General features: G+C 50.9%; 113 protein-coding genes, 1 tRNA gene, 1 pseudogene and 1 riboswitch (1 of these 116 only partly in view). Of the genes and pseudogenes, 48 read left to right on the top strand and 67 right to left on the bottom strand.

Going from position 1 to position 113,691, the window contains the following annotated elements:
- The 5 genes from ABWW03_RS07715 to ABWW03_RS07695 form a co-directional block, all read left to right on the top strand.
- On the top strand, nucleotides 1–452 hold the 3' portion of the coding sequence (locus ABWW03_RS07715) for a Bax inhibitor-1/YccA family protein (protein ID WP_353407469.1). It extends 205 nt beyond the left edge of the window; 452 of the gene's 657 nt are visible here — the last part of the coding sequence; its start codon lies off the left edge, out of view; the stop codon is at nucleotides 450–452.
- A gap of 84 nt (nucleotides 453–536) precedes the next feature.
- The gene (gene tusD, locus ABWW03_RS07710; protein ID WP_353407468.1) at nucleotides 537–923 is read left to right on the top strand and encodes a sulfurtransferase complex subunit TusD; all 387 of its coding nucleotides are present in this window, start codon (nucleotides 537–539) and stop codon (nucleotides 921–923) included.
- 1 nt (nucleotide 924) lies between these two features.
- Nucleotides 925–1,296 (top strand): sulfurtransferase complex subunit TusC, encoded by a 372-nt coding sequence (gene tusC, locus ABWW03_RS07705; RefSeq protein WP_353407467.1) that lies wholly within the window; start codon nucleotides 925–927, stop codon nucleotides 1,294–1,296.
- Nucleotides 1,297–1,584, top strand: a complete 288-nt coding sequence (gene tusB / locus ABWW03_RS07700) for a sulfurtransferase complex subunit TusB (RefSeq protein WP_353407466.1) — start codon at nucleotides 1,297–1,299, stop codon at nucleotides 1,582–1,584.
- Between the two features lie 2 nt (nucleotides 1,585–1,586).
- Entirely contained in the window at nucleotides 1,587–1,910 is a 324-nt protein-coding gene (locus tag ABWW03_RS07695; RefSeq protein WP_353407464.1) for a TusE/DsrC/DsvC family sulfur relay protein, read from the top strand.
- A 44-nt stretch (nucleotides 1,911–1,954) separates the two neighbouring features.
- Here ABWW03_RS07695 and ABWW03_RS07690 read toward each other — a convergent pair whose 3' ends face one another.
- Entirely contained in the window at nucleotides 1,955–2,380 is a 426-nt protein-coding gene (locus ABWW03_RS07690) for a secondary thiamine-phosphate synthase enzyme YjbQ (protein WP_353407463.1), read from the bottom strand.
- A 121-nt stretch (nucleotides 2,381–2,501) separates the two neighbouring features.
- Between ABWW03_RS07690 and moeA the strand changes: the two genes are divergently transcribed.
- Together moeA and trmA are read left to right on the top strand one after the other, a co-directional pair.
- Complete coding sequence (gene moeA, locus ABWW03_RS07685) at nucleotides 2,502–3,752, top strand: molybdopterin molybdotransferase MoeA (protein WP_353407461.1); 1,251 nt, start codon at nucleotides 2,502–2,504, stop codon at nucleotides 3,750–3,752.
- A gap of 89 nt (nucleotides 3,753–3,841) precedes the next feature.
- Nucleotides 3,842–4,930, top strand: a complete 1,089-nt coding sequence (gene trmA / locus ABWW03_RS07680; protein WP_353407460.1) for a tRNA (uridine(54)-C5)-methyltransferase TrmA — start codon at nucleotides 3,842–3,844, stop codon at nucleotides 4,928–4,930.
- 20 nt (nucleotides 4,931–4,950) lie between these two features.
- On the opposite strand, the gene ABWW03_RS07675 is transcribed toward trmA, so the two are convergent.
- The 3 genes from ABWW03_RS07675 to rmuC all read right to left on the bottom strand — a co-directional run bounded on the left by ABWW03_RS07675 (nucleotide 4,951) and on the right by rmuC (nucleotide 8,015).
- Nucleotides 4,951–5,412, bottom strand: coding sequence for a DUF2489 domain-containing protein (locus tag ABWW03_RS07675; RefSeq protein ID WP_353407459.1), 462 nt, complete (start codon nucleotides 5,410–5,412; stop codon nucleotides 4,951–4,953).
- A 96-nt stretch (nucleotides 5,413–5,508) separates the two neighbouring features.
- Nucleotides 5,509–6,465 carry an AEC family transporter gene (locus ABWW03_RS07670; RefSeq protein ID WP_353407457.1) on the bottom strand — a complete coding sequence of 319 codons (957 nt, stop codon included), beginning with the start codon at nucleotides 6,463–6,465 and terminating at the stop codon, nucleotides 5,509–5,511.
- Nucleotides 6,466–6,470: 5 nt separating this feature from the next.
- Nucleotides 6,471–8,015, bottom strand: coding sequence for a DNA recombination protein RmuC (gene rmuC, locus ABWW03_RS07665; protein WP_353407456.1), 1,545 nt, complete (start codon nucleotides 8,013–8,015; stop codon nucleotides 6,471–6,473).
- A gap of 196 nt (nucleotides 8,016–8,211) precedes the next feature.
- Here rmuC and ABWW03_RS07660 point away from each other — a divergent pair, with 196 nt between their 5' ends.
- Both ABWW03_RS07660 and ABWW03_RS07655 read left to right on the top strand, forming a co-directional pair.
- Entirely contained in the window at nucleotides 8,212–8,631 is a 420-nt protein-coding gene (locus tag ABWW03_RS07660) for a tetratricopeptide repeat protein (RefSeq protein WP_353407455.1), read from the top strand.
- A 185-nt stretch (nucleotides 8,632–8,816) separates the two neighbouring features.
- A complete protein-coding gene (locus tag ABWW03_RS07655; protein WP_353407454.1) occupies nucleotides 8,817–9,113 on the top strand; it encodes a hypothetical protein in 297 nt (98 codons plus the stop codon).
- 54 nt (nucleotides 9,114–9,167) lie between these two features.
- On the opposite strand, the gene ABWW03_RS07650 is transcribed toward ABWW03_RS07655, so the two are convergent.
- The 11 genes and pseudogenes from ABWW03_RS07650 to ABWW03_RS07600 form a co-directional block, all read right to left on the bottom strand.
- Complete coding sequence (locus ABWW03_RS07650; protein WP_353407452.1) at nucleotides 9,168–11,060, bottom strand: SurA N-terminal domain-containing protein; 1,893 nt, start codon at nucleotides 11,058–11,060, stop codon at nucleotides 9,168–9,170.
- Nucleotides 11,061–11,243: 183 nt separating this feature from the next.
- A pseudogene (locus ABWW03_RS07645) lies at nucleotides 11,244–11,537 on the bottom strand (HU family DNA-binding protein); the annotation flags it as partial.
- A 271-nt stretch (nucleotides 11,538–11,808) separates the two neighbouring features.
- Nucleotides 11,809–14,226: an endopeptidase La gene (lon, locus tag ABWW03_RS07640; protein ID WP_353407451.1), complete on the bottom strand. Its 2,418-nt coding sequence runs from the start codon at nucleotides 14,224–14,226 to the stop codon at nucleotides 11,809–11,811.
- Nucleotides 14,227–14,422: 196 nt separating this feature from the next.
- Nucleotides 14,423–15,712 carry an ATP-dependent Clp protease ATP-binding subunit ClpX gene (gene clpX / locus ABWW03_RS07635; protein ID WP_353407450.1) on the bottom strand — a complete coding sequence of 430 codons (1,290 nt, stop codon included), beginning with the start codon at nucleotides 15,710–15,712 and terminating at the stop codon, nucleotides 14,423–14,425.
- A gap of 253 nt (nucleotides 15,713–15,965) precedes the next feature.
- Nucleotides 15,966–16,589: an ATP-dependent Clp endopeptidase proteolytic subunit ClpP gene (gene clpP, locus ABWW03_RS07630; protein ID WP_353407585.1), complete on the bottom strand. Its 624-nt coding sequence runs from the start codon at nucleotides 16,587–16,589 to the stop codon at nucleotides 15,966–15,968.
- A 276-nt stretch (nucleotides 16,590–16,865) separates the two neighbouring features.
- Nucleotides 16,866–18,179 carry a trigger factor gene (gene tig, locus ABWW03_RS07625; protein ID WP_353407449.1) on the bottom strand — a complete coding sequence of 438 codons (1,314 nt, stop codon included), beginning with the start codon at nucleotides 18,177–18,179 and terminating at the stop codon, nucleotides 16,866–16,868.
- A gap of 98 nt (nucleotides 18,180–18,277) precedes the next feature.
- Nucleotides 18,278–18,362, bottom strand: a tRNA-Leu gene (locus ABWW03_RS07620).
- A 177-nt stretch (nucleotides 18,363–18,539) separates the two neighbouring features.
- Entirely contained in the window at nucleotides 18,540–19,892 is a 1,353-nt protein-coding gene (locus tag ABWW03_RS07615) for a hypothetical protein (RefSeq protein WP_353407448.1), read from the bottom strand.
- 13 nt (nucleotides 19,893–19,905) lie between these two features.
- Nucleotides 19,906–20,301 carry a carboxymuconolactone decarboxylase family protein gene (locus ABWW03_RS07610; protein ID WP_353407447.1) on the bottom strand — a complete coding sequence of 132 codons (396 nt, stop codon included), beginning with the start codon at nucleotides 20,299–20,301 and terminating at the stop codon, nucleotides 19,906–19,908.
- Nucleotides 20,302–20,366: 65 nt separating this feature from the next.
- Entirely contained in the window at nucleotides 20,367–21,005 is a 639-nt protein-coding gene (locus tag ABWW03_RS07605; protein WP_353407446.1) for a helix-turn-helix domain-containing protein, read from the bottom strand.
- 163 nt (nucleotides 21,006–21,168) lie between these two features.
- Nucleotides 21,169–23,034, bottom strand: coding sequence for a beta-ketoacyl synthase (locus tag ABWW03_RS07600; RefSeq protein WP_353407445.1), 1,866 nt, complete (start codon nucleotides 23,032–23,034; stop codon nucleotides 21,169–21,171).
- A gap of 282 nt (nucleotides 23,035–23,316) precedes the next feature.
- Here ABWW03_RS07600 and ABWW03_RS07595 point away from each other — a divergent pair, with 282 nt between their 5' ends.
- A complete protein-coding gene (locus ABWW03_RS07595) occupies nucleotides 23,317–24,306 on the top strand; it encodes a GlxA family transcriptional regulator (protein ID WP_353407443.1) in 990 nt (329 codons plus the stop codon).
- Between the two features lie 27 nt (nucleotides 24,307–24,333).
- On the opposite strand, the gene ABWW03_RS07590 is transcribed toward ABWW03_RS07595, so the two are convergent.
- The 15 genes from ABWW03_RS07590 to ABWW03_RS07520 all read right to left on the bottom strand — a co-directional run bounded on the left by ABWW03_RS07590 (nucleotide 24,334) and on the right by ABWW03_RS07520 (nucleotide 38,171).
- Nucleotides 24,334–25,374 (bottom strand): hypothetical protein, encoded by a 1,041-nt coding sequence (locus ABWW03_RS07590; protein WP_353407442.1) that lies wholly within the window; start codon nucleotides 25,372–25,374, stop codon nucleotides 24,334–24,336.
- A 190-nt stretch (nucleotides 25,375–25,564) separates the two neighbouring features.
- Nucleotides 25,565–26,005, bottom strand: a complete 441-nt coding sequence (locus tag ABWW03_RS07585; RefSeq protein WP_353407441.1) for an Hsp20 family protein — start codon at nucleotides 26,003–26,005, stop codon at nucleotides 25,565–25,567.
- A gap of 218 nt (nucleotides 26,006–26,223) precedes the next feature.
- Nucleotides 26,224–27,273 carry a hypothetical protein gene (locus ABWW03_RS07580; protein ID WP_353407440.1) on the bottom strand — a complete coding sequence of 350 codons (1,050 nt, stop codon included), beginning with the start codon at nucleotides 27,271–27,273 and terminating at the stop codon, nucleotides 26,224–26,226.
- A gap of 157 nt (nucleotides 27,274–27,430) precedes the next feature.
- On the bottom strand, nucleotides 27,431–28,270 hold the full coding sequence (locus ABWW03_RS07575; RefSeq protein WP_353407439.1) for a glycosyltransferase family 2 protein: 840 nt from the start codon (nucleotides 28,268–28,270) through the stop codon (nucleotides 27,431–27,433).
- A 4-nt stretch (nucleotides 28,271–28,274) separates the two neighbouring features.
- Nucleotides 28,275–29,321, bottom strand: coding sequence for a dTDP-glucose 4,6-dehydratase (gene rfbB / locus ABWW03_RS07570; RefSeq protein ID WP_353407584.1), 1,047 nt, complete (start codon nucleotides 29,319–29,321; stop codon nucleotides 28,275–28,277).
- Between the two features lie 7 nt (nucleotides 29,322–29,328).
- Complete coding sequence (rfbD, locus tag ABWW03_RS07565) at nucleotides 29,329–30,210, bottom strand: dTDP-4-dehydrorhamnose reductase (protein WP_353407437.1); 882 nt, start codon at nucleotides 30,208–30,210, stop codon at nucleotides 29,329–29,331.
- 16 nt (nucleotides 30,211–30,226) lie between these two features.
- On the bottom strand, nucleotides 30,227–30,811 hold the full coding sequence (rfbC, locus tag ABWW03_RS07560) for a dTDP-4-dehydrorhamnose 3,5-epimerase (protein WP_353407436.1): 585 nt from the start codon (nucleotides 30,809–30,811) through the stop codon (nucleotides 30,227–30,229).
- On the bottom strand, nucleotides 30,811–31,713 hold the full coding sequence (rfbA, locus tag ABWW03_RS07555; RefSeq protein WP_353407435.1) for a glucose-1-phosphate thymidylyltransferase RfbA: 903 nt from the start codon (nucleotides 31,711–31,713) through the stop codon (nucleotides 30,811–30,813). The genes rfbC and rfbA overlap by 1 nt, the downstream gene beginning before the upstream one ends.
- Nucleotides 31,714–31,828: 115 nt before the next feature.
- Nucleotides 31,829–32,122, bottom strand: coding sequence for an integration host factor subunit beta (gene ihfB / locus ABWW03_RS07550; RefSeq protein ID WP_353407434.1), 294 nt, complete (start codon nucleotides 32,120–32,122; stop codon nucleotides 31,829–31,831).
- 167 nt (nucleotides 32,123–32,289) lie between these two features.
- Nucleotides 32,290–33,975 carry a 30S ribosomal protein S1 gene (gene rpsA / locus ABWW03_RS07545; RefSeq protein ID WP_353407433.1) on the bottom strand — a complete coding sequence of 562 codons (1,686 nt, stop codon included), beginning with the start codon at nucleotides 33,973–33,975 and terminating at the stop codon, nucleotides 32,290–32,292.
- A gap of 260 nt (nucleotides 33,976–34,235) precedes the next feature.
- Nucleotides 34,236–35,450 carry a hypothetical protein gene (locus tag ABWW03_RS07540; RefSeq protein WP_353407432.1) on the bottom strand — a complete coding sequence of 405 codons (1,215 nt, stop codon included), beginning with the start codon at nucleotides 35,448–35,450 and terminating at the stop codon, nucleotides 34,236–34,238.
- Nucleotides 35,451–35,514: 64 nt separating this feature from the next.
- Nucleotides 35,515–36,198, bottom strand: a complete 684-nt coding sequence (gene cmk / locus ABWW03_RS07535) for a (d)CMP kinase (protein ID WP_353407431.1) — start codon at nucleotides 36,196–36,198, stop codon at nucleotides 35,515–35,517.
- Nucleotides 36,199–36,206: 8 nt separating this feature from the next.
- Nucleotides 36,207–36,914, bottom strand: a complete 708-nt coding sequence (pyrF, locus tag ABWW03_RS07530) for an orotidine-5'-phosphate decarboxylase (protein ID WP_353407430.1) — start codon at nucleotides 36,912–36,914, stop codon at nucleotides 36,207–36,209.
- Between the two features lie 87 nt (nucleotides 36,915–37,001).
- Nucleotides 37,002–37,397 (bottom strand): hypothetical protein, encoded by a 396-nt coding sequence (locus tag ABWW03_RS07525; RefSeq protein WP_353407429.1) that lies wholly within the window; start codon nucleotides 37,395–37,397, stop codon nucleotides 37,002–37,004.
- A gap of 123 nt (nucleotides 37,398–37,520) precedes the next feature.
- The gene (locus tag ABWW03_RS07520; RefSeq protein WP_353407428.1) at nucleotides 37,521–38,171 is read right to left on the bottom strand and encodes a YigZ family protein; all 651 of its coding nucleotides are present in this window, start codon (nucleotides 38,169–38,171) and stop codon (nucleotides 37,521–37,523) included.
- A gap of 120 nt (nucleotides 38,172–38,291) precedes the next feature.
- On the opposite strand from ABWW03_RS07520, the gene ABWW03_RS07515 reads away from it, so the two are divergent.
- Complete coding sequence (locus ABWW03_RS07515; protein WP_353407427.1) at nucleotides 38,292–38,627, top strand: DUF3703 domain-containing protein; 336 nt, start codon at nucleotides 38,292–38,294, stop codon at nucleotides 38,625–38,627.
- A 59-nt stretch (nucleotides 38,628–38,686) separates the two neighbouring features.
- Here ABWW03_RS07515 and ABWW03_RS07510 read toward each other — a convergent pair whose 3' ends face one another.
- From ABWW03_RS07510 to ABWW03_RS07500, 3 genes are all read right to left on the bottom strand, one after another.
- Nucleotides 38,687–40,213: an indolepyruvate oxidoreductase subunit beta family protein gene (locus ABWW03_RS07510; RefSeq protein WP_353407425.1), complete on the bottom strand. Its 1,527-nt coding sequence runs from the start codon at nucleotides 40,211–40,213 to the stop codon at nucleotides 38,687–38,689.
- An 11-nt stretch (nucleotides 40,214–40,224) separates the two neighbouring features.
- On the bottom strand, nucleotides 40,225–42,477 hold the full coding sequence (locus ABWW03_RS07505; RefSeq protein WP_353407424.1) for an indolepyruvate ferredoxin oxidoreductase subunit alpha: 2,253 nt from the start codon (nucleotides 42,475–42,477) through the stop codon (nucleotides 40,225–40,227).
- A gap of 114 nt (nucleotides 42,478–42,591) precedes the next feature.
- Nucleotides 42,592–43,371: a cyclase family protein gene (locus tag ABWW03_RS07500; protein WP_353407423.1), complete on the bottom strand. Its 780-nt coding sequence runs from the start codon at nucleotides 43,369–43,371 to the stop codon at nucleotides 42,592–42,594.
- A gap of 469 nt (nucleotides 43,372–43,840) precedes the next feature.
- Here ABWW03_RS07500 and ABWW03_RS07495 point away from each other — a divergent pair, with 469 nt between their 5' ends.
- The gene (locus tag ABWW03_RS07495) at nucleotides 43,841–44,323 is read left to right on the top strand and encodes a MarR family winged helix-turn-helix transcriptional regulator (protein ID WP_353407422.1); all 483 of its coding nucleotides are present in this window, start codon (nucleotides 43,841–43,843) and stop codon (nucleotides 44,321–44,323) included.
- Nucleotides 44,323–44,745, top strand: coding sequence for a MarR family winged helix-turn-helix transcriptional regulator (locus tag ABWW03_RS07490; protein WP_353407421.1), 423 nt, complete (start codon nucleotides 44,323–44,325; stop codon nucleotides 44,743–44,745). Before ABWW03_RS07495 ends, ABWW03_RS07490 begins: the two co-directional genes overlap by 1 nt.
- Before the next feature lie 3 nt (nucleotides 44,746–44,748).
- Here ABWW03_RS07490 and glpQ read toward each other — a convergent pair whose 3' ends face one another.
- Both glpQ and ABWW03_RS07480 read right to left on the bottom strand, forming a co-directional pair.
- A complete protein-coding gene (glpQ, locus tag ABWW03_RS07485) occupies nucleotides 44,749–45,846 on the bottom strand; it encodes a glycerophosphodiester phosphodiesterase (protein WP_353407420.1) in 1,098 nt (365 codons plus the stop codon).
- A 167-nt stretch (nucleotides 45,847–46,013) separates the two neighbouring features.
- Nucleotides 46,014–46,727 carry a YebC/PmpR family DNA-binding transcriptional regulator gene (locus ABWW03_RS07480; protein WP_353407419.1) on the bottom strand — a complete coding sequence of 238 codons (714 nt, stop codon included), beginning with the start codon at nucleotides 46,725–46,727 and terminating at the stop codon, nucleotides 46,014–46,016.
- Between the two features lie 113 nt (nucleotides 46,728–46,840).
- On the opposite strand from ABWW03_RS07480, the gene ABWW03_RS07475 reads away from it, so the two are divergent.
- Complete coding sequence (locus ABWW03_RS07475; RefSeq protein ID WP_353407418.1) at nucleotides 46,841–47,797, top strand: ROK family protein; 957 nt, start codon at nucleotides 46,841–46,843, stop codon at nucleotides 47,795–47,797.
- On the opposite strand, the gene ABWW03_RS07470 is transcribed toward ABWW03_RS07475, so the two are convergent.
- The 3 genes from ABWW03_RS07470 to ABWW03_RS07460 form a co-directional block, all read right to left on the bottom strand.
- Nucleotides 47,794–48,441 carry a glutathione S-transferase family protein gene (locus ABWW03_RS07470; protein WP_353407416.1) on the bottom strand — a complete coding sequence of 216 codons (648 nt, stop codon included), beginning with the start codon at nucleotides 48,439–48,441 and terminating at the stop codon, nucleotides 47,794–47,796. The genes ABWW03_RS07475 and ABWW03_RS07470 overlap by 4 nt on opposite strands.
- A 67-nt stretch (nucleotides 48,442–48,508) precedes the next feature.
- A complete protein-coding gene (locus ABWW03_RS07465; RefSeq protein WP_353407415.1) occupies nucleotides 48,509–48,829 on the bottom strand; it encodes a hypothetical protein in 321 nt (106 codons plus the stop codon).
- Nucleotides 48,830–48,944: 115 nt separating this feature from the next.
- Nucleotides 48,945–49,145, bottom strand: a complete 201-nt coding sequence (locus ABWW03_RS07460) for a DUF4177 domain-containing protein (protein WP_353407414.1) — start codon at nucleotides 49,143–49,145, stop codon at nucleotides 48,945–48,947.
- A gap of 376 nt (nucleotides 49,146–49,521) precedes the next feature.
- Here ABWW03_RS07460 and ABWW03_RS07455 point away from each other — a divergent pair, with 376 nt between their 5' ends.
- Complete coding sequence (locus ABWW03_RS07455; protein WP_353407413.1) at nucleotides 49,522–50,748, top strand: serine hydrolase domain-containing protein; 1,227 nt, start codon at nucleotides 49,522–49,524, stop codon at nucleotides 50,746–50,748.
- 163 nt (nucleotides 50,749–50,911) lie between these two features.
- Here ABWW03_RS07455 and ABWW03_RS07450 read toward each other — a convergent pair whose 3' ends face one another.
- The 8 genes from ABWW03_RS07450 to ABWW03_RS07415 all read right to left on the bottom strand — a co-directional run bounded on the left by ABWW03_RS07450 (nucleotide 50,912) and on the right by ABWW03_RS07415 (nucleotide 59,535).
- Nucleotides 50,912–51,652, bottom strand: coding sequence for a DNA/RNA non-specific endonuclease (locus ABWW03_RS07450; protein ID WP_353407412.1), 741 nt, complete (start codon nucleotides 51,650–51,652; stop codon nucleotides 50,912–50,914).
- 193 nt (nucleotides 51,653–51,845) lie between these two features.
- Entirely contained in the window at nucleotides 51,846–53,582 is a 1,737-nt protein-coding gene (locus tag ABWW03_RS07445; RefSeq protein ID WP_353407411.1) for an FAD-dependent oxidoreductase, read from the bottom strand.
- A gap of 26 nt (nucleotides 53,583–53,608) precedes the next feature.
- Nucleotides 53,609–54,100, bottom strand: coding sequence for an aromatic-ring-hydroxylating dioxygenase subunit beta (locus ABWW03_RS07440; protein ID WP_353407410.1), 492 nt, complete (start codon nucleotides 54,098–54,100; stop codon nucleotides 53,609–53,611).
- A gap of 11 nt (nucleotides 54,101–54,111) precedes the next feature.
- A complete protein-coding gene (locus ABWW03_RS07435) occupies nucleotides 54,112–55,437 on the bottom strand; it encodes an aromatic ring-hydroxylating oxygenase subunit alpha (RefSeq protein ID WP_353407408.1) in 1,326 nt (441 codons plus the stop codon).
- Nucleotides 55,438–55,527: 90 nt separating this feature from the next.
- Entirely contained in the window at nucleotides 55,528–56,271 is a 744-nt protein-coding gene (locus ABWW03_RS07430; RefSeq protein ID WP_353407407.1) for an SDR family NAD(P)-dependent oxidoreductase, read from the bottom strand.
- Between the two features lie 56 nt (nucleotides 56,272–56,327).
- Complete coding sequence (locus tag ABWW03_RS07425) at nucleotides 56,328–56,720, bottom strand: Zn-ribbon domain-containing OB-fold protein (protein ID WP_353407405.1); 393 nt, start codon at nucleotides 56,718–56,720, stop codon at nucleotides 56,328–56,330.
- A complete protein-coding gene (locus ABWW03_RS07420) occupies nucleotides 56,720–57,922 on the bottom strand; it encodes a thiolase family protein (RefSeq protein WP_353407403.1) in 1,203 nt (400 codons plus the stop codon). Before ABWW03_RS07420 ends, ABWW03_RS07425 begins: the two co-directional genes overlap by 1 nt.
- A complete protein-coding gene (locus ABWW03_RS07415; RefSeq protein ID WP_353407402.1) occupies nucleotides 57,919–59,535 on the bottom strand; it encodes an AMP-binding protein in 1,617 nt (538 codons plus the stop codon). Before ABWW03_RS07415 ends, ABWW03_RS07420 begins: the two co-directional genes overlap by 4 nt.
- 452 nt (nucleotides 59,536–59,987) lie before the next feature.
- Here ABWW03_RS07415 and ABWW03_RS07410 point away from each other — a divergent pair, with 452 nt between their 5' ends.
- The 7 genes from ABWW03_RS07410 (at nucleotide 59,988) to ABWW03_RS07380 (ending at nucleotide 65,403) form a co-directional block, all read left to right on the top strand.
- A complete protein-coding gene (locus ABWW03_RS07410) occupies nucleotides 59,988–60,557 on the top strand; it encodes a hypothetical protein (RefSeq protein WP_353407401.1) in 570 nt (189 codons plus the stop codon).
- 13 nt (nucleotides 60,558–60,570) lie between these two features.
- Complete coding sequence (locus ABWW03_RS07405; RefSeq protein WP_353407400.1) at nucleotides 60,571–61,251, top strand: response regulator transcription factor; 681 nt, start codon at nucleotides 60,571–60,573, stop codon at nucleotides 61,249–61,251.
- A 2-nt stretch (nucleotides 61,252–61,253) separates the two neighbouring features.
- Entirely contained in the window at nucleotides 61,254–62,615 is a 1,362-nt protein-coding gene (locus tag ABWW03_RS07400) for an ATP-binding protein (RefSeq protein ID WP_353407398.1), read from the top strand.
- Between the two features lie 15 nt (nucleotides 62,616–62,630).
- The gene (locus ABWW03_RS07395) at nucleotides 62,631–62,945 is read left to right on the top strand and encodes a Bor family protein (RefSeq protein ID WP_353407396.1); all 315 of its coding nucleotides are present in this window, start codon (nucleotides 62,631–62,633) and stop codon (nucleotides 62,943–62,945) included.
- Nucleotides 62,932–63,279: a Bor/Iss family lipoprotein gene (locus ABWW03_RS07390; protein ID WP_353407395.1), complete on the top strand. Its 348-nt coding sequence runs from the start codon at nucleotides 62,932–62,934 to the stop codon at nucleotides 63,277–63,279. The genes ABWW03_RS07395 and ABWW03_RS07390 overlap by 14 nt, the downstream gene beginning before the upstream one ends.
- Before the next feature lie 103 nt (nucleotides 63,280–63,382).
- On the top strand, nucleotides 63,383–64,159 hold the full coding sequence (locus ABWW03_RS07385) for a MipA/OmpV family protein (RefSeq protein WP_353407394.1): 777 nt from the start codon (nucleotides 63,383–63,385) through the stop codon (nucleotides 64,157–64,159).
- A 242-nt stretch (nucleotides 64,160–64,401) separates the two neighbouring features.
- Nucleotides 64,402–65,403 (top strand): Kelch repeat-containing protein, encoded by a 1,002-nt coding sequence (locus ABWW03_RS07380; RefSeq protein ID WP_353407393.1) that lies wholly within the window; start codon nucleotides 64,402–64,404, stop codon nucleotides 65,401–65,403.
- A 42-nt stretch (nucleotides 65,404–65,445) separates the two neighbouring features.
- On the opposite strand, the gene ABWW03_RS07375 is transcribed toward ABWW03_RS07380, so the two are convergent.
- Together ABWW03_RS07375 and ABWW03_RS07370 are read right to left on the bottom strand one after the other, a co-directional pair.
- A complete protein-coding gene (locus tag ABWW03_RS07375) occupies nucleotides 65,446–65,979 on the bottom strand; it encodes a MarR family winged helix-turn-helix transcriptional regulator (RefSeq protein WP_353407392.1) in 534 nt (177 codons plus the stop codon).
- 105 nt (nucleotides 65,980–66,084) lie between these two features.
- On the bottom strand, nucleotides 66,085–66,675 hold the full coding sequence (locus ABWW03_RS07370; RefSeq protein ID WP_353407391.1) for a carboxymuconolactone decarboxylase family protein: 591 nt from the start codon (nucleotides 66,673–66,675) through the stop codon (nucleotides 66,085–66,087).
- 180 nt (nucleotides 66,676–66,855) lie between these two features.
- Here ABWW03_RS07370 and ABWW03_RS07365 point away from each other — a divergent pair, with 180 nt between their 5' ends.
- Genes ABWW03_RS07365 through ABWW03_RS07355 form a run of 3 tightly spaced genes read left to right on the top strand, consistent with a single transcriptional unit; the run spans nucleotide 66,856 to nucleotide 68,798 of the window.
- Nucleotides 66,856–67,248: a GFA family protein gene (locus ABWW03_RS07365; protein ID WP_353407389.1), complete on the top strand. Its 393-nt coding sequence runs from the start codon at nucleotides 66,856–66,858 to the stop codon at nucleotides 67,246–67,248.
- 26 nt (nucleotides 67,249–67,274) lie between these two features.
- Nucleotides 67,275–68,339 (top strand): metalloprotease, encoded by a 1,065-nt coding sequence (locus ABWW03_RS07360; RefSeq protein WP_353407387.1) that lies wholly within the window; start codon nucleotides 67,275–67,277, stop codon nucleotides 68,337–68,339.
- Nucleotides 68,340–68,399: 60 nt separating this feature from the next.
- On the top strand, nucleotides 68,400–68,798 hold the full coding sequence (locus ABWW03_RS07355; protein ID WP_353407386.1) for a hypothetical protein: 399 nt from the start codon (nucleotides 68,400–68,402) through the stop codon (nucleotides 68,796–68,798).
- 106 nt (nucleotides 68,799–68,904) lie between these two features.
- Here the strand turns inward: ABWW03_RS07355 and thrC are convergent, their stop codons facing one another.
- The 4 genes from thrC to xerD all read right to left on the bottom strand — a co-directional run bounded on the left by thrC (nucleotide 68,905) and on the right by xerD (nucleotide 73,959).
- Nucleotides 68,905–70,299: a threonine synthase gene (gene thrC / locus ABWW03_RS07350; protein ID WP_353407385.1), complete on the bottom strand. Its 1,395-nt coding sequence runs from the start codon at nucleotides 70,297–70,299 to the stop codon at nucleotides 68,905–68,907.
- A gap of 182 nt (nucleotides 70,300–70,481) precedes the next feature.
- Entirely contained in the window at nucleotides 70,482–71,786 is a 1,305-nt protein-coding gene (locus ABWW03_RS07345) for a homoserine dehydrogenase (RefSeq protein ID WP_353407383.1), read from the bottom strand.
- Between the two features lie 236 nt (nucleotides 71,787–72,022).
- Nucleotides 72,023–72,820, bottom strand: coding sequence for a DsbC family protein (locus tag ABWW03_RS07340; protein ID WP_353407382.1), 798 nt, complete (start codon nucleotides 72,818–72,820; stop codon nucleotides 72,023–72,025).
- 251 nt (nucleotides 72,821–73,071) lie between these two features.
- Nucleotides 73,072–73,959, bottom strand: coding sequence for a site-specific tyrosine recombinase XerD (xerD, locus tag ABWW03_RS07335; protein WP_353407583.1), 888 nt, complete (start codon nucleotides 73,957–73,959; stop codon nucleotides 73,072–73,074).
- Between the two features lie 277 nt (nucleotides 73,960–74,236).
- Between xerD and ABWW03_RS07330 the strand changes: the two genes are divergently transcribed.
- The 6 genes from ABWW03_RS07330 to ABWW03_RS07305 all read left to right on the top strand — a co-directional run bounded on the left by ABWW03_RS07330 (nucleotide 74,237) and on the right by ABWW03_RS07305 (nucleotide 78,628).
- Nucleotides 74,237–75,004, top strand: coding sequence for a pyridoxine 5'-phosphate synthase (locus ABWW03_RS07330; protein ID WP_353407381.1), 768 nt, complete (start codon nucleotides 74,237–74,239; stop codon nucleotides 75,002–75,004).
- A gap of 219 nt (nucleotides 75,005–75,223) precedes the next feature.
- Nucleotides 75,224–75,628 carry a CBS domain-containing protein gene (locus ABWW03_RS07325; RefSeq protein ID WP_353407380.1) on the top strand — a complete coding sequence of 135 codons (405 nt, stop codon included), beginning with the start codon at nucleotides 75,224–75,226 and terminating at the stop codon, nucleotides 75,626–75,628.
- Between the two features lie 118 nt (nucleotides 75,629–75,746).
- Nucleotides 75,747–76,622, top strand: a complete 876-nt coding sequence (locus tag ABWW03_RS07320; RefSeq protein ID WP_353407379.1) for a Rossmann-like and DUF2520 domain-containing protein — start codon at nucleotides 75,747–75,749, stop codon at nucleotides 76,620–76,622.
- Nucleotides 76,619–77,257 carry a trimeric intracellular cation channel family protein gene (locus ABWW03_RS07315; RefSeq protein WP_353407378.1) on the top strand — a complete coding sequence of 213 codons (639 nt, stop codon included), beginning with the start codon at nucleotides 76,619–76,621 and terminating at the stop codon, nucleotides 77,255–77,257. The genes ABWW03_RS07320 and ABWW03_RS07315 overlap by 4 nt, the downstream gene beginning before the upstream one ends.
- Nucleotides 77,254–77,736, top strand: a complete 483-nt coding sequence (locus tag ABWW03_RS07310; protein WP_353407377.1) for a YiiD C-terminal domain-containing protein — start codon at nucleotides 77,254–77,256, stop codon at nucleotides 77,734–77,736. Before ABWW03_RS07315 ends, ABWW03_RS07310 begins: the two co-directional genes overlap by 4 nt.
- Nucleotides 77,737–77,839: 103 nt before the next feature.
- Complete coding sequence (locus tag ABWW03_RS07305) at nucleotides 77,840–78,628, top strand: TerC family protein (protein ID WP_353407376.1); 789 nt, start codon at nucleotides 77,840–77,842, stop codon at nucleotides 78,626–78,628.
- 108 nt (nucleotides 78,629–78,736) lie between these two features.
- Here ABWW03_RS07305 and ABWW03_RS07300 read toward each other — a convergent pair whose 3' ends face one another.
- The 3 genes from ABWW03_RS07300 to ABWW03_RS07290 form a co-directional block, all read right to left on the bottom strand.
- Nucleotides 78,737–79,273, bottom strand: coding sequence for a hypothetical protein (locus ABWW03_RS07300; protein ID WP_353407375.1), 537 nt, complete (start codon nucleotides 79,271–79,273; stop codon nucleotides 78,737–78,739).
- 236 nt (nucleotides 79,274–79,509) lie between these two features.
- Entirely contained in the window at nucleotides 79,510–80,427 is a 918-nt protein-coding gene (locus tag ABWW03_RS07295) for an SDR family NAD(P)-dependent oxidoreductase (protein WP_353407374.1), read from the bottom strand.
- Nucleotides 80,428–80,471: 44 nt separating this feature from the next.
- Nucleotides 80,472–80,930, bottom strand: coding sequence for a MaoC family dehydratase (locus ABWW03_RS07290; protein ID WP_353407372.1), 459 nt, complete (start codon nucleotides 80,928–80,930; stop codon nucleotides 80,472–80,474).
- A gap of 207 nt (nucleotides 80,931–81,137) precedes the next feature.
- Here ABWW03_RS07290 and ABWW03_RS07285 point away from each other — a divergent pair, with 207 nt between their 5' ends.
- Nucleotides 81,138–81,923, top strand: coding sequence for a TrmH family RNA methyltransferase (locus tag ABWW03_RS07285; RefSeq protein ID WP_353407370.1), 786 nt, complete (start codon nucleotides 81,138–81,140; stop codon nucleotides 81,921–81,923).
- Here ABWW03_RS07285 and ABWW03_RS07280 read toward each other — a convergent pair.
- Nucleotides 81,920–83,125, bottom strand: a complete 1,206-nt coding sequence (locus ABWW03_RS07280) for an MFS transporter (RefSeq protein ID WP_353407369.1) — start codon at nucleotides 83,123–83,125, stop codon at nucleotides 81,920–81,922. The two genes, ABWW03_RS07285 and ABWW03_RS07280, sit on opposite strands and share 4 nt — an antisense overlap.
- A 34-nt stretch (nucleotides 83,126–83,159) precedes the next feature.
- On the bottom strand, nucleotides 83,160–83,492 hold the full coding sequence (locus ABWW03_RS07275; protein ID WP_353407368.1) for a hypothetical protein: 333 nt from the start codon (nucleotides 83,490–83,492) through the stop codon (nucleotides 83,160–83,162).
- A gap of 235 nt (nucleotides 83,493–83,727) precedes the next feature.
- A riboswitch (SAM-I-IV-variant riboswitch) is annotated at nucleotides 83,728–83,857 on the bottom strand.
- A gap of 258 nt (nucleotides 83,858–84,115) precedes the next feature.
- Here ABWW03_RS07275 and ABWW03_RS07270 point away from each other — a divergent pair.
- The 3 genes from ABWW03_RS07270 (at nucleotide 84,116) to ABWW03_RS07260 (ending at nucleotide 87,223) form a co-directional block, all read left to right on the top strand.
- Nucleotides 84,116–85,564 carry a pyridoxal phosphate-dependent decarboxylase family protein gene (locus ABWW03_RS07270; protein WP_353407367.1) on the top strand — a complete coding sequence of 483 codons (1,449 nt, stop codon included), beginning with the start codon at nucleotides 84,116–84,118 and terminating at the stop codon, nucleotides 85,562–85,564.
- 154 nt (nucleotides 85,565–85,718) lie between these two features.
- Nucleotides 85,719–86,984: an MFS transporter gene (locus ABWW03_RS07265; RefSeq protein WP_353407366.1), complete on the top strand. Its 1,266-nt coding sequence runs from the start codon at nucleotides 85,719–85,721 to the stop codon at nucleotides 86,982–86,984.
- Nucleotides 86,984–87,223, top strand: coding sequence for an NF038104 family lipoprotein (locus ABWW03_RS07260; RefSeq protein ID WP_353407364.1), 240 nt, complete (start codon nucleotides 86,984–86,986; stop codon nucleotides 87,221–87,223). The genes ABWW03_RS07265 and ABWW03_RS07260 overlap by 1 nt, the downstream gene beginning before the upstream one ends.
- Before the next feature lie 52 nt (nucleotides 87,224–87,275).
- On the opposite strand, the gene hutG is transcribed toward ABWW03_RS07260, so the two are convergent.
- Together hutG and hutI are read right to left on the bottom strand one after the other, a co-directional pair.
- Complete coding sequence (gene hutG, locus ABWW03_RS07255) at nucleotides 87,276–88,268, bottom strand: formimidoylglutamase (RefSeq protein WP_353407361.1); 993 nt, start codon at nucleotides 88,266–88,268, stop codon at nucleotides 87,276–87,278.
- Between the two features lie 54 nt (nucleotides 88,269–88,322).
- Complete coding sequence (gene hutI / locus ABWW03_RS07250) at nucleotides 88,323–89,579, bottom strand: imidazolonepropionase (RefSeq protein ID WP_353407358.1); 1,257 nt, start codon at nucleotides 89,577–89,579, stop codon at nucleotides 88,323–88,325.
- A gap of 137 nt (nucleotides 89,580–89,716) precedes the next feature.
- Here hutI and hutC point away from each other — a divergent pair, with 137 nt between their 5' ends.
- The 4 genes from hutC (at nucleotide 89,717) to ABWW03_RS07230 (ending at nucleotide 95,209) form a co-directional block, all read left to right on the top strand.
- Complete coding sequence (gene hutC / locus ABWW03_RS07245; RefSeq protein WP_353407355.1) at nucleotides 89,717–90,418, top strand: histidine utilization repressor; 702 nt, start codon at nucleotides 89,717–89,719, stop codon at nucleotides 90,416–90,418.
- Nucleotides 90,419–90,567: 149 nt separating this feature from the next.
- Nucleotides 90,568–92,244, top strand: coding sequence for a urocanate hydratase (hutU, locus tag ABWW03_RS07240; RefSeq protein WP_353407353.1), 1,677 nt, complete (start codon nucleotides 90,568–90,570; stop codon nucleotides 92,242–92,244).
- 21 nt (nucleotides 92,245–92,265) lie between these two features.
- Nucleotides 92,266–93,795, top strand: coding sequence for a histidine ammonia-lyase (gene hutH / locus ABWW03_RS07235; protein WP_353407351.1), 1,530 nt, complete (start codon nucleotides 92,266–92,268; stop codon nucleotides 93,793–93,795).
- Nucleotides 93,796–94,105: 310 nt separating this feature from the next.
- Nucleotides 94,106–95,209, top strand: coding sequence for a glutathione S-transferase family protein (locus ABWW03_RS07230; protein ID WP_353407348.1), 1,104 nt, complete (start codon nucleotides 94,106–94,108; stop codon nucleotides 95,207–95,209).
- A gap of 20 nt (nucleotides 95,210–95,229) precedes the next feature.
- Here the strand turns inward: ABWW03_RS07230 and arfB are convergent, their stop codons facing one another.
- From arfB to apbC, 6 genes are all read right to left on the bottom strand, one after another.
- On the bottom strand, nucleotides 95,230–95,643 hold the full coding sequence (gene arfB, locus ABWW03_RS07225; protein ID WP_353407346.1) for an alternative ribosome rescue aminoacyl-tRNA hydrolase ArfB: 414 nt from the start codon (nucleotides 95,641–95,643) through the stop codon (nucleotides 95,230–95,232).
- A gap of 51 nt (nucleotides 95,644–95,694) precedes the next feature.
- Nucleotides 95,695–97,149, bottom strand: coding sequence for a pyruvate kinase (pyk, locus tag ABWW03_RS07220; protein WP_353407344.1), 1,455 nt, complete (start codon nucleotides 97,147–97,149; stop codon nucleotides 95,695–95,697).
- A gap of 129 nt (nucleotides 97,150–97,278) precedes the next feature.
- Nucleotides 97,279–97,464, bottom strand: a complete 186-nt coding sequence (locus tag ABWW03_RS07215; protein WP_166846866.1) for a hypothetical protein — start codon at nucleotides 97,462–97,464, stop codon at nucleotides 97,279–97,281.
- Nucleotides 97,465–97,472: 8 nt separating this feature from the next.
- Nucleotides 97,473–98,660 (bottom strand): M15 family metallopeptidase, encoded by a 1,188-nt coding sequence (locus tag ABWW03_RS07210; protein WP_353407343.1) that lies wholly within the window; start codon nucleotides 98,658–98,660, stop codon nucleotides 97,473–97,475.
- Nucleotides 98,661–99,154: 494 nt separating this feature from the next.
- Entirely contained in the window at nucleotides 99,155–99,724 is a 570-nt protein-coding gene (gene dcd / locus ABWW03_RS07205; RefSeq protein WP_353407342.1) for a dCTP deaminase, read from the bottom strand.
- 188 nt (nucleotides 99,725–99,912) lie between these two features.
- Nucleotides 99,913–101,016, bottom strand: a complete 1,104-nt coding sequence (apbC, locus tag ABWW03_RS07200; RefSeq protein WP_353407341.1) for an iron-sulfur cluster carrier protein ApbC — start codon at nucleotides 101,014–101,016, stop codon at nucleotides 99,913–99,915.
- Nucleotides 101,017–101,422: 406 nt separating this feature from the next.
- Here apbC and metG point away from each other — a divergent pair, with 406 nt between their 5' ends.
- From metG to ABWW03_RS07155, 9 genes are all read left to right on the top strand, one after another.
- Nucleotides 101,423–103,453, top strand: coding sequence for a methionine--tRNA ligase (gene metG / locus ABWW03_RS07195; RefSeq protein WP_353407340.1), 2,031 nt, complete (start codon nucleotides 101,423–101,425; stop codon nucleotides 103,451–103,453).
- A gap of 117 nt (nucleotides 103,454–103,570) precedes the next feature.
- Entirely contained in the window at nucleotides 103,571–104,146 is a 576-nt protein-coding gene (gene rsxA, locus ABWW03_RS07190; protein WP_353407339.1) for an electron transport complex subunit RsxA, read from the top strand.
- Between the two features lie 13 nt (nucleotides 104,147–104,159).
- Nucleotides 104,160–104,786 carry an electron transport complex subunit RsxB gene (rsxB, locus tag ABWW03_RS07185; protein WP_353407337.1) on the top strand — a complete coding sequence of 209 codons (627 nt, stop codon included), beginning with the start codon at nucleotides 104,160–104,162 and terminating at the stop codon, nucleotides 104,784–104,786.
- Complete coding sequence (gene rsxC / locus ABWW03_RS07180; RefSeq protein ID WP_353407336.1) at nucleotides 104,783–107,347, top strand: electron transport complex subunit RsxC; 2,565 nt, start codon at nucleotides 104,783–104,785, stop codon at nucleotides 107,345–107,347. The genes rsxB and rsxC overlap by 4 nt, the downstream gene beginning before the upstream one ends.
- Nucleotides 107,347–108,399, top strand: coding sequence for an electron transport complex subunit RsxD (gene rsxD / locus ABWW03_RS07175; protein ID WP_353407334.1), 1,053 nt, complete (start codon nucleotides 107,347–107,349; stop codon nucleotides 108,397–108,399). The genes rsxC and rsxD overlap by 1 nt, the downstream gene beginning before the upstream one ends.
- The gene (rsxG, locus tag ABWW03_RS07170) at nucleotides 108,396–109,073 is read left to right on the top strand and encodes an electron transport complex subunit RsxG (protein WP_353407333.1); all 678 of its coding nucleotides are present in this window, start codon (nucleotides 108,396–108,398) and stop codon (nucleotides 109,071–109,073) included. The genes rsxD and rsxG overlap by 4 nt, the downstream gene beginning before the upstream one ends.
- Entirely contained in the window at nucleotides 109,066–109,788 is a 723-nt protein-coding gene (locus ABWW03_RS07165) for an electron transport complex subunit E (protein ID WP_353407332.1), read from the top strand. Before rsxG ends, ABWW03_RS07165 begins: the two co-directional genes overlap by 8 nt.
- Nucleotides 109,789–109,837: 49 nt before the next feature.
- Nucleotides 109,838–110,542 (top strand): TetR/AcrR family transcriptional regulator, encoded by a 705-nt coding sequence (locus ABWW03_RS07160; RefSeq protein ID WP_353407331.1) that lies wholly within the window; start codon nucleotides 109,838–109,840, stop codon nucleotides 110,540–110,542.
- Nucleotides 110,543–110,711: 169 nt separating this feature from the next.
- On the top strand, nucleotides 110,712–111,293 hold the full coding sequence (locus tag ABWW03_RS07155; RefSeq protein ID WP_353407330.1) for a DUF4124 domain-containing protein: 582 nt from the start codon (nucleotides 110,712–110,714) through the stop codon (nucleotides 111,291–111,293).
- A 130-nt stretch (nucleotides 111,294–111,423) separates the two neighbouring features.
- On the opposite strand, the gene ABWW03_RS07150 is transcribed toward ABWW03_RS07155, so the two are convergent.
- Together ABWW03_RS07150 and gloA are read right to left on the bottom strand one after the other, a co-directional pair.
- Entirely contained in the window at nucleotides 111,424–112,992 is a 1,569-nt protein-coding gene (locus tag ABWW03_RS07150) for a SulP family inorganic anion transporter (RefSeq protein ID WP_353407329.1), read from the bottom strand.
- Nucleotides 112,993–113,191: 199 nt separating this feature from the next.
- On the bottom strand, nucleotides 113,192–113,584 hold the full coding sequence (gene gloA, locus ABWW03_RS07145) for a lactoylglutathione lyase (protein ID WP_353407328.1): 393 nt from the start codon (nucleotides 113,582–113,584) through the stop codon (nucleotides 113,192–113,194).
- Between the last annotated feature and the right edge of the window lie 107 nt (nucleotides 113,585–113,691).

Here is a 113,691-nt window from a genome sequence, read left to right as displayed (position 1 = left end):
AAAACAACGGTTCGGGCATTTTCTGGACCTTTGCATTCACTGGCTGGATGGGCGCCTCTATTGGTCCTATTCTCGCGACGTTCCTGGCCGTACGCGGCATGGAGCCCATCCTGTTGTCTCTGGGTGGAACCGCGACCATCTTCTTCGCCATGTCAGCCTATGTCCTGATCACTAAGAAAGACATGAGCTTTATGGGCGGCTTTTTAATGACAGGCATCCTGATCGCTTTCATCGCCGGTATCGCCAATGTCTTCCTGCAGATTCAAGGCCTGGCTCTGGCAGTAAGTTGCATGTTCCTGCTGCTGTCTTCTGGCATGATCATGTGGCAGACCAGCAATATTATCCACGGCGGCGAAACCAACTATATCTCTGCGACTGTGACCTTGTACGTATCGCTGTACAACATCTTTGTTTCGCTGTTGAGCATTACCGGAATCATGGGCGACGACTAAACCTCTCCCCACGATTGCAAAAAAGCCCAGCTCTGCTGGGCTTTTTTATGGGCATTTCATTCATAATTTGCGAAAATCCCTCCCATGAAATACCTCATCAATATCTCGGCCCCTCCCAGCTCCCAGAGCAGCCTCAGCGCATTGCGCTTTTGCGAGGCCCTATTGCGGCAGGAACATGAGATAGAACGGGTGTTCTTCTACGGTGAAGGCGTGTACAACGCCAACCGCCTACTGAGTCCACCCAGTGATGAAAACAACATGGAGCAGCTCTGGCGCGAATTCGCCGAGACACATCATATTGAACTGGTGGTCTGTATTGCCGCAGCCGTACGCCGCGGCTTGCTCAATGAAGAAGAAGCCAAACGCTACGACAAACCCGCAAGCAATATTCAGAAACCGTTTATTGTCAGCGGCCTTGGACAACTGGTGGAAGCCTCTGTGCTGTCCGACCGCACAATGACCTTTAGTTGAAATGAGCCAGCCGAAATCAAAAAGTATCGCGCTGATTTGTCACCACGCGCCTTACGGCAGCAGCAAAGCCCGCGAGTTGATCGATGTCGCTCTGGCCTCTGCCGCCTTCGATCAGAACATCAGCTTAGTATTTCTGGGCGCTGGTGTTTTGCAGCTCAAGGACGAACAAGATCCCAGCAGCATTGAACAAAAAAATCACGGCAAATTATTGAGCATGCTCGAGCTTTACGACATCGAAAATATTTACGCACTCGACAGCGCCATCGAAGAGTTTGGACTGAAAAGCGAGAACCTCTGCGCCGCCGCAAACATCGTGGATGCACCTACCCTTGCTAAATACTTGCAAGCTCAAGATATCTGCATGAGTTTATAAATGAGCAGTTTACATATTCTCAACAGCGCGAACTCCGACCCATGGCAACATTGCCAGGCACTGTGCCAATGTGATGACGCGATTGTGTTTTACGCCGACGGTGTTGCCCTCGCCCTGCAAGAAGACAAGCTGAAAACACTGAACGAAAACGGCGTTCGCTGTTATGCCCTGCAAGTCGATTGCGAAGCCAGAGGCGTACAACTCAACCGCACGCTGGTCGAATTAATTGATTACGATGCCTGGGTCACCCTGAGCACCCAATATAAAAACAGTCCGAACTGGAGCTGATCATGAGCACGCTCGCGGATTTGGACCGAGACAATGAAGGCTACCTTCTCAATGTCGATGACTGGAGCACAGACATCGCCCTCGCCTTGGCCGCCGAGGAATCTCTGGAACTGAACGACGCCCACTGGGAAATCATTGCGCTCTTGCGTGACTTCTACGAAGAGTTTGAACAGTCGCCTGCCATGCGCATTATGGTCAAGCAGGCCGCCAACAAACTGGGCAAAGAAAAAGGCAACAGCATTTACTTTATGCGTCTTTTTCCAGGCAGCCCGGCTAAACTCGCCAGCAAAGTGGCTGGCTTGCCGAAACCCCTAAATTGCTTGTGAAGCCAATTTATTTCCGACTCCCTGCTCTCTCAAACCGTTGAAGCCTATCGAGACTGCCCTTGCAAGCTCAGAATCAGCTGTCGGCTTCCACCCTGGTCACGATGTTCCCCCAGATAAATCCCCTGCCAGGTTCCCAGCAATAATTCCCCATCAGCCACGGGTATCGACACACTGGATCCCAGCAAACTGCTTTTAATGTGTGCCGGCATGTCATCACTGCCTTCATAGGTATGACGGTAATAAGGCTCGTCTTCTTTCACGGCGCGATTGAAATAGCTTTCGAAATCCTGCCGCACGGTCGGATCCGCATTTTCGTTCAAGGTTAACGAAGCGGAACTGTGGCGAATGAACACATGCAGCAGCCCCATGTCAATACTGGTCAACTCAGGTAACCCTGCAAGCACTTCCGGAGTAATCAAATGAAACCCCCGCGACCTGGCCCGTAAACTGATTTCCTTTTGCACCCACATGAGATTCAACTCCACTGTTTCCAACGCCGTCACTTTGACAATAGGTCCGTCCTATTTAAACAAAGGCTACGTTTTTAATTTCTGCTACTATGGCTTTTATTTTACTCGAGCCGAATACCTTATGTCCTCCAGCGATATTACTTGCGAGGCCCCCAGCCTGAAACCCCTTGAAGAAGCCCTCACCGAGCTCCTGAACTCTGTTACCCCCTTAAGTCGTCCTGAACATCGCCCGATCCAAGGCGCTCTGGATTGTGTTCTGGCGGAAGATATCCATTCCAGTATCGACGTGCCAGGGTTTGATAACTCAGCAATGGACGGTTATGCCCTGAACATTGACACCGAACAGGCCGAGACGGGACAGGAGTTTAAGGTAATAGGACAAGCGTTCGCTGGCCAATCCCATCAGGGAGCCGTCGCTGCCGGCGAGTGCATTCGAATCATGACCGGCGCCGAGGTCCCAAGTGACTGTAATGCCGTGATCATGCAAGAGCAATGCTCGTTGGACGGAGAGACGGTACGTATCGAGAAATCGGTCAGCCCAGGCAATAATATTCGCCGGCGAGGAAATGACATCTCCAAAGGGGATTCAGTTCTTAAACAAGGTCAACGCCTGAGCCCCGCCAAACTCGGCGTTCTGGCGTCTCTGGGTGTAGCCGAAGTTCAGGTGTATAAACCCCTGACGGTTGCTCTATTTGCCAGTGGTGACGAGCTGCGCTCCCCTGGCGAGCCTCTCGATGCGGGTTGCATTTATGAAAGCAATCGCTTCGTAGTACAAAGCATGCTACAGAGGCTTGGCATGAAGGTTTTAAACCTCGGCATTATCAAAGACGACCCCGTAGCCTTGGAACAGGCGTTTCTTCAAGCCGCCGGCGCGGCCGATGCCATCGTATGCAGTGGCGGGGTCTCCGTGGGCGACGCCGACCATACCAAGAATGTTCTTGCCAAGGTGGGTCAGGTTGACATGTGGAAACTGGCAATCAAACCCGGTAAACCCTTTGCCTTTGGCCGTGTTCAAGGGGTTCCTTTCTTCGGCCTGCCGGGCAATCCCAGCTCAGCGGCCATCACCTTCCACCAGCTGGCTCTACCCTGCCTCTGCAAGCTGAATGGCGAGCTGTCAGAATCCGGCATGAGCCTGCGAATGGCCGCCCCACGAGCCATCAGAAAGCGTCCTGGGCGGACGGATTTCCAACGGGGCGTGTTGACATACAGCCCTGATGGCCAGTTACAGCTGGAGGTTTTCGGCCAACAAAGCTCGGGAATGCTCAGTACTCTGGCCGCCGCCAACTGCTACATCAAAATTGAACGCGAGCGTGGTGACATCGCCGCTGGGGAAGACATTGAAGTGATTCCCTTTGACCGCTGGATGATTTGAGGCCTGCTCCTCAGATGCATGCCAATACCGCAACATGCATGTATAATCCCGCCTCCTTTTGATCTGCGAATGAATACGAGAGTACGGCAATGTCAGTCCATCTAGTCCACCCCGAGCGCTACCAGGAACAACTTCTGGAAAAGCAGCAGCGGATAGAGGCCGATTTTGCTCCTTTTGATCTTCCCCCTGTGGAAGTTTTCCCATCCGAGCCCAGTCATTATCGTCAGCGCGCCGAATTTAAAGCCTGGCATGAAGGTGATCAACTTCATTACGCCATGTATGCACAGGGAGAGTACAAAAAGCCCTATATTATCGAGAGCTTTCCTGTCGCGTCCGAATACCTCAACGAATTGATGACAGCCCTCCTTCCTCAGCTCAATGCCAGCGAAGTACTCAAACGCAAGCTTTTCCAAATTGAGTTTCTCTGCACCCAAGCGGGTGATGGTTTAATCACCCTGATTTACCACAAAGCCTTGGATGAACAATGGCAAGAGGAAGCAAAAAAACTTCAGGACACCCTCAACTGCAGCATCATGGGTCGCAGTAAAAAACAGAAACTGGTGCTCAGCCGAGATCATGTCTTTGAAACCTTGAACATCAATGGCAAAGAGTTTCGCTATCAACAGGTGGAGAGTTCGTTCACGCAACCCAATGCAAGTATTTGTGAAAAGATGATTGAATGGGCGATGGATTGCTGCCACTCAAGCCAGGGCCATCTCATTGAGCTCTATTGCGGGAATGGCAACTTCACCATTCCTCTGGCCCAGTGTTTCGATAAGGTGCTAGCCACTGAGATCTCAAAAACCTCAGTAAAATCTGCTCAGGAAAACATGCGCCTTAACAATACCCGCAATATTCAAATCGCCCGCATGAGTGCGGAAGAATTTAGCCAGGCTATGGCTGGGGTTCGAAGCTTCCGACGACTGGAAGGTATCGATTTGAACAGCTATGAATTAAGCACAGTGCTGGTCGATCCACCACGTGCTGGTCTCGATGAAGACACCGAGAAAATGGTCGCTGGCTTTGACAATATCCTATACATTTCTTGCAACCCGGACACCCTGGCACGCAATCTAGACACACTGTGTAACAGCCACAAAATAGAACGGTTTGCCCTGTTTGACCAATTCCCCTACACCCATCATATCGAGTGCGGTGTTTGGCTCAGCAAGCGTTGAAATGACCCCAATTGAGGGCTTTAAAAGTTCTTATTGATCAACTGTCTGGCGGAGTCCATAACCAGCTCTTGATAATCCGCTTCCAGCGCCTCACGTTGCTGATCAAAAGCCAGGCGCTGCTTCAGTGGAAGTTTTTTCCATTCATCAAGAATTGGAATATGCGCCGTTGCTTCAGCCAGCTTAAAGAGAGAGGAATACGGCGTTAAGGCCTCCTCGGAGAGCCCAAGACTTTGCAAAAGAACAGAAAGACGCATTGCCCCTTCGGTCAAAGTCATCTGATCACTCCCCATTGCGGCAGCAATAACCTGAATGCTTTTGTTGATGCGGTCGCGCTGCTTATCGGCCTCGACCTGAAGGGCTTTCAACTGGACTTTTCGGCGCTGCTCCTGTTTTCGTAACTGCCAATGCAAATACAGCGCATAAGCGGCCAGAGCCAGAACAACCAAAACAGCAACAAACAAGAGAATCGCTAAAACAGACATGAAAAGAAACCGTAAATGCAGTCGTTAGACACAGGGAAAATAAAAGAAAACCGGCCAGTATTGTGTCATAAATCGAGCAGAAAATCGTCCCAGTGTTTAGCTGGTGACGAGATACAGGTTAATCAAAGTAAGCCCAATACTGACACTAAACAAAGAACCTATCGTCGTTGCTGCAATAAAGTTTGCGGTTAATCGAGCATCTCCCCCCATTGCAGCCACCATCACAAAACTTGCACTGGCAGTCGGGGCAGACAGCAACAAAAATGTGATCCCAACGTCCATGTCCGAGTAGCCCAAATACCAAACCAGCATAACCGCCAGAGCTGGCATCAGTATCAACTTAAAAAACACCACCAGACCCAGGACAAGCCCATAACGAGACTCCGCCCTGGGCTTTAAGCTCAAGCTGGCCCCGATACACAATAAAGCCAACGGCAAGGTAATTTGAGCCAAATAATCACCGCTCGTTTTGACAAAATCAGGCACCCAATCTGACACGGGATTGCACGCCATACCGCTGACAATGGCGATAATCAGAGGGTTTTTGGCAATTCGCCGAATCAATGCCCATATGGAGCTACGGGAGGACGCCGACAGATGTTTCTCCAGCGTGATCACCGACAAAATATTATAAGTGATGGTCAGAAACGCGACGATAACCGCGGCCCTGGCCAGCCCTTCTTCACCATATGCCCCAGCACAAAAAGACAGGCCGATGAACGCCAAGTTGCTGCGAAAACTGGATTGACAGAATTCACCAGCGCATGATTTTAGTGCTGGCACAAGCTTTACCAACAGCTCAAGGAACAGGTAAAAACCTACGGTAAACAGCAATAAACTCAGACTGAGGGTCGGAGAGAGAAAGCCTGCAATGTCGGCATCCAAAAGAGTGAAAAAGAACAAACAGGGGAGAAAAAGATAAAAAACCAGTTCAGATGCCTTTCCTACAAAGGCATCATCGAGGAATTTGAAGTATTTCAGCACAAGCCCCAGCAGCACCAAAAGAAAAACCGGTGCCGTTGCTGAAAGCGCTAGAGTAAAGGCCGACAGCATCGTGGCTAGGGGGTTTCAGCGTCTGACAAAGAACCTTCTATGGCCGTTAATGACGCAACTGAATCCGTTTCAGGAGAGTCCAGATCTTCCAGGTAACTGTCTGGTAGAGACTTTTTGGTTTTCGCCCCGAGCTTCTGAATATCCTGGCTGCGCTTGATCAAATTGCCCCGCCCAGAAGCCAGGCGCTTGCGAGTGAGTTCGTACGCCGTTTGAGTTTTATCCAGTTGTTTGCCCAGATCCTCCAACGACTGCAGCATCAGCACAAACTGATCGTGAAGCGCACCGGCCTGGTCAGCGATTTTCTGGGCATTCTTATGCTGTTTCTCATGGCGCCAGAGGTTTTCCACGGTGCGCAATGAGGCCATCAGGGTGGTCGGGCTGACCAAAACAATGTGTTTATTATAAGCATCCTGAAAAAGGCGATTGTCCGCCTGTAGAGCCGCCATAAACGCGGCCTCTACGGGAACAAACAAAAACACAAAGTCCAGGCTTCGAATACCTTTAAGCTTCTCGTACTCTTTCAGGCTGAGCCCTGAAACATGGCTGCGAATAGACTGCACATGCTTCTTCAAATACACCGCTTTTTCTTGCTCATCGTCAGATGAGCAATAAGCTTCATAGTCGAGCAAGGACACTTTTGAATCGATAACAATATCCTTGTCCTGAGGCAATCGAATCAGCACATCGGGGTAACGCCGATCTCCTTCCGCCGTCTGCAGGGAAATCTGGGTTTCATATTCCCGCCCACGCTGCAATCCGGATTCTTCCAACAAACGCTCAAGAACCAGTTCACCCCAATTACCCTGGGTTTTCGATTCACCTTTCAGCGCTTTCGCCAGATTAATCGCGTCATTACCGATTTGCTGAGTTTGTTTTTGCAACTCGGAAATTTTTCCTGCCAACATATGTCGTTCAGCACTTTCTTTTTCGTGACTTGCCTCGACTTTTGCTTTGAACTCACTTAATTGGCTTTTCAATGGCGTGAGCAATTGATTCAAAGATTGCTGGCTATCGTCATTGAAACGTTTGGCTTGCTGCTCATATATCTTGGCCGACAGGGCTTCAAACTGAGCCATCATTTGCTGGCGACTTTGCTCAACAAAAGCCATTTGAGACTGGTGATGCTCTTTTTGCTCTTGCAGTTTGGTTTCGGTACTGGAGAGATTGGCTTGCAAACGAACCAACTGCTGCTCTTTTTCTGGCATAACAGAAAGCTGCTGTTCCAGAATCTCTAATTTCTGTTGCTGCTGAACCGATTGCAGTTGCAGCTGATGCTTGTCCTCGGCCAACGTCTTATTTTCCAGCAACATTTGCTCGGACTCCTTACCCAATTGCATCAATTGCAATTGCAAGGCGTCATGCTTGGCCAGATCCTGCTCTCTTTGGGCCTCGAACTGTTGCTGCAGCTCCATTTGCCGTGCCGCTTCAGCCTGCTGAGATACTCGATTGCGCCACAAGCGCCAAAACAACAGCAACAGTAAGCACATTGCAGCTGAAAAGAAGACCAGATGACTTGGCCAACCGAGAATTTGCAGGGGTATGAACTTCATTAGCTTCCTATTTCTTCACTGTCGATTTTCGGGTACCAACACAACCCTGGGTTCAGATGCTCAGCATCGTGGCTAGTATACCTCAGCTCGCTTTGCATGTTGCGTCAAAGCCAATACAATAGCCCCAGGCCAAGAGCATTTAAACGGCTTTTGCTCATAAATAAGACTAAAGACACAAAAATTGAATTGCTAAACTATGAGCCTGGAACCCAATATTGCCCACCAAATTGAAGAGCTCTGTGACCGTGGCTACCAACTCTACGATGAGCAATCTTTCGAGGCCGCCTTGCGTGTCTTTTACGAGGCCTGGCTGAAGCTGCCAAAGCCCCAAGCGCAATACCAACAAGCCGCCTGGGTACTCACGGCCATAGGTGACAGCTACTACAAGCTTTCCAACTACAGTCAGAGCATTGAAGCCCTGAATTCTGCATTGCACTGCCCGGGTGGACAACGGGCCTTTATTCACACCCGTCTGGCCCAGGCCTACTATGAATCTGGCGACAAAAGTCAGTCGGCTGAACACTTTCAAAAGGCCGAAGAAATGGACCCAAAACAAACCCAAAAGCTTGCGCCAAAATATCGCCTCTTCATTAAAAACAACCGACTGAAGCGCTGAGTTGTTGGCTTTTCGTCACTTTTGTCGCCGAAAAATCTGCCGTTTTACCACTCGTCAATCGGACCCCAAATCAAGCTGGATATGGGCTCACTAGCTGCTATTTTTTGTTTAAGCAAAGATTTGTTTAACAACATCTGCAGCATGGATGCCATGTATGACTCCAGGAGCATTTAACGAGGCCCGTTATGAAGAAAACAACAACCGCTATTGCCTTTAGCGCATTTATTATGATCTCTCAACCAGGATGGAGCGCGTGCAGCGAACCATCAGAACCACACCTGCCCGACCCAGCTACCGCAGTGACACCAGAGATGGTGAAGGCAAAGAAAGAAGTTAAGCAGTATCTTGCTGATGCTGACCATTACTTGAATTGCAAGCGTCTGAACACACGCCAGCACAACGCAATGGTCGATAAGATGCAGGCACTGGCAAATAACTTTAACCAGATTATTCGCCAGTATAAGGAACGTCAGGGAAGCTGATTGGCTTTTCCAGAGTATAAAAAAGGCCAGCTAAGCTGGCCTTTTTTATTGCGATTAGATGCTGTTGGTATTGTCGAAAATTTCGATTTCCGCATCGGCCCTCAACTGCTCTTGGAAGGATGAAAAATCCCTGCGCGCTTCAGCCTGCTCAAGCTGAGAAGACAGCTGCTGCTTTTCATTCTTATTGACCTCAGCCGCACTCAATTCAGTAATCCCGTTCAACTGGATCAACTGCAAGTCACCATTGGCCAAAGACAACTCATCAAATGCCGGGAAGCTTGTCGCTTTCATGGCAAATGCCGCTTTCAACAACTGCTGTTCAACCTTGAAATTATCCTTACGAGAAGCAATTACCACATTCCAGGTAAAAGACTTTTCTTTCGCCAGAGCTTCCAAGTCACCGCCAGCAGCAACGGCTTCTTCCAGAGCCTTGGCGGCGGTTTGCTGGCGCTGCAGAATGGTGGCTGCTGTAAGCTTAGCGACAATCTCGTCCCTAACCTCATCAAGAGGTTTCACGGCTGGCGCTTTGTAATCCAGAACCTTCACAATCGCCACCTGAGTGTCCGACAACTCAATGGGATCACTGGTTTGTCGGTCTTTCAGCACCTGATCCGAGAATACCGCTTCCAGCACCTTGGGGTGAGCCAGAAGACCTTCAGCGCCAGAACGGCTCAACCATTCACTGCTTTGCATCTCAAGACCCAACTGAGCGGCCACATCGCTTAAATCGTCCGCATTATAGGCCAGCTCTTCCAGTTCCGGTGCCAGCTCTTCAAATTCTGCCATGGCCTTGTCACGAACCAAGCGCTCGCGAATTTCGTCTTTCATCGACTCGTAGCTAGGTGCTTCCGGAGCGTCAATTTCAAGCAACTTAATAAAATGGACACCCGCTTCGGTGGTCACCGCCTGGGAAACTTCGCCTTCCTGCATGCTCGCCAAAGCGGCTTCAAAGGCATCAGGGAAGGTTTCACCATCGGTAAAACCAAGATCACCCCCCTGTTCGGCCGTCAGGATGTCATCACTGTAGGTTTTGGCCAGCTCTTCAAAGGCCTCTCCTGCGTCAAGCTTGGCTTGGATTTCATCGGCTTTGGCCTGATCGATACCCTCTCCCAGGTCTTCCAGCAGGATGTGAGCCGCACGGCGACGCTCTGCCCCTTCAAACACTGAGATTTCCTGTTCGTGCTGGGCACGAACATCATCTTCAGCGACATCGATATTCTTGGCCAGCTCATCAACACTCAGAGCGACCAACTGTGTTTTTACTTGCTCAGGGCCCATGTATTGCGCTGAGTTGTTTTCATATTCTGCGTCAATGGCGGCCTGCTCAGGCTCAGCACCTTCCGAAAACTGATCTTTTGGCAAGGTCACAAAATAGAAATCGCGGGTTTGGCCAGCTCGTACCAAAGTGCTGGTCAACTCGGCGTCGGTAGCAAAGGCTGTCAGGCTAATCCCCTGACGCAGCTGAACACCAATCAACTCATCTTGCAGAACTTTTTTATAACTGGCTGGGGTATAGCCCAAACTCGCCAGACGCTGTCGGTACACCTGAGGAGAGAATTTACCGTCAATTTTGAAGGCTTCTTCAGCCAACAACAGCTGATCAATGCGAGCATCAGACACCGCAACACCGTTATTGCGCGCTGAAATGATTTCCAGTTTCTGAGAAATCAATTGCTCCAGAACCGGCGTTCTCCAGCGCTCGTCGGTGAGGAATTCAGCTGGCAGCTGATCACCAAAGCGATTCACCATTTGCTGCTTCTGCATAGCAATTGCGCGAGTCAGCTCGGTATCCGTAATGGCTTCGCCATCCACTTGCGCCGCTTCACCCTGGTTCGAGTTCGTCGTAAATAGGGAATCAACACCAAATAATACAAATGGAATTGAAATCAACACGACAAGGACAACAGCGAATATTCCTTGAAGCTTGTTACGAAAACTCTGAATCATGGTCAAGCCTGCTTTATTCTTTCTTGATTTTGGCCACAAACCGTGGCTTTTAATGGAGGTTTTACAAACAGAAAAGGCGCGCTCTCAATAAGCACGCCTTTCTTGTTAACTAAACCCTGAAACCAACACTCTGATTGTTAACGAATGTTTTTTGGCCGCGGGGTTTAACGACAAGCACTCGTCTTAGTTAACAGCGTCTTTCAGTGCTTTACCCGCTTTGAAGCTTGGGATTTTAGCCGCTGCAATCTCGATTGGCTCACCAGTCTGTGGGTTGCGGCCAGTACGCGCAGCACGATCTTTAACAGCGAAAGTACCGAAGCCAACCAATACAACCTGGTCGCCCTCTTTTAAAGCGCCAGTCACACTGTCTACCATCGCGTCTAAGGCGCGGCCAGCAGCAGCTTTAGGAATGTCGGCAGATGCTGCAATAGCTTCGATTAATTCAGATTTGTTCACAATAACCCCTCTTACATTACTCGGTCGGTACGGTTTCTAAGAACGCTTTATACCGTTCAGAATCCCGTTCTGGAATCTCTTTCTTTTATCAGCAGCCCGCACGGGGCAAGCGAATAGCGATTTATACCAAAGCCCCGTCGGACGGGTCAAGGACGGCGTTATTAAATTTACAAAGCCGAGCAATTTATAATCAAATTGCTTCACATTCACCGAATTTCGCCACTCAAACTGAACCCCAAATGAACACCGGGCTCAGCTTGCGGCATTGACACTGATTATTTTTTAAGCACCCCTAATGGGTTTTTGCTTGCGCCTGTTTATGAGGATTCGCCAACTTCTCACGCAGCTTGGCGTACTCTTCATCACTGTACGGTTTGGGGGAGTTCTGCAAGGCCACATCCAGCACCTCATCAATCCATTTAACCGGAACAATGTCGAGATCAGCCTTAATATTGTCTGGAATCTCTTTTAAATCGCGCTCATTACCCGCAGGAATGACCACAGTTTTGATGCCACCACGGTGCGCCGCCAGCAGTTTTTCTTTCAAACCACCAATTCGCAGCACCTCACCACGCAGGGTAATTTCACCCGTCATAGCAACATCGGCTTTAACCGGAATATTGGTATAAACCGACACCAGAGCCGTCGCCATGGCAATACCCGCACTCGGACCATCTTTGGGAGTCGCCCCTTCGGGAACATGGATATGGATATCTGAAGTCTCATGGAAATCGGGCAAAATACCCAGATTCTGGCTGCGTGCCCGCACCACTGTGGTGGCCGCCTGAATCGATTCCTGCATGACGTCACCCAGTGAACCCGTCTTCACCATACGTCCCTTACCGGGCACGGTAGACGCCTCAATGGTTAACAGCTCACCACCGACTTGGGTCCAGGCCAATCCAGTCACCTGCCCAACCTGGTTTTGCTCGTCAGCCACGCCAAAGTCGAAACTACGAACCCCCAAATAGTGCTCGAGCTTGCTTTCGTCAATATTTACTGTGCCTTTGACTTCCGCTTTTACCAATTCTTTTACGACCTTACGGCACAATTTAGCAACCTCACGGTCCAGGCCGCGAACACCCGCTTCGCGAGTGTAATAGCGAATAACATCGCGCACCGCATCGGACTCGATGCTTAACTCAGCTTCTTTTAAACCGTTCGCTTTCATTTGCTTGGGAATCAAATAACGCTCAGCAATATTTACTTTTTCATCTTCGGTGTAACCTGGCAGACGAATAACTTCCATACGATCCAGCAATGGCCCCGGAATGTTCATGGAGTTTGATGTACAAACAAACATGACATCGGAAAGGTCATAGTCGACTTCAAGATAGTGATCGTTGAAAGCTTTATTCTGTTCTGGATCCAACACTTCCAATAATGCGGAGGCGGGATCACCACGGTGGTCCATCCCCATCTTGTCGATTTCATCCAACAAAAACAGAGGGTTTTTAACACCGGCCTTGGAAATTTTCTGAACCAGTTTGCCTGGAAGCGAGCCGATATACGTTCGACGATGACCGCGAATTTCCGCTTCATCTCGCACACCACCTAATGCCATGCGTACATATTCACGATTCGTCGCGCGCGCAATGGACTCACCCAATGAAGTCTTACCCACGCCTGGAGGGCCCACCAAACACAGCACCGGGCCTTTGATTTTCTTCACGCGTTTTTGAACGGCGAGGTATTCCAGAATGCGCTCTTTTACCTCTTCAAGGCCATAGTGATCATCATTGAGAATTTTTTCTGCGCGCACCAAATCGTGACGAACCTTGCTGCGTTTTTTCCACGGCAGATTCACAATCCAATCCAGATAGGAGCGCACAACAGAGGCCTCCGCTGACATCGGCGACATCAGTTTCAATTTTGAAAGCTCGGACATGGCCTTTTGCTCGGCCTCTTTGCTCATTCCGCTTTCATCAATTTTTTTCTCGAGCTCTTCTACCTCATTAGGCTCATCGCCCATATCACCCAGCTCTTTTTGAATGGCCTTCATTTGCTCATTCAAATAGTACTCGCGCTGGCTCTTTTCCATTTGCTTTTTAACGCGCCCGCGAATACGTTTTTCCACCTGGAATAAATCGGACTCCGCCTCCATTAATGCCAGGAGATGCTCAATGCGCACCTGAATATCAGCAATTTCCAGAATTTCTTGCTTCTGGGGAAGCTCCAAGGTCATATGGGCGGCAATGGTATCTGCAAATCGGCCGGGCTCATCGATACCCGATAGAGAGGTGACGACCTCTGCGGGAATCTTTTTGTTCATATTCACGTATTGCTCAAACTGAGCCATCGCAGTGCGAATAAGAACGTCGGCAGAACGCTCTTCAATATCATCGACCGGCAAGGCATCGACTTCCACCAGATAGTGATTGCCATCTTCACGCATTGCGCTGATTGAGGCTCGACTGGACCCTTCAACCAGAACTTTTACGGTTCCATCAGGAAGCTTCAACAACTGCAAAACGGAGGCAATGGTGCCCACCTGGTAGATACCTTCCAGGCTGGGATCGTCTTCGCCGGCGTCTTTCTGGGCAACGAGCATGACTTGCTTATCGGCCGCCATAGCGACCTCAAGGGCCTCAATCGACTTTTCCCGGCCAACAAACAGGGGAACAACCATATGGGGATACACCACTACATCACGCAATGGCAATAGTGGCAATTCGAGGGAATTGGCGCTTACTTCACTGCTCTGTTCCATTTATGCCTCTTTGGAATCTGTACTACATTTCACCGCCAGCTCCGCAAACAAACGTCGGGCTTTTGGCCTTATATTGCTATCATTGGGGCATGTCTGCAAATTACAAGCCAGCCACAGACCTTGTGATAGATTTTTTGTACTGGCATAAAAAAAGGGGTGATACGTCACCCCTTTTTCATAGTCTTTAAACGATGGCTCACTCTTCAGCCGCAGCGGCCTGATCGTTGGCTTCGTAGACCAGCAAAGGTTCTGATTCACCTTTGATGACCGACTCATCAACCACCACTTTTACCACACTGTCTTCTGATGGGATGCGGTACATGGTATCAAGCAGCACGGATTCCATAATGGAACGCAAACCACGAGCACCGGTTTTACGAACCATCGCCTTGTTCGCCACGGCCTCCAATGCATCTGGGCGGAAATCGATCTCAACATCTTCCATCTCAAACAGCTTGTTGTACTGTTTGGTCAGAGAGTTCTTCGGCTCGGTCAAAATTTGAACCAGAGCGGCAATATCAAGCTCTTCCAGTGTTGCGATAACCGGCAAACGGCCTACAAATTCTGGAATTAAGCCGTATTTCACCAGATCTTCCGGCTCCAGCTCATGCAATGTCTCGCCGAAATCTTTGTCGTCCGCCTTACTCTTCACCTCGGCAGAGAAGCCAATACCGCCCTTCTCGGAACGGTCGCGAATGACTTTATCCAAACCGGCGAATGCACCACCACAGATAAACAGGATATTCGAGGTATCCACTTGCAGGAATTCCTGCTGAGGGTGCTTACGGCCACCTTGAGGCGGAACCGACGCAACGGTACCTTCGATCAACTTCAGCAACGCCTGCTGAACACCCTCACCCGATACATCACGAGTAATAGACGGGTTGTCCGACTTGCGGGAAATTTTATCGATCTCATCAATGTACACAATACCGCGCTGGGCCTTGTCGACATCGTAATCGCATTTCTGAAGCAACTTCTGAATGATATTTTCAACGTCTTCACCAACGTAGCCCGCCTCAGTCAGGGTAGTTGCATCGGCAATTGTAAACGGCACATTCAGCAGACGAGCCAGGGTTTCCGCCAATAGGGTTTTACCACTACCGGTCGGGCCCACCAGCAAGATATTACTTTTGCTCAGCTCAACTTCGTCTTTGTCTTTTTTCTTCTCGCCAATTTGCAAACGCTTGTAGTGGTTGTATACCGCTACGGCCAGGACTTTTTTGGCACGCTTCTGACCAATAACGTATTGATCCAGAATTGAAGAGATTTCTTGCGGGGTTGGCAAGGTATCAGAGTTGCCCTCTACTGCAGCTTCCTGAATTTCCTCGCGAATAATGTCGTTACATAGATCGACACATTCATCGCAAATAAATACCGAAGGGCCTGCGATCAGCTTGCGAACTTCATGCTGGCTTTTGCCACAGAATGAACAATACAGCAGCTTGCCGTTGTCATCCCCATTTTCATTTGTGTGATCGGTCATCAAACCACTCCACTATTGACCTTGTAATTATGGCCCTTTCTCAGCGGGAAAGTTTCCCAGCCAGCTCATCGGAATCAACCTTTTCGGCCTATCGCGCTTGTAAGCGCCCAACAATATACCGAATGCTCAGCTGGAGCTTGCCATAATATGTGTTCGTACAGACAAGATGAGTGCTTTCACTAGCTTTTTCAAGCCCACCTTGGTCTGAGATAGATAATTGGCGCCTTATTCAACGTATCTCAGCGGATACCGATTAACGTGCGCTCAACACTTGGTCGACCAAGCCATACTCCTGAGACTCCTCAGCGCTCATAAAGTTATCACGCTCGGTGTCCTCAGCTATTTGATCGACCGATTTGCCGGTATTTTTAGCCAGGATTTCGTTTAAGCGCTGACGAATCTTCAAAATTTCCTGGGCCTGGATATGGATATCCGTCGCCTGCCCTTGGGCACCGCCACTCGGCTGATGAATCATGGTACGTGCATTTGGCAGACAATAACGCTTACCTGGCGCCCCTGAACTCAACAGAAAAGAACCCATGCTGCAGGCTTGACCAATACACATGGTGCTCACATCCGGCTTGATAAACTGCATGGTGTCATAAATTGACATGCCCGCGGTCACAGAACCACCCGGAGAATTGATATACAGGTGAATGTCTTTGTCGGGGTTTTCAGCTTCCAGGAACAACAATTGGGCGACAACCAGATTTGCCATGTGGTCTTCCACCTGACCAACCAGGAAAATCACTCGCTCTTTCAACAGACGCGAATAGATGTCGTAGGATCGCTCTCCACGAGACGTTTGCTCAACAACCATAGGTACAAGACCACTGGCGACAGGAGATAGCGGGTTAATTGTGTCGATACTGGACATTGTTTTATCAGATTCCTTATTGCTACCTGGCGAGCCTGGAAATGGTCGCCTGATTAACTGATTGGCGGGAATGTAGTTGCCAATGATACTTCTATATCGGCCTTGGCAGCGCTCACTGAAGCCCAGGGCGATACCGGCAATCATCTTCTCTGAGCTTAACTGCAAGATCGCAACTATGCCAGTTTTCAGGCGATAAAATTCAATTATGCCTAAAGCTTAAACAAAAACGCCGGCATTATGCCGGCGCTTTGATCATTAAACGATCTAAGAGTTGAATTAAGCCTGTTGAGCAGGCTTGATCACTTCTTCGTAATCGCTCTTAACTTCTTCTACTTTGGCTTTTTCCAGGATGTGATCAACTACCTGGTCTTCCAGAACTGCAGACTCTACACCAGCCAGCAATTCACGATTACTGTAGTAGTAGTTAACCACTTCTTCAGGATCCTGGTAGGTAGAGGCCATTTCTTCAACCATCGCCTTAACGGCATCAGCATCAACTTTCAGCTCTTCTTTTTTAACCAGCTCACCTACGATCAGACCCAGAGCAACACGGCGCTCAGCCTGCTCGTTAAACATATCGTCCGGCAGGATGGATTTCAGATCCATATTTTCAGCGGCACCGCCGAATTGCTGCATCATTTGACCACGCAAAGCATCGATCTCAGAAGCAACCAAAGCCTTTGGCAAGTCAACGCTGTTGGCGTCCAACAGACCATCCATGACCTGGGTTTTAACCTTGTTCTTGGCAGCGTTTTTCAGTTCACGCTCCATATTATTGCGAACTTCTTCGCGGAACTTATCTTCACCACCGTCTTCAACACCGTATTTCTTGAAGAACTCTTCGTCCATCTCTGGCAGTTCCAGAGCCGCAACCTGATTCACTTTAACGGTGAACTGAACGGCAGCACCCTTTAACTCTTCAGCGTGATAATCTTCAGGGAAGGTCAGATCCAGAACGTGCTCTTCGCCTTTTTTGGCGCCAATCAAGCCATCCTCAAAACCAGGGATCATACTGTTGGAACCCAAGATCAATTCCTGACCTTCAGCTTTACCGCCTTCAAATTCTTCACCGTCTTTGGTGCCAACGTAGTCGATATTCAAGCGGTTCTCTTTAACCGCTTTACGACGCACATTTTTGAAGGTGCCCTGCTGTTTGCGCAGAGTTTCAATCATGGTGTCGATGTCTTTATCCGTCACTTCCGCCACTGGCTTGTTCACAGCGATGCTGGATACGTCAGCCAGCTCTACTTCCGGGTACACTTCAAAAGTCGCAACGAATTCAATGTCTTTGCCTTCGCCCATTTCTTTAGGCTCAATGCTTGGCTGGCCGGCAGGGCTAACACCTTCCTGCTGTACCGCCTCATAAAAGCTACGGCTCATTACTTCACCGATAACTTCCTGACGAACACCCGCACCGAAACGCTGCTTAACCACTTTCAAAGGAACCTTACCTTTGCGGAAGCCGTTCAGGTGAACGGTTTTAGCGGCCTGCTTTAGGCGATTTTCAACTTCGCTATCGACTTGCTCAGCTGGCACGCCTACAGTTAAGCGACGCTCTAAACCAGTAGTTGTTTCGATTGAAACCTGCATGATGTTCCTCTCACAATGAGCGCTTGCGCCATCGAGGAGCGCTGAACGCAAAAAAGCCTTAGGGCAACTCCCTAAAGCCAATAATCTCTAGAAAAATATGGTGCGGACGGAGAGACTTGAACTCTCACACCTTGCGATACTAGAACCTAAATCTAGCGCGTCTACCAATTCCGCCACGTCCGCATTACTTTGTGGGCTCTCGCTTCAAAAGCCGAGCTCTAATTAGCACCTAAGCCGTTGATTTAAAACACTAAAATGCCAAAATCAAAACTGCCCTGTGCCAAAGGGGTGCTAATACTGCCACACTCTTTTGTAGGGATCAACACACTGGTGAAATTTTTCCGCAAGTTGAGCGAATTTTCACGGCAATGGCCGGCTTAGCAAGACAATAGCACCCTTTTCCGCCTCAAGTTCGAGGCCGTTCTTCGTCAGGCCCTGCCAAAGAGGTAAACAGGCACCCTGTTCAGCCTGTAAGGTGAGTGAAGACTGCGTGTTACCAAGAGACACGGGGTGAAGCGCCAGAAGCAGAACGTTACTCAACGATTGTTGCTCCGACAACAGTTGCTGCATAAGAGACGCCAATGCAAGTCGACCACTTTTCAAAAAGTGCACTCGATACACCTCAAAGTCGTCGAAGGATACTATACGTTCAACATCGACAATGGACGTAAGCGGCTCCCCCAGAGAACACCGATTCTGATTGGGTGGCACCTCGACTCTTGGTGGCTGCGCCAACAGGGATAGAGCCTGTTCAGTGTCCCAATGATCTTGGGTTAACACCGCTTGGCGAAATGACAAAATCAAACGTTCGTAGACTGGCGTTTGGAACTCCACCACCCTAACCCCATGCAATAAACCATGGGGCAGCATTTTCGGCACTTTGATGACATCCCCGAGGCGCAAAGATCGCTCAGCGATAAAACTGGACATATTCCTAGCCAAGTCCGCTTCTCGCTGTTGCAGCGAAACAGGCAACGCCGACAGCAGCCCTTGCTTTTCAGACTCGGAAATCGCCTCAATTGAGGACGATTCCTGAAGCTCAGCGTCGATTTCTCTACGCACCGACTCATAAGCCGTAACCGCAGAAAGATAAGCTTGTTTGAATTGTTCAAAATTGGAAAATTGCTGCAACTTCTGTTCGCAAAAGCCAAAACGCATTTTGGCAATGCCCTCGGGCCAAGCCGCCTTGTCGATGTGGCTCACCACATAGACTTCTTGCTTCTCCTTATGCATTTCAAAATACAGCTCACCCAACAATTCACTGGAATACGGGGCCAGTACTTTTAACAGATTCAGAGCGGAAGATTGACCCAACAACTGGGGAAATAAATGCAGCAGCACCGGAATAGGCAAGCCTTCCTGATCAGCATTCGCAGCAAAGTGGCACACACCACGCTGCTCATAAGCGCTGTACCAAATTTCCTGTCCCCAGGGTTTGGCCACGCTGACGGTTTGCAAAAACCAAGGGCCATCAATGGGAAGGCTTTGAGCGTTACGGAGAGACTCAAGCTCAGCGGTATTACCTTCCAGCAGAGCGAGACGGTACCTTCCCGCCTCACAAAACAAGCGCGCCGAATACACCTGGGTATCGTTGTTCAATTCGGAGGCTGAGAACTCATCCTTGAAAGCAAAGCAAAAGAAATGTTCTTTGCTCGTCGTATCAAGAATGCAGCGGGCGATATGCTCGGCGGGATGCTGAACCAATGGAAACATGCAGGCGTAACCCTTATTCGGCCTCAGCTTGCTGGCTTTGCTCAAAGTCTTCGATGACTTCACGGGCTGAGCGAAACGCTTCGAGACTTGCTGGCGCGCCGATATAGGGAACCGCATGCAGCAGTACCGCGCGAATCTCTTCAACGGTACATCCATTTCGCAAGGCGCCCCGTACATGCCCCTTCAATTCATTGGAACACTTCATGGCCGCCAGCATTGCAATCGTGACCAAACTCCGTGTGGCACGAGGCAGATCATCACGATCCCACACCGTTCCCCAAGCTGTTTCCATGACCAGTTCTTGCAGGGGCGCATCAAACTCACTGCTGTTGTTCAGCGCTCGATCCACAAATGGGTCACTCATCACCTCTCGGCGAATTTCTTCACCACGCTGGCGTCTCGTGTTCATAAAATCTCTCTTATATTAATGCTATGGTTTGCTATGACATCCGCTCCAGACAGCGGGCCGCTAGTTTAACAACTAACCGACAAGACCACACACTCTTCTTGGGCCAGGTTGCGAATACAATGAGGACGACTCTGATCAAATTGATAACCCTCGCCCGCTTGCAAAACACGAACCTGACCACCCACCGTCACTTCCAACTGTCCAGACATAATGACGCCAACGGTCATGCCATCACGTTGATACAAGCTCGGAGAAGAACTGGCCGCATCGCCCGTAGAAGCTTCATAAACCACATGAGTCACCGCCACACCTTGGTGCGCAAAAAGACGCCGGGAATGAAGACCACCGAACTGCCGGGTTTCCATATCGCCTACCGCGAAAAAAACCGGCGCTTCAGCATTGGGATCAAAAGTAAAGAATTCACGTATTGAGACAGGAAAGCCGGCAAGAATTTTTTCCAGAGAACTGATCGAGGGACTGACCCGCCCTTGCTCAATGGTGGATATGACGCTGTTTGTGACCCCAGAACGTTTGGCCAGTTCCCGCTGCGACCAACCATTGCGCTCTCGCAGAAGTTGCAAGCGACGCCCCAAAGGCAAATCCGTTTCCGCCTGACCACCACCGGCCGTACCGGTGGATGCCGCTGGTTTATTTTGCTCAGCTTTGGTAACGGAAGAAACCTCTCCTTGATCAGGATTAGACACGTGGCCACCTTCTTCAATGTATTTTACGCAGTATACCCTTGGCCATGTGAACAGGGCCAGCTAAGTCCTTGACTGGCCTACGGTGGCCGAGAAAGGCAGGAATAAAATATTACGGGAGAGATACCCGAGCCGGAAGGCCCGGGAGAAATCCAAAGAAAGCGACTCAGTCGAGACGCAAATCGTCGTATGGCGTGTCTTGGGGCAGCGCCACCAACTGCTCCCAGCCTGGCAAACGGAGTTTTTCGCGATCCATTTCCAGCTCCGCCTCATCAATCATCCCTTCACCGAAACGGTAACGCACTTGCCAATCACCTTTACTGGCCGACGCTTCGTATTCAGCTCGTTGCTCACGGGTGGCCTCCAGCTTCGACTGGTAAGCCGACATTGAGGCGGCGCCATAGCGCTTGCTCAACATTTCAGACACTTTAGTCGGGTGAATAACCGCCGCTGTTGCATTATTACCACCAAAGCCTTTGGAGTTAATAAAGGCCACATCAGTCTCCGGTAACTCGATGTCATCCAGAGGAAGGTTCAGGTTTTCCTGGTACACATCGTCCGCAATAGCCCCGGTGGTTTTTAAACCCGGCAACCAACCATGGGCGAATTGCCCCAAGACCGCCAGCATCTGATCGGCACTCGCCGGCGCCAGAGAGTGTCCGACATAAGCCTTCACAGCTGACACAGGCCAGGAGGCAATGCCAAAGTTTTTCGCCATGGCATCCAAAATTCTAGACTCAGTAACCCGGTTTTGAGGCGTACTGGAACCGTGGGCCTGGATATAACTGCGCTCGCGCAGGCTACGCTCACCCAACAAGGCGGCACTGGCCGCCATCGATTTCGCCAACGTAATATAATTGCCAGGCCCTGGCGCGGAAATGGATTTCTTGTAGCCGTCAGCGTTGATAAAGACATCACTTACCGCACCGTATATTTCGGCGCCCAACTCCATCGCTAACTCATCATCCATCAAAACAAAATACTGAGCCGACTCCGCTAAGGTGAAACCGCAGTTGTCACCAAAGGGACGACTGGCACGACGGTGATTAGCTTGCTCAGCGCCATCGAGCTTACGCAGCCCTTCATCGGTCGCCAAAGCGCTCATAGCCCCATACCCTTCAAATACCTCAGGCGTTAATGGCGCTTCGGAATTGCCTACAAACACAACGCGGCGACGGCCGGATTGAATGTCTTCAACCCCCATACGTAAATTATACAGGAAGGTAGCGCAGGCGCCCGTCACGCTGCCTGTCGCCCCCAGACTGCCCAACACATAAGCATTTACGAAATCGGCCGGCATGGTGTTCAAACCAAGCGGTAACTGCTTGGAACTGACACGACCACCACGCATACGTGACTGCATCAGCCCACCGTAACCATTGTCATCCAGCTGGGCCATCACACTGCCGGAATACACGGCAATCTGATCGGCTGGCAGTGCAGCACAAAGTGATTCCCAAGCCAGCCCCATATTATTCAGCGCATCAGAGGCCGCCACGACGGACATCTGTAAACCTCGAGGGTGAAACCGAGAAGGGTATAAACGGCCCGGATCGAACCCTGTCGGCAATTGACCCGCCGATTGTACCGGCGCAACACGTGTATTAGGTACGAACAGACGCCCCTGCCCAGCCATTCGCACACAGACACGATCATCTTCAAGATCGATCACCTCCCAGTTCACAGGCAGATCCCGAGGCAGCTGTTTACGACGACACTCAAACTCCATGGGCTGCCCAGCGCGATCATGGGTATCCAGAGGAGTCATCCAGGGAAGGTTATTAACGTCGAAATGGTTTTGCTCCACCTGGCGAATCAGAGTGCTTGCCAGTAGGCGTTCACGCTCCTGTGCACTGAATTCCGATTGCTGGGGAATACCGCACATGGCGGCCAGGGACTGCAGAGTTTCATGTTGCTGGCTGGCACTCAGCTTATCCAACACCATTCGGCGGTAGGCATGGTGACCAGAACTGCGGCCAGCGGCATTGATTCCTCCCAATGAAACAATGACAGGTAAACGCAGCTTTGACATAGGGAACCCCATAAAAATTACTGTTACAAGCTATGGGTTTATTCTATGAATCTATACAGGAGCTATTTTTGTGATTTCAGCCAGCCTCGCCGGGAAACGGGCCATTACATGCTAAAACGACCCACTTTGGCCAATATGACAACAATTAAGACCGGTATGACCATAACCATCCACGCGCAACTTTAGCCAATATTACAGGCATAGTGGCCAAGACCTGTTTTCAGGCGATTTAGGTCACTGATTTATAACGTTTTTGGGAATTGGAAGAGCCAGGAATACACCGTGCCTACTATTACCTTTGTCTTATGCGATCACATGCTGGCCACCGGGACGACGCTGCCCATCGAAATGCTGCGAGCCGCTGAATCCGCCGCTCTGGCCCAAAATCGCCGCGCCGAACGCCTCAATATACAAACCGCCGCCATTGAGCGTAAGTCAGTAATGACTCGCGCTGGCTTTGCATTTCAGCCTGACCTGAGCCTGCCCGAGGTCGGTGAAAGCGATATGATTTACCTGCCGGCGCTATGGCGTAACCCCAGACCCCTGATGAAGCGACACCCCCAATTGCTCAGCTGGTTACGCCAGCACTATGAAAATGGCGCCACGATCAGCGCTGTCGGCACGGGTTGTTGTCTGCTGGCCGAAGCTGGACTCCTGGACGGCAAACCCGCTACCACGCACTGGCACTACTTTGATCAGTTTCAGCGTGACTATCCCCAAGTACAGTTGAAACGCCAGTATTTTATCACCCAGGCATCCAACCTTTACTGTGCCGCCAGCGTTAATGCCTTGGCCGACTTGACCGTTCATTTTATTCAGCGCCTGTACGATCGCCCAACCGCCAACCATGTTGAACGTCATTTTTCCCACGAAATTCGACGCTCTTATGAGGAAAGTGGTTTCTTTGAAGGGTGCTCCAACAATCACCCGGATGAAGATATTGTTCAGGCCCAGATCTGGCTTCAGGACAATTACGGCAAGGAAGTTAAACTCAGCGACGTCGCCGAAAAATTTGATATGAGCGTGCGAACTTTCAATCGCCGCTTTAAAAGCGCAACCGGAAAATCACCTCTGCAGTATTTGCAGGAAGTGAGAATTGAAACCGCCAAGGATTTACTGAAAACCAGCAATCTTTCGATCAATGAAATTGCATTTCGGGTAGGCTATCAGGATATGGGGCACTTTACCGGGCTGTTTAAAAAACTGCTGGCAACGACCCCGAGCGAATACCGCACCACCGTGCGTGCGAAATTATTCTCAGTGAATCAATAAGTTCGGGCTTGCCCGAACTTATGTTGTTTACTTCTCAACAAGAGATTTCTTGTAGTAGTGCAAGATTCCGCGTGATGCCGACTTAGCCTGATAAATAAAGACGTACAGCTGACCATCATCCGCCTCCGGTAAGTCTCGTTTAAACCGGTTCTTTGCGACCTCAAAAAATTGCTGGCCTGCACTGACTCTCGCTTCAGCTCGGTAGTAATTCGCTCCCATAAAAGTAAATGGAACACCGACTAACTGCGGCCCTTTCAGTGAGAGGCGTTTATACAGGGGGCGTCGCCCGGGTTTATCTGCAATTTGCTGGTTTACTTCCGCCAAGAGTTCTTCAGCCTGACGTTTTGCAGCTTGATCCTCAGCACTCAACTTAATGGCTTGAGTCACTGGATCTTTCTTTGCCATGGTTTGCGTCAGTTTTGCTTTTTTGGCTTCCGCCTCACGCTGCTGAGCCAGCTTCAGTTCGTTTTCACGCTGCCGTTTTTCTTGTTGAGCAACTCTGGCCTGCTGCTCCAACTTGGCCGTTGCCGCAACAGCGGCTTGTTGAGCCTGTTGTTTCTCATCCTGCAGTGTCGCTTGCAATCGCTGCACATCGGCTCGCCCTTTTTTTAACTGAGCTTGCAGAGCCTTTTGTTGTTGGATATTACGTTCATTGCTCAGCAATAACTGTTGATGCTTGCCCTGGATACGTTCAACTCGCTTACTGCGGTTTTTCACCCCTCGCTCGGCCATGGCATAGCCATGCTCAGCTTTTCGCAAAGCACGATCAGTATCTTGATTCGGGTTCGCCTCGTGAGCCACCTTGCTCTCTTGCAGGAGCGTCTGGGCCTGGGCGGCATCACGGTTGGACTGCGCCAAATCCTGCTCAGCGTCTTCCAACTTGCGAGCAAAACCTTCTAATTCTGCAGCAAGCTCTTCACTGAGGGTTTCGAGTTGGGGGAGGCGTCGTTGAGCCTGCTGGATTGCGGTCTCGGCCTGGGTAAGCTGTTCTTCAATGGATTGGGCAAAACTGTTTGTGCAGAAAACACACAATGCTATCAAAATAGCGGCTATGGCTGTGGCATTCATAACATGTCACTGTATATTTTAAGAGTTAAAAACCTGGGCAGTACCCTAACGTCTTAGGTGACAAATTATAATAGGCGAATATCACCAAGCTCTATGGCAAAAACAATCACCCTATGAGACAGGCGTCACAAAAAAGCCCGCATGAGCTATGCGGGCTTTGTTTGCTGTTCAGGCCAATGAGCAGCGAGACTTAGGACTCAAGCAATCCTGACGTTGAGATTGCGATGCTTCTAGGCTTCATCGCCTCCGGTATTTCCCGGCGCAAATCGATATGCAAAAGACCATTTTCCATATGCGCATGCTCAACACGAACATGATCCGCTAATTGGAAACGACGCTCAAAGTTACGCGCTGCAATGCCTTGATGCAGATAGGTCTTTTCTTCTTTGGCGGCTTCTTTCTTGCCGGCAATGGTTAATTTGTTCTCTTCAACCTCAATTCCCAATTCCGCTTCGGCGAAACCTGCCACGGCCATCGTGATGCGATACTGATCATCACCGGTCAGCTCGATGTTGTAGGGAGGGTAACTGGGTTGGTTCTGTTCGGTCGCTGTCAGGCTATCGAGAATATTGGCCATACGATCAAAGCCAATCGACGAACGGTAAAGTGGTGACAAATCGAAATTACGCATAAGAAATATCCTTAACAATTAAGCAATATTGATTGTTTGCCAGACCTTAGGTCCTGGCATTGAGGCACAACGTGTGCCAGCTCCGACCCCCATCAGGCGGGTCTGTTATCAATATGGGGCTGAGTTCTGAGATATCAAGGCTGGGGAAAAGCTTTTTGACGAAACGGGGCTCAACGAGAACCGTTGAGCCCATTGAGGGGGCGACTCGCGGTGATGAGTTATTGCAACAATGACTTACGATACATGCTCAAACGAGGCTTGCCTTTGCGGCTGGTATCGTACAAGAAAACATACACCTCACCTGCATCCGATGAAGGAATAGTCCCGCGATAATGGTGAGAGCCCACCTTAAACATATGACGTCCGCCGGTAACCGCCGACTCAGCGCGATATTGGTGGTTACCTAAAAACTGAAATTCAGCATCCACCGATTCACTTCTGATCCGCAGGTTTTTATACAGCTGGCGACCCGATGGCTCTGAGCTCGCCAAGGCTTCTGATAAACGTTGCTCTTCTGCCTTCGCCTGTTGTCTGGCCAGCTCATCCAAGGCGGCCATTTGATCTTTGGCTTCCTGTTCTTCAACAGCCGGTTCCGGCTTCGGCTCTTCAACTTTAGGCTGCTCTTGTTTGGGTATATCCACTTGCGCCAACTTTGGAGGCTCAGCGACAGGCGCCTGGGTTTTAACCTGAGTTTTGGCGAGGGTTTGTTTCACCTGAGGCTTGGGTTCGGGTCGAGCATTTGCCTGGCGTTGCTGCTCGGCTTTGGCAACGCGAGCCGCCTTAGCGGATGCTTCATCGCGCAGACGGGCAATCTTGGCTTCCTGTTTGGCAATGTTACTGCGGCTCTTGCTTAATTGCGTGCGCGCTTTGGCCAGTATGTCCTGCTCCTGAGTCAACTTGCCCTCAATTCGCTGGATACGCTTGTGGCGGTTTTTTACCCCACGTTTGGCCATAGAAACCGCGTGCTCAGCCAGTTTACGCTGGCGAGCCATTGTCTCACCACCGGATCGGGCGTCCGCCAGCTCCTGTTCTTTGTCTTGCAGCTCGCGTTCCGCATCGACTAAATCATCCTGGGCATCTTGCAGCTTGCGCTCGAAGTCCAGCAATGATTGTTCTTTATCCTGCAACAACAATTGCTGATTTTCAGACACTTGCTGCAGACGTAATAGAACGTCCTGCTCGACGGACAAATCGGCCGCAGCCAGAGCTGTACTGAATGAAAGAGTTAAGGCGCCGACAACGGCACCGAAAAGAATATTGAATCCCATGGGTGTCACCTACATAGCTATGTAGGTCTAACGAAGCTCACCCTGCCCTACTCAGCAATTATGAGCAAACCTTCGCGGTTTTGAGACCTGCTTCACACTTTTTGTTTGGAGGGGTTTTTGCGCCACCACTTTGGCCCTTCAAGAATGCCCCTTTAGGTTAAAAACGCCAACCATAGCGGCAATAAAAACGCGCTGCCGAGCACACAAAATACCACTGGTGTTGCAGGGTTTTTCCGGCAACACCGCCGCCGTCATGCCGAATGTGTACCGAGGGCTCATAACGCAGTCGCCAAGACTTGGCTCGCAGTCGCTCGCACAGGTCGAAGTCTTCGAAATAAAGGAAGTAACTGATATCAAACCCCCCAATCTCCTGCAGTGCCGATAATCGGCAGAAATAAAAGCAGCCTCCAGCCATTTCTGCATCGAATGCCTGTGTTGGATCTTGTTCAGCATACACATAATGCCGCTGTTGCTCGGGCCATATCGATGCCTTCAAATAGCGTCCCATCAGAATTCTCAGGCCCGGATAGCGCTTTGCGACATGTGGCACAGCCTCATAGTTGTCGAGAATCTGAGGACTCAGCAGAGCCACATCAGTTTGCTCTCTCATGCACGCGTAGCTTTCCAACAAGGCTGTCTCAGCGAGATAGACATCCGGATTGAGTACGACATGAAATTGATTGTCTTCGCGTGAGGGATCACTGGGGATACTTTCCAAGGCCTGGTTGTGCGCGTGCCCATAACCTTTATTCGCCGGACTCTTAATCAGCTCCATGCTCATGCCGGTTGGCCACTCACTGGCTGAAAGCTGTTCTTCAAGGGAAACCCAATACGCATCGTTCACGCTGTTGTCTACGATCAAAAACCGAAGATTGGACGATGGCCAAGATTGGTAAAAGTGGGCGAAAGATTTCGCCACACTTTGGAGGTGACGTACAACCATATCAAGAGGACTGTGGTACAAAACCACCGATGCGGTCAGTTGCACGCCAGGCACAGAATCAAGCCTTCAATGCTTCAGCCAGATACCAATCCAGCGTTTTGGCGATACCAGTTTCGAAGGTTTCTTTCGGGTGATAGCCCAGCTCAGCATGGCATTTGCTTGGATCGATCGCGTAACGACGATCGTGTCCAGCTCGATCGGTCACAAAACTGATCAACTCTCTGGCTTTTCCCCCCTTCGCAACCGGCGAATCGCTGAAGCGTTCGAGGTACTTGGGTTCATCTTGCAGCTTTTTATCAATCAGGTCGCAAATCAATTCAACAATGTGGAGATTGGCCCACTCGTTCTCCCCACCCACATTGTATACCTCACCGTTCTTGCCCTTCTGCAAGATCAGATCAATGGCATAGCAGTGGTCGTCCACATACAACCAATCACGAATATTCATTCCATCGCCATAAATAGGCAATGCTTTGCCGTGCAGGATGTTGTGAATGATCAGCGGAATCAGCTTTTCTTTATCCTGCCTCGGGCCATAGTTATTGGAGCAGTTACTCGTGCTCACATTCAGGCCATAGGTGTGGTGATAGGCACGAACCAAATGATCGGAGGCTGCCTTGCTCGCCGAATAAGGCGAATTTGGAGCATACGCTGTTGTTTCACTGAACGCCGGATCTTCAGATTCCAGGCTGCCATAGACCTCATCAGTCGACACATGATGGAAACGATGGCCCGGTTTTTCCTGATCGACCCAATACTGCTTCGCCAGCTTCAATAAATTATGGGTACCCATGATATTGGTCTGAATAAATGCATCCGGCCCAGTGATGGAACGATCCACATGGGACTCGGCGGCAAAGTGCACAACATGATCAAAATCATACTGGGCAAACAGGTTTTCCAAAAACGGGTAATCACAAATATCGCCGTGTACAAAGTCCAGGCCCGACTGCTCTTGCAGCTCGCTTAAATATTCCTGGTGGCCAGCATAAGTCAATGCATCCAGAACAACGATTTTGTCGTCAGGGTGTTGCTTGGTCCAGTAATGACAGAAGTTAGAACCAATAAAACCAGCGCCGCCGGTAACCAAAAGTGTTTTCATAATTCAGTCTCTAGTGCTTTTCTTGCTCACCAAGTTTGTCCAACATCTGCGCCAACGCCGTACGCCAATGCTGAGGCTCAACATCGACAGCGGCATAGCTCTTGCTGCAATCAAGAACGCTATAGTGTGGACGCTGAGCGGGTGTTGGGTACTGTTCCGAACGAATCGGGGTCACATTCGGCGCTTGAGCCAACAGCCCCTTATCGACCGCCAGCTCAAAAATACTGTTGGCAAAATCATACCAACTGCATACACCAGCATCACAACAATGGAAAATTGTCTGCTCGCAGGCATTGTCCATCAACCGCCAAATAAACATCGCCAGGTTACGAGCGTATGTCGGACTGCCGATTTGATCAGCCACAACCGTGAGTCGATCCCGGTCACGCCCTAGACGCAACATGGTTTTGACAAAGTTAGCGCCGTGTTCGCTGTACACCCAAGCGGTTCTGATAATACGAGCGTAGGGCGATCTCAGTGCCGCAAGCTCGCCTTCGCGCTTGCTACAACCATAAACACCGAGCGGCTGGCATTCAGTATCGGTTTCATAGGGTCTCCCCTGCTCACCAGAAAACACAAAATCCGTCGACACTTGAATCAGTGGGCATTTGTGTTCAAGGCTGTATCGCGCGAACTGTTCCACTGCACCGCAATTCACCGCTTGCGCGAGATCACTCTCAGACTCTGCACGATCAACGGCGGTATACGCAGCCGCATTGATAATGTATTCAGGCTTGTGATTACGCAGATAATGATCGAGTGATTCAGAGTCAGCCAGATTTAACTCTTCACGCCCTGGACATAAGAGCGTGTCGCTCCGCCCGGTTTCTGCAGCGGTTTGCTGAAGGTGGTAACCCAGTTGCCCGGTGGCACCGGTAATAAGAATTTTCATCCTGCGTGCCTACCCGTTAACCCTTTGACGCGGTGGTCAACTCGCGGCTTAAAAAGCTGGGCGCCTGATCCAGCGGAAAGCCTTCCTTATCTTTTGCCGACAAGCTGGGTACATCCAATCCCGCTTCCGCCAACGGCCAGTCAATTCCCACACTGGGATCATCCCAACGCAGAGAGACTTCGCTCTCAGGGTGGTAATAGTCTGTGCACTTGTATACAAACTCCGCCATATCGCTCAACACCAAAAAGCCATGAGCAAAACCCGGGGGCACCCAGAACAGGTGCTTATTGTCTTCAGATAGCCGAGCGGCGGCGTATTGACCAAAGCTTGGTGAGTCCCGTCGCATATCAACCGCAACGTCATAGACATCACCGCGTACCACCCTCACCAACTTGCCCTGGGTGTGCTCCATTTGATAGTGCAAACCGCGTAACACGCCCTTCGATGAAGAACTGTGATTATCCTGTACAAAGTTATAATCCAAATCGCGCTCGGAAAACCAGGACTCGCGAAATGTTTCTAGAAAAAAGCCACGCTCATCACCAAACACCCGAGGTTTAAACAGCAGCACATCTGCAATATTCGTTTCTTGGCAATCCATTAAAATACCTGATCTTCCAACACATCCAACAGGTATTTGCCGTAACCACTCTTTTCGAGTGGCTTAGCCAACGCTTTTAATTGCTCTGCATCGATATAACCCATGCGGTAGGCAATTTCTTCAGGACAGGCGACCTTCAAACCCTGGCGTTTTTCCAGAGTGCTGATGAAATAACCCGCTTCCAGAAGATTATCGTGGGTACCGGTATCGAGCCAGGCTGCGCCTCGACCTAATAATTCAACCGTCAATGTGCCGTCATCCAAGTAGGCCTTATTTACATCGGTAATTTCCAGCTCTCCGCGATCGGACGGCTTGATGGACTTGGCGATATCAATGACGCGGTTGTCGTAAAAATAAAGGCCGGTAACAGCATACTTGGACTTAGGCTGGGAAGGCTTTTCTTCAATGGACAACACCTTGCCTTCCGGGCTGAATTCCACCACGCCATAAGCGCGAGGATCATCTACGTGATAACCAAAAACAGTCGCACCACCCTCTTGAGCACAAGCGCGTTGCAAAATATTCTGGAAATCTTGCGAGTAAAAAATATTGTCGCCCAAAACCAGGGCGCAATCGCTGTCGCCAATAAATTTCTCACCAATGATGAACGCCTGTGCCAGGCCATCAGGAGACGGCTGAACCTCATATTGGATATTCAATCCCCATTCTTTACCATCACCCAGCAGCTCTTCATACGCGGGCAAATCACGCGGTGTTGAAATCAGCAAAATATCGCGAATACCCGCCAGCATCAGTGTGCTCAAAGGATAATAAACCATGGGCTTATCGTAAATTGGCACCATTTGCTTACTGATTGAACGGGTAATGGGGTAAAGGCGAGTGCCCGAACCACCGGCCAAAATGATCCCTTTACGGCCATTCGGGTTAATGGAGTCTGTCATGTATATACATCCCGATAATTGGTTCGCCCACTGAGCTCAGCAGGCGGCAATAAGACGATAATGGGCAGAAATGCCCTAATAAAAAATATAGGCGTGATTTTACAGCAGTGAGGCGCTAAGAGCGATGCAAGCCTTCGTTAACTCGGTCGCGTAATTCCTTACCCGGTTTAAAATGAGGCACATGCTTACCCTCCAATTCAACCGAGTCCCCGGTCTTCGGGTTCCGTCCTACACGTGATTCCCGATAATGCAGTGAAAAGCTGCCAAAGCCGCGAATTTCGATGCGTTCACCGGTCGCCAACATCTTGGAAATATATTCCAGCATCAATTTTACCGCCAACTCCACGTCCTTCTGAGACAGTTGGTCTTGATGTATGGCTATTTTGTCGATCAATTCTGATTTGGTCATGGCACACCTTCAGTCAACCTGAAATATCTACCGCTCGGCAACAATAACCCGATAAAACATTAAAAATCAACAAGTTAAGTAAAATTAAAACCGACTTTCCTAAAATTGACCCCTAAAAACAAAAAAAGGCGGGTCAAAACCCGCCTTTTTCAGTCAAAATCAAGCAATTACTGCTTGTCTTGGCTCGCCATTTGCGCCTTGATCAGGTCACCAATGGTAGCAGGAGCAACCTGCTCAGCTGACTTCGCCGTGTGCTCTTTAATTGCACTCTTCTCGTCATCGTAGTCTTTCGCTTTGATAGACAGGTTAATCGCACGGTTCTTGCGGTCAACGCTAACGATCTTAGCTTCAACTTCTTCGCCTTCTTTCAGCACGTTACGGGCATCTTCTACCTTGTCACGGCTGATTTCAGACGCTTTCAGCACAGCTTCAACGTCATCGGCCAGAACAACAATCGCCGCCTTGGCATCAACTTCTTTCACGGTACCAACAACGATGGCGCCTTTGTCGTTCTGAGCAACGTAGTCAGAGAACGGGTCCGCATCCAACTGCTTGATACCCAGAGAGATACGCTCGCGCTCAGGGTCAATTGCCAGGATAACTGTTTCCAGCTCATCGCCTTTCTTGTAGTTGCGAACGGCTTCTTCGCCAGCTTCGTGCCAGGAGATGTCAGACAAGTGAACCAGACCGTCGATACCACCTTCCAGACCGATAAAGATACCGAAGTCCGTAATAGACTTGATCTTACCGGTAACTTTGTCGCCTTTAGCGCTGGTGCGTGCGAAAGCATCCCATGGGTTTTCTTGACACTGCTTGATACCCAGAGAAATACGACGACGCTCTTCGTCGATGTCCAGAACCATCACTTCCAGCTCGTCGCCAACATTAACGACTTTAGATGGGTGGATGTTCTTGTTAGTCCAATCCATTTCAGAAACGTGAACCAGACCTTCAACACCCTCTTCCAACTCGGCGAAACAACCGTAGTCGGTCAAGTTGGTTACCACAGCCTTGATGCGAGCACCTTCTGGGTAACGGTTAGTGATCTGAATCCATGGATCTTCACCCAACTGCTTCAGACCCAGAGATACGCGGTTACGCTCACGATCGAACTTCAATACTTTAACGTCGATCTCGTCACCAACATTAACAATCTCGCTTGGGTGCTTGATGCGCTTCCAAGCCATGTCAGTGATGTGCAACAAGCCGTCAACGCCACCCAGGTCAACGAAGGCACCGTAGTCAGTCAGGTTCTTAACGATACCCTTAACCGCCATACCTTCTTGCAGGTTGGCCAGCAGCTCTTCACGCTCAGCAGAGTTGGCGTGCTCCAGAACCGCACGACGAGAAACAACAACGTTGTTGCGCTTCTGATCCAGCTTGATCACTTTGAATTCTAACTCTTTGCCTTCCAGGTGAGCGGTTTCGCGAACAGGGCGAACATCAACCAAAGAACCAGGCAAGAAGGCACGGATGCTGGAAACGTCAACGGTGAAACCACCTTTAACCTTACCATTGATAACACCGGTAACCACTTCATCGGCTTCATGAGCCGCTTCCAGAACAGTCCAAGCTTCAGCGCGCTTGGCTTTTTCACGGGACAGACGAGTTTCACCGAAACCGTCTTCAACACTTTCCAGTGCAACCTGAACTTCGTCGCCAACGGACAGGGTCAGCTCACCGCTTTCGTTCAGGAATTGGGCCGCAGGAATCACGCCTTCAGATTTCAGGCCAGCGTGAACGGTTACCCAATCTTTGTCTACATCGATAACTACGCCGGTTACGATTGAACCGGGGACCATATCAACGGACTTTAAACTTTCTTCAAATAATTCTGCAAAGCTTTCGCTCATTACAATACCTATAGATAAAGGTGGTTACGGCGGTCAGTAACAAATGCCTTTAACCACTCTGCCACGCGGCCAGTCGCATGGGTCTGTTAATGAAATTGAGGGTAAACATTGCTGGCATTACCCCCGTCGCATCGGCCTAGTTCGCTTGGCACGAAATTGCGAGGGGCGGAGACTAACAGAAAGCAGGCTGAATTTCAACGAAAACCCAGCAATGACAGGGGCTTAGATAGGAAACCGAGCCCAGTCGCGAAGTCATACCGCTATGCGGATGGCTTCACTCCGGAATTTGTGGGTTTCGGCTTTTGATTACGGCGCCCCATACCCCAGGATTTGCAGGTTGGACAGAGCCAATAGTGCTGCTGGGAGCTGTAACCACAGCCGGAACAGATATGCGGCATATGAATGGCTTGCTGCTGCAGCACATAGCCTCGCAAGAGAGGACGCAAGGGGGCCATTTTCTGGTCCGCATCCTCCAAAATGCCCGCAAGCGCCTCGCCGGAGCCGGACGCCTCAAACATTTCCTGAAGATAATCCCTGGCCTGCTCCGGGGAAATTTTCTGCAATTCGCCATAAACCGCGCCCAACAAAGGCTCAACACCGTGTCGGACGCTGATTTCACGCAATTCCTGAAGCACCTGCTCAGAACGGCCGGACTGCTCATAAATCTGCAGCAGCAACGCCGCCATTGGCTCCCAAATATCGCAGCCGGCCAAAATCAGCTTGATCAGCTTCTTACGAGCGGCAACATGATCACCGCTCAGCAGCTGCAACCTCACTTGCAGTAGCTGGGCGCGCTGAGAGCGCTTGTCGAAGGCCAACGCAGCACGCAACTGACGCTGCGCCTCCTGATAGGCACCTCGAGCAATGGATTGCTCCGCCAGCTCGCAACTGAAGTGACTTTGTTGATTTGCCCACTCCTCGGTCGCTCGCCCAAAACGGCGCTCCGCATGACGATTAATCACTTCGATGGCCTTCTGCCATTCCTTCTCTTCACGATACAGTGCCACCAAATGTTCCAGCGCCTGCTGGCGAATGTAAGGGTCCTGCGCTTTAAGCGAATCCCTTAACAAGGCTTCTGCACGGTCCAGCAGTCCGGCAACAACATAGTTGATTGCCAGCTCAAGCTGAACGAGGTCGACATCGTCTGCTTCAAGATAAGGAGAAGCCAATAAGCTTTGATGGGTACGAATAGCGGAGGAAATCTCGCCATTTTTACGCAGCATGCGCCCCAATGAGAGATGGGTTTGCAGAGTCTGGCGACTCACCGGCAAAGCATCAATAAACGCTTCCGCTGCCGCATCACCCTCTTCATTCAAAAGAAAATTCAATCCGGATATGTACTGCTGGGCCTTACTATCAAAAAGCACATGACGGTCCTGCCGGCGTCGGCGAGACTTTTTGCGCTGCACACGCCTGCCAATCAGATAGGCAGCCAGCAACAGCAGCAGCAATAAAGGCAAAAGCCAGTAATCCATTTCTATTCTTGCATCCTTATCGTGGGCAAGCTCAAATCATCGGTATTCTTTTAAAGCAAGCAAATCAACGGCGACTACGGTACAGCGATAACACCTCTTCGAGCACCTCAGCAATGCTCATCTCACTGCTGTCGAGCAACACGGCATCACTCGCGGCCTGCAAAGGCGAACTGCTTCGCTCACTGTCTTGTTTGTCTCTGGCCTCAATGTCTTGCAAAATTTTGTCGTAGTCAAAGTGCTCGCCGGTATTGCTCAGTTGCAGTTGCGCCAAACGACGTCGTGCGCGCTCCTCGGCACTCGCCGTCAGAAACACTTTCAATTGAGCTTGCGGAAACACCGTACTGCCCATATCACGACCATCCGCCACCACGCCGGGAGGCTGTGCAAAATCGCGCTGGCGCTGCAACAGCGCATCACGAACTGCAGGCACCGCCGCAACCGCGGAAGCGTCCATCCCAGCCTGCTCAGTGCGAATCGCCTGGCTCACATCCTGACCCGCCAGGTAAATGGTGACACCCGCTTCGGTGGAACGGAACTCGACATCCAGTGATCTTGCTACATCACCCAGCGCGGTAGAATCGCTGAAATCACATTGGTTTAGACGCGCCGCAAGCCCGGTTAAACGGTACAGGGCACCGCTGTCGAGCAAAGCAAAACCCAATTCATGAGCCAGCTTGGCTGAAACCGTGCCTTTACCCGCACCACTGGGGCCATCAATCGTAATGATAAATGCCATCTGCTGAACCATGCCCAAACCTAAACCGCGTTCGCGGAGGAAATATCACTTAAGATGGCAGCACAGGCCTCGGCGGGATTCTCCGCCTGAGTGATTGGACGACCAATCACCAGATAATGACTCCCCGAATCCAGCGCCTGGCGAGGCGTCACAATGCGACGCTGATCATTGGCAGCGCTGCCCGCGGGGCGAATACCAGGGGTCACGAGACAAAAGTCACTGCCCGCCTGTGCGCGCAGTGATGCGGCTTCCTGGGCGGAGCACACCACCCCGTCCATACCAGAGCTTTGGGCCAACTTGGCCAGCTTCAGCACCTGTTCCTGAGGTGATACCATCACTCCCAAGCCTGCCAGGTCATCGGCATCCATACTGGTCAATACCGTGACAGCAATAAGAATCGGTGGCGCCGTAAAATTCAGCAACTCATTGCGCGCGGCCTCCATCATGCGTTGACCACCACTGGCGTGCACATTAACCATCCACACCCCCAAATCAGCGGCGGCTTTGACGGCCTTCGCGCAGGTATTGGGAATATCATGAAATTTCAAATCCAGGAACACATCGAAATCGCGCTTCATTAGCGCCTCGACCACCGCCGGACCCGCACGGGTAAAGAGTTCCTTACCGACTTTTAAGCGGCATTGGGTAGGGTTTAAGCGATCTGCCAAGGCAATGGCATCACTGGCATTGTCGTAATCAAGTGCGACAACAATCGGGGATTGACTCATATTGAAATCAGGCTCTACACAGGTCTATTTGCGGCGCCGATTTTAACAGCTTTCCTGACAGAGTTTTAGCCTGCCCCCGGAATACTTTTACGTTGGCGACCTGCACAGTTTTTTATTCAGCAACATCAGTCTTGGAAAGTCGGCCTTTTTCACTTTGCGATAGCCGTCTTTTTTTAATTTCTGCAAGGCCAGATTCAAACGCTGCCGAGCTTGTTCTGGCGTATTAAACGGTCCCAGCTGCTGAATCGCAAACCCGTCCTTCTCAACATGGCCATAAGGGCTGTAAGCCGCTTCAAGGCCAAGCTGGTACATGCGCACACCGGAGCTGCGAAAAACCTTACCGGCCGCCGGATCGACGCCAAAATCCAAAAACGAATAATACTGGCACTTGGCCGATACCGACGCTGCCGACAACAGCAAGGGCAGCAGCGACAGACACATCGCATAATGCCTGAATTCAGACCGCGACAAAAACTTCTTCATACAACAACTTACCTCTAACATCACGCAGCCAGCTTAAGGGCCTCAACTTAACCCGGTGTGAATCCCAATCCGGTGTCCATTCAAGACCCTAAGCGTTCCATATCGTTCACAAAGTGTAGCCGCTCACTCGTCCTCGAAAGCGCAATTAATCTGAAAATGATGACTGAGCCAGGTTTTAAACGCTGGAATTTCCGGTTTTGGGAGGGAGATCCTAAATTGCGCGGAACGGTCGTACTGCTGCTCGAGCACCACACCCTGATGCTGCTCCAGGAAACGCCGCAAGGCGGGCTCCAAGTCATACGGGCAATCGAGCGTCAGGAGCTGCCTGGGCACAAAGCACGCCAAAGGACATCGCTCAATGGCCTGTTGAGTCGCCTGGGAATAGGCCCGTACCAGCCCTCCGGCTCCGAGTTTAATCCCCCCAAAGTAACGCACAACAATGGCCATCGTGTTGCCCAAACCGCGATGCTGCAACACATTCAGAATGGGCTTGCCTGCCGTCCCGGAGGGTTCACCATCATCGTTAAATGCCTGGGATATGGCTTGGCGAGGCGAGCCCAGAATATACGCCCAGCAATGATGACGCGCATCAGGGTATTGCTCCCTGGCCGAGGCAAGCACAGACATAGCTGCCGCCCGATCCGATACCTCATGCAGCTGGCAAATAAATTCGCTCTTTTTAATTTCGTAGCAATGCTCGAAAGTTTCGGCCGGAAGATAGAACTGACCGTTTTGCCCTGAATCAGTACTGTCTCGGGGAGTATCGTTCGACATGGGTAAAGCAGCTAAACCAAAGGGGCGCCGATCATAACACAAAGCCCTTGACCTTATAGCCGCTGGAAGCCCGACACTCTGCCCAACAATGCACACAAACCAAGCCGGGAGATCCGAGCCATGAACCCAAAACGAAAAGCCGCCTTTGATGATTGCCTGAATGACGCCAGACGACTGTTCGATCAACAGGAATGGGAAGCCTGTTTTTATCAGCTGGAAAACGCCCATGTGCTCGGCCAAAACAGCATCGGCGCGCACACATTAAGTCACTATTGGATGCTAAGAGTGGGCTGGAAGCAGAAAAGCTGGAAAGACATTTGGGGACAAATGTTCCGCATGATCGCGAGCCCACTCATTACCCCTTTGTGGGTGCCACAGGGCAATACCGGCGGAGCCAATGTCAGTGCCTTGAAAGCCATGCCCCTGCGCGAGGAGCTGAAGCCCTATTTTCAATAGGGCCTCCCGGTTTAAATAGCGCGGTCGGTACAATCCACGCAGCCCCAAATCGATGAGCGTTAACTTGCCAGTGCCAGTTCGGCTTCGAACGCACTGCGATCTTCACCGCTTAAGGCCGCCTTGCGAAGTTTGGCTATTCGCGCAGCACAGCTGCCTTCACCGGACGCGAGCCAAGTATCGACTTCATCCATGATCGCATTAAAGTTTTCATAGCCACGCGCATGCGTATCGCTATAGCCTTTGATGAGATTCTGACACTGAGCAATCTCTACAGCCGTATCATAATCACGGGCAACAGCTTGCTTAATGCGGTCCAGCCAAGCCTCAATATGATTATTTTCGTGAAAATAACGTAAGGTTTTTCGGCGTCCGGATTTGAAACTGGCCAACATATACAATTGCAAAAAACCGCTGAGCTTGGCGCTCTGCAACTTTCGGCCATGGGAAAACAAGGCTGAAATACAAGCTCGCGCCATACGATTATTCAGTGCCCACTCTCCTAAGGCTTTTGGCATGCTGTCGCAGATTTCCTCTACCCTGGGGTGCAAAAACTCCACGGGATAAACCATTTGCTCATCGCTGGCCTTCACTTCACGGCGAATTTTTTCAAAACGATCGGCACGAATTTTTTGCTCGGCCACACGAATGGTATCTTGGAACGCCATCCACAATGCCAACTGCTTGGCCAACTCATTGCTGAGCATGTAGTCCTTCGCCGAAGAATCCAGTTCAAGTACTTCTTTCAACCGATCCAAATACTGGTGGGCGTATTGCGGATCCTGATAATCCACCAACTGCTTAACCGCTTCAAAGACCAAAGTTCGGCTGCCTTCGGGAACGTCATCACAGACACGCTGCAACAGAACTTTCGCCGACTCGCTCTTCACCTGCTCTGGCAAATCAGAAAATACCTGATCGTCTCCGACATTCGTGGCCGATTGCGGTTCTTCACCCTGGCCTTTTTGATACGCCGCATTGAATGCCGCCAAACTGCTGGCAACCGCAACACCACCGGCTTCGATCGCCGCTTCAAACTGTGCTTTATTAAACGGCAAAGCCTCCGATGCCGCCAACGCACCAAACAAGGCCGAACTGATGACAGAGTGATTTTCAATCGCCAACTGATTCATATCGAAGGCAATCAAACGTTTAGACTGTTGCTCAGCGATGGCAACGATCTTGTCGCTGTCCACCAAGCCATTTCCTTTTTGCTGGCGCTCGGAAACCGTATAAGAACGATGCGTGGTAGCAATCAGTGTGGTGCGATCCGGGCTCACAAAACCTCGCTGAAGCGCGCGCCCCGCCTCGACCAGCTCTGCGGCTATCAAGACATCCACATCCCCCGGAACCGGAGTCATCGCAAGCACCGGCTCTTGATTAGTCTGCGCCATCGCGGACTGGGAAAACAATTCGAGATAATAAATTGTTGCCCCCGTGCGCTGAGCTACGCCGGGAACCGACGTCGATTGCGCAACATAACCATTGGTTTCAGCCAGGTCTCGAATCCAGTTCGACAACACCCCTCCGCCCTGGCCACCCATGGCGGAAATCGCTATCGTGATCGGTTTTACTGCTTGTTCACTCATAGGGCTACTCATTAAAAGGCGTGTTTATCTAACTTGGCTTGTAATCTATTTTGCAAAAAGCCGATCACTTTTTGGCGAATGCGATGTAAAAAGCTATCCATTTTGCTCGGATTGGTAATCACCTCGGCGCGCACAAAGGATGGGCACAACACCGCCGAGTGCGCATTGGCACCACACAAGCCACAACCCAGACAGTCATTGTCCACGTACGCGACCGGATCGGACTTTAATGGATTCGGATTTTCTTTCACCGTTAATGACGGACAACCCGACAAGCGAATGCACGCGTGATCACCGGTACAAGTTTCATCATCGACAAAGAACCGCTCCCGAACCACGCGCTTGCCTTCTTTGATTGCCGCACGGGTCTGTGGCTTCACCCGGCGCTGCTTGTTCAGCATACATTCGTTCTGGGCGATAATAATTTTCGGACCTTTGATGGAGGTTTCCATCGCCTCCTTAAACGTCGCCTTAACCGTTTCAACATCATAGGTATCGACAACTCTGACCCACTTGGCGCCGACACCTTGAACCGCTTTCTTAATTGGGTTCTGGGTACTGCGGTGGTCTACGTAGAACTTGGAAGACAAAATATCCTGACCGCCAGTAGCCGCCGAATAATTGTTATCAACAATCAAAAAGACATTATCGTTTTCATTAAAAACCGCGCTGCCAATACTGCTGGTCAAGCCATTGTGCCAGAAGCCACCATCCCCCATCACATTAATGGTGCGGCGCACGCCTTCGACATTAAACGCCGAACCAGCTGCGCCACCCAGGCCATACCCCATGGTGGTATTCCCCAGATTAAATGGCGGCAAAATGGAAAACAGATGGCAGCCGATGTCAGCACTGACATGGAACTCACCTTTTTCAAACTGCAGTTGCTTAATCGCCGAAAAAATCGGACGCTCTGGGCAACCCACACAAAATCCTGCCGGGCGTGGTGGCACCAAATCATCCAGATCTTGTAAGGGAATCAGATTATCGGCTTGTGGGACAGGTTGCGCCGTGGCGTTTGCAATAACACTTTGGGCCGCGGCGGTAGGGTCAAAGCGTTGGACAACATTGTCGGCAGCGTGGATCTGATCGTTTGCGGCATCGACCTCAGCATTGCCTAACATCTGGGGCGCTTCAGTCTGAATAAACGTCTCGACCCCTTCTTTCAGGGGCTGGCCTTGATACTCACCGTAAACTGGCAACATGCCCTTGCCGTGTAAGCGCGTCGACACTTCCGCATTACGCAGCATTTTATTGATGGCTTGTTCGATATAGTCCGGCTGTCCTTCTTCCACAACCAATACCGCATCTTTTCCACGACAAAAGTCGATGATTTCCTCATCCACATAGGGATAAGTAACGTTCATGCAATACAGGGGGATATCACTGTTACCAAACGCATCGGCTAAACCAAGAATGTTCAGAGCGCGAATCAGAGTGTTATACAAACCACCCTGCAAGATAATCCCGAGCTTGTCGTTCCCACCACGGCGAGGTTCAAAGAATTCGTTCAGTTGATTGGCTTTAATAAAATCGATCGCCGCTGGCAAGCGATCTTCAATCTTTTCTTTTTCATGTAGAAAGACAGAAGGTGGCAACACAATTCGGCTGGTATCACGCTCCGGTTTTTCCATCGCTTCTTTCACAGTGAGCGGCGGGCGTACATTGTCCTTCGCGGTAAAACGACCATGCACATGGCACGCACGAATTCGCAACTCTAGCATGACCGGAGTATTACTGGCCTCTGATAACTGGAAGCCCCATTCCACAGAATCGGTAATGGACGTCAAATTCGGGCGAGGATCCAAAAGCCACATTTGTGACTTCATGGCGAAGGCATGGGAACGCTCCTGCATAATGCTGGAGCCTTCACCGTAGTCTTCACCAACGATCACCAATGCGCCGCCTTTGACACCGCCGGAAGCCAGATTCGCCAGCGCATCGGACGCAACGTTGGTTCCCACAGTCGATTTCCAGGCAACCGCACCGCGCAATGGATAGTTTACCGAAGCGGCCAACATTGCTGCCGCTGTTGCTTCGCTGGCATTGGATTCAAAGTGCACATCCAGCTCTTCGAGAATCTCCTGGGCATCATTGAGCACATCCATGAGATGAGAGATCGGAGACCCCTGATAACCACCCACATAGGCGACACCAGATTGCAGCAACGCCTTGGTGACACCGAGAATACCCTCCACATGGAGTTCTTCACCCGCACCCTTGCGTAGAATTTGAACTTCTTTTTTAAACGACCGCTCGGCCATGGGAACTACCTTGAGCCAGGCACAGTTAAGGCCTCGCCTATCTATTCGAGAGGAAAACAGCCACCACACATGCGATGGCTAAAATGCTATGACGTCAGAATCAAACGGTGTCCGTTAGGACTCAACCAACGCCAGTACACGCAATGGACTGCCCGAGCCATTTTCAATCTTCAGCGGTGGCGCAATGACAATGGCGCCCTTAGGGGGCAGTTGATCCAAATTATTCAAACTGGCTAAACCGTACTTATTGGCACCGTGCATCAAAGTATGCGCCGGGAAAGGCGTTTCAAAACCACCGGCCGCTCCGGCATCAGTGCCCACGGTCTCCACTCCCCAACCCATAATGTTGCGCTCTTCCAACAGGTATTTAATGGCCGCTTCTGAAGGCCCTGGCGTGTGAGGGCCATTTTCGTCGGCGTTGAGGAAATCCGCCCCTTCACGCTTGGACCAATCGGTGCGCATCAATACCCAGGAACCCGCTTCAATATCACCGTGTTCGGCTTCCCAGGCTTGAATATGTTCTGGCTCCAGCAGGAAATCGTTGTTGTCAGCGGACTCTTTGCTGAAATCCATCACACAGGCGGGGCCCACCAGATTATTCACATCAATTGTATCGGTGGTGCCATCAGTGTATTCCTTACCGCTGATCCAATGGCCCGGGGCATCAAAGTGCGTCCCCGTATGTTCACCACAGCTGATTTGATTCCAATACCAGGCCGGACCACCGTCATCGAACTCGGAAATCACTTCGCTCTTAAACGCTGGAGAATTGGCAAAAGGCTCAGGCAACTGAATCACCGGCGTATCAGGGCCCAGCACCTGGGTAAGATCGACAACTTTTACGGCACCGGAGCTCAACTGCTCGGCTAACTGCATCAGACTATTCGCAGACATAGGGAATCCTCTCGCTATTCTTATCATTCATTCGATTCAGGCTTACCGGACCCAGTGCATTCAACACTCATCCGCCAACAGAACCCTACTGTGCCACAGCAAGTCCATACTTCAACCGCAACGACGATAAAGCGAGATTAACGCCCTATATTCACAGCGGATATCAAAGTACGTCATGGCAACAGAGGCCAGCCTTAGCTGAAATATATATTATGAGTAATTCTTTAACTTGTAAACAATTTTTCGGGGCCTATCCCGACCCATTGCCATTTGAATGGCTGGCTTTGTAAGGAATCCTAGAATCGGCTCCAAAACCCCGATTTTGGCGTGGTTTTAGGCGGCTTTCCGGGACGTTTTTACGATCTGAGTCAAATACATGCCATGTAAGGTTCTTTTACACAGGCGATCAGGGGTACAATAGCTGGATGGTGCACAGATAAGCACCCGCAATTGAGATGAAGACATATTCATGGATAACGTACTACAAGAAAAACCATACAACGACAGTCACAGCAAAAACGCCCTGCGCGCTTGGTTACAACTATTAAAGTGTTCTAAACGCATGGAGCAAATGACCAACAGTCATTTGGACAAGACCTTTAAAAGCTCCCTCACCCGCTTCGACGTGCTGGCCAATCTGGACGCCATGGACGGAGAAACCGTGAGCACCACAAAGCTGGCCAAGAGCCTGCTGGCTTCCAAGGGGAATATCACGCGCCTATTGGACCGCATGGAAGAAGATCAGCTGATCACCCGCAAACCCAATCGTGAAGATCGTCGGATCAGCGATGTTTTTCTGGCCGACAAAGGCCGCGAAGAATTTCAACGCATGGTCAACGATCACGAGAATTGGGTGGACCATGTGTTCAGCGTGCTCAGCAACGATGAAGAAAAAATGCTGATCGAAACTCTGGGCAAGTTGCGCAGACATTTGGAAAACACGGTTGTCTGATGAGCAAAGGGTTTGCGCAAAACTATCTCGGCTTCCTGTTGGCCAAGGCCAGCCACATCACCAGTAACGGCTTTCACCTGCGGCTGAAGCAATACCAGATTCCGATAAGCAGCTGGCGGATTCTGGCCAGCTGCTGGGATGACAAGCGCACCGTAGGTGAATTGGTTGAGATGGTTTTACTCAACCAACCCACCGTGAGCAAATCTCTGGATCGTCTGGCCAATGATCAACTGATTGAGCGACGCAAAGATGAAGACAACCGCCGTCTGGTGTATGTCGCGCTCACGGAGAAAGGCCGACAACTCATGGAGGAACTCATTCCTTTGGCCAACACTCACGAACAGCAAACTTTCGCGCACCTCAGTGAAGAAGAGAAACAACAGCTCACCGAGTTACTGCAAAAAACCATTAGCCAGCCATAGCGCTTACAACGGCTGGGCGAGCAATCGATCCCGGACCACTTTGGCTCGATCTGGAAAATCCGTAAACACACCGTCGACTTTTAACGTCCCAATAAAATACGCCACAAAGTCTTCAAAATGCTTAAAGGCCTTCGGTACCTGCCCCGGGTCTGCGCGGAAGGTGTAAGGGTGCACTTGCAAACCGGCCGCATGAGCTTCTCGTATCATATGATTCGCCTGAGCAGTATCTGCATTCAGCAACATTGGAAACCAGGGCCCAATGCCTTCTGCATAATCGGCGATCTTTTCAGCCGCACCTGGCGCCAACATCCAATCGTAGTTATAGGGTTCAACCTTGAGCCCCAATGCATTGTTACTCATGCCCTCGCCCCAGTCTGTCATGGCAATTAGCTGAACAAGCTTCAGGTCCATTCCCAGCTTGGGCATTAACTCGCGATCGATACGCATCAATTCATTCGCATCAAAACACTGCACATACACTTGGTCTTGCGCGCTGAGATAGCCAAATTTTTTCAATTCTTTCAATACAGCCAAACTGATGTCTTTGCCGGCTGCACGGTGCAATGCGGGTGCTTTGATCTCTGGATAGATGCCTATACGTTTACCCATACTGTGATTCAAGCCCTGGATGAGTTCCAGCTCCTCGGACAAAGTAGAAACCCTGAACGTCGATTGTCCGAGAGGAAAACGAGCCGGGTATTTTTGTACCGCTTGGCCGTTTTTCTCTTCAAAGATTTCGGTCATCTCCAGCTGTTTGATTTCCGCTAAAGTGAAATCCATCGCATAGTAACGGCCATCACTGCGAGCACGCCCAGGGTACACAGCCGCAACATTAGTCACGCGATCCAGGAAAGGATCGTGCAGCACCAGCAAAGCATCGTCCTTGCTCATGACGATATCCTGCTCAATGTAGTCCGCGCCCATACCATAGGCCAAGGCTTTCGCCGCCAGGCTGTGCTCGGGCAAATACCCACTGGCACCACGATGGGCAATGATCACTGCGGGAGATGACGAATCACTCACCGACGCCTCAAGCACCACTGAAAACAGGCTGGACAAACTGAAAAACGAAAGGCACAAAGAGAAAATAGAAACGCGCATGACATCATCCTAGTTAGCTTGAGTGCTTACGGTAATATCGATGTGTGAAAGCAATATGAAGGACACCATAAAAGATCATAGGGAAAGAACCATAGTAGAAAGCAGTGTGCCCTCTTTCCAGGTGTCCAGGCACAAAAAAGGCCGCTTTAAGCGGCCTGGTCACTCGATCATTCAGCGTTGTGAAAGACCCGCTGAACATCGTCCAGATCGTTCAACATATCCAGCAACTTATCGAAGTTTTCCTGATCATCTGCCGCAACGGGCGTGGTGGTCTGAGGCACAAATTGAATCTCATCAAGATCAAATTCAATTTCGCCAAAGGTTTCAATCAACGCCTGTTTTGCTTTGTGGGACTCAGTATGAGGAGCAAATACCGTTACTTTGCCTTCATCCAACTCGATGTCGGTAACATCCACATCGGCCATCATCAACGCTTCCAGCACCGCTTCTTCGTCGTCACCGGCAAAAACCAAAATAGCCGAGTGGTCGAACATATGACTTACCGTACCCTGAGAACCAATTTTCGCTTTGGCCTTGTTAAAACAGGTACGTACATCACCAAAGGTCCGGTTGGGGTTATCCGTCAAGCACTCAACAATCACCATGGTATTGCTGGGCCCAAAGCCTTCATAACGCGCTGGAGAATAGTCTTCACCGCCACCGCCTTTCGCTTTATCCAGAGCCTTCTGAATAACGTGGCTGGGAACCTGATCTTTTTTTGCACGATCGATCATCGAGCGCAAAGCCAGATTACCATCGGGATCGACACCACCCGATTTAGCGCACACATAGATCTCACGACCATACTTACTGTAAACCTTGGCTTTCATGTTCGATGTTTTGGCCATCGACTCTTTGCGGTTTTGGAAGGCTCTGCCCATAGGAATCGTCCATCACTTCGTTCAAAAGGCGGGATTTTAACAGCTCCGGCGGTGGCAAGAAAGTCGGCTGCCGGATACCATGCCCTGCAACACGGATAATAAAGAGTCAATCCATGAACAAGGCCAACAAACAGCGTTTGGGTGTTGATCTGGGCGGAACCAAAATTGAGGTGGCTTTGCTCGACGCCCAGGGCCAGACCATCGAAAGAGAGCGCCTGCCAACCCCTCAGGGAGATTACCAAGGGACGTTGGAGACCATTCATCAACTGATCAGCAATGTGGAATCCCGACATACGCTCGACGGCCTCCCACTGGGCATCGCCACACCCGGCTCGCCATCCAGCGTGGATGGCACAATGAAGAACTGCAACAGCACCTGCCTGAATGGTCAAACACTACTCAACGATTTGAAAACAACGCTTCAACGCCCCGTTCGCTTGGCCAACGACGCAGACTGCTTTGCCCTTGCCGAGGCACACAGCGGCGCCGCCCAGGAGGCTGGCAGTGTCTTTGGCGTTATTCTTGGCACAGGTGTGGGCGGTGGATTCGTCATCAACAAACAATTGCTCCAAGGCCCCAACCATATCTGTGGCGAGTGGGGGCACAATCCCTTTTTCCTCGACGCACTGACACCCAACACGGCACTGGACATGCAAACGTTCTCAGCCTATAACACGGAACGGTCCTGTTACTGCGGAAAAACAAACTGTGTGGAAACCTGGTTGAGCGGGCCGGGCCTGAGCCAGAGCGACTGGGAATTATCGGGACAGATCCATCGACGCCCTGCCCAAGACATTGCTGTCGCCAGCCAACGTGGGGAACCCCAGGCTCAACAGGTTCTTGAACACTACACCTATATGCTGGCAGCAGCCCTGGCAACGGTGATTAATATCATCGACCCGGAAGTGATTGTGCTCGGCGGTGGGCTGTCGAAAATCGACAGCCTGTATCAACAACTGCCCAACGCACTGAGTTCCTATGTCTTCAGCGATGACATTTTGAACCGCATTGTCGCCGCTGAACAAGGGGATTCGGCGGGGGTCATTGGGGCGGCTTATCTTTGGGGCTAAGGATTCCCGGCAAAGGGGCTGATATCCATTCCCTCAATCTCACACACTGCACGTACGGTGGGGTTGGCGCTCATGCGTTTTAGATACGCCGTAAGATGCTCAAAACTCAGCGGTGAGGTCTCAATGGGTAATGACCACTCCGCCAGCATAAACAAAAAATAATCACAGGCACTCAATCGATCCCCCAACAAATAGGGATGGTGTTCCAGTTGATCGTTGATAATCGACAAAGCCTTGGCAATGCACATCTCCTGCGCCGCGATCACATTGGGAATAGTGCTCTCATCATTGGTATGCCGATGAGGGTAGTAATAGACCATCAATTCGGCTTGCAAGGTATTATTCAAAAAAGCCAACCACTGAAAAAACAATGGTCTCGAAGGATCACCCAGGAGGGGTATCAATTCGTGTTCAGGGTGTGATTCACATAAATGAACACAAATGGCCGAACTCTCAAAGATGGCCTGACCTTGATCAACCAACGTAGGAATACGCCCAGCCGGGTTCAGCCTTAAATACTCCGCTGATTGCTGCGCATTTGACTGTTTATCAACCAATAGCAACTCATAATCCAGCCCCATATGATGGAGAAGAAAGTGCGGAGCCAGACTGGCGTTATTGGGGTAATAATAGAGCTTGTACATGATAGACTCCTAGTTTGCGAAACCACGGCTACGACGCCCGAAAAGGCAGCGGACAGACTCTAGCACTTCAAAACGATGCACCACAATACATACAGTAAGGTCGGCTGACGGCTGTTTTTCGCCGACAGTTCGTACAGATGCTCACTTCGGAAAACTTTCCGTCCCGCTTACCATCTCGAAGGTCAATTTCCTCGATTTTCTTTTCGATCGTTTCCTTACTCACCCCCAAATCACCTAACAACTCGCCCAGCGCGAGAACATACAGATTGAGCCGTTCGAGCTTGTTATTCAGGTCGTCAAACTCGGTTGCAGCCTTTCTTTCTTGTTTTCTTTGCTTGGAACTCAGTTCATTGACCTGATCATTCCGTAGAAAGTCATGGTGGTTCATTTGATCTCCTCCTTTTGTGATCAAGCATTACTCAGCAATATCGATCATGCGAAAGGCGCGTTCAGTGTCGAGTTAGCCCTGACCTTCCCCCTATTCCAGTCCTTTACCCCACCCCTTATTTGGGGCGCTTGGCAACACCATGAAAATGTGTCGGGCCGCCGGGCATGGTGGGATCCATACGAAAATCGAGATCTATAATCTCCCACCCCTCGGCCCCCAGTTTATTCAAATAGTCTTCGGCCTGCTGTATCGTGCGCCCGCTTAGGAAGCCGCCTTTCTCGGCTTTTTCAGAATCAATAATTTTATATTCCCACATCAGTATCGGTTTCCTTCTCTGTGTATGGCACCCTCGCGCCCCCTGATCACAGTCAGCCCGAGGCGTCACCAGTCTACGTCGGAACTATGACGCACGCAAAAACATCACGCACCTCGGCAAAAACTCACGTTTGATGTAAACGCCATTATTGAATCCTCGCCTCGCACGCCCACACCTTATCGCATCAAGCATGGCCATAGACATACAGGTAATCATCTAATGTCAGGTAAAAATCAGGCAAAAATAAGAAGAATGTCAGGTATTTAATTTTCGACTCGCTATCTTTGACACGTCCAATACACCTACAAACAAACGCAGGATACGCTGGACTTGATCGAACTGAACACCAAGACTCAGCATCTCAAAGGAAATTCCCATGACCATCAACTTGAAAACCACGAGTTTGATCGCCACCGTGCTACTGACTAGCCTCAGCGGCATTGTTTTCGCAAGTACCAACGGGCATGCCAATGCGCCAGAAATCGAGGCTACTCCCATTCCCCTTATGTACAGTGAAATTCCCTACCTCGATAAAGCCTTTATCGATGCCACACCGGCCAACAGAAAGGACGGGATTCCCGTTGGGACCTTAGGTCTGAATGGTGGTAATAAGAAAATGATTCTCCAGTTTGCCCAGGAAATCGCCGACCACAAACACGGTTCATACGACAGTTTCCTTATCGCCCATAAAGGTAAACTCCTGTTTGAATCGTACTATAACCGGGGTCGCGTCAATCTCCCCCACTACCAGGCATCAGCGACAAAGAGCCATACCGGCTTGGTGCTCGGCCGTGCCATCCAGCTGGGCTACCTAACCATGGAGGACTTAGATAAGCCACTGCTTAGCTTTCTTAAAGATCTGGACTCAACAAAGTTTGCAGACGGTGTGGAAAACATCACTCTGAACCAAGCGCTCACTATGCAATCCGGCGTTCGCTTAAGCCGAGAGCAGAAAAAAGCGCTCAAGAAAAAACCGGCCCGGTTAAAAGGCCAAGGACTGGTTCAAGCTTGGTTCGAAAACACGACCCCTATTACGGCAGAGTCTCAGCGTTTTAAATACGGTTTTGGTCCGGAATTTGTCATGCAAGTTATTGAAGCGGTTGTTCCCGGATCGGCCAAGGACTTTATTCAAAAAGAATTTCTCGAAAAGATGGGAATCACACATTACCGCTGGCTCAACAATGGGATCACCGGACTGCCGGAATCTGGCTGGCGCTCAAGCTTGACTTCGCGTGACATGCTCAAAATAGGAACCCTGGTTATGAATAATGGGCAATGGAATGGTGAACAGCTGATTCCTGCTGCGTTTATCGATAAGGCCAGCAGCCGGCTCCTCTACACCGGCGACGATGATGTCCATTACGGTGGACAAGATGTTTCCAATCAGGGGTACGGATATTTCTGGTGGAGCGCTGACCTGAAGCTTGGTCATCAAAGCTACTACAGTGTATCCGCTCAAGGTGGTAATGGTCAGCTTATTACCTTGATCGAGGAGCTCGATCTCATCATCGTTCACACGGCCAACGATAACGATACGGCCTATCTGCAAAAAATAGCCGAGAACATTCTGCCCGCATTTGTCCAACCTTCCATCAACCCTTAGGAGGAGACGGCTACTAACAATAGGCTTTCCCAGAGGCGGCGACATTAAGCAAAACATTCATAAGCGAACGCTTCTGTGTCCAGCATTGAGTTTGCCCCACCTTGCCTCCACAGAAGCAAGGTGCGGCTGGCAAGAGACATCCGTTTCTGCGAGCTCCACTGCCCTAGTCCAGATCCCACATTTTGGCTGGTTTACGCTTTTGATTGTGTAAATCACCTCCGGCAACACGATCCCAAAAGCGACCTCCGACCTTTTGTTCGGCATCATAGGTGCTGACCAGATAGTCCTCCAGATTGCCCGTCAGTTTCTTGTTTTGCATTTCAAAGGTCCAGAGCTTAAGCCGTCCTCGATGATCTTCCGCCAAAATGCTTTTAACGAAGGCATGGGGCACGGGAATATCGATACCGTACTTTTCATCCTCATCACCGATCGTTTCTATCTTCTGATCAAAATAAAAAACTGGAGCAGTTAACACATAGGTTTCCAGAATATGCTTCTTATTGTTCAACTCTCTAACGGCCATTTCCAGTTGGCGCCAGATCTGACGATTAAAACCGGGTTTTTGGGGTGACATATTCGACAGTAAAAATGTTTCACTGTTTTGTATTTCACGCTCATCATGATTGGCGCTTGCCACCAGGTGGCCACGATCAAAACCGCTGCCTTTATAAGCCTTCAGGCCACCACGAAATCTTCTGGGAACCCGAATATCAGCACGAAAGTTATCTCGCCTCTCCACCTCCCACTCAAAATGGGCGTTTGGATTAATGATTTCCAAGACCCACTTCGCCTGTCTGAAATACCAGGAGTACCCAATCGTGAAGTACCGTCCTGTCAGTATTTCATCACACACCGGCGCACCATATCGAAGCTCACGTTGTATTTGAAATGGATCGCTCAACATTATGATTTCCCCCTCAGATTCTTGTGATCAACCATTGACCAGGCCATATCTAAACACAGCCACGACTAATGCCTATGACATTTTCAAGAACAGGGAAAAATAATGGCGCACAAAAAAACCTGCGTAGCGAACGGCGACTATTGAGCCGCCATTCGATAGACAGGTTATCCGTATTGCGTAATACGCAAACGCGTCAGGACATTAAATCTGGCATCCGTTTACTCAACTGCGCTTTTAACTCCGTGGCAGCACCGGTTAAGGCAAAACCTCTCAGCTCACCGGCCTCGTCATGAAACTCCGCTTTGACATTGATGCCCTCACCCATGATTTTCCAATGACCCGGAAGGTCTCGCGGTGGAGGACAAACAACGGTTGGGCAAGCAGGCGTTTTAATCGTGACGGGCATCACGCCGTAACGGACAAATTGCGCCCCCTCTTTGACGTGACCACTGGCCAGATTATGGGCCAACACCTTCGCACACTGACTGAGTGGTTCGATAAAATACAACAAGTGGCCATCAACCTGGGCACAATCACCCAATGCATAAACATCGGCCGCTGAACTCTGCAATTGTCGATCAACAACAATACCGCGCTCCACATTCAAACCGGCTTGTTCTGCCAATTGAATATTCGCTCGCACACCGATAGCTGAAAGGACAATGTCGCAATTTACGGTGTCACCGTTGCTCAAGCTCACTTTTAAGCCCTGCCCGTCACGGTCAATGCGTTCAGCCACTGTGTTAAAGTGATGTTTCACACCCAAGCGATTCAAGCCTTCTTGCACGGCATAAGACGCTTCCGGCGGCAACAGCGTGCCCAGCACTCTGTCCATGGCTTCCACGGCTTCGATCTCATAGCCACTGGCCGCCAAGTCATTCGCGTATTCGGAACCGATCAGACCACCCCCAATGATCAACACCTTGGCCCTCGCACCCAAACCGGCCAATGCGGTTCTGAAGCGTTGGTAGTCTATCAAATCATTTACGTGATACACCCGATCAAGAGCATTGCCTTGCATCGGTGCGTGAATACACTGTGCACCCAATGCGAGTACCAACTTGCCATAGGCCACCGTCTGCCCATTCAGGTTCAACGTTTTACCTTGAGTATCAACGGCATCTACCTGACTGAATATACGGATGTCCGCAAGCAATTCCGCCGCCATTTGTTCGGCTGTTTTGTTTTGCAGATCACCCGCCGTTTTGCCTTGACTGAATCCCGTCGATAACAGTGGTTTCGAATAGAACGCTCCATCGTCCCGGCTGATCATGATTAACGGCGTTTTCTGGTCAACCCGTCGCCACTCGCGAGCCAATTGATAGGCAGCCAAACCTGTACCAATGATCACCAGGGGTTCGCGACCGTGGTCGATCTGGTAGTTCGCCGTCTCAGCAACAGGCTTCGCGCCTGATTCGGTGGGAGCCAACTCAAGGCGCTGCATATCAAAATCTGATTTGCCAACACCACATTCCGGGCATACCCAGTCTTCAGGGATATCTTCCCAACGTGTGCCTGGGGCGATACCATCTTGTGGCCAGCCTTTGGCTTCATCGTAAATCCAACCGCATACAATACACTCCCAAACGCGAAAGCCATCGCTCTGGGATGTTGTTTCAGCGTCATTGGCCTTAGCTGCCTTATTCTCTTCTGCCGGTCCAAACATCGCCGCAGCAGAAACACTGGCGGCAGCAACACCGGCCCCCAAGATCTGGCGGCGATCGCTCATGCCGGCGAATTGATTGTGCGACTGCCCCAACGCGTCGGGATTCGCTGGATTGAACTGGCTTTTTTCTGCGCCGCAATCCGGGCAAGTCCAACCGTCATCCAACTGTGAGAACGGCGTTTGGGCAGCGACACCTTCCGCTGCCCAGCCAAGCTCCGGGTAGTACACCCAGCCGCATTCGTAACATTGTTGACACTGACTCATGCCAAACCCCCTAAATACCTGAGACCTTAAACGTAGGTTTGGATCGACCCATGAGGTGCGTCACAATTGATCAGGTCGACACGTTTGCGTTGAATATGATAACGGCCATCAATCAACACCAGGTGATAATCACAAGTTCCCGCGTAAAGCTGCTGCTGATCCCGGTAATACATGACACATTGAAAGTTGCATTTCACCTGGCAATCGCCCGTGCCCTCATCAAAATCCGTCAGCTGTACATTACCTAATACATGGGAACTGCGAATGGTAAAGTCTTTGGAATGAGAGCGTGGATTGTCAAAATGACGCAAACGAATTTCCATCAGATCACGGTCATCATAAAAGATGGAAATGTGATTCACTGGATCCTCCTGATCCGGCGTCACCGGCATCCAGTAATCACCGGTTGGGGTGAACAGATCAATCCATTCACGCAACTGCATGCGATCCAGCAAACCGGTTTCGTGATACAAAAACGCTTCAATTTTTTTAAGCCCCGGGCGTTGATACTGACTCATGATAATTCTCCCTAGGCTTTGATCTTAACGGTATCGGTATTGGTCATCAGCTGCAGCCAATACTTGTATTGATTACGGAATGGCAATTCACTGGAGCCCGTTGCTTCAATCGAGCCATCGGCCTGTGGTTCGTCATTGTCTTTCTGACGCTCCATGCTTACCCAATCGTGACCCTGACTGCGCAACCCTGACTGAACACGCTCATAAACTTCCAGATCATCCGCACCGACAATGGACGACGGTGAATTGATCAGGCGTGAATACAGCAAAGTCCGCTTTAGCATTTCATCCGGCGCACCTTTTAAGCGGAAGGTGTAGGTTTCAATATCCGTGCAGTTCACAGAAATCGGACGAACAACCCGAATCGCCTGAATGGCGCCCTTAATCGTCAAGGATGGGTAATACACTGTGTTGTGGCGTGCACAGGAAAAGATTTCCTTGGTCTTCTCCTTGCCATAACTCGTCTCCATCGCTTCGACATAGTCCGGCACAGGTGGATAGGCACTGTGAATACTGACCTTATTGCCCGAATAGCTATGACCATTGGGAAACACAACATGGGACATATCTTCAAAGAAATCGTAAGAACTGCCGAAAGGCCCAAGGATATGCACAGTTTCAGGCACTTCCTGACCTTCAGGCAATTCCTTGGCGTAGCTCTGACAAGCTTCAATAGCCGACTGGTGAGTCGCCATTGGATGCATATTGTCGTTCAGGTTTTCCACAAAGCTTTTCCAATTGCAGTCGTGGCGATAACGCAGAACACCACCCGCAATTTCCAACTCACCTTCCGGGGAGCGCTCAACCATATTGTCGATGGAGGTCAGAGAATCGCCAAAATATTCGTTCAGGTTCGGAGCATTAGCATCCAGATTGACAAATACAAAGCCGTGATAAACATCAATTTGGGCCGCTGGTCGCAAATTGTATTCCGGATCGTCTGGCGCAAAACCACTGGTTTCCAAAGTTTTGGTTGGAGGCGTTGCAAGCAACTTACCGTCAGTGGCAAATGTCCAGGCATGATACGGGCAGCGGAACGCTTTCGCACAACCTTTGCCATCGCCAACCAGTTTGGCCCCTTTGTGGGTACAGCGATTGTAAAATACCGAGATATCATCGTTGGTCCGATTCCGTACCATCAACATCGACTGGGAGCCAATATTAAAGGTTTTATAATCACCGGCATTGGGTACTTCGCTGGCGTGTCCAGCAAAAATCCAGGTGCGCCCCCAAACTCGCTCCATCTCCAGATCGAAAATTTCTTCGTCGGTATAAACCTTGCGATGCACTCTCGCAGGTTCCACTAATTTTTCAATATCTTCTACGGAATAGCTCATGGGGCAACTCCCTATCTCGCTTCACAATTAACATCATTATTTTTCGCCGCGATGCTTTTCTGTACCATCACGGCCTTTTTCTCGCCCGGCTTATAAACTCAAAGAGCCAAGGCTTGAACCACCGCAGACAAACAACGTCTGACCGGTGACAAAACTGTTTTTCTCATCGGCAAAGAAACTGACTGCCCGCGACACATCACCCGGAAAACCGGTTCGCTGCACAGGAATGCTGGCCGCCAGCTGTGTCATTTTTTCGCTGTTTTCAGGAATCACATCATGAAACATTTCGGTAGCCGCAATGGGGCCTGGAGCAACGGTGTTGACCGTAATGCCATACTGCCCCAGCTCCAATGCCCAAGTACGCGCCATCCCCATCATCCCGGACTTGGTTGCCGAATACACACTGCGCGTTTGCAAACCCAGAGCCGCTCGCGAGGTAATTAACACAATGCGACCGAAACCGGATTCTTTCATAGCGGGTAAGACCGCCTGAGTCAGGATAATGGTCGCAGCCAGATGGATGTTGCTGACGTAGTCCAACTCATCCAAGGCCACATCTTCAATCAGATTGGCTTTGATCACACCCGCGTTGTGCACAAAGCGAGTGATGTGAAAATCCTTTGCAACCTGTTCAGCAACTGCTTGGGTCGCGGCGCGATCAGTCAGATCGACTGAAACATTATGCAGACGTGACTGCCACTCGGTATTCTCAAGTTCGAGTGGACGCCGCGCCAGGTTAATAACCTGCATGCCCTGCTCCAGAAATTCCGCGCAAATACTGGCGCCGATGCCGGTGCTGCCACCGGTGACCAATACACATTCTGTTTTACTCATAGCATCACCCATTTGTTCTCAAGAGGATGTCTCTTTGACATCTATATTGCAGCGCTTTACTCAGCCCGGAATACGGGTGCTGATGCGGCATCTAACTGTAGTTTTACATTGACACGTTGGCCGCTTTGACCTTCACCATGAACATAGAGCACCGGGCCAATATCCAGTTTTACTGACAATAAAGACCAGGGAAGCTGCTCACTGAAATAGGCTTCAAAACTGTTATGCAGATCAATCCGACTGAGCACCTGTCCTTCACCTGAGCACAGCTGCCAACTCAAGGCATCGGCCAGGCAATGGCCACAAAGTTCACGCGGAGGATAAGACCACTGCTGGCAGGCTCCACAGTGTTGAAGATGCAGCTCTCCTTTTTCGGCGAAAGGTTGCAGCTGCTCACCCAAGACGGTGCGCTTGCGTGGAGGTAAAGATTGGGAAAAAGAATCGCTCATCAAACGTCTCCCTTTGCCAGAATGGTGGCAGCCGAACACAGGCCCCGATCGTAATTAATCATGCCGTAACCACTGACCATGGCATGACGCGCATTCGCGACCTGGTTTTTTTCCGCCTGGGCAAGTAATTGGCGAATGCTTTCAACCAGGCCAAGAAAGCCCGCCGCCGAACCGGCTTGACCTACGGATAGCTGCCCCCCCGAAGTATTGTGTGGCAGGCAGGCATTTGTCGTATCACCGAAACTGTGGCCATCAAACGTTAACGCCGTGTTGCGCACAAAATCTCTCGCCTCGCCTTTTTTACAGAAGCCCAAATCTTCCATTTGCATCATGGAAATCACCGGGTAATCGTCGTAGGTCTGCAATAGGTCAATATCATCTGGGCCCAGATCGGCCTGCTCATACAGTGCCGACGCATACTCTGTCCAACCCGCACGAAACTGAACCGGATCATCTCGGTGCGCATGATGCAATTCGTCTGCGGCCAGAATCATCACATAAGGCAAATTCAGGGATTGGGCACGCGCCACACTCATCATCAGGAAGCCTTCACCACCCGCACAGGGCATGACGCAGTCAAACATATGCACCGGGCCAGCTATAGGCCGAGCATTGAGATAGTCATCCATGCTCAGTGTCTTATGGCCAAGCAATGCACCAGGATAATGATTGGCGTTGTAACGCTGTGACAATGCAATACGCGCAAAGTCTTCACGCGTCGCACCGTACTGTTCCATATAGTGTTGAGTGATCAGTGCAAAGGCGGCGTTTGGCCCACCGGCGCCATAAGGATAGGAAGCATCGCGGGTAAAGGTGGAAAAATCCGCAATCAGGTCAGCAAAACTGCCCGCCTGATTGGTGTCACCACCGATGCAAGCCACAATATCCGCATCCCCCATTTGCACCGCACGTGCCGCGCGACGCATAGCAATAACCCCTGAGGCACCACCAAACGGTAACTGTTCGAGATAGCGGGGACTGATATCAAAATGCTGACAAAGACTGATCACTGAATCGGGCCCCAGAGAGAAACTGGAAATCGCCAAGCCATCAACATCGTCTTTCTTAATGCCGGCCTGCTGGATCATTTCTCCCAGACTGCGACCAATAAAATAGGCCGCACCTTTTTCGCTTTGTTTGGCATAACCCACGCTTACGGGGCACACCAGTGCTACTCCTTGGTAGCTGGCGGGTCTACTCATCGCTTACTGCCCTTCTTCAGGTGGCACAAATCAAAACAGCGTTTTTCATTGAGAATATGAGCACCCAGCTTTTTGATTTCGCCACGCTGGGGCTTATTGGATGCGGTCGTTGGCAGTTCATCAACAAAGGCGATGTAGCCCGGCAGCTTGTAATACACCAAGCGTTCACGGGCCGCTTCAATGATACGTTCAGCATTGGCCTCGCTGTTCGCCACGCCGTCTTCCAGAATGATCAACGCCATCACTTCATCACCCCGAATCTCATCCGGTACTGCACATACCGCCAACTGGTCAATCTTCGGGTCCTGACTGAGCGCAGCTTCAACTTCCAATGCGGAAATGTTTTCACCACTGCGACGAATGACGTTTTTGCGACGATCGACAAAGTGGAAGCTACCGTCTTCGCTCTGGCGCACCACATCGCCGGTATGCAGATAGCCGCCTTCCCAGGCTTCTGCAGTGGCTTCAGGGTTTTTATAGTAACCGGAGAAGAATCCCTTGCGCGGATTATCGCCCTTCGCCCGAACCAATAACTCACCAGGTTCACCGAAAGCCACTTCCCGGCCCTCTTCATCGATCAGTTTCACTTCCACATCATCGGGTAACTGACCAAAGCAACAGGTGCCAACGTGTCGAGGCTCGGCTGCCGCGGTAATGCATCCGCCAGCTCCCGATTCGCTCATTGCCCAACTTTCAATCAGGGGAAAACCAAAACGATCCTCGAAGGTTTTGTGATGCGCAGGATTCACACCAGCACCAAATCCAAACTTCACCGAAATTTGAGATTCCCACTCCCCCGCTTCAATGTTGAGCAAGATGGCCGGTAACACACCCAGATAATGCACGATGCTGGCACGGCTCTCGGCCACCGATTGCCACCAGCTACGGGGGTGAAAACGATCCAATTGAATTAAACAACCGCCGCTCATCACCATACCCATGGTGGATACCGCCATTGCATTCATGTGAACCAGCGGCAAAGGGGTCAACAGACGTTCCTGACCCGGCGTCAGCTGGATATGGCCACCAACGGTCTGATACCAACGACCAAATTCAAGAAAGTACTCATTGCTTAAAATGCAGCCTTTGGGCTTGCCGGTACTGCCGGAGGTATACAGCAAGGCGCATTCGCTTTGCTCATCACCCTCTTGTTCGCTCGCACGCTCCGGCGCCGCAACAAGACTGAGTACATCATGAGCGCTTGCGATGGCCAGCGGCCGATCATTCAGGGCAGCAGCCGCTTTCATCTGATCAATGCGTTCGGGCAATGCCACTGCCAGGCAGGATTCACTGTTCGCAAGCAGGTAAGCAATTTCTTCGTCCTGCATATCGCCATTGATCGGCACCACGGAAACCCCGAGAGCATTCAGCGCAAACCAGTGCACAAAGAAATCCGGTCTATTTCCCAGCAGCAGAGCCACTCGGTGCCCAACACCATACCCGGCTTCAGCATAAGCCTGATGCCAGGGGGCAACCTTCGCGTCCATCTCTGCATAACTCAGGGTGATGGCTTCGGGGTGATAAGCCTTGGCGGCACTGGCGGGAATATGCAAAAACTCGCAGCCTGAATACTGCTCAACACTGGCCTGCCATTGCTTATATACGCTTGTCATGTGCATTCCTACTGACATTCTTATCAATCTACTCGGTTCAGCCCTCGGGGCCATTGAATACAATATTATTGTTCTTTTTAAAGGCGCTGGGTGCGCCTTGGGCAAACGGAACGATTCCACTGGAAACTCGACGTCAACAGCGTGGATTCGACCACCTTCATTAAAAGACACCATAACTCAATTAAATATGAAATGGAATATATTTATATGTAAATATTTATCATAAAGAAGCCCTTCATTATCACCAATGATGAAACCTGAGCCACGGGCCCATCGGCATACCCAGCAAGACCTCCAATCCAATTAATCTACCATTAATGTATCGCTTTTATAGTCGCTCTGGCTTAAAGTCGTGCAATCTCTTTGCCGCCCGAAGGTCAGCCTCATTCGGGTAAAGCGGGCTTTCAAACGGCAAGAAGGATACGATCATTTTAACCCCTGAACGAAACAGCATGCTCAAGCAGATCCGCAACAGGCTTTCCCCCTTCATTTTCTCCCTGTGTCTACTGGTGACCCTCGCGGCCGCGCCAGGGCTCAGCCTCGCCCAAGCCGATAAAAAGCAGAAACCTCAGCAAGAGCAGCGCGACGAATCCGACAAAAAGTCTAAAAAAGGCAAACGCAAAAAGAAAACCCAATCTGACAATACCATTTGGCTGGAAGAAAAACTCAACCCCGGCACCCAATGGCTGGAAAAAGCCGTCAAACCCCTGACCCGCTGGATTGAAGATCAAGTACAACTGGCCCCCAAAGAACACAAAGGACGAGCGTCTAATAGACAAGAGCGCCCACAGAACAACAAGCCAAGGCCCGGTAATAATCTAACGCCCAACAATCCCGGAACACGGTTAAGTGAAGCGGACATACGACGCCTGCTCGCCCAACGCTACTCCGCCAATATTTTGCACATTAAAGCACTGGGCCAAGGTCAGCAAAAACGTTATCGGGTGAAATTGATCAACCAGGAAGGGGTCATTCAAATTCTTTATTTGAGCGCCATCAATGGCGAGGAGATTCCCCGCTAGGGATAAAAACACTATGCAAATTTTAATTGTTGAAGACGATCAAGAGTTACAGGGCCAACTGGCCAGACAACTCAGCAACAGCGGTTTTCAAGTTCAGGTCGCCAACGACGGGGCCCAGGGCCTCTACTTTGCCAAGGAGTTTCCGATCGATCTGGCGATTGTTGATTTGGGTCTGCCACGCATGGATGGCATGAGCCTGATTGAGCGTTTACGTGAAGAGGAGCTGAGTTTTCCAATATTGATTTTAACCGCGCGCTCTAACTGGAAAACCAAAGTACAAGGCCTGGATGCCGGTGCCGACGATTACCTCACCAAACCCTTCGAGCCCGAAGAACTGCAAGCTCGCATCAATGCCCTGCTGCGCCGATCCACCGGCGTTAATCGCAAACGTTTAAGCAATGGTCCCTTTCAACTGGACATCACAGCCAACGCCTTTTTTATTAATGACGATGAAATGGAGTTGACGAGCTTTGAATACCGCCTAATGGAACACTTTATGCTGAACCCGGGTAAGGTCGCCACCAAACCCCTGCTGCTGGAGCGTTTGTACGACGACCCAGTGGATGAAAATACCAGTAATGTTTTGGAAGTGATCATTGCCCGCCTGCGTAAAAAGCTCGACCCGTCCGGTGACTTAAAACCCATCGAGACACTTCGTGGTCGAGGATACCGCTTTAAGCAACTGGCCAACTGACCATGTCCATTGCCCAACGCCTATTTGTAATCAGCTTTCTGATCCTGGGTTTTATCGCCCTGGCGGTGGCTATTGGCCTGGGCAAGGCATACAGCTTAAATGTTGAAACCCTGATCCGCGAACGTTTGAAACTCATCAATTACAGCTTGCTAAGTCAGGCCGACAACTTCAATGGTGAAATTTATTTGCCTCACACCGTCAATGATGAACGTTTTAACTTTGAAGACTCTCCTCTGCTGGCCCAGGTATACGATGATCAGGGGCGCCTCGCCTGGCGCAGCGTATCCGCTACCACACATCAGCTCAGTTTGCCTCAACCCGAGGCTGGTCAATGGCTGTTTGGTTTAGCCGTGGATGAGCAAGGCCAGAACTACTACAGCCTGAGCTATAACACCAGCTGGCCTGATGAATTTGGCCGCCACAGCCGCTTCGTCTTCAGCGTGCTCGAAAAAGCCGACGGCTATCAGGAACGCCAACATAATGTTTACTGGCTGATTGCCCTCGCCACAGGGCTGGTGCTGCTTGCCCTCCTGCTGCTGCAATGGTTGATTGTTCGACTCAGTTTAAAGCCCTTGCAAAAACTCAGCCGCGACATTCAAGACTTGAACCATGGAGAACAGGAAAAACTCGCTTCAAACTATTCCAAGGACCTCAACCCGATGGCACTGGATCTTAATTTGATGATTGAGAACGAGCGCCGACAACGACAACGTTATCACGATCGTATGGCGGATCTGTCTCACAGTCTGAAAACACCGCTATCGGTATTACGGGGTTTAAGCCACGAGGCCGAAGAAGATTTGATCGACCAAAAACAACTCAGCTTGAACATGAATAAACAATTGCGCCGGATGCGTGACATTGTCGACTACCAGCTTCAACGCGCCGTGACTGGCAATCAACAGGCAAGCTTTGTTGCAGTCTCCGTCGAGCAAGAAGTCAGTGCCATTATTAAAGCCCTGCAGAAAGTGTATCTGGACAAAGCCATTCAATGCGAGATCAAGATCGATACCGACTTGTCGGTTTACGCCGATGAGCAAGACATGACCGAAGTGTTTGGCAATCTTTGCGACAACGCATTTAAATATGGCAACAGCCGGGTTGCGGTAGAGGCCTGGCAGGATAAACAGGCTTGGTATTTCAGTGTCAGTGACGACGGCCCCGGTATTCCAGAAGACGAGCAAGACAGTATTTTTGAACGTGGCGTCCGCTTGGATAGCCAAGCCGAAGGTCAGGGCTTTGGATTGGCCCTGGTACGAGAAATTCTCGCTTCCTATCAAGCCGAACTCAAGATATCAAACAGCCAGTGGCAAGGTGCCCGGCTGCAACTCCGATTCCCCAAAAATAATAGTCGTACCCCGTAATTATGGAGATTAAGTATGGATAGCAAGATCTGGCAGAGAACACTGACGGTGTTCGCTTTGCTTGCCCTTTGTGCCTGCACCAGTGTCACTATTCGCCCAAATGGTGGCGAGAAGCTGCACTCGGAACCCGATTACATTGACAGCAAACCGTTTTATCTGGCGGGTCTGATTGGTGAGCACACAGTGGATGTCAATGAAGTCTGCGAAGGTGCTGAAATCGAACAGATGCAAACACTTATCTCCAGTAACGACTATGTATTGAGCTTGCTGACTCTGTTTATCTATTCCCCTAGAACTGCCAAGGTATGGTGCCGCTATGAAGAAGCTTAGTTGTTATGCTCTTGTCCTGAGTGGCCTGCTGGCGATCTCAGGCTGTAGCCGCATTCACTTTGTGCAATATGAGCAAGAAAACAATCAACAGAAAGAAACTCGCTGGCATCACACCACACTGAATGGCCTGGTGGAGTTAAGCCCTCCTCTGAATCTTTCAGAAGTTTGCCGCGGTAAAGCCTGGAATCATGTCACCACAGAAACCACGTTTGGTAATTGGGCCGCCAGCTTACTAAACCCGACCGTTCCCTATCTGGTTTTGTACTCACCTCGAACCAATCAGGTACAGTGTTATCAAGTGCCAATTAAAAGTGAAACGGATAAAGGCGTATAGTTTTTCTGGTTAATGTTTCATTCAGAAAAAATTAATTTTGGGTTTAGCTAAGCCTCGTAAAGTACCTCACATAAACAAACACAAGACCAACAGTGAGGACTGTATGAAAAATGTAACTAAATTTGGAACCATCGCCACGTGCTTATTGTTAGCTGGAAACCTAGAGGCAAACGACGCAGTCGATCCAGGTCAGGCCGACAACACTTGGGTTGTTGGCATCGCCGCTGGCGCAATCAACAACCCCTATGCCGGTGAAGATAACGAAGGCATTATTATCCCGCGTGTTCGCTACAATGGCGATCGCTTTTTCTTCAATGAAAAAGGACTTGGCCTGAATCTGTTTACACAAGGCAGTTTGAGTGGCGGTCTGATTCTGAGCGGCGACGCATCATTTCTGAGTGACGACAAAGATTATCGTGGCAACGCTAAACTGGCTGGCTTGCGCGAACGCGACCATGCTCTGGAAGGCGGCTTCTACATCAACCATACAACCGACATGGGGCGCTTGCGTTTCAGCGCAGTCAGCGACATTTCCAACGAGCACAAGGGCCATACCGTCGGCCTGGAATACATTGCCGACCTGGAATTCGGTGCCTGGAATATTAATCCCTATGCCGGCGTTGAATGGATGAGTGACGATAAAGTGGATCACCACTTTGGTGTTCGCAGTAATGAAGTCACTGCAACCCGTGCCTTGTACAAGGCAGATGACAGCGTGAACTTTAACGCTGGCGTGCGCGGTCGCTACAGTTTCACCAAACACTGGGACTTCACTTTTAATACGGGCTATGGACGCCTGGGCAGTGGCATCACCGACAGCCCGATTGTGGAAGATAAAAACATCTACTACGGCACCCTCGGTGTGAATTACAACTTCTAAGATTCTTCCTGGTACGGAGCGCCCCCTCCCCGGCGCTCCGTATTCATTCCGCTCCCGGCGTTGACCGTCTTTTCTTTCGATGCCATTTTCCTTGAAGTCTTTACTCCAATTTCTGTCAACTTAATTTTCTTGGCTTGAACCCAGTTCAGCCATTGCTCGACCCACCGCCCGAATTCAGAGATAATCCGTGTTTATCGCGCCCATTAAAATAATAAAGCATGGCAAGACATCTGGAGCCCCCAATGGATCGACGTCACTTTCTGATAGGATCGGCCGCAGGCCTGCTAAGCGCTCACCCACTTATGAGTGCTGTCGCAAAATCAAACCAAACATGGTCAGCGAACCCTGCCCCCATTCCTGCCAAGATTCAAGAAATATACCCCACCGTGCACAAGGGGCGACTTTATGTCGCAGGTGGCATCGCCAATAAATTCGGCGTGCCCTATTTCAGCGATGCCTGCTACAGCTTTAACCCCGACAGCAATCAGTGGCGCGAAGAGGCCGAGCTGCCGAAAGCCATGCATCACGCTACCTTGGTAAGCAATGGCGAAAGGCTGTTTTTACTGGGAGGTTTCCACGGTGGCTACAGCCACATATGGCGTATGCAGGATGCGGTTTACGAACTGCTCGAGGATGGCTGGAAGCAGATTGATTCCCTTCCAAAGCCCTTAGCCGAAGGGGTGCTTGCATGCGCACCGGATGGCGCAATTCATTGGGTTACCGGTCAAAGTCCTCTCGGCGACGCCAACAATAGCCGCAGTGACCACCGGGAAGTAACCGACCATTATCGCTGGCTACCTGACAGCCAAGAGTGGCAAACACTGCCACCGATACCGACGCCACGTAACAGTGCCACGGGTGGCTGGCTGGGCGAACAACTGATTGTGAGCGGCGGCCGAACTTCCGAGGGAAATCTATCCAATACCGAGATTTATGATTTGGGTACGGGCCAGTGGCGCGAGGCAGCTCCACTGCCGTTACCGCAAGCCGGCAGCGCCAGTGTGGTCGTTGATGACGGACTCATTGTTTTTGGCGGAGAAATCTTTATCCCACAGGCGAAAGTATTCAAAGAGGTCTGGCGTTACTCACTCAGCCAGGACAGCTGGACAAGCCTGCCTGATATGTTGACGCCGCGGCACGGCCTGGGTGCGGGACGCTTTGGAAAAGATATCTATGTCATTGGTGGCGCCACAGGACCCAGTGGCAATGGAACAAGCAATACGAATGAGCGTTTCACACTCTAAAATCGCGCAACAAAAAACGGTTAAACAAAACTTGCCCAGGATTTAAGTATCTTGAGCAAGTTCTACCAGGCGCTTATCCAACTTTTCCATAATCCGAAATAGATCCCGATATTCCGCCACATCCAGAGATTGCAACAACTCCGCTTCCCAACTCAACGCCGAGGGCACAATCGTGTGGTACAGCTGCTGCCCTTCTTCGGTGAGTGAAAGGTAGTAAACCCGATTGTCTTGCTGATCTTTATTTTTGAGCAACAGACCTTTGTCTTCCAACTGCTTGACACCACGGGAAACTTTGGATTTATCCATCATGGTAATTTCACCAATCACCTTGGAACTTAAGCCCGGCTGCTCACCCAGGCGAGCCAGAATTCGCCACTCGGGAATGGTCAGACCGTAATCGCGATCGTACACCCAGGAATACGCATCACTGACACGCTTTGCCAGGTTCACCAAACGAAAAGGTAAAAACTGATTCAGGATTAAGCTGGGCTGCTGATTCAGTTGAGCTTCCTGCTCCATTGATTCAGATTTGCGCGGCTCCTGATCCTGCTGATCGTTAGCTTCCGGGGGACTCATCTGGCTTCCTATCTTAATTCACATGCACCAAAGCGTTTCCGTTTAACGCTTTGATACTCCAGACCTGCGCTCACTTCCAACACCGCAAGCCTGATTGAAGTTATATTACTGGTGCTTGCCGACTTCCCAGTCCGTATCCTGCAATGCACGTTCTGCGACCTGTTTGGGCAAGGTTTCCAGTTCGGTGGACATAGTATCATTCCAGCGATTTAAAAAGCCAAATAATGCGACAGAGGCAACGATCTCCACCACCTGCCCCTCATCGAAGTGCTTCGCCAATTCCGCAAAGTCTTCTTCTGAGGCGTCGTTTGGCAACAAAGAGGATTTGTAAGCAAGACGTAACGCCGCTCGCTCTGCCTCACTAAACAACTCACTGCTTTCAAATTCCCACACAGCGGCAATTTTCTTATCAGACGCTTTATAAATAGATGACAGATTCGCCATATGGCTCTGGCAGTACCGACAACCTGAGGCCTGACTGGAAATCAGTGAAACCAGCATCTTTAACTCTTCACTGACCGTGCCCTCGTACAAAACTGCCTGGTTCAAAGCACCAAAACGCTTCGCAATGTTTGGGCGTCGCGCCATCGTACGAATGCTATTGGGCATAAAACCACGGGTATTCTCATAATGTTGATAAAGCGCTTGCAGCTCATCATCCATTTCTTCTCGATCTAGGGGGCGCAAATGGGCCATAATTTACCTCCAAAGCTGCGAACAAGGCACGTTCGCGGTCTGTACGTTATTGTTGGTTTCAATCGATCTTCTTTTGGCAAATGATCTCAATTGAGATCATTTTTAGACTAACACCAATACCCGCCTTATCCAAGTTATTATGCTTGCAGGGCCTCAAAATAAACATAAGCTACTGATAATATGGAATTATTTACTTACTCAGGCAATTGCCACTGCGGTCGAGTGCACTTTGAAGTCGATAGTATCGACGCTCCAGAAGTTGAAGATTGCAACTGTTCTATATGCAAAAAAACCGGATTTCTGCATTTGATCGTCCCCAAGGCTCGCTTCCGTTTGCTGAAGGGCGAAGACGATTTAAGCTGCTACACGTTCAATACCGCTGTTGCAAAACACTACTTTTGTAAACACTGCGGCATCAAACCTTTCTATATTCCCAGATCCAACCCCGATGGCGTGGATGTGAATGTCCGCTGCCTGGACACCCCTCCTGAACATATGCGTGTCGTGGCTTTTGATGGCCAAAATTGGGAAGACAATGCCGCCAGTTTGCAGCATAAAAGTAAAGCCGAGTGAATGGAATGATTGAAGAACGCTCACACATGACAAATCTGATTTTCGAATTGGAGCACGATACCTTGAATTTTAAGTTATTGCGCTCGGACTCCGGTCAGGAACAACTGTCCGTCAATGGTGAACATTTACAGGGCGAACGCCCTTTGCAAAGTCGGGCAGAATATCAAATTGGCCACCCGGAGCTGGGCAACCTCATGGTGCGCTATCAGATCTTTCCCGGTCAGAATATCTGTAAGTATTTTTTGTTTCGCGAAGACGAACTCCTGCTCGATGGTGAGCAAAAGCTGCCCGAGTATATCGTCGAGTCGGTTGAAGAGCAGACCGAGCAAAGCCGTGGGCATACCATTGGACTCATTGGCCTCGCCTTTAAATTGTTTAAGAGCGCAAAGGCCATCAAAGTTTTGCTGGCCGGCTCAGCATTGGCTGGCTGGAGCATTATGTTCAGCTGGCAGTTTGCACTCGTGTTGATTGCCGTCATCTGCTTCCATGAATACGGTCACCTCTGGGCCATGAAACGCAGCGGCATGAAAACAAAAGGAATGTACCTGATTCCCTTTGTGGGAGGTGTTGCCGTCGGAGACAAAGCCAGCAGCCATTGGCAGCAAGTGTTTATCGCAATGATGGGGCCCTGCTTTGGCCTACTGATGAGCGTTGTGTTTTATCTCGCCTACCTCATTACTGAAAATCACTTTATTGGTCTGGTGGCGTCTATCAGTGCTTTGATCAATATCTTTAACCTGCTGCCGGTATTGCCTCTCGACGGCGGGCAAGTAGTGAAGGCGATGGTCTTTTCGGGGCGTTCTTACCTACCCTATCTCGGGCTAATGATCATTTCGGCGGCCATGTTTGCCCTGAGCTTGCAGCTGGGCCTTGCCCTGCTCGGATTCTTTGTGGTCATTGGCGCCTTGGATTTGGTTTTTAGCTGGAAAGAATTCAAACACCAAACCGTCACGCCGATGGACCGCTACGGGGTCGTATTTTCCCTCGTCTGGTATCTGCTCACGGTTGGCGCATTCATTTTTATTATTCTGAGCATAGCCGGATCGGGTTTACCCGGTTCGGAAATCGCCACCACGATTCTGAATTCCTAAGGCCACTGCAACACTATGTTTTCTCGCGCGACATCTTCCCAATCCCGGCCTCCTGGCACGATGTTTCATCGTGCCCTGTGTTTGTATTTCCTGGTTTGTGCGGTGATTGCTGTGTTCATTCTGGCTAACGCAGGCTCAGAAACCCCCATCATCGAACGTCTTATCTACACATTCCTGTATCCGCTCAGTGGTTCAATCGCCGCTTTTTATTTTTGGCACCGGAAGGTTGCGGGTTATCTGTTCGGCTTGCTGCCTTGCCTGAGCATGGTCATTCGGCCTATCGGCGAATGGGCTTGGATCAGCTTGCCACCCCCTATTTCCCTGGGTTTTCCCATGGGGGATGTTGCGGCGGGACGCGGGTTTATTTTTGATATTTGGGCGGCATTACTCTCCATTCGATTCATCTATGGCCTGTATTCAAACGTCACCAAGCAAGCTGCCCCAGAATCTCCGGATTGAAATCTCAGTAAGACTCTGCCTCATGAATACCCCACAAAAAAGGCTCCCGAAGGAGCCTTGTTACCTATCACTTTGCGGCGTTTACCGAGCCCGTCGCGGCTATCACTTAGTGGCTGTGTTCCTGCACAAAGTTTTGCACCAAACCAATGTCATTGGCTAAGACTTCATAGCGCTCTTCACGACCAAAGAGGTCATTCATATGGTGAGGCAGTGGCGGCTGCATACCTGTGATGGCTTTCTCGACCGCTTCCGGGAATTTCGCTGGATGCGCAGTTGCCAAGCAAACCATGGGAATATCCTGACGACGGCGCTCGCTGCGGGCAGCTGCCAACCCAATCGCGGTATGCGGGTCCAGTAAGTACTCCGTGCTGTCATACACACTGGCGATGGTTTCAATCATGCCATCGTCGTCCAAGCGATAACTGCTGAACAATTCAGAAGCTTTATTCAGGGCATCGTCGCTCAAGCTCATAGAACCCGATTTGAAATCGTCCATTAACTGTTGAATGGCGGCACCATCACGACCATACAAATCAAACAACAAACGCTCAAAGTTGCTGGATACCATAATATCCATACTTGGGGACAAGGTGTGTTCCAGCTCTTTTTTGCTGTGATCGTTATTGGACAAGCAACGATGCAAAATGTCATTACTGTTCGTAGCCACGATCAACTGATCAACAGGCAAGCCCATTTTGCTCGCCAGATAACCCGCAAAAATATCACCAAAGTTGCCGGTCGGTACCGAGAAAGCGACGGCTTTATGAGGCGCACCCAACGCCAGGCCAGCGTAAAAGTAGTAAACGATCTGGGCCATAATCCGCGCCCAGTTAATGCTGTTCACCGCGACTAATTGACGGCCTTCGGGCAAAAAGCTCTGATCCGCAAAACTGGCTTTTACCATGTTCTGACAATCATCAAAGTTACCTTCAAGCGCAATATTGTAAACATTGTCTGACAGTACTGTGGTCATTTGACGGCGCTGAACTTCAGACACACGCTGATACGGGTGCAAAATAAAAATATCGATGTGCTCGCAGCGACGACACCCCTCAATCGCAGCGGATCCGGTATCACCGGACGTAGCGCCCATCACCACTACTTTTTGCTGGCGCTTATTCAACACATAATCGAGCAGCTGCCCCAAAAATTGCAGCGCAAAATCTTTAAAGGCCAAGGTTGGACCTTGAAACAATTCCAGCACCCATTCGTTGTGGGCGGTTTGTACCATAGGGGCAATCGCCTCATGACGGAAACTGCTGTAAGCGCGATCAATGATGCCCTTCAGGTCATCTGAGGGAATGTCTCCAGCCACAAAGGGCTCAATAATTTTGAACGCCAGCGCCTGATAGCTGAGGCCAGCCCAACTGGCAATTTCCTCTTTGGAAAAGCTGGGGAGTGATTCGGGAACGTACAAACCGCCGTCACTGGCCAGGCCAGTTAAGATGGCTTCTTCAAAGCTAAGCGCCGGCGCCTGCCCACGCGTACTGATGTATTTCACGGGATGTTTCCTATCGTGATACGAGCAACCGCGGCTGCTCTTATATTGCTATTGGCGCTCCCTCGGGGAGCCTAATGTAATAATTATGACCGCAAGTTTAACGGATTTAAGGGGCGGGACAAAGCCGAGGGAGATGCACCGAAGAAGCTTCTCCCCCCGAGCTCGATCAAACCAGAGAGGGATTAGCCCAAGGTTTCCATACGGATACGGCTCACTTTGCCGGAAATGCTGTCCAAAGCTTCAATCTGCTCCATAGCCGATTTCATGTCCGCTTCCAGCACACTGTTGGTCAACAGAGCCACATCGACATGATCCTGGGATTCCGATTCACGCTCTTTCTGAACCAACGCTTCGATACTGGCGCCGGCATTACTCAGAATCTGGGTAATCTGATTCATCACACCGGGCTTATCCAGTGCCGACATGCGCAGATAATACGCGGTTTCGACGGCATCAATTGGCAGAATGACGTGATCCTGTAAATATTCAGGGGCAAAACCCAGCGCCGGAACCGTAGCCGCATCATTCGCGACAGCACGCGCTACGTCCACGATATCCGCGATCACCGCTGACGCCGTAGGTTCGGCACCGGCACCAGCACCGTAGTACAGAGTTGGGCCAACCGCTTCGCCCTGTACCAATACCGAGTTCATAACGCCATCGACATTGGCAATCAATCGCTTATGGGGAATCAGGGTTGGGTGTACACGCAGCTCGATGCCTTCTTCACGACGGCGAGCAATGCCCAAATGCTTAATGCGATAGCCCAGCTCTTCAGCGTACTTCACATCAACAGGCTGAACGGTACTGATACCTTCACAGAACACTTTGTCATACTGCAATGGCATGGCGAACGCTAACGATGCCAGAATAACCAATTTATGGGCAGCATCGATGCCTTCCACATCAAAGGTCGGATCCGCTTCGGCGTAACCCAGCTCCTGGGCTTCCTTCAGCACGTCTGCAAAGTCACGACCTTTATCGCGCATCTCAGTCAGAATAAAGTTTCCGGTACCGTTAATAATGCCCGCCAGCCATTCAATATGATTCGCCGACAAGCCTTCGCGCATGGCTTTAATGATCGGAATTCCGCCGGCAACCGCGGCTTCGTAGGCGATGCAAACCCCTTGCTCCTGAGCTTTGGCAAACAGTTCATTGCCGAACTCAGCGATCAATGCCTTATTGGCAGTCACCACATGCTTTTTATTGGCAATGGCTTTTTCAACCAGCTCTTTTGCAACGGTAGTACCACCAATTAATTCAACAACGATATCCACTTCGGGGTCATCGACTACCGCAAAGATATCGCGACTCACAGAGTAGTCAGAGGTGTCACAGGCAGGATTATCCCGGCGGGCGCCAATATGGCTTAATTCAATCGGGGTGCTGGCTCGCGCACTGATCTCATTCAAATTGCGCTGTAGAACATTAAAGGTGCCACTGCCAACAGTGCCCAGGCCACAGAGTCCAACTTTTACCGGTTTCAAAATGGTTTCCTCGCTGATTGCTTAGGGTTTGCCCGAAGGCGTATTGCACAACGCTCTTGAGTGGCGTTTGGGGCAAAAGATGAGAACAATACTTGCCCATCCAAAGGCTGTCAAACCACATAGGACGCGGTTTGCAAACACTCTTTAAAAGGCGGGGTAATTCGTTAATAGATGGCCCAAATCAGCAGGCAAGAAGGGAAAGGCTCTTCGATCGAAGCCGAAGAGCCCTCAAACGATTAGATATTCAACAGTGCGGCCAACTCTTCTGCGCTGCGGTAACCCGCTATCTTAGTGCCGTCCTGCAGGAAGATACCCGGCGTTCCACGCAGACCAAAGGCGCGCACCAGCTTCAAATGCTCCTGAATTGGATGCTCAGCGCAGATGTCACGCTCCATACCGCCACCATTTTTCAACTCAGTAAGCGCTTTGCCACGGTCGTCTGCACAGAAAGCGCGAGCCAGTTTGTCAGCAGATGCACCAACCGGACCGGAACGTGGGAATGCCAGGTAACGCACTTCGATACCCATCTCATTCATTTGCGGCACCTGGCGATGCAACTTCACACAAAAACCGCAATCCACATCGGTGAACACAAAGATCTGGCCTTTTTTCTCACCCTTGGCCGGGTAGACAATCAGCTCATCTTCCGGAATTTTATTCAAAGTGGTTTTGGCAATACGCTGAATTTCTTCTTCCAGGCGGCGCTCTACCGGGTCCATCCAAGCAACAAAGCTGCCGTTCTCAGGAACAATCGCCTGCCCCTGCTCATTAATGATGAACGTCCCTTCAGCGTTAATGAAGACCTTCGGCCCCTGTTCAACTTGAACGCTGTAAAGACCTTCCGCCGGAGTGCGGCTGATGTGCTGAATCGCGAAGCCAGGTACCGATTTGCTCATGTTCTCGGTAATTTTGGCCTTAATTTTCTCGTCGACGGCCATCAATTCTGCAGATTGCCCCTGGGCACCCATTGCCAAGCCAAACCCCATGGCGGCCATCAAGGCGAATGTACCGGCTTTTTTGATCGAAGATTTCATCAAGCTCACTGTGTTACTCACTTTTCACTGTTATTCCTGATATACCGCCACTTTCAATGATCAATAATCAAACAGCGGTATCTGACTGAATTCCTTAAACGCCTGGCATTATACCTAGCCTAGTCTCACAAATCCCTCACATAAGACTAAAGTTAGCGGGCTCGCGGACCATTATGTGCGTCTGCTTCTACCCAGTTAACGCACAGCGGTCCTCTATGATTGCGCATTCGCGGTTCTTTTACAGCCGGCGCTTACGCTCTGGGGTGGTGTTGCTCATGCAGCGCCTTCATGCGCTCCTTGGCAATATGAGTGTAAATTTGAGTGGTCGACAGATCACTGTGTCCCAGTAGCAGCTGCACAACTCTCAAGTCGGCGCCATTGTTTAATAAATGGGTAGCAAAGGCGTGGCGCAAGGTATGCGGGGACAGTGGTTTGTCGATGCAGGCCACCTTGGCCCAGTGTTTAATACGATGCCAAAACGTCTGACGGGTCATTTGCTGGCCACGATTGCTGGGAAACAACACATCGCTAGGCCCTTTCAGCAATAATCCGCGGCCATTGGCGATGTAGCGTTGAATCCAGTGAATCGCCGCATCGCCCATTGGTACCAATCGTTCCTTGCTGCCTTTGCCGAACACCCGAATCACGCCCTGACGCAAATTCACCTGACTTTCACTTAAGCCCACCAATTCACTCACGCGCAGACCACAGGCATAGAGCAACTCAAGCATCGCGCGGTCACGCAAGCCAACAGCATCGTCCACATCCGGTGCGGCGAGGAGATAATCCACGTCTTCTTCGCTGAGGGATTTTGGTAAACCTTTGGGAAGCTTGGGGTTTTCAATTAAGGCAATCGGGTTTTCTGACACACGATTTTCACGTTGTTGAAGATTATAGAAGCCCCGTAAGCAGGACATAAACCGCGCGGTCGACCGTGCACTCAATCCCTGTTCAAGCCGCCAGGCCAAATGCCCTTGCACCCATTCGGGTGTCGCTTTCAACAAACTGTCAGTGGACTTTTCCGTGTGTAACCACAAGGCAAAACTCAATAAATCCCGACGATAGGAACTTAAACTGTTTTCGCTAAGCCCTTTTTCCATCCATAAAGTATCAAGGTACAGCTCCACTTCCTGTTGCATTATTGTCGGCAACTGACTCGCATCAATTCGGCTGCCGTTTGTTCTGCTGCTTGTTGTGCCTGGCATAAAGACCTTTTGCGATGGCGTTCTGAATTGTTGCATAACCCGAAAGAGTTATCCCAAAGAGTACGAGTCTACTCAATAATTCTCAACCTCGGCTTAACAGAAACAATTATTTTCCCAACTTGCGAGCACAATCACTTGAGCGCATAATTTTCCCATTATTTTGCGATGCGGCGCTTGCCCCGCCGATCCCCTGAACAATGAGACAAACATTATGGCCGTTGCCCTTAGCGTAAACCTGAACAAAATTGCCCTGTTGCGAAATTCCCGCGAAGGGAATTATCCCGACCCGGTCGAATTCGGAAAAATCTGTCTGGCAAATGGTGCCGACGGCCTCACTGTCCACCCTCGCCCCGATCAACGCCACATTCGCCCGGACGACGTGGCACGTCTGAGTGAACTGGTCAGGGATATTGACGACATTGAATTCAATATCGAAGGCAATCCCTTTGCCGAAGACCTCGGTGATTACCCGGGCTTTATTGCTTTGGTAGAACAACACAAACCCGATCAATGTACCCTGGTACCCGACAGCAATGAACAACTCACCTCCGATCATGGCTTCGACTTACGCCAGAGCGGCGACAAACTCGCACCATTGATCGCTAAACTGAAAAGCCAGGACATCCGCGTCAGCCTCTTTATGGACCCGGACGTTGAGCAAATCAAATTAGCCAAACAGGTGGGAGCTGACCGAATTGAGCTGTACACCGGCCCCTATGCTTGGGCTTTTAAACAACAACGTCCTGAGTTGGAGGACATTTTCCAAGCCCATTGTCGGGCTGCCGAAACGGCTCAGGAAATCGGTCTTGGCATTAATGCCGGCCACGATCTCAATCTGCAAAACCTCGCCAAATACTGCACCGTGCCCGGTCTGCAGGAGGTATCTATCGGTCACGGCTTGACCGTGGAGTCGCTGACTCACGGTATGGCGCAGGTTGTTTCCCGCTATCGGGATATCTGTCAGGGGGAAGCCAAATAAGCTGACCCCGTTATCCAGCACGCGCTTGCTGATCGGCGAGCGCGAATGCACTTGGACCTTCCCTCCCCCTTTGCTTCAATGCCTTAGCCAACATAAATCAGCTCCCACTAATATAGACTTGTGGACTGCGCATACGAGGTCTAATATGGACTGAGAGCCTGGCCGCGTAGAGCGGTAGAGGCCCGGCTCACTTCCCATTTCCAGCAAAAGGAGCTGATTATGGAATTGGCCGTCAAAAGCTTAACCATCGCCGATTTTATGGACCACGATCCACATGCGATTCCCTACACGGCAAATATTCGTGAAGCCGTGGACAGCCTGCTGTCCGCCGGGGTGCTGGGTGCCCCCGTGGTGGATGAACAGCAACAGGTCGTGGGTTTTGTTTCCGAGCACGATTGCATGAAAGATATGCTTAACGGCTCGTTCTATCAGGAGGCCCCCATTCGCGTCACCAGCGTGATGTTCAATAACCCGGTCACGGTCGACCCGGACACAAGTATCATCGAACTGGCTGAAGTCATGATGAGCGGTAAACCCAAAAACTACCCCGTCGTTAAAAACGGCAAACTGATCGGCCTGATCAGCCGCAAACATGTACTGAAAGCTCTGCTCGAAAGCCATTAAGCCCCTTCAGCCACCTTCATCAGGGTCAACAGAATCAAAGCTGTCTGGCCCTGGCTGACGCCCACCGTCGAGCACTCTATAATGGCGCCACTTCCCTATCGCCAGAGAGAATTCCAATATGCCTGCCTCACTTTCGATCTATGGAGCCGGTCGCCTCGGGCAAACACTGGCAAAGTTATGGCACCAACAGGCGTATTTCGACATTCAACAGTTGTACTGTCGCACTCAAAGCACCTGCCTTGATGCCCGGGATTTTATCGGTGCTGAATCCGCCCAATGCTTGAGTAACTCTGACGCCTTGAGCAGCAGTGATATCTGGCTTGTCTCAACACCCGACAGTGCTTTTGCAAACGCTTGTGAATCTCTTAAGCACATCATCCGCCCGGGCGATATTGTGTTCCACTGCAGCGGCGCTTTATCGAGTTCCGAACTGAACCGCCTGCAAGCTCAAGGGGCATTTATCGCCAGCATCCACCCACTCCACAGCTTTGCCCAACCCGCACAGTCGCTCACGCAATTTGCGGGCAGCCACTGTGCTTACGAAGGTGACGCTGAAGCCTTGGCGGCCTTACTGCCGGCTTTTGAGCAGATCGGTGGACACTGTTTTGCGATTGAGGGAAACAAGTGGCTGTATCACGCCGCCTCCGTTATTGCCTGCAATTATCTGGCCCCTCTGATCGCCGCCAGCCACCAAGCTTTTGCAGCAGCGGGCATCGATCAACAACTGGCCGATACCCTGTTGCAACCTCTGCTTTCGGGCACCCTCGAAAATATTCGCCAGCAAGGCCCGGCCAATGCCCTGACGGGCCCGATTGCACGTGGCGATCATGATTTTGTCACGGCACAATGGCAGGCTCTGGAAAACAACCATTCACAACTGGCCGAGCTCTACCGCGATATGGCAAAGCACACAACGCGCCTGGCCCTACAGAGAGACAACAGTGAAGAGCTCAACGCTAAGCTGCAAAAGTTACGTGGAATATTTGAAGAATGACAAGCCAACTCTGGTTCGCAATATTTGATTTTTTAGGCATCGCGGTATTTGCGGCTTCGGGCACCTTACTGGCGCACCGCAAACAACTCGACGGTTTCGGGGTTTTAGTGCTCGCCTCTTTAACTGCAATAGGCGGTGGAACGTTGAGGGATATTCTCTTGGATGTGCCAGTATTCTGGATTCAGGACAACAGCGTGTTTTATACCATCGCCACCGCCGCGGCCATAACGGTTATTGTATTACGCCTCTACGGCGATTTACCCAAACGCGTGCTCTTGTCAGCCGACGCCCTCGGCCTCGCTTTTTTTGTCATTGTCGGAACACAAAAAGCCCTGGATGTCGGTGTCAGCTATTTGATCGCGGTTATTATGGGTACCTTTACCGGTGTTGCTGGAGGCATGCTGCGCGACGTTCTGGTTCAGGACACCCCCATGATCCTCAAGCAGGAATTGTATGCCACCGTCTGTATCCTGGGCAGCGCAGCGTATATTGCTTTGCAGATGATGGGCCTCGGTCAGTTATTCGCTATGGCCCTGTCCATGAGCTTCATCTTCTGCCTTCGAATGGCGGCGATATATTGGCACTGGGGACTGCCGGTGTTTGGTGACCGAGACCCTTATCGAGTGAAAAAATGATGCATTTGGATGACTTCACTCAAGAAATTCACCGGGACATTCCGCTGAGCCAACACATGGGCTTCCAATTTCGGGCCTTTCACTGTGAACCCAGCATCGGTGCAGAACTCCGTACCGAGTTACCGTTAACGCCTAACCTTAATGACAAACACACCGCATTTGGGGGCAGCATCGCCACTTTGGCAACCCTCTCGGGATGGAGTCTTGTCACGCTTATCAGTCGACACCTGAATCTACCCGCCCAGGTAGTGGTCTATCACAGCGAACAGCGTTTCAGCGCTCCGATTGAACACGATTTTTACAGCATCGCCAAAGTCACCGCTCAGGATTATCAACACTTTGTTGATTCTCTGTCTCATGGGGGGAGTGCCAAAGTTCAACTCAGTGTAGACATTTACCCCATTGGCCAGTCGCCCAAACAAAAACCCAGCGCCAGTTATCAGGGGAAGTATTTAGCGAAGGTAATTAACACGGATTAATCAGGGCATTCAATGCCATTGGTTAAGCCAATGTATAGCCAGGGTGCATTAGGCTATTTACAATAGCTCCTCACAATAAACCGTAAAACATCAGGATGTTTTCATGGCCGAACTTCTAAGCGTCGAAAATTTCGCCAATCTGGCGGTATTGATTTTTCTGCAAGCCGTACTGGGCTTCGACAACCTTTTATACATTTCCATTGAATCCCAACGAGCGCCAGCAGCCCAACAAGCGGCCGTTAGACGCTGGGGTATTATCATTGCCGTCGCGCTCCGAGTGGTCCTGCTGTTTGTGATGATCAAACTGATCTCCTCTCTCACAGAACCGTTTTTTGATATTAACTGGACAGGCGTGATTGAAGGCTCCTTTAATTTTGCTACGATCGTGTTTCTCTTTGGTGGCGTCTTTATTATGTACACTGCCGTAAAAGAGATCTTTCACCTGCTGTCGATTGACGATCTGGCAACGGAACACAGCGAACGCCAGGCCAGCTCAGCAATGAAAGTCACTGCGATGATCGTCTTTATGAACTTGATTTTCAGTTTTGATTCGATTCTTTCTGCACTGGCAATTACGGATGTTTTTGCCGTATTGGCTGTCGCCATTCTGGCTTCCGGTGCCGCGATGTACCTGCTTGCGGACCGAGTTACCGAATTTATCCAAGCGAATCGCAAGTACGAAGTGTTGGGCTTATTCATTCTTCTGATTGTAGGTGTGGTATTACTGGGTGAAGGCGGCCATCAGGCACACCTGAAACTCTTTGGCCACCCGGTCGAGCCGATGTCGAAAGCGACTTTCTACTTCTCAGTGACCGTACTGGTGATTGTGGATATCATCCAATCCAAATATCGCCGCAAGTTGGAAGCGCAGAAACAAGGCGTCAACGTCTAAGTACTTCCTTGGTTTTCACAACCCACAAAAAAGCCCGAGATGCTCGGGCTTTTTTGTGGCAAACGACAAGGTCTGCCCCCAACAATACAATTTAACGAAGCGCCAGGCTTATGGCCAAACAACGCTCAGCAAACGACGTTTATAATCCACCAGAAATTCCAAATGACGATTGGCGATCAAATTGATGTGCTCAGCCATTACCGAGGAATAGTTTGGAAGGGCTTTAACCTGGGCCAGTGACAAACTTAAGACTTGCCCCCAGTCTCCAGAAAAAGCCGCGTTGCGGATTTGCACGAGATCTCCCCAATAAGCAGGCGCAGGCCATTGAATCAAACGCCGATCTTCACAGCGCTTGGGCGCGAAATCAAACGCGACACTCAACGCCGACGCGCTATAGGCGGCCGCTTGACCCTGAATCGGGCCACTGACCGTGAACATCGACAGCGATAGAGGTTTACTCGCCTGGGAATAGGCACTGCCTCCCATCGAAGAACTCTGTTGCCAGTACTGTGGACCAGACTGAAGCTGCCATTGAGCCGTCAACGGCGTCTGAACCAAGACCTCTGGGGCATCGCTGCCACGATCCAGAGCTTTGGAATGTACGACACCAGCCGCACTCATCAGTATTGCGGCTGTAATGATCATGGGCTGCTTCCAACGAGCAACCTTACTTCCTGTGATTCGCATACTGCCCCCACAATATGAATTTAGAGATTAACCATAGCATGACCTGAGAGCTTTCTGGGTCAAAAAGGTTATGACCTTCGATTAGACGAAGGAATCGCGGGTTAAGTGACACCGTAAGCGCAGGCAATAAAAAACCAGCAGAATACACTTCTGCTGGTTTTTTTAAGAGTATCAAATACTTACTGATTTGAGCCCTAGGATGCGCCCTGTAAAGCCGTCATCGCTTTTGTGAGGAACTTCTCACTTTGCTTGGCGCCGCTTTCCAATTCTCGTTCACCCTCGCTCGCAACGACCGTATCCCACTGAGCCAATACGGCCTCAGGGTTTTGGTCAGATTCCGGCAAAAAGATGCCTTCGGTTTCCACAATCTTTGACACTGCATAGCCACCCGCGCCCGCACAGAGAATCAGTTTATTAGGCGCTTCATCGGTAACCAACGTCAGAGCACCTGCCGTAACGGACTCTGGCTTAAGCATCGCCAGGATTTCTTCAGGCATCAAGTCTTCTGTCATACGCGTGCCCGCTGTTGGCGCCAAAGCGTTCACGCGGATATCGTATTTCTGACCTTCCAACACCAGAGTATTCATCAGGCCAATCACGGCCATTTTCGCCGCACCGTAATTGGTCTGGCCGAAATTGCCATACAGACCACTGGATGATGTGGTCATCACGATACGGCCGTACTGCTGCTCTTTCATGATTTCCCAAACCGCTTTACAGCAGTTCACCGTCCCCATCAGATGAACATCCATCACCAGCTGAAAATCGGCCAATTCCATCTTGCTGAATGACTTGTCGCGCAGGATGCCCGCATTGTTGATCAGAATATCAACGCGTCCCCAGCGCTCCATGGCCTGCTTGACCATATCTTCCACTTCATCAAACTTGGCAACATTCGCACCGTGGGCGAACGCTTCACCGCCGGCTGCGACAATCAAGTTCACCACTTCATCGGCGGCGGCACTGGAAGCACCCGTGCCATCGCGAGCGCCTCCCAGATCATTCACAACAACCTTGGCACCCCGTTTGGCAAGCTCCAAGGCATGGCTGCGGCCCAAGCCGTTACCGGCACCCGTTACGATGGCCACGCGGCCACTAAAATCAACACTCATTGCTCTTCCTCGTTCCAGCAATCGTCAAAACGTTTTTTCTGCCCTCAGGCAACAAATACCATGGCAATCCACTCAGCGATCAAAGCCGGCTTATCTTCGCCTTCAATCTCCACCGTGTATTCGGACTTAATCATAAATTGGCCGGGATGCTTCTCTTCAATGGATTGCAACTTGGCCACACCACGAATTCGGCTGTTCACCTTAACCGGCGCTAAGAAGCGCACTTTATCACAGCCATAGTTCACCCCCATCTGGGTACCTTCCATCACAAAACCACAGCTCTCGGCGAAATGGGAAAGCAAAGATAAACTCAAAAACCCGTGCGCAATAGTGGTGCCAAAGGGCGTCTGCTTGGCCTTCTCCGGATCAACATGAATGAACTGATGGTCCAACGTGCAATCGGCAAACACATTGATTTGCTCTTGGGTAATGGTGTGCCATGGGCTTGGCTCGGAAACCTGACCGATAACCGATTCGATATCTTCCCGTTTGATAATGTTCATATGAAATAGCCCCTTATAAATTTTATGAATGATGGCAATGGACAACAATAAATTATATGAAGGGCAAACATACCGACTTTTTTAAGTCGCTGCACCCCTGTTCAGGCCCAAAAACAAAAAATCATCGACCCGGGCCAAGAAACTGTCAGTTTTAGCCGCAATGCCGGTATACTGCGCCCTTTCTGAATCCGCACACCATTCGATGTTATGAGTCAAAACGACAGTCCTGAATACCTTGAACGCAAACGCTTCTTCGACAGTCTGCTTACTGTCTTCGGACGCAAGCCAGTGTTGGAAGCCTTGCAGGACACAAGCATCGACCTGCATCGATTGCATTTGGCAAAGACGAATCGCAGCGACGGCATCGTAGAAGAGATCATCCAACTTGCTGAAGCTCGAGGGGCGGAAATTGTTTATCACGATCGCCAAGGGCTGTCGCGAATTTCAAAGAATGCCAAACAGGACCAGGGCGTCGCGGCCGACTTAATTTGCCAGGCCTACGGCGACTATAAGGCGTTTTTACGAGCACCGAGTAAGCCTAATTACCAACTGCTCGCAGTGGACAGTATTACCAACCCACAAAATCTGGGCATGATTATTCGCTCGGTTTGCGCCGGTTTTGTGGACGGTTTGATTCTTCCGGAAAAAGGGTGCGCCAAACTGGATGCACTGGTTATTAAAGCCAGTACCGGCACCCTGTTCCGTACCCGTATTTTACGTTGCAAACAACTGCATCGCTGCCTGGAAGATTTTCGCCAACACGATCAACACCCTGCCGATGTGTACGGTCTGTCATCACACGCCAAGGCTCAATTGAAAGATGTGCCCAGCAATAAAGCCAATATCTTTGTCTTGGGGAATGAAACCCACGGTGTCAGTGAATTGGTCAGCGAACGCTGCAATAAAATGCTCGCCATCCCGATGAACAATCAGGTGGAATCATTAAATGTTGCCGTAACGGCCAGCTTGATTGCGTTTCGTGGTCAGATCTAGGAAACCGACTGATCAGGTTTTATGTCTTGATCAGTACCCTGTTCGACGCGCCATAGACTTTTCAGAAAATACGCCGACACAAATAATAAAACACTCGCCCCGGCTGAAATCTGTAATACGATTTGCAGGCCAAAATGTTCAGCACCATAACCTGCGGCAATTGCCCCCAATGGCGCCGAACCGAAAAGCGCGAGCTGGTAGATAGACAATAAACGTCCGCGCAGAGATTGCGGGGCCTGTGACTGCATCAAGCTGCGTCCCAGACTCGCCGACACGCCCGTCAACAAGCCCCAGAAAAACACCAGAATAAACAAACCTCTTAACAAGGGACCGGCGCTGATTGCCAACATAATCAGCGCCGCATAAAACACACAAAGATACAGCGCACGCCCTGGGCGCTGAACCTCCGCCCGGCGTATTAATCCCATGGTCGCGAGGATGGTGCCTAACACAAAGCTGAGTTGTAACCAGGCATAAAAATCCGCGCTGCGTTGATACACGTCTCGAACCAGGAGCGGCAGCACAACCACGAAAACACCAATATGCAAAAAGCCATTAAAGGCGACGAGAACCGTCAGGCTGCGGGTGATGTTATTGCGCCAGCAGTAGGATAAGCCATAGGACCAGGCAGCGAGTTCAAAACGCTTGGCTTTAACTTCACCGAGACTCAAACACAAACCCGCCGCCAACAGCAACGCCAATACTTGCAGGGCGAGCACAGGACCAATGCCAATTTGATCAATCTGCCCGGCCAGCAGCACGCCGCTGGCTTGAAGACTGTACTGAAAAAAACTTGCCCAGCTGACCGAACGCTGCACGGTCGTGTTGGAAACGTTAGCCAACAAGCGTTCTCGCAACGGTTGAATAAAAGCATTGATCGCTCCGATCACCATGCCATAAATGATGAGCGCCGGAAGCTGCAGGTTTTTGGCATGCAGCAAACCCAATAAAGAAAAATGGGCTAGCGCCAGGGCCGCATAAAGCCCCGCGAGGTATTTTACACTGGGATAACGATCGGCGAGTACGCCCCCAAGGAGCATCAATAATAAACTCGGCAATAAGACACTGGCCTGAACCCAACCCAGCTCCTGAGCCGAGGAATTCAGACTCAGAAGAGCCAACCAGGGCAGCAAAACCACCTGAACGCCATTGGCAAAGGAGGCACTGCCCACCACGCCCAAATAACGTTGCATAGTATTCATAGCCAGCAACCCAATCCGTATTGTCTCTGTTGTATTAAGCTGCGTTGCCCTGAGTGTCGTTCCGGCAGGGCGTTGGCAAGCTCAGTGCATTCACTTGCTGTTGGCATTGCTCCAGAGCCTCTTCCAAACATGGGTAATTGTGTTGCCAAAGGATTTCATTGCTCTGGGGATTATACGCGATCACCGCATAGATCGTCCCTTTACGTCCGGGAATTTTGCCGTCCGCCAGGTACAGATAAAGTGCGTCGTGAACCAGCACGCCTGCATTGAAACAGTTTTGACGATGGATATGTTGTGCACATCGTTGAGGGGATATCCCCAAAAAAGGGCTGTTGGGCCGAACCCAAAAATCGATTGCCTTGCTCATGGCTTGTCTCCTGATCTTACGCATTGCGGTGAGCCTCTTGGCTCGTTGAAGTTCTCTCACGGAGCTTCACATTCGCGTTTCAATGCGGTTATCGGAGTTACGTTTCAGATTGAACGTTTTGTTCAAACAGTCAGCCACAAAAAAGCCCTCAATGGTTGGGTGTTGTTAACACGTCCAGTGAGGGCTCGATATTCGATATGCCTGTAGCCTTGCTTTGTTGCTAGCGATTGCAGAACACATTTATCGTGTTTGCTTATCGGCTAGCCTCATCGCTGGGAACGCTCATGTGTCGTTCCTTCTCAGCAACCACCTTGCCCAAGTTGGCAGGTTGGCGATGGCGAAATGCCACTCTCTGGATGAAAGTGCGGCCATACTAACGATGACATCGATATTGGTCAAGGGATAAACAACGCTCGATTCAAAATTGCCTCTACATATGAGGCTGAATGTTCAGTGCGAGTCCCGCCAGACCGTAGTTCTCATTCCATGCGTCGCGACCATTGAGCGCGAAATTGCCCTACCCGCCAGTTGTCGAATACTCTGTCAGTCCCCATTGGCTTGTTTTATTACTCACCATATTGGTACGATAGTGCCAATATGGTGATACAGATGGATTGAATCAAATGACCCAAACAACTGCACTTCCCCTGCAAGGCCGTGATAGCGATGAACTGCTAGCGGAATTAAAAGCGCGCCAGAACAAAGACCTAAACTGGCGCGAGGGCCGCGTGTTTTCCTATGTTTACGATGCGGGGCCAGAGGCGATGGCCCTGCTCAAAGACGCGTTCAATATGTATCTGACTGAAAATGGTTTGGACCCAACCACCTTTCCCTCAGCGATGGAGCTTGAAAAAGACGTTCTTCGTATGGCCATCGAGTTAATGAACGGTGATGAGGAGGCCGAGGGAACCTTTACCAGCGGCGGTACAGAAAGCCTGCTTTTATCCGTAAAAACCGCTCGGGATTACGCTCGGGAGAACAAACCGGACATTACTCAACCTGAGCTGCTGCTGCCCGAAACCGCGCATGCCTCCTTTTTCAAAGCTTGCCATTACTTTGATGTGAAACCCGTAGTGGTTCCGGTTGATCCCATCAGCTTTACCGCCGACCCCACCGCAATGGCCAATGCCATTACCGCCAACACTATTATGATGGTAGCGTCGGCCCCCTCTTACGCGCACGGTGTCATTGATCCCATTCGTGCGCTGGGGGAAATTGCCTTGAAACATGAGCTGCTGTTCCATGTTGATTGCTGCGTTGGCGGAATGTATCTGCCCTTTGCCCATGAACTTGGTTTCGATACCGGAGAGTTTGACCTGTCGGTTCCCGGCGTCACCCAAATTTCCATGGATTTCCACAAACTGGGATACGCCGCCAAAGGCGCTTCGGCCATTCTGTACAAACACGGCCAACTCATGCGCCGCCATCAGTATTTCGCCTGGTCTGGTTGGAGCGGTTATTCAGTGATTAACCCAACGGTCATGTCCACCAAAAGCGCCGGTCCCGTCGCGGCCTGCTGGGCTATTATGAACAAACTGGGCAAACGGGGTTACCTTGATCTGGTTGCGAAAACCCAAGCGGCCTGCGACGAAATTCGTGGCGCTATTAGCGACATTCCCCAACTGACGCTGTTAGGCGATTCAAAAATGAATTTGTTGGCTTTCAGTTCGGACAAAATTGATGTCTTCAAACTCGCCGAGCAAATGAAAAAGCGAAACTGGTATATTCAACCCCAGTTTGCCTTTGGTGCGTCTCCCGCGAATATTCATTTGACCATCAGCCACGGGAATCTCCATGGTTTTCGTGAATTTCTTACGGACCTTCGCGCCTGCGTTCAAGAGCTGGACACCGAGGATGCTCAAGCCGCAATGGTCGAATTGCCCGAAGAAATTGCGGCGCTCTTTGACAACCCCAGCCCTCAATTATTCAGTGACTTAGCGGCCATGTTTGGTGGCGATGGTTCCGAGCCTCCCGAAAATATGGATGAGGTTAACAACCTGCTGAACGCCATGCCCCATCAAATTCGAGATCAACTGATCACAGAATTTGTAAACCGCATGTTTAGCACTTAACATATTGCAAAATAAAGACTAGCGTTAAAGCGTGTCCAAATGCCCGAATATGTTTCACGTTCACTTCGGGCATTTAAACAATCGCCAGTCAAACGTGTCGATATAAAACCTATAACAATAAATCCGGCGGGATTGCCGATTGAGATGCTGCATTATGCCTGCACCCCAGATTCCTCCCATAGATCATTGCAATACGCCGTCTGAACAGGCCTCCCACTCTGGGCGCTGGCGAATTCCTCTGGTTCTGATGATCACCATGTACATCGGTTATCTCGACCGGATGAACATCAGCCTGGCTCTGCCTCTGATTGCCGAGGAAATGCAATGGAGTCTGAGTGACAAGCAGTATTATGGCGGCTTGCTGATGAGCTGTTTTTATATGGCTTATGGTCTCGCCAATTTATTTCTCACGCCTTTAGCCGCCAGGCTAGGTCCGCGTCGAAGCTTGTTAATCATCATCGTACTATGGTCTATTTTTACGTCTCTTGGTGCGGTGTTCAGTCATATTTTATTGCTGTTTATTGCCAGTCGAATTCTACTGGGTTTATCTGAAGGTACTCATGTGCCCATGATGAACCAGCTCACTAAAAACTGGTTTGAGGATCGCGAACGCAGTCGCGCAACCGGCATCTGGATGGCCGGCTTGTTTATGGCCATTCTCACTGGCCCACTTTTGCTGGTGCCCGTCATGCACCATTTGGGCTGGCGCAGTGGTTTTCACTTGCTGGCGATTGCCGGTCTGGTTCTGAGTTTGCCCTTGGTTTATTTCATGGTGAAAGACCACCCGCCAGAGGCATCCGATCAACACGCCTTTGAAAACAACAGCGCCCAACAACGCAGCGCCTTGTGGCAAGTTCTGCGCAGCCCGGCTTATATCGCGGCCCAGTGCATGGGAATCTTTAATAATATGCTGGCCGTGGGTATCAGCAACTGGACCCCCTCTTATCTCGCCAGCCGCCCGGATGTTGAATACTCTGATCTGGCCTACCTGAACACCATTCCTTATTTATTTTCCTTGATTGCACTCGCCTTTTTTACCTGGCTGGGCGACAAAACCAGTCGTCGCTCGCGCAATGCGGCCATTTGCTTTTTCCTGGGAGGCCTAACCCTGTTTCTGTCGTTCAATCAGGCTTCCCTGTTTGTCACAATGATGGGCTTTACCCTGGGAGTGTGTTGCATCACCGCGTTCACCGCCTGTGAACACCCCATTGTGCAAACCCTCTTTCCTCCACATTTGGTTGCTCAGGGCTCGGGGATTTTCAATGGTACGGCGATGATACTCGGTGGCGGTTTGGGCACCTTTTTGATTGGCCAATTGATGGCCGACAGCAACAGCCAAGTCAATATCTGGCCATTGTTTTTCCTCTGCATTGCTGCCAGTATAAGCGGCATGTTCCTGCACAGATTTACGCGTTTTTGATGATACTCACGCCTTCACGATTGTTCCTGCTCGCTTTATTCCTTTCCAATATTTCTTTGATGCAAGGCTGTACCGTAGTCGCCATCGCCGATGCGGCGGCGTCCACCGTTATCGGGGTCGGTAAAGTCGCGGTTAAAGGCACCGTCGCGGTAGTTGATGCTGCCATTCCCGATGGCGATGATGAAGATGACGACGATCAAGAGGAGGAAGAAGAGAACGCTGAGGAACAAAGCGACTAAAAATCACAAAAGAGAATTTGCGAGCCAGCTGCACATTCTCTTTCTGCGGGATTTACTCCACACAAGCCTGAATCAAGCGAGCCGCTAATTTGGCGGTACGGCCATCAATATCAAAGCTTGGATTCAGCTCCGCGATATCTATCAGATACAAAGGCACAGATAATTCATCACACATCTGGCGCAACTGGTGGATGATACGCAGCACAACATTGGGTGACAGGCCCAGTGCAGAAGGCGCACTGACACCGGGCGCAAACGGCGCCGAAATAGCATCCAGGCAAATCGTTAAATACAAACCGGATTTGTCGCTCAGAAAATCTCGCAAGGCCAGATCAATGGCCGGCAAATCCAATTCAGTGCAATCAAGGTCAGCTCGCCAATACACATCTTTGTCTGCAGCAAAATCAAACAAGGCGCGGGTATTCGCACTCGGGTTTACACCGAGACAAGCGTAATTCACTTCCCAGCCATGGGCTTCGCGATGCTCGGCAATTTGCCGGAACGGGGTACCGGATGAACCTTGATCCGCCGGTTTACGCAAATCCAAATGAGCATCAATATTCAACACGGCCAAATCGGCCACGTCTTTGCCCTGCTGACGCAAAGCCGCTTCGAGCCCACTGTAACTGGCCCAAGCGATTTCATGCCCGCCCCCTAATCCAATAGGGAGCCCGCCCTTTTGCACAATGTGAGCCAAGCGCTGGGCATAAGCCAACTGGGCCGCTTCCATATCACCAGACACACAAGTCACCGTGCCCGCATCATAAAGACGGTCGTGAAGCTCTGCACCGAGGTAAGTAATAGGTTGCCAGCTTAGTCCTGCCAGGGCACGACGCAAAGCATCGGGACCCTCAGCAGCACCAGCACGCCCCTTGTTGCGACGTACCCCTTCGTCACAGGCAAAACCCAAGACCACAGGTGCCTGTTGCAAATCTTCTGCATTGTCCTCATAGGCTTTGATCACTTGATGCCAGCGCGGAGCGGGACGATCTTCCTCCGAATCCACTCGTCCCTGCCATAAATCAGCTTGAAAAGGCGTGTACATTGAGTACCTCTTAAATGGTTATTCTCGCGGTTAAATATTTTAATGACGCCAAAGCTACACCCAAACGCCGTTTCGCAATATCGCTGACGGTTTGACCAGGTTGAAGCCATAACTGAGTTCGCTCGGATGGCTAATGTTCCACATGACCAAATCCGCATCAAACCCCTCACGCAATATTCCTTTTTGTTCTCCCAGGCCAAGTGCCTGAGCGGCGTATTGGCTCACCCCCCGCAGGCTTTCTTCCGGTGTTAAACCAAACAATACACAGGCCTGATTCATAGCCAAGCGCAGAGATGCCAAGGGGGATGTGCCTGGATTTAAGTCTGTCGCCACCGCCATGGGAACTGCGGCTTCACGCAAGGCCTGAATCGGGGGCATTTGTGTTTCTTTTAAGGAGTAGAATGCGCCGGGCAATAGCACCGCCACAGTACCCGATGATGTCAAGTGGGGCACATCTTCGGCCTGCAGATATTCGATATGATCGACAGACCAACCGTTGAATTCGGCCACCAGCTTTGCCCCACCCAGATCACTCAATTGCTCTACATGGCCTTTTACCGGCAAGCTATGGGCTTGGGCACTTTCAAATACCCGGCGGCATTGTTCGGGTGAAAAGCCCACCCCTTCACAAAATACATCCACGCAATCGGCTAAGCCCTCTCGGGCAGCGGCGGGAATAATCTCCTGACAAACCAGATCAATATAGGCATCACTCTCGCCATTGAATTCCGGTGGCAAAGCATGGGCTGCCAGTAAGGTGGTACTGATATGTACAGGAAATACTTTGGCCAGTTGTTTGGCGATTCGCAAGACTCTAAGCTCGTGCTCGAGACTCAAGCCATAGCCAGACTTCACCTCAACGGTGGTGACACCTTCTTCGAGCAACGCTTGCAGGCGTTCGGCCGCCGCTTGATAGAGCACTTCATCGCTGGCTTCACGGGTGGCCTTCACCGTACTGGCAATGCCTCCACCGGCCTGGGCAATTTCCTGGTAACTGCGCCCCTGCAAACGCCATTCAAATTCCTCAGCGCGGTTCCCCCCCCAAATCAGGTGGTTGTGGCAATCGACCAAACCTGGACTGATGAACTGTCCTTGCCCATCGACGGTCACTTCGGCTTCCGGTGCCTGCGATTGCCCCAAGCTGTGAATCTTGCCCTCGTGAAGACTCACCCAGGCATTCTCCAGCACGCCGTAAGCGCCTTCACGCTCCGGGTCCAGGGTAATCAAATGAACGTTTTCAATCAGCTGTTCCAGCATATTTCGGCCTTTTACGGTCACCGGCCTCACGGCCAGCGGAAAGATTATTGACATTATGTCTTGCCAGCATTGACAAGTTAATGGCATTCTAGTTGTATATACAACCATAGACAAGCTAATACTAAACAATGCTTAGCGCATTTGAACCTTCAAAATGAAGCACTCAGCGCGCCGGCGCAGGACACAGGCACATGGCAACACCGCGGTTTGAAACCATCAAGGCACACATCGAGACACGCATTAATCAAGGTGATCTGCGCCCAGGGGACCGTGTTCCTTCGGAGAACCAGCTCTGCGAGCAGTTTGAGGTCAGCCGCATGACCGCACGCCGAGCTCTGCAAGCGTTGACCGAAGCTGGTCTGCTGGTGCGCACACCGGGTCTCGGCAGCTTCGTCGCCGAACAGCGCCCGATCGCCTCCATGATGGAAGTTCGTAATATTGCCGATGAAGTTCAACAGCGGGGCCATCGTTACCGGGCAGAAATTCTGACAATGGAAAGCTGTGAAGCGGATGAACAACATGCCTGGCTGTTGAATGTACCCCCAGGGAGCAAGCTGTTCCACAGCGTGATTGTGCATTTTGAAGATGATATCCCCTTGCAGTGGGAAGACCGCCTGGTCAATCCCGCCATGGCTCCCAAGTATTTGCAGCAGGATTTCAGCCAGAGCACGCCCAACGCCTACCTCAGCCAGGTTGCGCCGCTCACCGAAGCCAGCCACAAAATTGAAGCCGTATTGGTCGACGCACAAATCGCCTCAGCACTGGATATCGATCTGACAGCCCCCTGCTTGAAGGTCAGCCGTCGAACCTGGTCGGCCAACGGCGTGGTCAGTCTGGCGAGCTTGATTCATCCCGGTGATCGCTATTGCCTGGGCGGCCACGTTAAACAGTAAACGATTTCTCTTTGCTCCTGCGGTAGCTGACCCACCGCTCCTTAACACAACCGAAAGACACAAGAAAAGATACAACACACAAACACACAGCGGGCCACGCGCCCGAGTACATTTGGCCCATGATGGCCAAGCCGAACTATAGGTGATTTATGAACACTGACTCTCGCCACGATCCCAAGCGGGTAATTAAAGCCGCAACCGGCACTGACAAAACCGCGAAAAGCTGGTTAACCGAAGCTGCACTGCGCATGTTGATGAATAACCTCGACCCGGAAGTGGCCGAGCACCCTGCCAATTTGGTGGTCTATGGCGGTATCGGTCGCGCCGCCCGTGACTGGGCCTGCTACGACAAAATTGTTGAGGTGTTGACCAATCTGGAAGATGACGAGTCTCTACTGGTACAAAGCGGTAAACCTGTGGGAGTTTTTAAAACCCACGCCGACGCTCCCCGTGTTTTGATCGCCAATTCCAACCTGGTTCCTCATTGGGGCAACTGGGAACACTTTAATGAGTTGGATAAAAAAGGGCTGATGATGTACGGCCAGATGACCGCCGGTTCTTGGATCTACATCGGCTCTCAGGGCATTGTCCAAGGCACTTACGAAACTTTCGGTGCCGTGGCCCGCCAGCATTTCAATGGTGACGCCAGCGGTAAATGGGTATTGACCGGCGGCTTGGGCGGAATGGGTGGCGCTCAACCTCTGGCCGCCACCATGGCCGGCTTCTCCATGATTGCAGTTGAATGTGACGAAAGCCGAATTGACTTCCGTTTGTCTAACCGTTATCTCGACAAAAAAGCGAGCACACTCGACGAAGCCTTGGCGATGATCGAAGACGCCAAACAAGCCGGTGAAGCAATCTCCGTTGGCTTGCTGGGCAATGCCGCCGATATATTCCCGGAACTGGTCGAGCGCAACATCACTCCCGATGTGGTCACCGACCAAACCAGCGCACATGACCCCCTCAACGGTTACCTGCCTCAGAATTGGAGCATGGCAAAAGCCGCTGAAATGCGCAAACAGGATGAAGCAGCGGTTGTGCAAGCGGCCAAGGAATCTATGGCCGTTCAGGTGCAAGCCATGTTGAGCTTGCAAGCGCGCGGCGCGGCAACTCTGGATTATGGCAACAACATTCGTCAAATGGCGAAAGAAGTCGGCGTTGAAAACGCGTTTGATTTCCCAGGCTTTGTACCCGCTTACATTCGCCCATTGTTCTGCGAAGGCATTGGACCTTTCCGTTGGGCAGCCTTGAGTGGTGACCCTGAGGATATTTATAAAACCGATGCGAAAGTCAAAGAGCTGATTCCCGACGATACCCATTTGCACAATTGGTTGGATATGGCGCGAGAGCGTATTGAGTTCCAAGGTCTTCCTGCTCGTATTTGCTGGGTTGGTCTGAAAGATCGCGCACGTTTGGCCAAAGCCTTTAACGACATGGTGAAAAACGGCGAGCTGAAAGCCCCCATCGTCATCGGCCGTGATCACTTGGATTCCGGTTCTGTGGCCTCTCCTAACCGCGAAACCGAAAGCATGAAAGACGGTTCCGATGCCGTATCGGATTGGCCGCTGCTGAATGCATTGCTGAGCACGGCCGGTGGCGCAACCTGGGTGAGTTTGCATCATGGTGGCGGTGTGGGTATGGGCTTCAGCCAGCATGCGGGTGTAGTGATTGTCGCCGACGGAACCGATGCAGCAGAACAACGTCTTGGCCGCGTTTTGTGGAATGACCCAGCCACTGGTGTGATGCGCCATGCCGATGCAGGTTACGACATCGCTATTAACTGCGCCAAAGAAAATGGCCTGAATCTTCCCATGCTGGACCAATAAGGACTGAGGTAGGAAACGAACATGCAAGAATTACGTATCGTACCGGGTCAACTGAATTTGACCCAATTGAAACAACTGGATCTGGCACCGCACAATATCGTGCTGGACCCCAGCTGTTTTGCAGACATCGAAAAGTCTGCTGCCACGGTTGCCAAAGTGATTGAAGAAGATCGCGTGGTTTATGGCATCAACACTGGCTTTGGCTTACTCGCGAACACGCGCATCGATGCCTCGGAACTGGAAGTACTGCAAAAAAGTATAGTCCTGTCCCACGCCGCTGGCATCGGTGCCTTCATGAGCGAAGCCACCGTTCGCTTATTGATGGTGTTAAAAATTAATTCTCTGGCGCGCGGTTTTTCCGGTATCCGCCTGGAGGTTATTCAAGCGCTGGTCACTTTATTGAACAAGGAAATTTATCCTTGCATTCCTGTCAAAGGGTCCGTGGGTGCCAGCGGTGACCTGGCTCCTCTCGCTCACATGAGCTGTGTCTTGTTAGGCGAAGGGGAGGCTCTGTATCAGGGCCAGGTGATTTCATCGAAAGTTGCACTGGAACTCGCCGGGCTCGATCCTCTGGTACTGGCTCCGAAGGAAGGTCTGGCGCTCTTGAATGGCACCCAGGCTTCTACCGCATTGGCTCTGCAAGGTTTGTTTGCCGCAGAAAACATGTTGGCTGCCGGCACCGTAATTGGCGCCTTGTGCGTCGATGCCGCACAGGGTTCACGCAAACCTTTTGACCACCGCATTCACGCGGTGCGTGGTCATCAAACCCAGATTGACATGGCCAGCGCCTACCGCGCTCTGCTGGATCATTCCGAAATCGAAGAGAGCCATGAGAACTGTGAGAAAGTTCAGGACCCGTACTCGCTGCGCTGTCAGCCCCAGGTTATGGGCGCCTGCCTGCAGCAGATTCGCAATGCGGCCGATACTATCCTGACGGAATGCAATGCGGTTTCAGATAACCCTCTGGTGTTCCAAGCCGATGATGAGATTATTTCAGGCGGCAATTTCCATGCAGAACCCATTGCTATGGCTGCCGACAATCTGGCGATCGCCATTGCGGAAATCGGTGCCCTGTCAGAACGTCGTATGGCCTTGCTGATTGATTCCAAGCTGAGCGGTCTGCCACCGTTTTTGGTCAACAATGGCGGCGTCAACTCCGGCTTCATGATTGCGCAAGTTACCTCTGCCGCCTTGGCCAGTGAAAACAAAACACTGGCTCACCCCGCTTCTGTGGACAGCCTGCCAACCTCCGCCAACCAGGAAGATCATGTTTCCATGGCGACATTTGCTGCACGCCGATTGCAGGACATGGCCGAGAACTGTGGCGGCATTCTGGCTGTCGAGTTTCTCGCCGCTTGCCAGGGCCTGGACTTCCGCTCGCCATTGAAAAGCTCCAAAACACTGGAACAAGCCAAGACCGAGTTGCGTGCCTTGGTGCCCTTCTACGACAAAGATCGCTATTTCGCTCCGGATATCGAACACGCTGCCGAGCTGATCGATTCCGGCAAACTGCTGAACTTCGTCGATCCCAATATTCGAATTAGCGTGTAATACGCAACCCTGCCGAGTGCCAGGCCGCAAGGCCTGGCTATTTTTAGCACTGCAGTTTCCCCGACCTCACTGCCAATTGTTTCGCAAATTGTTCTCCAGGTTTTAAGTTACTACTCTACGTGATCTGCGCACCGCTCTCTTCTTGTTATTCATTGCGGGAAGTGTCGCTCGAGCACCGTCGGCAACAGCGCAATTCGTTACTTTTTACCCAGCTCTGGGCAACTTTGGCCATCGGAAATGCCCCACACAGGCCCTATAATGGCCGTCATCACACTCTAGAAAAGCAATAATATCGCCCTGGATCTTCAAAATGACTCAACACTACACTCTGTACGGCTCTCCAGCGTCTCTGTATACCGGCAAGGTACGTGCCTACCTAAACTACAAAGGCATTCCTTATCAGGAAGAAATTTCGTCAATGAAGGTGTACAAAAAAATTATTCTTCCCAACACCGGAGTGGGAATGATTCCGGTAGTGAAAACACCCCAGGACGAGTATTGGCAAGACAGCAGCCTGATTCTGGATCATTTTGAGGAGCGCTTTCCGGATAAGACCATTCTTCCCTCCAGCCCGAAACAGAAAATGGTCGCATTACTTTTCGAACTGTATGGCGATGAATGGTTGAGATTGCCGGCCATGCATTACCGCTGGAATTTCCCTGAAGACAATCTTGAATTCATTAAAGGGCAATTCGGTTCCAGTGTCGCCCCCGGCTGGCCCAAATTTATTCAGCGTTGGCTGGGTAAAAAAGTGGTCGATAAGTTTTCCGGTTACGTTTCCCCCCTCGGCATTACCGAGAAGAGCATACCTGCAATTGAAGCTTGGTATGAAGAATTCCTGGCCCAATTGAATACACTGTTCAGCCAGCAGGACTTTCTGCTTGGCAGTCGCCCGAGCATTGGTGATTTTGGTCTCATGGGCCCGTTGTACGCACACCTGTATCGCGACCCCTACCCAGGAAAGCTGATGCGCGAGAAAGCACCCAAGGTAGCCGAATGGGTAGAGCGCATGAATCGCTCTGCGGATATTCAGGGCGAATTTCTGAGCAATGATGATGTGCCGGAAATACTTGAATCCATTCTCAGTCGATTATTCAAAGAATTCTGGCCATCACTGCTGCGCAGCAGCCAGAACCTCAGTGATTGGGCGAGCGACAAATCGACCGGTGCAGCGGTTCCACGCATGTTAGGGATGCAAGACTTTACCATTGGCAACGTCAGCGAGCAGCAAATGAGCCTGACATACGGCCAGTGGATGTTGCAACGCGTGCTGGGACACTATCAGGCCTTGAGCAACATTGAGCAGCAGGAGACGGGACGCTATCTGGCCCAATTTAATGGTGGCGAAAACCCGTTGGATATCACCATTAGCCAACCGGTTGAATTTAATCATTACCGTTTGGTATTGTCCTGACAAGCCTGGCCGACGGAAAATTAGAACTGTGGTTTTGCGCGGTTAGCTTTGACTTGTCCGCGCTTATTCTTACTGTCGAGGCGTCTCGCCTTTGCCGCCCGGCTGGGTTGGGTGGCTCGGCGTTTTTTCTGCGTGTAAGCCACTGAACGAATTAAACTCTGTAAACGCTCAAGCGCCGCGGCGCGATTCTTATCCTGACTTCGATACTCTTGTGCCTTGATGACAATAATGCCTTCTTTGCTGATACGTTGATCTTGCAATTTAAGCAAACGATCGCGATAAAACTCAGGCAGACTGGATTTATGGATATCAAAGCGGAGGTGGATGGCAGAGGACACTTTATTGACATTTTGCCCCCCGCTGCCCTGACTGCGAATGGCTTTTAGCTCAATCTCTTCATCCGCCAGAAAGACATTATTGGAAATTTTCAACATGGCGCCTACTGAATCTCCCAGCGGGCGCCCGTTGTGATCAAGACAGGCAAACTAGGCAATTGCATCGCCAACACGAACGATCTTCATGGTGTTGGTTCCACCGTGCACGTTGATGTAATCACCTTTCGACAGGATCACCAAATCACCTAATTCAACAACACCACGGCGGTGCAATTCGTTTACCACACTTTGATTCATTTCATCCGGTGGAACAATCAAAGTATTAAACGTCACTGGCACCACACCGCGAAACATCGCCATGCGATTTTCAGCGTCCTGCTGGGCGGTAAACGCAAAGATCGGCAGACTGGAACTGATACGAGACATCCACAATGGTGTTTTACCCGTTTCAGTCAAACTGATAATGGCTTTCACCCCTTCAAGATGGTTAGCGGTATACATTACGGCCATGGCGATTGATTCGTCGACGGCATCAAACTGTTGATGCAAACGGTGATGAGACTGTTGAATTTCAGGACTGCGCTCCGCACCAATGATGATCCGCGCCATCGCCTCGACAGTCTCAACCGGGAACTGCCCCGCCGCCGTTTCCCCTGACAGCATTACCGCATCGGTACCATCCAATACAGCATTCGCCACATCAAACACTTCAGCGCGAGTGGGCAGCTGGCTGTCGATCATGGATTCCATCATTTGAGTCGCGGTAATGACCAAGCGATTCTGCTTACGAGTACGGCTGATCAAGTCTTTTTGCACCCCGATCAATTCAGCATCACCGATCTCCACCCCCAAATCGCCACGGGCGACCATGACACACTCGGAAGCCTGAATAATCCCGTCAAGCACATCTTTGTCAGAAACCGCTTCCGCGCGTTCAACCTTGGCCACCAGACTGGCTTCACCACCGGCCTCTTTCATCAGACGACGAGCCAAATTCATATCATCGGCACTGCGAACAAAAGACACAGCCAGATAATCCACTTTGATCTCAACTGCCAACTTGATGTCCGCACGATCTTTTTCTGTCAAAGCTTCCGCTGATAAGCCGCCACCTTCACGATTGATGCCTTTGTTATTGGACAGCTTGCCCGCAACAACGGTTTTGGTTTCAATTCGATTGCCTTCCACGCCCGTCACTTCCAACACCACACGGCCGTCGTCCAACAACAAACGATCCCCTGCGGAAACGTCTTTCGGCAAATCCGAATAATCGATACCCACTTCATTCTGGTTGCCGGCGTCGCGATCAAGACTGGAATCGAGCGCAAATGCATCACCTAAGGCCAACTCGATTGGACCATCATTAAAACGGGCTATACGAATTTTAGGGCCCTGAAGATCACCTAGAATAGCGACGGTGCGATGCAACCTGCGAGCAATTTTACGCACCTGTTGTGCACGCAGACGATGGTCGTCATGACTGCCGTGGGAGAAATTCATCCGCACCACATTGACACCAGCCTTGATAATTCGCTCCAGAACGCCAGGGGCGTCGGTAGATGGGCCAAGGGTGGCAACGATTTTGGTACGGCGGATGGTGCTCACAGAAAACTCCCTAAATAGGTCAATGGGTTTTGGTTCAATAGGACACTATACCAGCTTTAAATGACAGTGATATAAACGGTGCCCTGAGGACAGGGTGAAATAGCCAGCTTCAGACGGTATTTGAGAAAGCTAGTGGGCCTCAACCTTTTCGGCACCACAGCGCTCACAGCGATAGCGGGTAACCAATTTACCCTGCTTCACATCGAATTGCTTGGCTGAACAGATTTTCCATTTATGGAAGCCGCTGCGACAAAGACTTTTACCTTTGTGTTTTTCTGCAGCGGTTTTGCGTTTAAACGGTAGGACGTCGCCCATGTTATGCGTTATACAACCTTGATGTGCCAAGGCTCATAGCGCACGCCCAGACGGTTGTCAGAGGTGTAGCGAATTTGCACATAACCCAGATCTTCCATTTTTTTGAATTCACGGGTTTCGGCAAATTGATCAGTAAAGTTTTTCGCCCCCCAACCAATACGGCCCACATCGAAATCACCAATACCATGGAAGGAGTGCCCCGGTGGCGCCAGGGAACGGGAGGCTTTGGACAAATTAAACTCAGACTCGGCCGCCTTGTTCAGGAACAGCATCATTTGTTTCACATTACTGCGAATACCCGAAGTCAGAATGATATTCTGACCCACATCATTCTTCAGCTTGTTGTAATAATTCAGAGAATCTCCTGCAAACAGGTAATGGCCGGAATAAGGCACTTTGACAATGTCTTTTTTCGCGATGCGATCCGTCAAGCTGCCTGAAACCTTCTCACCAAAGAAACCATATTCACTGGCCTGGGTTTCAAAAACCATCTCCATAAAGGCCAATTCTTCGTCCGTAAAACGGCCAATTTTGCTGTACTTTTTACTGAAGCGAATAGCCTCATCAAAACCCAGAACATTGAAATTGCCATGCCCGACAATTTTTTGAACTCGTCCCAAGCGCAGTGCAACAGACAGTAGAATACGGCGTTGCTCGGCAGGCAAAAACACGTCGTCGTGGAAATCGTTTTCAAACAGACGAACTTTTTCCAGGTTTACGCCCTGCTCTTGAGCATTAGGGTCTAATACAATGATTTGCTCACGATCCTGACGAACCTGGGCTTGTACCGCTTGCTCACCAGAGGCGGCCTCAGGCGAGACTTCCAATTCAGGGCTGACGACCTGCTCGGCTTTGTCACGAATCACAGTCCCGGTCAGGGACTGACCACCCAAAGGCTCACCATCGATCGGTGCACCCGTAGCGGTATTTGGGGAAATCTGTTTACTCAACTGCGTCTGTGGGGAAAGTTGGTCTGCCGGATGGGGCATAACGAATTCAGCATCGCTCGGGGGGTCCAGAGGGATGGGGTCAATATCACCAAGTTGGGCCTGTGACGGCAAATCATCCACCGCCTCATCGGTCAGCGATTGCCACAAATAAGAGCCTGTACCCGTCACACCTGCGCCGGCTACAAAACCCAGCAATAAATCCCGTCGTTTCACTTTCAAATCCCCGAAAAACTGCTCACTCAACATCACAAGCACTGGGCTGAATCTCAGCCCTAACCCAAAACGTTGATCTTATTCTTCTCAACTCGCGGCCCAAGGGTCGCCTTCATCCTGGGTAAGGTGCTTTTTAGCGGCGGGATATTCATCCCGACTGCGATCTCACCAGTTATTCACCAGCCTTATTGTAGCTCGCGAACATTAATACTGTCCGAACGCGTTATCATTTTCTGAACGCCAACATACGGGCGCCTCCGATTTACCGGCACCCAACAACAATCATAGTAGAGGGATAGGAAAATCGTCCAGTATTTGACTGTATCCAATACGAATAAAGTACAAATAATATCAACAGTCGTCGCTAACTATATGATGAACAAGCAGTTTTGTGTAGGACTGTATAGTTTTAAAGGAACGGGAAAGGCGGGATTTATGGAATAAAAGCGAGGATTTTCGCGGATACACCCACCTTTCGGACGAAAGATGGGTGATTTATAAACAGATGAAGCCTCTGACCAGCGCAATCAGGTACGCGGTAACGTCACACCACGCTGGCCTTGATATTTACCACCGCGATCGCGATACGACGTTTCACAAACCTCGTCGGATTCGAAAAACAGCATTTGAGCCACGCCTTCATTCGCGTAGATCTTCGCAGGCAGTGGTGTGGTATTGGAAAATTCCAAGGTGACATGCCCTTCCCACTCAGGCTCCAATGGCGTCACATTCACAATGATGCCACAACGCGCATAAGTGGATTTGCCCAAGCACACGGTTAAGACATTACGAGGAATGCGGAAATATTCCACGGTACGCGCCAAGGCAAAAGAGTTTGGCGGAATGACACAAACATCGCTTTTGATATCCACAAAGCTGTTTTCGTCGAAGTTCTTGGGATCAACAATGGTGGAATGCACATTCGTGAAGATTTTAAACTCATCCGCACAACGCACATCGTAGCCGTAGCTGGAAGTACCATAGGAAACCAGACGCTGCCCTTGACTGTTATAACGCACCTGTTCGCGCTCAAACGGTTCGATCATGCCGTGCTCTTCAGCCATACGGCACATCCATTTGTCAGACTTGATGGACATATACTGCCTCTTTCCTATTTTCTGTTAACGTTCAACACCCCAGCACCCACTGGGTGAAAAGTGGGCCGAATCATATAGTGTTTTAGGCACGGGGAAAAGCGAACCGTTGTTGGGTCATCGCCGGGGATAGGGTTGGCACTCCCCGGATCCAAAGCCGGGGAGCGGTATTCAGTTGCGTAGCGGCGCCGTTAATCGTCACTGAAAACCAATTCCGGGCCGCTATTTCCCTGCAGGGACTGTAGATAAAGCTGCGCAACCAACTTTGAGGCCGCCTCGCCATAGGCCATGGCCAAGGGGCTATTGGGAGACTTGACGACCGTTGGCATGCCGTTATCCAAATCTTCTCGCAATTGCTTATCGATGGGCAGCTTACCGAGCACCTCTATACCGTACTGACTGGCGATGCGCTCACCCCCGCCCTGACCAAAGATGGCTTCCTCGTGACCACACTGGCTGCAAACATGATGACTCATGTTCTCCAATACACCCAGTATCGGTACATTCACCTTGTTGAACATTTCAATGCCCTTCAACGCATCAATCAAGGCAATATCCTGGGGCGTGGTCACAATAAGCGCGCCACTGAGGGGGATCTTTTGAGACAGACTAAGCTGAATGTCCCCGGTACCGGGCGGCATATCAATCAAAAGATAGTCCAGTTCTGGCCAGGCGGTTTGCAATAGCAACTGCTGCAAAGCCCCCGCGGCCATGGGGCCACGCCAGACCATTGGCGTTTTATCGGTCACCAGATTCGCCATGGACATCACCGCCATGCCGAAGGCTTCCAGTGGGTACATCTGTTTTTCGGCTTTTACCCTGGGGCGCTGACCGTCCAAACCCAGCATATGACTCTGACTCGGACCGTAGATATCCGCATCGAGAATGCCCACTTTGGCGCCTGAGGCGGCAAGTGCCAAGGCCAGATTAACGGTTGTACTGGATTTACCCACCCCGCCCTTGCCTGACGCAATGGCAATGACATTCGCCACGGTTTCAAGACCTTCGATGCTCTCGGGCAAACAACGCACGGCCGACCAGCTGATATCAAGCTGTAACTCATCCACCGGGCTGTCCTGCTCTTGAATCAGCTGCTTGAAGGCTTGCTGCAATTGCTGTTCGAGCGACCAGCGATAGGTCCCAATCGGATAGGGAAAATGCAGCTTAAGGCTCAGACGGGTCCCTTCAACAAGCTGGGACTGCAAACAATTCAAGGTGCCAAGTTCCTTATGAAGAACGGGATCCAACACCCGATTTAACAACTCTTCGCTCAGTCGGCTCAGCTCAGGATTCATAATCTTTCTCTACCGCATTGGTTTGAATGTATTTGCCATGATGGGGACGCCCAAAGCAAATGACAATGCTTCGGCGTGCAAAATAAGGCAACTTATTCCTGTAAAACCCTCTATTCCTTTAACCTGGTCACGACACAGAAGCACAAAGCACTCAAACATCGCTCAGGAAATAAACAACTCCCCGGAATTCCACTGCATCAACACGAGCCAGTGCCACGACACGCAGACTAAGCTTATGCCTAAATAAAAGGGCTTTCGGAGTATTTAGCAACAAATTTGAGTGCTATAATCGGCGGGTTTTGCTGCTCTGTAACAGGCAGCCCAGGCATGTTGAAGAACATGTACACAAGATTATTCCGTTTGAACCGCCCACTGTGGGCACGTTAAAGAGAGCGAGTTTCTGTCAATGAGTCAGCGCCGTAAAATTTTGGTCACCAGCGCACTGCCCTATGCCAATGGTCCTATCCACCTTGGCCACCTGGTCGAATATATTCAAACCGACATTTGGGTGCGTTTCCAAAAACTGCGTGGCCACGATTGTCACTATGTCTGTGCGGACGATGCTCATGGCACAGCGATCATGCTGAAAGCCGAACAACTCGGCATTACCGCTGAAGAACAAATCGCGAATGTTAAAGCAGACCACGAAAAAGATTTCGCTGGTTTTCATATTGCCTTCGATAACTACGGTTCAACCCATTCGGAAGAAAACCGTCAGTACTCCGAATTGATTTACAAGCGCCTGCAGGAAAATGGCCACATTGCCAGCCGCACCATCACCCAGGCCTACGACCCGGAAAAAGAACTGTTCCTGGCGGACCGTTACATCAAAGGCACCTGCCCTAAATGTAAATCCGAAGACCAGTACGGCGATAACTGCGAAGTGTGTTCAGCGACTTACTCGCCAACCGAACTGATCAATCCGAAATCCGCCATTTCAGGCGCAACTCCGATCGCTAAAGATTCCGAGCACTTTTTCTTCAAATTGCCGGAATTCACCGATTTCCTGAAAGACTGGACTCGCAGTGGAACCTTGCAACCCGAAGTGGCCAATAAATTAGCTGAATGGCTGGATACTGGCTTACAGGAATGGGACATTTCCCGCGATGCCCCTTATTTCGGTTTTGAAATCCCAGGGCAAAGCGGTAAATATTTTTACGTTTGGCTGGACGCACCTATCGGCTATATGGCCAGCTTTAAAAATCTCTGCGACCGGGAAAACCTGGATTGGGACGAATATTGGAAAGCTGACAGCGACGCCGAGCTTTACCACTTTATTGGCAAGGACATTGTAAATTTCCACGCCTTGTTCTGGCCTTCCATCCTGCATTCTGTCGGTTATCGCAAACCAACGGCCGTGAACGTGCATGGTTTCCTGACGGTCGATGGCAAAAAAATGTCTAAGTCTCGCGGCACCTTTATTAACGCCGCTGCGTACTTGAACCATCTGGACCCGGAATACCTGCGCTACTATTTTGCTGCCAAACTAACCTCCAGCGTGGATGATCTGGATTTAAATCTGGAAGATTTTGTTCAGCGTGTGAATTCTGATTTGGTCGGCAAGGTGGTCAACATCGCCAGCCGTACTGCAAAATTTGTTCAAAAATCCGGTGGTGAGCTGTCCGGCACCATTGCCGATGCTGAACTGTGGCAGAAATTTCTGGATGCCGAAAACCACATTGCAGAGTTGTATGAGCAGCGCGAATACAGCAAAGCCATGCGTGAAATTATGGCTCTGGCCGATGCCGCCAACGAATACATCGCGGCGCAGGCGCCATGGAGCCTGGCAAAAGAAGAAGGCAATGAACAGAAGGTTTTGGACATTTGTAGCTTGGGTGTGAATATGTTCCGCGCACTGATGCGTTACCTCAAACCCGTCCTGCCCGCCACCGCTGAAAAAGCGGAAGTCTTCTTGGGTGAAACCCTGAGCTGGGAAGCGCCATTGAGCTACCGCGCTGGTGTCATCAATAAGTTTAAACCGCTGATGATGCGCATTGAGTCCGACAAAGTTTCCGCCATGGTAGAAGACAGCAAACAAGCAGCAGCCGAAGCAATGCAAGCCGTCGCAAAACCAGCCGCCAGCGGCCCCCTGGCTGAGGAACCGATTGCCGACGAAATTAACTTCGATGATTTTGCCAAAGTTGATTTACGTGTTGCCCTCATCAAAGAGGCTGAGCATGTCGATGGCGCTAAAAAATTAATGAAGCTGACCCTGGATCTCGGTGGCGAAACTCGCCAGGTATTCTCAGGCATTAAAAGCGCTTATGCGCCTGAAGACCTGCAAGGTAAGCTCACCGTTATGGTAGCCAACCTGGCGCCACGCAAGATGAAGTTCGGCCTGTCTGAGGGAATGGTGCTGGCCGCAGGGCCAGGCGATAAGGAAATCTATTTGCTTGAGCCGCACAGCGGCGCCAAGCCGGGCCAAAGGGTCATGTAAAACATTCCGTGAACACGGATGCGCTGAAACATCCGGTTCGCCCGCTGAATTAGCGAGTAAACCCATAGCAATACCGATTTTTCAAAAATCGGAGTGATGACAGATAGTGGAGCGACAATGGCTGATTTCGCCATTATTTTGATCAGCACCATACTGGTGAACAATTTTGTTCTGGTACAGTTTTTAGGACTGTGCCCCTTTATGGGCGTATCCAATAAACTTGAAACTGCCATTGGCATGGGTGGCGCCACGACCTTTGTGCTGACCCTCGCCAGTATTTGCAGCTATCTCGTCAATAATTATTTGCTATCCCCTCTTGGGCTGGATTACCTTCGCACCATTGCGTTTATTCTGGTCATTGCTGTTGTTGTGCAGTTCGCAAAAATGTTCATCGAAAAAACCAGTCCACTGCTGTATCGGGTGCTGGGTATTTTTCTTCCCTTGATCACCACTAACTGCGCCGTTCTGGGGGTCGCTCTGCAGAACACCAATAAAAACCATAATTTTATGGAATCGACCTTTTACGGCTTCGGTGCTGCCATTGGTTTTTCTCTGGTGTTGGTTTTATTTTCGGCCATGCGCGAACGATTGGCTGTTGCGGATGTACCTGCGCCCTTTCAAGGCGCCGCTATTGGCATGGTAACTGCCGGCCTGATGGCATTGGCGTTTATGGGTTTTGGAGGATTGGTGTAAACCGAATTAGCCCATGGATCTGAGTAACCTACACCCCCTGTTGTTAGCATTATTAGTACTTGGCGGTCTCGCCCTGTTGTTTGGTGCCATTCTCGGTTTCGCCGCCGTGCGGTACAAAATCGAAGGTAACCCTATTATTGACCAGGTTGATAATTTATTGCCTCAAACCCAGTGTGGCCAGTGTGGCCATCCAGGTTGTCGACCCTACGCTGAGGGCATTGCGAACGGCGAAGAAATTAATAAATGCCCGCCCGGCGGCCAGGAAACCATTAACGCAATTGCTGACTTACTCGGTGTGGACGCTCCGGAACTGGACGCCGAACACGGCGCCGAGTCTGACATTCCCCAAGTGGCCTATATTCGCGAAGACGAGTGCATTGGCTGCACCAAGTGCATCCAAGCCTGCCCAATGGATGCCATCCTGGGCTCTGCCAAACATATGCACACTGTGATCGTAGATGAATGCACCGGTTGCGACTTATGTGTCGAACCCTGCCCGGTTGATTGTATTGAAATGCGCGATGTTGAAATCACCTTGACCAACTGGAAATGGCAACTGCCTTCGCCGCTTGATGGCGTAAACCAGCAAACCATTATCGCGAGCGATCGCTCTCCCAATGTCGAGGGTGATGCCGCATGAGTCAGTTAATTTACCCTTTACGTGGTGGTGTGCATCCGCCGGAAAACAAACAACAATCCCTGCAGACAAAACTCCAACACAGCGCCATTCCCGCCGAGCTGATTTTACCGCTCAGCCAACACATTGGTGCTCCGGCAGAAGCGATCGTTAATATTGGCGACAAGGTTTTGCGAGGACAGATGATCGCAGAGCCGAATGGTCCGTTCAGCGCGGCCGTTCACGCCAGCAGTTCTGGCGAGGTCATTGCAATAGAACCCCGTCCAATTCCTCACAGTTCTGGCTTATGGGGCGATTGCATTGTTATTCGCTGCGATGGCGAAGATCGCTGGGTGCCACGGACTGAAACCGAAAACCCCTACGCGCTGGAGACTGATGAACTGCTGAACCGCGTTCGCCAATCCGGCATTGCCGGTATGGGCGGTGCGGGTTTTCCAACCGCCGTTAAGCTGCGTCCGCCCGCTACCAGCCCAATCGATACTCTGATTATTAATGGCACCGAGTGTGAGCCTTATATCACCGCTGACGATGTTCTAATGCAGCAACGCAGCGACGATATTATTCGCGGCTGTGCTCTGCTCGCTCATATGTTGGGCGAGCCTGACAATATTCTGATCGGTGTCGAAGACAACAAACCCGAAGCAATCGCGGCACTGGAACACTCTCTGGCCCATCTGGATGCCAGTGAAGTCCCGGGCATTGACCACATTAAAGTGGTGAGCTTTCCCACGAAATACCCCTCGGGTGGCGAAAAACAGCTCATTCAAATTCTGACCGGTAAAGAAGTCCCAAGCGGCGGACTGCCGGCACACATTGGAATCGTCCTGCAAAACGTTGGCACCACGGTGGCCATTTGGGAAGCCATCCGATATGGCAAACCGCTAACAGAAAGAATTACGACCGTGGTCGGTGAAAGCCTGAAGCAACAAGGCAATACTCTGGTGAGAATCGGTACGCCCAGCGCATTCGTTCTCAAGCAGTTTGGCTTTGACGAGGATCGCTGTGCACGTTTGATTGCCGGGGGCCCCATGATGGGTTTCAGCTTGCCCGACATAAACGCTCCGCTGGTCAAAACCAGTAACTGCTTGCTGGCACCCAGTCATCAGGAAATGCCTGATCCGGAACCTGCACAAGCGTGCATCCGCTGCGGGCATTGCGCCGAAGCCTGTCCGGCAAGCCTGCTGCCCCAGCAGCTATACTGGTACGCCCAGGCTAAAGATCACGATCGTCTGCAAGCACACAATCTGATGGATTGTATTGAATGCGGCGCCTGCGCCTACGTCTGCCCAAGCAGCATTCCTCTGGTGCAGTATTACCGTGCGTCGAAAGGCGAAATTCGCCAGGCAGCAATCGATAAAGAAAAATCCGACCGCTCCCGCCAGCGTTTTGAATTCCGACAAAAACGCATTGAAGCAGCCGAGGCTGAAAAAGAAGCCAAACGTCTCGCCCGCAAGAAAGCCGCCGAAGCTGCCAAGGCGAAAGCCGCAGCCAAGCCCGCTCCAGGCAGCGCCCCTGCCGATCCCGTTGCCGCTGCCATGGCTCGGGTCCAGGCTCAACAAGACGACCCAGCCGAGCAATTGGCAAAACTGGAGCGCGCCTTCAACAATGCCAGCAACCGCGCCAAGAGTGCTGAGGAAAAGTGGCAACAAGCGGAAACTGATGAACAGAAAGCCAAACTGGAAGCCCGCTTCAAGCAAGCGCAAGTGCGCATGAAAGACGCCGAAACAAAGCTGGCCGAATTTAAGCAAAGCCAGAACAGTAGCAGTCTGGCAGTCGACAGTGACGATCCGATTGAGCGCGCAAAGGCCAAAGCCCAGCAGCGCTTGAGCATGTCGCCACTGGAAAAAGCCCGGAACACACTGAACTCGCTGCAGGAACGCCTCAAAAAAGCCCAACAGAAAGCCGCCGAGGCCGATGAAGACAAGAAAGGGGCTATGAATGCAGCGGTCGACAAGCTCACACAAAAAATCAGTGACCTGAAACAGGAAATCACTGACCTGCAGGCCACTGCTCCTGGCCCTGGCAACGAGTCTCCTGTTGATCCCGACAGTATTGAAGATCCCATTGAACGCGCCAAGGCCAAAGCCATGCAAAGGCTGAGCATGTCACCGACGGAAAAACTGCAAAGCAGTTTAAAGTCCCTGGAATCTCGCCTGAATAAGAGCGAAGAAAAACTGGCGTCGGCGGACGCCGATCAACGTCCCGCCTTAGAAACGGCTGTCGCCAAATTGCAGGAAAAAATTGCGACCGTAAAACAGGAAATTCGCGAAGCAGAGCCATCAGACAACTCTCCGGCAGCCAGCGCATCAGAACCCCAAGTGGTCGCCGCCGTGGAAGATGCCGCCTCGGCCGCCATCGCCAAAGCGAAAGAAAAAGCCGCCGCTCAAGCCAGTATGAGTCCCGAAGAAAAACGGCAAGCACAGGTAGAATCCCTCAAACAGCGAATCGATAAAGCCCAGCAACGGCTGGACAATGCCATGGCCGAAAACAACGACAATATCGATGCCTTCAAGCTGGGCTTGGAAAAACTTCAAAACAAACTCGCTGAATTGGAGGCCGAATAATGTCATTCCTGCGCGCCAGTTCGCCGCACGCTCACGGTCGGATTGATACCCGTTCAGTCATGCGCACCGTTATCCTGGCGACGTTGCCGGGCCTCGCGGCGCTGACCTACTTCTTTGGTCCGGGCAGTCTGCTCAATATCATGCTGGCCTTGCTGTTTTGTCTCGCTGCGGAAGCGGCGATTCTGGCACTGCGCAAACGCCCACTCAGCTTCTATTTGCAAGATTACAGCGCAGCCGTGACAGCGGTTTTACTGGGTCTGGCATTGCCGCCCTATTGCCCCTGGTGGGTAGTGGCTGTGGCTAGCCTGAGCGCCATTGTGTTAGCCAAACAACTCTACGGTGGTATGGGCTATAACCCCTTTAACCCCGCCATGGTCGGTTATGTAGTGGTGCTGATATCCTTCCCTCTGCAAATGAGTCAATGGCCCGCTCCACTGCCTTTGGCCGAACAGCTGCCTTCCATTAGCGCCGCCTTACAGCACGTCTTTACCGGCGAAGGATTGGACGCCTACACCAGCGCAACTGCACTGGACATTGTGAAGCAAAACAACAGCCAGCTGATGAGTCAGGTTTACGCCGACAATGCACTGCTTCGTACAGGCGCCCTGGCGGGTGCAGGCTGGGAATGGGTGAACCTCGGCTTCTTAATGGGCGGCCTGTACCTGTTGTATAAGAAAGTGTTTACCTGGCATGCACCCGTCAGCATGCTCGCCGCGCTCAGCCTCTGTGCCCTGCTTGGTTATGATGCCGGCAGTTCACAATCTGGCGGCTCGCTGACTTTGCATTTATTCAGTGGAGCCACGATGCTCGGAGCATTCTTTATTGTGACCGACCCGGTGAGCTCTACCGTTTCCACCCGCGGTCGCCTGATTTTTGGGGCAGCTATCGGTGCTCTGGTGTACATCATTCGGGTATTGGGTAACTATCCCGATGCCATCGCCTTTGCGGTATTGCTGATGAACTTCGCCGCTCCTTTTATTGATTACTACACCGTACCGCGCAGCTATGGTCACGACAAAGCGCGCCGAGCGACGGAGAAGCAGGAACCATGAGCTTAGGGAATTCCATCAGTAGAAACGCAATTATCCTCGGCACCTTTGCCCTGCTCACGGCCGCCGTTCTGGCTGGCACCCAACTGCTCACCAAGGATCGCATTGCTGCCGCTCAACGCAAAGCCGCCGAACAGGCGCTGTTGGAAATCATTTCCAGTCTGCCGGACAAACACGACAACGATATGCTGGCTGAATCCCTGGAGATTCCGACGTCTTTGCAGGAAAAATTATTCTGGAGAGATTCCGAAAAAGTGCATGTCGCTAAGAGAGGCGATAAAGTATTGGCCTATCTGGTTCCTGCTACGGCACCGGATGGTTACAGCGGTGACATTAAAATTCTGATGGGCATTACCCCCGAAGGCACCGTTAGCGGTGTGCGAGTGCTGGCCCATAAAGAAACACCTGGATTGGGTGACAAGGTGGAGCTGAAAAAAAGTGACTGGATATTAAGCTTTACCGGGCGCTCACTGACTCCACAAAACGAAAGTGATTGGGCCGTAAAGAAAGACGGCGGTGACTTTGATCAATTTACCGGAGCAACCATTACGCCCCGTGCTGTCATCAAGCAAGTCAAAACCTCTGTCCAAGCCTTTCGCCAATGGCTGAACAATCAACCATCTGTTGAACAGCGTGAAGCAGCCCCCATCGCCAAGGTAGAATCCCACCATGAGTGATCAAACCGTAAATTACACCGACATCAGCAAGAACGGCCTCTGGACCAACAACCCGGCGCTGGTGCAGCTGCTCGGCCTGTGTCCACTGTTGGCCGTAACCGGCTCGGTGGTCAATGCCCTCGGGCTGGGGCTGGCCACCCTTCTGGTACTGCTCGGGTCGAACATCAGCGTCTCATTGATTCGTCATGCCGTCAGCGATGCCGTGCGGCTGCCCGCCTTCGTCATGATCATTGCTTCTTTTACTACGGCAACTGAGTTACTGATGCAGGCGTTCACCTACGAGCTGTATCAAATTCTGGGCATATTCATACCGCTGATTGTGACCAACTGTACCATTCTGGGACGTGCAGACGCCTTCGCCAGTAAGAACGGTGTCCTGGCCTCGACCGTCGACGCCGTAATGATGGGCCTCGGTTTTCTTATCGTCCTGTTGATACTGGGTGCGGCGCGGGAGCTGCTGGGCGCAGGAACCTTGTTCGCTGGCATGGATCTTCTTCTTGGACCCGTGGCGGAAAATTGGGAAATTGCGGTGTTTGGTAAAGACTATCCGGGATTGCTCGTTGCTCTTCTCCCCCCGGGCGCTTTTATCGTCACCGGATTTTTGATCGCCGCAAAAAATGCAATCGATCACTATCAACAACAAAAAGCCAAAGCCAAGCAGGCACCGAAAGCGGCCGGCAGCCGACGGGTTCGCACCACCGGCCATATCAGTTAGACTGATCAGCGATAGAGACTATTCGTCAGAGAAGGTACGACCCATCATCATGGCAGGTGAAAACGAAAACGACAGTAAGAACCTCGGCCTGGACATAAAAGGGCGTCAGCCGAGACGGGCCAACAGCCGACATCGTCGCAAGGAAATTCTTGAAGCCACCATGCGAATTATTGCCCGGGATGGTATCCGGGCTGTTCGCCACCGCGCCATTGCCAAGGAAGCCGAGGTTCCACTTTCAGCCACAACCTACTACTTCAAAGACATCAAAGACTTGATCAATGACGCCTTTGGTCTTTTCATCGAACAAAGTCAGGCCCGGAGTGCCTGGCTAAAAGCGCAGACTCTGGCCCTCTACCAGAACAGATTAGCCGAGCTGAGTGATAACGCACCTTCCGCCGCCCAACTGGAAAGCCTGTCGGTTGAAGCATCGGCTCTGGTCATGGAACACATTCGCCGCCAGGTAGATGACGTGGAATCGAGGCGCCTGGAACACGCGTTTCTCAACGAGACCCTGCACAACCGAAGCCTGGAAGAAAAGTATCAGGTACTTCGGGGGGAGATATTGACCGCCATCCAGCAATTTCTGGAACGGCTGGGCAATGACGCTCCGGAAGCCGATGCCCAATCCCTGCATGGGGTTATCCAATGGTTGGAATATCTATTGGTCGTCGAGAACAATCCTGAGAACTGGCAACTTGCCCAAATCACCCTACAACGCCATATTCAGCGCCTCTTCAGCCCAATAGAAAAATAATGTTTCCCGAATACGCACCTGAGCGGTTCAATCGACCGATTGAACGGTTTTCAGCTCCGATGGAATTGAGGTGGGGTTAACGGGTTGCATTCCCGAGTAGTGTTAATATGATGGACTTACCGGTGTGGTGCGTCCGGCTACAAAGTGTCAGATTTGAAGGTTTCCCAGGATGAACCCAGCAACCCTACAGAACCAAAGCTCCGCTTTTTTTCAAAAGCCAGTTAGCCACGTCATTTGTGCCTTAAGCCTCCTGGCGGCCAGCTTGGAATCACACGCTCAGATTTATCGCTGGCAAGACGAATCGGGAAAATTTCAATACAGCGACAAACCTCGTCCCGGTGCCACCCTGATCAAGGAAGCCGACGAAAAGCAGCCCGAAGTGATCGAAGCTCTGCCCTCTCAGGAAAAAGAAAACAACAACACCGAGGAAGTGTTAGCCGAAGGCAAAGAAACGCCCCCTCAGAAAGTGGTCAGCGAGCCCGAGGAAACTCTTGAAGTGGCCCCCGCTCAAGCCCAAACTCCCGCTCGAGAAACAACAGAGCTCAGCAAAACTATGAGTGAACGCGATCAAGCACGACTTAAGGAACTGAGTCGAAAGCATCGCCGCTGCGCCAGCAGTCGTACTCGTATGAGTAAACTGCAAACCCAATTCCAACAACGCAAGCTCGAAGGCGCTCCCGAACAAACGCTGGACTACTTGCGACGCTCAATCACACGACAAAATAAACTGGTCAGCCGCGACTGCAGTTGATTATACGTAACGCGAAGAAAGAAGAGCACGACTCTAAACAGCAGATAAAAAGCCGAAAAATTCAGGAGAGAGTTGCAAGGGAGAATAGCCAGAAGTCGATCCATTCGACTCCTGGCATAGACGCACTGAGTTAAGCCAGCACGTCCGTAGCAACGCGATAATTCGGATCTTCCATCACGTTCACTTCGCAAAGATCGCCGGCATTTTTCAACAATTTACGACACTCAGGACTCAGGTGACGCAAATGCAGTGTCTTGCCTTCTTTCTGATAACGCAGTGCCAATGCATCTAACGCTTCGATGCCCGAATGATCGCTGACGCGAGAGCGCTTGAATTCAATCACTACATGTTCAGGATCGTTCTTTGGATCAAATAATTCGCGGAAATGGCTGATGGAACCGAAGAAGATCGGGCCACGCAAATCATATACTTTGTAGCCGTTTTCATCTGTATAGGTATCGACCATGATGTGCTTCGCGTGCTTCCAGGCGAACACCAGTGCAGACACAATCACACCAATGATAACGGCGATCGCCAAGTCATAAACCACGGTCACGCCTGACACCAGAATCAGAATAAAGGCATCAGAAGGTGGAATCTTGCGAATGATACGCAGCGAGGACCACTCGAAAGTCCCCAGAACCACCATAAACATAATTCCAACCAGCGCAGCCAATGGGATCATCTCAATATACTGAGCGCCGAACAAAATAAAGGCCAGCAATACCAAGGCGGCGGTAATACCGGAAAGGCGACCACGACCACCATTGTTAATGTTGATCATGCTCTGGCCAATCATGGCACAGCCACCCATGCCACCGAAGACACCATTCACACTGTTGGCAATACCCTGCCCCACACATTCACGGTTGCCCTGACCTCGGGTTTCAGTAATTTCATCGATCAGACTCAGGGTCAGTAAGGATTCAATCAAACCAATGGCCGCAATAATGGCCGCATAAGGCAAGATGATCCACAGGGTTTCCAGTGTCATCGGTACAGCCGGGATCGCAAAGCTTGGCAACTCGCCTTTCAAGGTGGCGGTGGCCGCTTCTTCAGCAGGCAGGCTATCGCGAACAAAGTCGATAACTGAACGCGCCTCAAGATCCAGACCAATCACAATAAAGGTAACCGCGATAATCGCCACCAAGCCTGCAGGGACGGCCGTCGTCAACCGGGGAAGAAAATGAACAATCGCCATAGTCAGGGCGATCAGGCCCACCATGATCATTAGGGCTTCGCCCTGCATCCACTCAAGGCCCCCCGCGCCCTGTACTTTGAACTGCCCCAGCTGAGCCAGGAAAATCACAATGGCCAGGCCATTCACAAAGCCCAACATCACCGGGTGCGGCACCATTCGGATGAATTTACCTAGCTTCAATACACCCGCCAGAATTTGGATCAGGCCCGCCAGCAGTACTGCCGCGAATAAGTATTGCACACCATGCTGAGCGACCAGAGAGACCATGACCACGGCAGTGGCGCCCGTCGCTCCGGAGATCATGCCTGGGCGACCGCCAAAGACGGCCGTTAATAAGCCCATCATAAACGCCGCATACAGGCCCACCATCGGCTCAACCCCGGCGACAAACGCAAATGCCACCGCCTCAGGAACCAGCGCCAGAGCTACCGTCGTGCCTGACAGGACATCGTTCTTAACATTGTATTGATTCGCTTTTTCGTGAATCAGATTAAACATGTGAGCCTCGATTTATCAGAGTGCATTGCTATTGCCTGGGTGCCCCATCATAGGGCCCGTAGATTACGGTATCGTTTTAACGTCTAGACCAGAGCTGAAAAGGGGCCGGATTCTAACAGGTTTTGCTTGTGCAACCAATGAACGATCCAGACGCAGGCCGCCTGGATAATAAGGAAGAGAAAGGACTAATTCGAAGCGCCTACTGTAAACCGCGCTTGCCCAACAGCTGAATGGGGTAGCCATCAGGGTCTTCACAGAAGGCCAATATTGAGGTTCCCGCCTTCATCGGGCCAGCTTCACGGGTCACCTGGCCTCCCGCCGCCCGAATCTGTTCGCATGCCTGGTAGACGTCTTCGACCTCAACCGCGATATGGCCATAGGCATTACCAAGATCGTAATTCCCGGAAGCCCAGTTATAGGTCAATTCAAGAACGGTATTGCTGGCTTCATCACCATAGCCCAGGAACGCCAGGGTAAATTCACCCTCTGGATACTCCTGCAGGCGAAGTAGCTGCATCTGCATGACCTTGGTGTAAAAGGCGATCGAGCGCTCAAGATTGGCGACTCGCAACATTGTGTGCATCAAACGCATAGTCCGCTTCTCATAACAGATCTTTTTTTGCCCATTTGCGACAGGATTTCTCAAATGGGTAGCCGACTATGCGCCAGTACTTTTCCGAGGTCAAGAGACATTCGGCG

This window comes from Pseudoteredinibacter isoporae (assembly GCF_040372805.1).
GTDB lineage: Bacteria > Pseudomonadota > Gammaproteobacteria > Pseudomonadales > Cellvibrionaceae > Pseudoteredinibacter > Pseudoteredinibacter isoporae_A.
This window is presented reverse-complemented; position numbering and strand designations above follow the sequence as displayed.

Excerpts from the sequence above, each read along its gene's own strand:
- ABWW03_RS07275 (WP_353407368.1), bottom strand. The coding sequence starts at position 83,492 with ATGAGCAAGGCAATCGATTTTTGGGTTCGGCCCAACAGCCCTTTTTTG.
- ABWW03_RS07650 (WP_353407452.1), bottom strand. The coding sequence starts at position 11,060 with ATGATTCAGAGTTTTCGTAACAAGCTTCAAGGAATATTCGCTGTTGTC.
- hutU (WP_353407353.1), top strand. The coding sequence starts at position 90,568 with ATGAACACTGACTCTCGCCACGATCCCAAGCGGGTAATTAAAGCCGCA.
- tusC (WP_353407467.1), top strand. The coding sequence starts at position 925 with ATGAGCCAGCCGAAATCAAAAAGTATCGCGCTGATTTGTCACCACGCG.
- ABWW03_RS07490 (WP_353407421.1), top strand. The coding sequence starts at position 44,323 with ATGAGCAAAGGGTTTGCGCAAAACTATCTCGGCTTCCTGTTGGCCAAG.
- ABWW03_RS07300 (WP_353407375.1), bottom strand. The coding sequence starts at position 79,273 with ATGATCATTACAGCCGCAATACTGATGAGTGCGGCTGGTGTCGTACAT.
- ABWW03_RS07525 (WP_353407429.1), bottom strand. The coding sequence starts at position 37,397 with ATGAAGAAGTTTTTGTCGCGGTCTGAATTCAGGCATTATGCGATGTGT.
- ABWW03_RS07430 (WP_353407407.1), bottom strand. The coding sequence starts at position 56,271 with ATGAGTAAAACAGAATGTGTATTGGTCACCGGTGGCAGCACCGGCATC.
- ABWW03_RS07395 (WP_353407396.1), top strand. The coding sequence starts at position 62,631 with ATGGATAGCAAGATCTGGCAGAGAACACTGACGGTGTTCGCTTTGCTT.
- rfbD (WP_353407437.1), bottom strand. The coding sequence starts at position 30,210 with ATGAAAATTCTTATTACCGGTGCCACCGGGCAACTGGGTTACCACCTT.
- ABWW03_RS07360 (WP_353407387.1), top strand. The coding sequence starts at position 67,275 with ATGACAAATCTGATTTTCGAATTGGAGCACGATACCTTGAATTTTAAG.
- ABWW03_RS07440 (WP_353407410.1), bottom strand. The coding sequence starts at position 54,100 with ATGAGTCAGTATCAACGCCCGGGGCTTAAAAAAATTGAAGCGTTTTTG.
- ABWW03_RS07500 (WP_353407423.1), bottom strand. The coding sequence starts at position 43,371 with ATGTCTGCGAATAGTCTGATGCAGTTAGCCGAGCAGTTGAGCTCCGGT.
- metG (WP_353407340.1), top strand. The coding sequence starts at position 101,423 with ATGAGTCAGCGCCGTAAAATTTTGGTCACCAGCGCACTGCCCTATGCC.
- ABWW03_RS07455 (WP_353407413.1), top strand. The coding sequence starts at position 49,522 with ATGACCATCAACTTGAAAACCACGAGTTTGATCGCCACCGTGCTACTG.
- ABWW03_RS07280 (WP_353407369.1), bottom strand. The coding sequence starts at position 83,125 with ATGAATACTATGCAACGTTATTTGGGCGTGGTGGGCAGTGCCTCCTTT.
- ABWW03_RS07510 (WP_353407425.1), bottom strand. The coding sequence starts at position 40,213 with ATGAGTGAACAAGCAGTAAAACCGATCACGATAGCGATTTCCGCCATG.
- ABWW03_RS07405 (WP_353407400.1), top strand. The coding sequence starts at position 60,571 with ATGCAAATTTTAATTGTTGAAGACGATCAAGAGTTACAGGGCCAACTG.
- ABWW03_RS07610 (WP_353407447.1), bottom strand. The coding sequence starts at position 20,301 with ATGAACACGAGACGCCAGCGTGGTGAAGAAATTCGCCGAGAGGTGATG.
- ABWW03_RS07675 (WP_353407459.1), bottom strand. The coding sequence starts at position 5,412 with ATGTCTGTTTTAGCGATTCTCTTGTTTGTTGCTGTTTTGGTTGTTCTG.
- ABWW03_RS07425 (WP_353407405.1), bottom strand. The coding sequence starts at position 56,720 with ATGAGCGATTCTTTTTCCCAATCTTTACCTCCACGCAAGCGCACCGTC.
- ABWW03_RS07285 (WP_353407370.1), top strand. The coding sequence starts at position 81,138 with ATGAGTCAAAACGACAGTCCTGAATACCTTGAACGCAAACGCTTCTTC.
- ihfB (WP_353407434.1), bottom strand. The coding sequence starts at position 32,122 with ATGACCAAATCAGAATTGATCGACAAAATAGCCATACATCAAGACCAA.
- ABWW03_RS07435 (WP_353407408.1), bottom strand. The coding sequence starts at position 55,437 with ATGAGCTATTCCGTAGAAGATATTGAAAAATTAGTGGAACCTGCGAGA.
- ABWW03_RS07515 (WP_353407427.1), top strand. The coding sequence starts at position 38,292 with ATGAACCCAAAACGAAAAGCCGCCTTTGATGATTGCCTGAATGACGCC.
- xerD (WP_353407583.1), bottom strand. The coding sequence starts at position 73,959 with ATGCAACAGGAAGTGGAGCTGTACCTTGATACTTTATGGATGGAAAAA.
- ABWW03_RS07210 (WP_353407343.1), bottom strand. The coding sequence starts at position 98,660 with ATGTTGAGTGAGCAGTTTTTCGGGGATTTGAAAGTGAAACGACGGGAT.
- ABWW03_RS07695 (WP_353407464.1), top strand. The coding sequence starts at position 1,587 with ATGAGCACGCTCGCGGATTTGGACCGAGACAATGAAGGCTACCTTCTC.
- rsxA (WP_353407339.1), top strand. The coding sequence starts at position 103,571 with ATGGCTGATTTCGCCATTATTTTGATCAGCACCATACTGGTGAACAAT.
- rsxG (WP_353407333.1), top strand. The coding sequence starts at position 108,396 with ATGAGCTTAGGGAATTCCATCAGTAGAAACGCAATTATCCTCGGCACC.
- hutG (WP_353407361.1), bottom strand. The coding sequence starts at position 88,268 with ATGTACACGCCTTTTCAAGCTGATTTATGGCAGGGACGAGTGGATTCG.
- lon (WP_353407451.1), bottom strand. The coding sequence starts at position 14,226 with ATGGAACAGAGCAGTGAAGTAAGCGCCAATTCCCTCGAATTGCCACTA.
- ABWW03_RS07320 (WP_353407379.1), top strand. The coding sequence starts at position 75,747 with ATGCCTGCCTCACTTTCGATCTATGGAGCCGGTCGCCTCGGGCAAACA.
- ABWW03_RS07370 (WP_353407391.1), bottom strand. The coding sequence starts at position 66,675 with ATGGCCCATTTGCGCCCCCTAGATCGAGAAGAAATGGATGATGAGCTG.
- ABWW03_RS07600 (WP_353407445.1), bottom strand. The coding sequence starts at position 23,034 with ATGTCAAAGCTGCGTTTACCTGTCATTGTTTCATTGGGAGGAATCAAT.
- tusB (WP_353407466.1), top strand. The coding sequence starts at position 1,297 with ATGAGCAGTTTACATATTCTCAACAGCGCGAACTCCGACCCATGGCAA.
- hutI (WP_353407358.1), bottom strand. The coding sequence starts at position 89,579 with ATGTCAATAATCTTTCCGCTGGCCGTGAGGCCGGTGACCGTAAAAGGC.
- ABWW03_RS07325 (WP_353407380.1), top strand. The coding sequence starts at position 75,224 with ATGGAATTGGCCGTCAAAAGCTTAACCATCGCCGATTTTATGGACCAC.
- tig (WP_353407449.1), bottom strand. The coding sequence starts at position 18,179 with ATGCAGGTTTCAATCGAAACAACTACTGGTTTAGAGCGTCGCTTAACT.
- rsxD (WP_353407334.1), top strand. The coding sequence starts at position 107,347 with ATGTCATTCCTGCGCGCCAGTTCGCCGCACGCTCACGGTCGGATTGAT.
- tusD (WP_353407468.1), top strand. The coding sequence starts at position 537 with ATGAAATACCTCATCAATATCTCGGCCCCTCCCAGCTCCCAGAGCAGC.
- ABWW03_RS07215 (WP_166846866.1), bottom strand. The coding sequence starts at position 97,464 with ATGGGCGACGTCCTACCGTTTAAACGCAAAACCGCTGCAGAAAAACAC.
- rsxC (WP_353407336.1), top strand. The coding sequence starts at position 104,783 with ATGAGTCAGTTAATTTACCCTTTACGTGGTGGTGTGCATCCGCCGGAA.
- ABWW03_RS07460 (WP_353407414.1), bottom strand. The coding sequence starts at position 49,145 with ATGTGGGAATATAAAATTATTGATTCTGAAAAAGCCGAGAAAGGCGGC.
- trmA (WP_353407460.1), top strand. The coding sequence starts at position 3,842 with ATGTCAGTCCATCTAGTCCACCCCGAGCGCTACCAGGAACAACTTCTG.
- ABWW03_RS07445 (WP_353407411.1), bottom strand. The coding sequence starts at position 53,582 with ATGAGTCAGTGTCAACAATGTTACGAATGCGGCTGGGTGTACTACCCG.
- gloA (WP_353407328.1), bottom strand. The coding sequence starts at position 113,584 with ATGCGTTTGATGCACACAATGTTGCGAGTCGCCAATCTTGAGCGCTCG.
- ABWW03_RS07380 (WP_353407393.1), top strand. The coding sequence starts at position 64,402 with ATGGATCGACGTCACTTTCTGATAGGATCGGCCGCAGGCCTGCTAAGC.
- ABWW03_RS07330 (WP_353407381.1), top strand. The coding sequence starts at position 74,237 with ATGGCCGTTGCCCTTAGCGTAAACCTGAACAAAATTGCCCTGTTGCGA.
- ABWW03_RS07495 (WP_353407422.1), top strand. The coding sequence starts at position 43,841 with ATGGATAACGTACTACAAGAAAAACCATACAACGACAGTCACAGCAAA.
- ABWW03_RS07480 (WP_353407419.1), bottom strand. The coding sequence starts at position 46,727 with ATGGGCAGAGCCTTCCAAAACCGCAAAGAGTCGATGGCCAAAACATCG.
- ABWW03_RS07520 (WP_353407428.1), bottom strand. The coding sequence starts at position 38,171 with ATGTCGAACGATACTCCCCGAGACAGTACTGATTCAGGGCAAAACGGT.
- clpX (WP_353407450.1), bottom strand. The coding sequence starts at position 15,712 with ATGACCGATCACACAAATGAAAATGGGGATGACAACGGCAAGCTGCTG.
- ABWW03_RS07310 (WP_353407377.1), top strand. The coding sequence starts at position 77,254 with ATGATGCATTTGGATGACTTCACTCAAGAAATTCACCGGGACATTCCG.
- dcd (WP_353407342.1), bottom strand. The coding sequence starts at position 99,724 with ATGTCCATCAAGTCTGACAAATGGATGTGCCGTATGGCTGAAGAGCAC.
- ABWW03_RS07160 (WP_353407331.1), top strand. The coding sequence starts at position 109,838 with ATGGCAGGTGAAAACGAAAACGACAGTAAGAACCTCGGCCTGGACATA.
- ABWW03_RS07660 (WP_353407455.1), top strand. The coding sequence starts at position 8,212 with ATGAGCCTGGAACCCAATATTGCCCACCAAATTGAAGAGCTCTGTGAC.
- ABWW03_RS07355 (WP_353407386.1), top strand. The coding sequence starts at position 68,400 with ATGTTTCATCGTGCCCTGTGTTTGTATTTCCTGGTTTGTGCGGTGATT.
- rmuC (WP_353407456.1), bottom strand. The coding sequence starts at position 8,015 with ATGAAGTTCATACCCCTGCAAATTCTCGGTTGGCCAAGTCATCTGGTC.
- ABWW03_RS07260 (WP_353407364.1), top strand. The coding sequence starts at position 86,984 with ATGATACTCACGCCTTCACGATTGTTCCTGCTCGCTTTATTCCTTTCC.
- ABWW03_RS07365 (WP_353407389.1), top strand. The coding sequence starts at position 66,856 with ATGGAATTATTTACTTACTCAGGCAATTGCCACTGCGGTCGAGTGCAC.
- ABWW03_RS07450 (WP_353407412.1), bottom strand. The coding sequence starts at position 51,652 with ATGTTGAGCGATCCATTTCAAATACAACGTGAGCTTCGATATGGTGCG.
- rfbA (WP_353407435.1), bottom strand. The coding sequence starts at position 31,713 with ATGACAGACTCCATTAACCCGAATGGCCGTAAAGGGATCATTTTGGCC.
- ABWW03_RS07540 (WP_353407432.1), bottom strand. The coding sequence starts at position 35,450 with ATGGATTACTGGCTTTTGCCTTTATTGCTGCTGCTGTTGCTGGCTGCC.
- pyrF (WP_353407430.1), bottom strand. The coding sequence starts at position 36,914 with ATGAGTCAATCCCCGATTGTTGTCGCACTTGATTACGACAATGCCAGT.
- ABWW03_RS07165 (WP_353407332.1), top strand. The coding sequence starts at position 109,066 with ATGAGTGATCAAACCGTAAATTACACCGACATCAGCAAGAACGGCCTC.
- clpP (WP_353407585.1), bottom strand. The coding sequence starts at position 16,589 with ATGTCCAGTATCGACACAATTAACCCGCTATCTCCTGTCGCCAGTGGT.
- ABWW03_RS07670 (WP_353407457.1), bottom strand. The coding sequence starts at position 6,465 with ATGCTGTCGGCCTTTACTCTAGCGCTTTCAGCAACGGCACCGGTTTTT.
- ABWW03_RS07400 (WP_353407398.1), top strand. The coding sequence starts at position 61,254 with ATGTCCATTGCCCAACGCCTATTTGTAATCAGCTTTCTGATCCTGGGT.
- ABWW03_RS07410 (WP_353407401.1), top strand. The coding sequence starts at position 59,988 with ATGCTCAAGCAGATCCGCAACAGGCTTTCCCCCTTCATTTTCTCCCTG.
- rfbC (WP_353407436.1), bottom strand. The coding sequence starts at position 30,811 with ATGGATTGCCAAGAAACGAATATTGCAGATGTGCTGCTGTTTAAACCT.
- ABWW03_RS07475 (WP_353407418.1), top strand. The coding sequence starts at position 46,841 with ATGAACAAGGCCAACAAACAGCGTTTGGGTGTTGATCTGGGCGGAACC.
- ABWW03_RS07505 (WP_353407424.1), bottom strand. The coding sequence starts at position 42,477 with ATGGCCGAGCGGTCGTTTAAAAAAGAAGTTCAAATTCTACGCAAGGGT.
- ABWW03_RS07155 (WP_353407330.1), top strand. The coding sequence starts at position 110,712 with ATGAACCCAGCAACCCTACAGAACCAAAGCTCCGCTTTTTTTCAAAAG.
- ABWW03_RS07230 (WP_353407348.1), top strand. The coding sequence starts at position 94,106 with ATGACTCAACACTACACTCTGTACGGCTCTCCAGCGTCTCTGTATACC.
- apbC (WP_353407341.1), bottom strand. The coding sequence starts at position 101,016 with ATGAATCCTGAGCTGAGCCGACTGAGCGAAGAGTTGTTAAATCGGGTG.
- ABWW03_RS07305 (WP_353407376.1), top strand. The coding sequence starts at position 77,840 with ATGGCCGAACTTCTAAGCGTCGAAAATTTCGCCAATCTGGCGGTATTG.
- ABWW03_RS07150 (WP_353407329.1), bottom strand. The coding sequence starts at position 112,992 with ATGTTTAATCTGATTCACGAAAAAGCGAATCAATACAATGTTAAGAAC.
- ABWW03_RS07390 (WP_353407395.1), top strand. The coding sequence starts at position 62,932 with ATGAAGAAGCTTAGTTGTTATGCTCTTGTCCTGAGTGGCCTGCTGGCG.
- ABWW03_RS07420 (WP_353407403.1), bottom strand. The coding sequence starts at position 57,922 with ATGAGTAGACCCGCCAGCTACCAAGGAGTAGCACTGGTGTGCCCCGTA.
- ABWW03_RS07615 (WP_353407448.1), bottom strand. The coding sequence starts at position 19,892 with ATGTTTCCATTGGTTCAGCATCCCGCCGAGCATATCGCCCGCTGCATT.
- ABWW03_RS07375 (WP_353407392.1), bottom strand. The coding sequence starts at position 65,979 with ATGAGTCCCCCGGAAGCTAACGATCAGCAGGATCAGGAGCCGCGCAAA.
- rsxB (WP_353407337.1), top strand. The coding sequence starts at position 104,160 with ATGGATCTGAGTAACCTACACCCCCTGTTGTTAGCATTATTAGTACTT.
- ABWW03_RS07315 (WP_353407378.1), top strand. The coding sequence starts at position 76,619 with ATGACAAGCCAACTCTGGTTCGCAATATTTGATTTTTTAGGCATCGCG.
- ABWW03_RS07465 (WP_353407415.1), bottom strand. The coding sequence starts at position 48,829 with ATGAACCACCATGACTTTCTACGGAATGATCAGGTCAATGAACTGAGT.
- ABWW03_RS07580 (WP_353407440.1), bottom strand. The coding sequence starts at position 27,273 with ATGGGATTCAATATTCTTTTCGGTGCCGTTGTCGGCGCCTTAACTCTT.
- ABWW03_RS07270 (WP_353407367.1), top strand. The coding sequence starts at position 84,116 with ATGACCCAAACAACTGCACTTCCCCTGCAAGGCCGTGATAGCGATGAA.
- ABWW03_RS07690 (WP_353407463.1), bottom strand. The coding sequence starts at position 2,380 with ATGTGGGTGCAAAAGGAAATCAGTTTACGGGCCAGGTCGCGGGGGTTT.
- ABWW03_RS07585 (WP_353407441.1), bottom strand. The coding sequence starts at position 26,005 with ATGCGTAATTTCGATTTGTCACCACTTTACCGTTCGTCGATTGGCTTT.
- moeA (WP_353407461.1), top strand. The coding sequence starts at position 2,502 with ATGTCCTCCAGCGATATTACTTGCGAGGCCCCCAGCCTGAAACCCCTT.
- hutH (WP_353407351.1), top strand. The coding sequence starts at position 92,266 with ATGCAAGAATTACGTATCGTACCGGGTCAACTGAATTTGACCCAATTG.
- ABWW03_RS07290 (WP_353407372.1), bottom strand. The coding sequence starts at position 80,930 with ATGAACATTATCAAACGGGAAGATATCGAATCGGTTATCGGTCAGGTT.
- ABWW03_RS07470 (WP_353407416.1), bottom strand. The coding sequence starts at position 48,441 with ATGTACAAGCTCTATTATTACCCCAATAACGCCAGTCTGGCTCCGCAC.
- ABWW03_RS07265 (WP_353407366.1), top strand. The coding sequence starts at position 85,719 with ATGCCTGCACCCCAGATTCCTCCCATAGATCATTGCAATACGCCGTCT.
- glpQ (WP_353407420.1), bottom strand. The coding sequence starts at position 45,846 with ATGCGCGTTTCTATTTTCTCTTTGTGCCTTTCGTTTTTCAGTTTGTCC.
- rpsA (WP_353407433.1), bottom strand. The coding sequence starts at position 33,975 with ATGAGCGAAAGCTTTGCAGAATTATTTGAAGAAAGTTTAAAGTCCGTT.
- ABWW03_RS07340 (WP_353407382.1), bottom strand. The coding sequence starts at position 72,820 with ATGAAATCTTCGATCAAAAAAGCCGGTACATTCGCCTTGATGGCCGCC.
- ABWW03_RS07655 (WP_353407454.1), top strand. The coding sequence starts at position 8,817 with ATGAAGAAAACAACAACCGCTATTGCCTTTAGCGCATTTATTATGATC.
- cmk (WP_353407431.1), bottom strand. The coding sequence starts at position 36,198 with ATGGTTCAGCAGATGGCATTTATCATTACGATTGATGGCCCCAGTGGT.
- ABWW03_RS07590 (WP_353407442.1), bottom strand. The coding sequence starts at position 25,374 with ATGAATGCCACAGCCATAGCCGCTATTTTGATAGCATTGTGTGTTTTC.
- ABWW03_RS07295 (WP_353407374.1), bottom strand. The coding sequence starts at position 80,427 with ATGAGTGTTGATTTTAGTGGCCGCGTGGCCATCGTAACGGGTGCCGGT.
- ABWW03_RS07385 (WP_353407394.1), top strand. The coding sequence starts at position 63,383 with ATGAAAAATGTAACTAAATTTGGAACCATCGCCACGTGCTTATTGTTA.
- hutC (WP_353407355.1), top strand. The coding sequence starts at position 89,717 with ATGGCAACACCGCGGTTTGAAACCATCAAGGCACACATCGAGACACGC.
- arfB (WP_353407346.1), bottom strand. The coding sequence starts at position 95,643 with ATGTTGAAAATTTCCAATAATGTCTTTCTGGCGGATGAAGAGATTGAG.
- ABWW03_RS07415 (WP_353407402.1), bottom strand. The coding sequence starts at position 59,535 with ATGACAAGCGTATATAAGCAATGGCAGGCCAGTGTTGAGCAGTATTCA.